The following is a 114,614-nucleotide window of genomic DNA, read 5'->3' on the forward strand; positions in this document are numbered from 1 at the left end:
CTGCCAGTCCGACAGTGGGGACGATCGTGCAGCTCACGGTATTACCCTGGATGTTGGTGGTCACGTTCCCGTAGATCGCCGAGATCACACGACCCTTACCGGTTTTCACGATCGTGGTGAAGGTGCCTGGTCCTTCTTTGGCGTTGATCAAGGGATTGCGACGCAGGTTCTGCTGGCCCGTGGCCCCGGTGTCGATGTTGATCCAGGCGACGATGAGCGGAGCGGCGTCGTTGTTCAGCGCCGGGCCGGTGCCCAGGCTGGTGTACACGTAGCCGGCCTCACCCGTCTTGGGGCCGGGCGCGGGTGCCTGCTGCGGTCCGGCGGTCACCAGTGCGGAACCGACGGAATTGCCGCCGGGGATGCAGCCCGGGCCGATGGTCGGGTAGAGGAACTGCTGGATGACCGGCGCGCCCGGGCCCGATGGAATGTCGGGTCCGCCGCCACCGGAGCCGTCGAGGAAGCTGACAACCTTGTCCCAGATCGCCTGGATTTCCGGCGGTAGAGCGGTATCTGCGGCGAGCACCTTGGCGTTGGAGAGCAGGCTGGCGTCGACCTTGCCCTCGGGGCCGGGGGTGGCTGCCGACCCGATGATCGCCGGCACGAACGCGCCGAATGACTTCAGGGTCGTCTCATCGATCTTGAGGTTCTTGGGTATGGGAGGAAAGGGGGCGGGGTCAGCGGACGAAACAGCCGGCACCGCCAGTGCCGCAGTGGCAGCGATCGCCACAGCCGTGACTGCTCGGCGGACGCCACGGCCGGTGGAGGCCTTGGTGAAGCGTCCGCGGTTGCGTCCTGCCTGCTGATTCAAAAGCACAGTTCCTGGTGTCCCATCTCGCGTTCGAGCCCGATTCGAGCACGGCTCAACATGTCTATCGCCGTGCTGACGGTAACCGTTTCATCACTTTGCCGCCAGTAGCGCTCGGTCAACTACAGAGTGGCTGACGTCGCCCTGGGACCATAACTGGCAACCAGAGTGATCAGTGTTACTGGTGATGCAATTGTGATGTCACATTGTGGGCACGGGATTCAGGTCGCACTGATCTGAAAGCGCTTCCGAGGTATCGGGAGGTGATCGTCACGGTCTATTTCTCGCCGACTTCCGTTGCCTGCTTAGATTCACGGTGGCGGAACAACCGCGACGATCTACGGATACCAACCCACCTGGAGGGTCGATGCTTCGACAATTACAGCTCGCCGCAGCACTCGTCGCACTCTCCGTCGGGGCCGGCCTCCTCAGTGCGTGTGGCGATTCCGACTCCACCGACGAGGTGGTACTGCTCACCCACGACTCCTTCGCCCTGCCTGACGACGTCCTGGCCTCGTTCGAAGCCGAGACCGGGCTGACACTCAAGGTCGTGCGGGAAGCCGACGCCGGGCAGCTGTCGTCGTCGATTGCGCTCACCGCCGGATCGCCACGCGGCGATGTCGTCTACGGCATCGACAACACCTTTGCCTCCCGGGTTCTCGACGCCGACGCCATCGAGCCCTACACGAGCCCGGACAACAACCTCGGTCCGCAGGAGTACTCGCTCGGAGAACCGAATCGGCTCACGGCGATCGATCGCGGCGACGTCTGCGTCAACGTCGACAGCGAATGGTTCACCGAGCGAAACGTCACACCGCCCGCCGACCTCGAAGACCTGACTGCCGCCGAGTACAAAGGGCTGACCGTGGTGATGGACCCGGCCACCTCGTCACCCGGAATGGCATTCCTGCTCTCGACGATCTCCGCATACCCGGACGAGGGTCAGTGGGAGGCGTATTGGGAGCGACTGAAGGCCAACGACGTGAGCGTGGTGCCGGGCTGGACCGAGGCGTACAACCAGGAGTTCACCGCGGGCGAGGGACAGGGCAGCAAGCCGATCGTGGTGTCGTACGCGTCGTCGCCGGCTTTCCTGCCGACCACCAAGGCTCTTCTGAACACCTGCTTCTCCCAGATCGAGTACGCGGGTGTGCTCCGCGGTGCCGAGAATGTCGAAGGCGCACAGAAGGTGGTCGACTTCCTGCTCGGCGAGCGGGCACAGGCGGCAATGCCCGAATCGATGTACGTGTATCCGGTGCGTACCGGAACTCCGCTACCGGCCGATTGGGCGCAATTCGCACCTCAGCCGCAGGCACCTGCCTCGATGCCACCGGAAGTGATCGCCAAAAACCGGGAGACCTGGCAGCAGGAGTGGCGCACCGTCATGGGTCGCTGACCGCCGTGCCGCTTCGCCCGGCCGCCTGGCGCGCAACCTCCACATGGGGGTCGAGAACAGCTGTCGTGGCGGCCGCGGGCATCCTTCCGCTGCTGTTCGTGGGAGTGATGTTCGGGTGGCCGCTGGTGGCCTTGGCGCGGCGAGCCTTCGGCGATGGTGCGAGCGTCGACTTCGTGTCGTTGCTCGACGATGCCAATGCCGTACACCTTCTCTGGTTCACCGTCGCCCAGGCTGCGGCGAGTACGGCCCTGACCCTCGTTGTCGGGCTGCCGGTGGCGTGGGTGCTGGCCAACTTCGAAATACGCGGCGCACTCGCGCTGCGGGTCATCGTCACGATTCCTTTTGTGCTGCCGACCGTCGTGGTGGGTGTCGCGTTCTCAGTCTTACTCGGTGAGCACGGACCACTGGGCCGATTCGACATCGGATCGTCGGTGTGGGCAATCCTGCTGGCGCACATGTTCTTCAACATCGCGGTGGTGGTGCGGACCGTCGGTTCGGTGTGGGGCCAGCTCGATCCGCGCGCCGAACAGGCCGCCCGGACCTTGGGCGCAGGGCGATGGCACGTGCTGCGGACCGTCACCCTGCCGGCCCTCGCACCGGCGATCGCGTCGGCCGCGTCGGTGGTATTCCTGTTCTGCGCCACCAGTTTTGGTATTGTGCTCATCCTCGGTGGTGGCCGGTACAACACACTCGAGACCGAGATCTACCGGCAGGCCATCGGGTTCTTCAAACTGCCTGCCGCCGTGGCGTTGTCGATGGTCCAGATCATCGTTGTCGCGGTGGTTGTCGCGGTCAGTGCGGTGCTGGGTCGTCGGGTGCGGGGTGTCGGTGCGCCCCGTCGGCGCCACCGTCCGCAAGGCGCCCAGCGGCTGGTGGTCGGGGGGATCATCGCCGCCATCCTGGTGGTGCTGCTGGCACCGCCCGCGGTCCTGGTCTGGCGCTCGGTGCGGCCCACCGTCGGTGGCAGCTGGAATGTCGACGGCTATCGGGCACTGGCGGAGCCCGTCAACGGCCAAACTCCTTGGGAGGCCATGCAGTACTCCCTCGTCAGTGCCCTCTGGGCGACGCTCATCGCGCTCGTCCTCGGATTACTGGGTGCGCTGGCGTTGTCGCGGGCGAGCGGGGTGTTCGCCGGAGTCGGTACCGGTGTGGCGATGCTCCCGCTGGGTGTCAGTGCGGTGACCGTCGGCTTGGGCTACCTCGTGATCCTGACCTCGATGCCGCGCGAGGTCGCCACCTCGCCGGCTGTGGTCCCCGCCGTGCAGGCGCTGATCGCCACCCCACTCGTGATCCGGATCCTGGTACCCGCGATGGCGCTGGTCGATCCGCGACTGCGGCAGGCGGTGGCGACACTGGGTGCCGGCCCGCTTCGGGTCTGGTGGACCGTCGATCTCCCGATCATCAAAAGGGCGCTGTGTGCGGCAGCGGGTTTCGCGTTTGTGATCGCGATCGGCGAGTTCGGGGCGACCAGTTTTGTGGCCCGGCCCGACACCACCACGGTGCCGGTTCTGATCGGCACGGCACTGTCGCGTCCGGGGTCGGGTAACTTCGGCACTGCGATGGCATGTTCAGTGATGATGCTGGTGGTGACCGCACTGGTGGTGGCCCTCATCGAGGTTGTCCGGCGGGATGAGGGAGGTGAGTTCTAGGTGCTCGAATTGTCTTCCGTGTCAGTCAATTACGGATCAGAGGTGGTCATCTCCGATCTGGATCTGGCGATCGGTACCCGCGGCGCGACGGTCACTGCGTTGCTGGGTCCGTCGGGGTGTGGCAAGTCAACACTCATCCGTGCCATCGCCGGTCTGGAGCCGTTGTCGTCCGGCACGATCACGTTCGACGGAGTTGATCTGTCCCGGACACCCACCCACCACCGTGACTTCGGTGTGGTGTTCCAAGACGGTCAGCTGTTGCCGGGGCGCAGCGTCGCCGACAACGTCGGATACGGCCTGCGGGTTAGGCGCTGGCGCAAACCGGACATCGCGGAGCGGGTGACCGACCTGCTCGATCTGGTCGATCTGCCCGGTCTCGGCGGCCGCAAGGTGGCCGAACTGTCCGGTGGTCAGCAGCAGCGGGTCGCTCTGGCCCGGGCTCTGGCCCCACGACCACGGCTGCTCCTGCTCGACGAACCCCTGTCTGCGCTCGACCGCCAATTGCGCGACCGGCTCGCGCTGCAGATCGCCGAGATCATCGGGGCCACCGGTACTCCGACGATCGTGGTGACCCACGACCACTCCGAGGCGGCGATGATGGCCGATCGCATCGCGGTGATGGACGGCGGCCGGATCGTCCAGGACGATAGCCCCGAAAAGCTTTGGCGCGCACCGAGGTCCGTGCGGATTGCGAAGTTCATCGGCTGCACAACCGTCGTCGGGGCGACCATCTCCGGCGGTGTCCTCGACAGCTCGCTCGGCCGGGTCCCGGTCGACCTGCCCGACGGTGGGGTCCGGATCGGGCTGCGGCCGGAGGCCGTCCTCGCGACGTCGGTCGTCAAGAAGTCGCTCGCCAAGGGGAACGGCGGTGTCATCGGCACGGTCCGGCATGTCGCATCGCTACCCGAAGGGACCAGGGTTCGGCTGTCGGTCGCGGCGGACCTGGTCATCGACGCGGTCGGCGATCCCTCGCTCCGGGTGGGCGACGAGGTCACGATCACGCTCGATCGCGGCCGAATGGCCATCATCTCCGAAGCTCCTGATGAGTCGTCGAGCGAAACGGCAACCTCCGACGACAAGGGAACAGTGGGCCGGAATGCGTGAGGTGGTGGCCGGCGCGGTGATCGCCGGCGGGCGGTTACTGCTCGCTCAGCGCACGTATCCGGCCGACGTGGCCGGCCTGTGGGAGCTGCCAGGTGGCAAAGTCGAGGAGGGGGAGACCCGGGCGCGAGCGCTCGAGCGTGAACTCGTCGAAGAACTGGGGATCACGGTGGCCGTCACCGATCAGATCGGACCGCCGGTACCGCTGCGCCCCGATCTGGCACTGGTCGCCATGGCCGCGACATTGATCGCCGGAGAACCGCATCCGCACGAACATTCCGCCGTCCGCTGGGTGGATGCCGACGACCTCCGGCGGATGACCGAAGCCGGCGAACTCGTGCCCGCCGACGCGATCTGGCTCGACGACCTCATCGCACTTCTCTGACCGATCCGCCGAGCGGGCCCTCGTGTCCGTCGAGCGTGCCCATGCGACCGCCGAGCGTGCCCTCGCGACCGTCGAGCGTGCCTTCGTGACCGTCGAGCGTGCTCTTATTACCGCCGAGCGGGCCCTTGTGCATTCCCCGCGTGCGGCTTCGGCACGGTCGAGGGACATTTGAGCACGCTCGGCGGTTCGTTCGGCACGCTCGACGGCGGTGGTGTGGTGGTGGTGAGGGGCGGGTCACGCGGCGCGGGCGCGCACCTTTTTGAGGGCTTTGGTGAGCTCTTTGTTCGACATCCCCTGCGCGGAGAATTTCTGCATCTTGTGGATGACGACGGGGCACCGGAGGCAACGGGTGGAACTGCGGCAGCACTTCTTCTTGGGCTTCATCTCGCAGATGTCCGCCACATTTTTCTTGCCCACGTACCCACCTTTCCAAGGACCGTCTTGATGAAAGTTAGGTTAGCAGCACCTTAATTGTGGGCTCGCGGGGCATTGTGATGCCGCTCTCATTGCGCAAGAGAGTACCCTTGACTGGTTTGAGCAACTAGCTCGACGGTATTGACATGCCCACTTCACGTCCGGAGAACTTCAGTGACTGCTGCCCCCAATTTCCGCAACGTTGCGATCGTTGCGCACGTCGACCACGGGAAAACAACCCTGGTTGATGCGATGCTGCGGCAATCGGGCGTCTTCGAGGAACGCGCCGAACTGGTCGACCGCGTCATGGACTCCGGCGATCTCGAGCGCGAGAAGGGCATCACCATTCTCGCGAAGAACACCGCGGTGCACCGTCGTCAGCCCGACGGCACCGAGGTCGTCATCAACGTGATCGACACCCCCGGCCACGCCGACTTCGGTGGTGAGGTCGAGCGCGGCCTGTCGATGGTCGACGGCGTTGTGCTGCTGGTCGACGCCTCGGAAGGTCCGCTGCCGCAGACGCGCTTCGTGCTGCGCAAGGCCCTGGCCGCCTCGCTGCCCGTGATCCTCGTGGTCAACAAGACCGACCGTCCCGACGCCCGCATCGCCGAGGTCGTCGAAGAGAGCCACGACCTGCTCCTCGACCTCGCCTCTGATGTCGACGACGAGGCCGCCGCCGCTGCCGAGCTCGCGCTCGATCTGCCGGTCCTCTATGCCTCGGGTCGCGCGGGTGTCGCCAGCACCGTCGCACCCGAAAACGGTCAGGTTCCCGATGCCGAGAACCTCGACGCCCTGTTCGACGTGCTGCTGTCGTACGTGCCCGCTCCCAAGGGTGATCTCGACGCGCCCCTGCAGGCGCACGTCACCAACCTCGACGCCTCGGCATTCCTCGGCCGCCTCGCGCTGGTCCGCCTGTACGCCGGCACCCTGAAGAAGGGTCAGACCGTGGCCTGGTTGCGGGAGGTCAACGGCGAGCCCGTCACCGAGCGCGCCAAGATCACCGAACTCCTGGTCACCGTCGGCGTTGCCCGGACCCCCGCCGAGGTCGCCGTCGCCGGCGACATCGTCGCCGTGGCCGGTATGCCGGACATCATGATCGGTGACACCCTCACCGACGTCGACCACCCTGTCGCACTGCCGCGGATCACCGTCGACGAGCCCGCCATCTCGGTGACGATCGGCACCAACACCTCGCCGCTGGTCGGTCGCGTGAAGGGCCACAAGCTCACCTCGCGCATGGTCAAGGACCGCCTTGACAGCGAACTGATCGGCAACGTCTCCCTGCGCGTCCTCGACATCGGTCGTCCGGACGCCTGGGAGGTCCAGGGTCGTGGCGAGCTGGCGCTGGCCATCCTCGTCGAGCAGATGCGTCGCGAAGGCTTCGAGCTGACCGTCGGCAAGCCGCAGGTTGTCACCAAGCAGGTCGACGGCAAGCTGCACGAGCCGTTCGAGCACCTCACCATCGACGTCCCCGAGGAGTACCTCGGTGCCGTCACGCAGCTGCTCGCTGCCCGCAAGGGCCGCATGGGCGACATGGCCAACCATGGCAGTGGCTGGGTCCGGATGGAGTTCATCGTTCCCTCGCGTGGCCTGATCGGTTTCCGCACCGACTTCCTCACCGAGACCCGCGGTACCGGTATCGCCAACGCCGTGTTCGACGGCTACGGCCCGTGGGCCGGCGAGATCCGTGCCCGCCACACCGGTTCGCTGGTCTCCGACCGCGCCGGATCGGTCACCCCGTTCGCGATGATCCAGCTCGCCGATCGCGGAACGTTCTTCGTCGAGCCGGGCGCCGACACCTACGAGGGCATGGTCGTGGGTATCAACCCGCGGATGGAAGACCTCGACATCAACGTCACCAAGGAGAAGAAGCTGACCAATATGCGTCAGTCCTCCGCCGACGTCATGGAGACCCTGGCCAAGCCCATCAAGCTCGAACTCGAAGCCGCGATGGAGTTCTGTACCGACGACGAGTGCGTCGAGGTCACCCCCGAGGTGGTCCGGGTGCGCAAGGTCAACCTCGACTCCAACACCCGTGCACGTGAGCGGTCTCGCACGAAGGCTCGTAACCAGAGCGTGAGCTGATTAGGTAGAAAGGACGCAATCGGCGGTCGAGTACCGACCGCCGATTGCTGATGTCGACCGGCGGACAGGGGAATCGGGTTTTGGGTAGACGACGGACCACCGCGACTGCGATGGCCGCGATCGCGCTGTCCTGCCTGCTGCTCTCGAGCGCATGCGTCGCCGATCCTCCGCCGCCGGTGCAGCAGACGAACTCGGTCCCGCCGGAGCCGACAGAACCGTCGGGCCGCGTGCTGTATGTCGCCACCGATTCGATCGGCAACGGGTTCAATCCGCACCTGGCCGCTGATCAGTCGGCGGTCACCACCGCGGTGGCGGCGATGACGTTGCCGAGTTCGTTTCGCCCGGTGAACGTCGACGGCCGGGTCGTGTGGCTGATGGACCAGGCGCTGCTGACCAGCGCCGAGGTCACCGGCACCGATCCATTCGCGGTCACCTACAAGATCCATGACGATGCGCAGTGGTCGGACGGATTGCCGATCACCGCCGAGGATTTCATCTACCTCTGGCAGCAGATGTCGCGGCAACCCAACGTGACCGCGCCCGCGGGCTATCGCATGATCACCGACGTACGCAGTTCCGCCGGCGGCAAGGAAGTGACGGCGACCTTCGCGGCGCCCTACCCGGCGTGGCGGGAACTGTTCGACGACCTGCTGCCCTCCCACGTCCTCAAAGGCGCCCCCGGCGGTTTCCAGTCCGGTATGGACAGCGGCTACCCGGCCTCCGGTGGCCCCTACACCATCAGCGGTATCGATCACAGCCGCGACGAGGTCCGGCTGATCCGCAATGACCGGTTCTGGCTCACGCCGGCCGGTGTCGACCGGATGACCCTGCGACGCGCAGGCACCACCAGCCAACTCGCGGATTCGATGCGCTCCGGTGACACGCGGGTCGTATCGGTCAGTGGCGGTGATGCACTCGGCGCGACGCTGGGCAGCATCGGTGGAGTCCTGACCGGCAAGGTCGCGCAGTCGCGGACCCTGGGTATCACGGTCAACACCCGTACGGAGTCGATGTCGAACATCGATCTGCGGCGTGCGGTGCTGGCAACCCTCGACACCAATCTCGTGACGTTCGCCGCTGCCGACGACACCGAGGTCCTCCCGGACAGCAACTCCGTCTACGCACCGTCCGATCCCGGCTATTACCCGGTGCTGCGGCCGGTCGTCACCCCCGAGCAGGTCGAAGGCTGGCTGGCGGCAGCGGGATATCAGCGTGGCCCGGTGACTCCGGCACTCGAACCGCCGACCGCGTCCGGGGAACCGAGCACCAGCGCCGCGCCGTCGACCCCGACGAGCACCACCGGTGAGACGTCAACGACCCCACCCAGCGACCTTCCGCCGCTTCCCGCCGGCACAGCGCCTGTCGAAAAAACGGATGGTGACGCCTTGGTTGTCCGGGTCGGATCGGTCAAGGGCGATCTTCGGACGGGCCCGGCGGCGGCCAACATCGTCGACCAGTTGAATCGTGCCGGGATCCGCGCCACGAATGTGGCCATGTCGACTGCCGAGTTGTACAGCTCGGCACTGACCGGACGACAGGTCGATCTGGTCGTCGGCTGGAGCCGGGCCGGGGAATCACCGGCCACAGTGCTCGCGTCGAACACCGAATGTCTGCGTACCGAAGAAGAGGCCGCCGCGTCGAGCTCTGTCCCGGACCCGTCTGCTTCAGCCACGGCGACCAGCGCAGCACCGGAACCGTCGGTCACCTCCTCGGAGGTTCCGTCGTCGGAGGCCGATTCGGCGGAGCGCAGCGAACCGCGGTACACCAGCAATGTCTCCGGCCTGTGCGACCCGGAACTACAGCAGATCGCGACCCGGGCCATCTCCGCGGAGGATCCGACCGAGGATCTGCGCACCGCGCAGCGCCTGCTCGATGATCGTTCGGTGTATCTGCCGGTGTATCAGGATGTCCTGACCACCGCCGTCTCTCCCTTGGTCACCGGCGTCCCGGTCACCGGGCCGGTGCAGACCGGCATCTACGGTGACTCCGCGGTCTGGCGCCAGCAGACCGGTAACTGAAAGCGAACCCGCAATCCCATGAATCGTCTGTTGCTCGTTCATGCCCATCCGGATGACGAGACCATCACCACCGGCGGCACCATCGCCAAGTACCTCGATGCCGGCGCCGAGGTCACCGTTGTCACCTGCACGCTGGGTGAGGAGGGCGAGGTGATCGGGGACCGGTGGAGTGGCCTGGTCGCTGACGGCGGCGGCGACCAATTGGGTGGCTACCGGATCATGGAATTGACCGACGCGCTGGCCGAGCTGAGTCCCGATCCATTTGCCCCCGTGGAACCAAGGTTCCTCGGTGGTGCCGGACGCTGGCGGGATTCGGGGATGTCGGGTGCGCCCTCGAACCATCACGAACGCGCATTCATCGCCGCCGGATCCGAGACCCCCGCCGCAGTCCTCGCGGATCTGATCCGCGAACTGCGACCGCAGGTCGTGGTCGGATACGACCCCGTGGGCAGCTATGGACATCCGGACCACATCCAGGTCCATGCCATCGCTCACGCGGCCATCGAACTCGCGGCCACCGGGGACGATGGATGGTCGGTGTCCAAGCTCTACTGGACCGTCACCGAAGAATCTGCGCTGGAGGCCGGTCTCGCCGAGGCGAGCGACCGGATCCCGAAGGGATGGCGGTTGCCGACGCCGGGCGAGCTGCCCAGCCATCCCGATGCCGAGATCACCACGGCGATCGACGTGCGTGAGGTCTACGATCGCAAGGTGCGGGCGCTGAGCGCACACGCAACGCAGGTGACCGTGTCCGCGTCGGGCACCGAATATGCGCTGTCCAACAACATCATCCAGCCGATATTTGCCGAGGAACACTTCATGCTGGTCGCCGGTGAGCAGGGACCGACCGACGGGTCCGGACGTGAAACCGACCTCTTCGGTGGCCTGTGATGATCGGATCTTGGATGCGCTGGGCGCTGCTGGGCCTGCTGTGGCTCGACGGCTTCCTGGTCGGCGTCATGGCCTTGGCATTTCTGCCGTTGCACATCGGGTCGGTGCCGTTCCCGATCAGCGCGGTGTTCGCGGCGATCGCCAACTACATCCTGCTGTGGTGCAGCGCCACCCTCACCGAAGGGTTCGCCCGCTTCGGTTCGTTGATCGCGTTCATGATCGCGTTCTTCGTTCTGGCCGTGGGTGGGCCCGGCGGCGACGTGGTGGTCCCGCAGGATCTGACCGTGTTCCTGCTCCTCGGCCTGGGACTCATATTGCCGGTGTTCGCGGCTTTTGCGGGCTGGCTGCCCGATGCGAAGGGTGACGCAAAGCCGGTGGTGGCGGGGTCGGGGGAATGATCTGCCACCCATGCAGCATTATCAGGGAGTGACCTCGCAGATCCCCGAAGCCCTCGGTACGTCATCGGATCCGACGCTGCTCCCTGATCCGGCGATGCCGCCGCGTTCCGGTGGTGTGGCGCAGATGCGCCCCACCAGCGATGCGATCAGGCAGGTACTGGCCCAGGTCGAGGAGGGCGCCGAACTCGATGTCGCCCGAGCCGCGACGCTGCTCGCCGCGCGCGGAGACGAACTCACCGAACTCTGCTCGATCGCGGCGGGGATTCGCGATGCCGGTTTGATCGCCGAAGGTCGCGAGCGGCAGATCAGCTACTCGCGCAAGGTGTTCATCCCCCTGACCCGGCTGTGCCGCGATCGGTGCCATTACTGCACGTTCGTGACCGTTCCGGGCAAGCTGGCCCGCGACGGCCACGGAATGTACCTGGAGATCGAGGAAGTCCTCGACATCGCTCGCAGCGGCGCCGAGATGGGATGCAAGGAGGCCTTGTTCACGCTCGGTGACCGTCCGGAGGAGCGGTGGCCCGAGGCGCGGCAATGGCTGACCGAGCGGGGATATTCCTCGACGCTGGACTACGTCCGGGCAGCCTCGATCCGGGTTCTCGAGGAGACGGGGTTGCTGCCTCACCTCAATCCAGGGGTGATGAGTGCCGACGAGATGGCCCGGCTCAAGCCGGTGGCGCCGTCGATGGGCATGATGCTCGAGACCACCGCGCGAAGGCTCTTCACCGACAAGGGCAGCGCCCACTACGGCAGCCCCGACAAGGACCCCGAGGTCCGCATGCAGGTCCTCATCGACGCGGGCCGGCTCTCGGTGCCGTTCACCACCGGAATCCTGGTGGGCATCGGTGAGGACCTCACCGAACGCGCCGACTCGCTGATCGAGCTGCACAAGGTGCAGAAGGCGTTCGGCAACATCCAGGAAGTGATCGTGCAGAACTTCCGGGCCAAACCCGATACCGCGATGCGCGGTGTCGCCGATGCCGAGTTCGACGAGTTCCTGGCAGCGGTGGCGGTGGCCAGGATCATCCTGGGTCCGCGGATGCGGATCCAGGCCCCTCCGAATCTGGTGTCGTCGGCCGAATGTGCCGCACTGGTCGGTGCCGGTGTGGACGACTGGGGTGGTGTGTCGCCGCTGACGCCCGACCATGTGAATCCCGAACGGCCTTGGCCGCATCTGGATTCGCTGGCCGCCATCACCGCCGAGACCGGGTACATCCTGACCGAACGTGTTGCGGCACAACCCCGATACGTTTTGGCCGGCTCCCCGTGGATCGACGAGCGGATCAGCGAACACGTGTGGGCGCTGGCCGATCCCGAGACCGGGCTGGCCGCGGACGTCATCCCCATCGGGCGTCCCTGGAGCGAAGCGGGCGAGGACTGGGAACCCGTCGACGCAGGTCTGCATACTGCATGAAGTTGCCTCTGCCGACCGCACAACCGCTCTCGGACACCGACGTTGCGCGTCTGCTCCACCGGTCGACCGGGGTGATCGGTTTGCTGCTCGCTGCGGCCGACAGTGACCTGTTCGGTGTAAAAAGCAGGACATTTCGGGGTGCGGATCAGCAGCCCGGCAGTGTTGACGATGCTGACAGGGCTGACGAGGCTCTCATCGCCAAGGTCATCGGCACCGTCGGCGATTCGTTCGTGTGGGCGGCCGACGCCGCCGGATTGCCCGGCACCGCGCGGTGGACCGGCTGGACGCCGGCACAGCGTCGTGACTGGTGGATCAATCGGGTCGGTGCCATCACGACCGTCGGCGTTGCGTACCCGGGTGTCTTCGGACCGCTGGTGAAGCGGCTGCCCGTCCAGACCGCGCTGGGATTCGGGAACCAGGCGATTCTGCTGTGTGCGGTCGCGCGCGCCTACGGCATCGACGACCGGTACCGGCAGACCGACCTGCTCGCCGAGGTCCTGTGCCGTCGGAAGATGAACTCGCGGGCGCTGCTCACGGGTGAGGCAGACGACCGCAGCGATAAGGAAAACGACGCCCGGGTGAAGGACCTGTGGTCCGGTATCGAGAAGTCGCGGGCGGCTCTCGGTGAGCTCGAGCGGCGGCCGTCATCGAAGCAGCCGTGGCGGCTGCTGACCGGGTTGCCGCTGGTCGGTGCGCTCGCCGGGTACATCGGCGAGAGCGACGCGCTGCGACGGGCATCGGATGCTGTTGTCCGCGAGATTGTTTGACGTCGTAGTCGGCAGCCGGATCAGCGTGAGGTGCCGCTGATGCCGGCGGCGATGAGTGCCTCGTAGCCGCCGATCACGTCGGTGGCGCGGTGCAGTCCGAGCAGTTGCAGCGACGCCGCCGCCAGGCTCGAGGTGTAGCCCTGCGAGCAGATCACCACCCACGGGACGTCGTGGTCGACAGCCTCGGGGATCCGTGCGTCGGAAGCCGGGTCGAGGCGCCATTCGAGGACGTTGCGTTCGATCACAAGTGCGCCGTCGAACTCGCCTTCCTGTGCGCGCTGCGCCGCCGGGCGGATGTCGACGACCAGTGCGCCGTCGGCGAGTGCGGTCGGGAGTTCCGGTGCGCTGATCCGATCGAGTCCGGCCCGGGCCTGCAGGAGAAGGTCGTCGATGGTGGTCACAGAACTCATGCTGCGCCACCGTCGGTGAGAACGGTCTTCGTCCGGCGAAGTGACTGTGTATCGGTCACCTCGTAGTACGACATCGCGCTCAGCGGCGGGGAGTAGGCGTGGACACTCAATGTGGGTTCGCTGGTGACCGGGGCGGCGGGGTTGCGGACCACGTCGTGCACCCAGCCGAGCGGGAACGAGGCCTGGTCGCCTTCGTCGAGGGTGCGGGCTCGCAGTTGGCTCCCGGTCCAGCGGTACTCGGTCAGGGCGCCGGAGAGGACGGTCAGCGCGCCCAGGGATCCGGCATGGTCGTGCAGGTCTGTCGACTCGTCCGGGGTCCAGCTGATCAGCCAGACATCGACGTCATCGTCGTAGTGCAGGCGGGTGGCCCACCGGTTCTCGCGGTCCCAGCGCTTCGGCAGCAGGTGGTCGTAGATGCCGTCGATCACGTCGGAGGCGCCCTGGTCTGTCAGCCGCAACAGGTCAGCGGGCCGCAGCCGGGTGGGAAGGTGGTGACTGTGCAATCCGGCCACAGACGGGCGGGACAAGGTAGAGGTCATGCGGGGAGGCTCCTAGGGAAGGTTCGAATGAGTTGAGGGTTGCGATCAGCAACAACACATTCGGTTCCACGGGAGATTTCGGCGCAAGGTCACGTCGACAACAGTGCCTTCCGGGCCGGTTCCGGTAAAGATTTACGCGCTCACTGATTTGAAACCCGCGTATGGCGGCGAAGTGTGCGCAATGCGCGGCCCGCCGCCTCGCGGACCACGGGTGGGGTCGGTTTTGACTTGACATCGGTGACCCGGATACTGGAAGGCGACAAGCGGGCAGCCGACGTCAACCTGATCGGATGGCATGCCCGCTTTTGAGCGCGTACAGCCCACGCGCTAGGAACTGAATTGATGAGGAGGGTTGTCGGTGACATACATCATCGCTGAGCCTTGCGTTGACCTCTTGGACAAGGCCTGCGTGGAGGAATGCCCGGTCGATTGCATCTACGAGGGTGAACGGATGCTCTACATCCAGCCCGACGAGTGCGTCGACTGTGGTGCCTGTGAACCGGTGTGCCCGGTCGAGGCGATCTTCTACGAAGACGATGTGCCCGACGAGTGGGAGCCGTACGTGAACGCCAACGTCGACTTCTTCGACGATCTGGGTTCGCCGGGTGGTGCCAGCAAACTGGGCAAGGTCGCGTACGACTCCCCGTTTGTGAAGGCTCTGCCTCCCATGAACACCGAGGAATGACGGTCGGATGACCTCGATGCGTCGTGGCCGGGCCCCTGTCTCGTCGCGGTTGCCGGAGTTTCCGTGGGACACGCTCGCCGATGCCAAAGAGCGTGCGGGTAAACATCCCGATGGCATCGTCGATCTCTCGGTGGGTACCCCGGTCGATCCGGTGGACCCGCTGATTCGCGATGCTCTCTACGCGGCCTCGGATTTCCCCGGATATCCGGTCACGATCGGCACCACCATGGTCCGGACCGCGGCCTGCGCGTCGCTGGAACGCCGACATGGGATCACCGGCCTCGACAACTCGATGATCTTGCCGGTGATCGGGACCAAAGAGGTCATCGCCGGTCTGCCCGCCACGCTCGGGATCGGTGCCGGCGATGACGTTGTCATTCCGGAGATCGCCTATCCGACCTACGAGGTCGGTGCGTTGCTGGCCGGGGCCCGGCCGGTTCGGGCCGATTCACTGACCCAGCTCGGGCCGACTTCACCCGCGCTCATCTACCTGAACTCGCCGTCCAACCCCACCGGCAAGGTGCTGCCCGTCGAGCATCTGCGCAAGGTGGTGCAGTGGGCGCGCGAGCGCGGCTCGATCGTCGTTTCCGACGAGTGCTACCTGGGTCTGGCCTGGGATGACGAGCCGGTGTCGATCCTCGATCCACGGGTCACAGACGGTGACTTCACCGGGTTGCTGGCCGTGCACTCGCTGTCGAAGACCTCGAACCTGGCGAGCTACCGGGCGGGATTCCTCGCCGGCGATCCGGCTCTGATCGGTGAACTGCTCGCGGTCCGCAAGCATGCGGGCCTGATCGTGCCGTTCCCGGTGCAGGGTGCGATGGCAGCGGCCCTGGACGACGACACCCACACCGCACAGCAGCGGGAGCGCTACCGGGCGAGGCGCGAGGTTCTCCGTGCGGGCCTACTCGGTGCCGGGTTGCGGATCGACGAATCGGCGGCCGGCCTGTACCTCTGGGCCACCCGCGACGAAGACAGTCGCGCCACCGTCGACTGGCTGGCCGATCGCGGCATCCTGGCGGCGCCGGGTGAGTTCTACGGTCCCCGCGGAAACCGCCATGTCCGGCTGGCCCTCACCGCCACCGACGAACGGATTGCCGCAGCAGCGCAGCGCCTTTCTGCCTGAATCCTGTTCAGCACCACCTGAATTTGCACCGCCCACCGGCAATTACCGGTGGGCGGTGCAAATTCGGATGGAGGACGAGGGACCCTCGCTCAGTTGGCGTGCAGGATGGCGTTGAGCTCGATGCCGTCGCCCTTCCACGGCACGACCTCGACCGCGCCGGTGGTGCTGTTGCGGCGGAACAGCAGGTTGCTCTGGCCGGACAGGTCGCGGGCCTTGATGACCGTTCCGTCCGGGCCGGTCACCTTGGTGCCCGCGGTGACGTAGAGGCCGGCCTCGATGACGCAGTCGTCGCCGAGGGCGATGCCCAGTCCGGAGTTGGCGCCGAGCAGGCAGCGCTTGCCCAGGGAGATGATTTCTTTGCCACCGCCGGACAGGGTGCCCATCGTGGAGGCGCCGCCGCCGACATCCGAGCCGTCGCCGACGATGACGCCGCCCGAGATGCGGCCTTCGATCATCGAGGCGCCGAGGGTACCGGCGTTGAAGTTCACAAATCCCTCGTGCATGACGGTGGTGCCTTCGGCGAGGTGGGCTCCGAGGCGGACGCGTCCGGCGTCGGCGATCCGAACCCCGCTCGGCACAACGTAATCGACCATGCGGGGGAACTTGTCGATGCCGTTGACGGTCACCTGACCGCGGGCCTTGAGCTTGGCACGGGTGAGCTCGAAACCTTCGACGGCGCACGGTCCGAAGTTGGTCCACACCACGTTCGACAGTTTGCCGAAGATGCCGTCCATGTTGAGGCCGCGCGGGATGACGAGCCGGTGGGAGAGAAGATGCAGACGCAGGTAGGCGTCGTGTGCGTCGGCGGGGGCGTCGGCCAGCACGATGGACGTGCGAACGGCGACGGTGCGAACACCGCGGTCGGCGTCGGTGCCGACCAGCGAGGTCAGTTCGGCCGGGGTCTCGTCGGCGGCGAGCTCGGTGGTCCCGGACGTGGCCGACTCACCCAGCTCGGGGGACGGGTACCAGGTGTCGAGCACAGCGCCCGAGTCGGTGATGGTGGCGATGCCGATTGCGGAGGCTCCAGATGCGTTGGTCACGCGGAGGAGTTTACGCGGGAGCGTTTCACCGGATCAGCCCAGCGCGGCGTAGAAGTCGACGCCATTGCCGTCCGGGTCCTTCACAGTTGCGTACCGCTGGCCCCAGAACGCGTCGAAGGGCTCGAGCTCTCCGACATGCCCGGCCGTGGTCAGCGCCGCATATCTGGCGTCGACCTCGGCTGTGGTCGCGCATTCGAAGGCCAGCGAAATGCGTTGGCTGCCGGACGGCGCCGACCAGGTCCGGCCGAACGAGGCGAGACTGTCGGCGGTATCGAAGAGGATCCGGAATCCGCCGGCAGCCGTGGTCTCGGCGTGCGGGGCGGTGTCGGCGTCGTCGGGGAAGTCCAGTCCGCAGGCGCGGTAGAACGCCAGCGATGCAGCCATGTCGTCGACGACGATGGAGATGGCGTTGAGTTTCGGTGTCGGGGAGTCGGAGGACGTCATGACCTCGACGCTATCGCTGCCGGGGCAGCCGGTCATCAACATTTCGGCCATCGGGGAGTCGTGCCCGCCATGGGTCGGCGACTACCGTGTTCACCGTGACCACCACCGCTTTGGACCTGCACGCCGACCCGATCGATCTGACGGCGGCGCTTGTCGACATCGCCAGCGAGAGCCACGACGAGGCGGTGATCGCCGATGCCGTGGAAGCGGCGCTGCGCGAGCAGACCACCGGCTTCGAGATCCTGCGCCACGGCAATTGCGTGCTGGCCCGCACCAGCCGCGGCCTGGGCCGCAGAGTGATCCTGGCCGGACATCTCGACACCGTCCCGATCGCCGACAACGTGCCGAGCCGGCGCGAGCGCGACAGCCCCGAAGGTGATGTGCTCCATGGCTGCGGCACCGTCGACATGAAGTCCGGTGACGCGGTCTTCCTGCATCTCGCGGCCACCCTCGACGAGCCGACCGCCGATCTCACCCTGATCTTCTACGACTGCGAGGAGATCGCGGCCCAGTACAACGGGCTGGGGTTCATCGAACGCGAACTACCCGACTGGCTGCAGGGCGACGTCGCGATTCTCGGTGAGCCGACCGCCGGCCAGATCGAGGCGGGCTGCCAGGGGACCCTGCGCGCGCGGCTGACGGCATCGGGCACGCGGTCGCATTCGGCGCGTTCGTGGCTGGGGGACAACGCAATCCACAAACTCGGTTCGGTGCTGCAGACGATGGCCGACTACAAACCGCGCTGGGTCGACATCGATGGCTGCGAATACCGCGAAGGCCTGTCCGCGGTCCGGATCGACGGCGGTGTGGCCGGGAACGTGGTGCCCGACGCGGCGAGCGTGGACGTCAACTTCCGCTTTGCCCCGGACCGTTCGGTGGAGCAGGCCACCGCGCATGTTCGGGAAGTGTTTTCTGCCGCAATCGATTCCGGATTGGTCACGTTCGAGATCACCGACGCGGCCGGCGGTGCATTGCCGGGATTGTCCAACCCGGCGGCGGCGCAACTGGTTGCCGCGGCCGGTGGCCGGTTTCGCGCCAAGTACGGGTGGACCGACGTCTCGCGATTCTCGTCGCTGGGTATCCCGGCGGTGAACCTCGGGCCCGGCGACCCGAACCTTGCCCACAAGCGCGACGAGCGGGTGCCCACCGCGCAGATCACCGAGGTGACGGACATCCTGCGGCGGTATCTGCTCGGCTGATGTGACAGTGACCTTGGCTGTCCGACGATTCGGATTGCACATTGCTAGCGTCTCCCTATGGCACAACCCGATCGCGATACCCGGCTCAACTACCGCGGCGCAGCTCGGATCCGCGAAGACCAGAGCGCACCCACCCAGACGACCGACCAGCGTTTGCTCAGGTCGGCGGATTCGGCCCGAGATCCGTGGCGAGTCCTTCGGATCCAGTCCGAGTTCGTCGAGGGGTTCGACAACATGTCGACGGTGCCGCCGGCCGTCACCGTGTTCGGGTCGGCCCGTATCGCGCGCGACACCCCGTACTACAACCTGGGCCGTGAACTCGGTGCCGCTCTGGCCGGGGCCGGGTATCCGGTGATCACCGGCGGCGGACCGGGTCTGATGGAGGCGGTGAACCGGGGGGCCTGCGAGAGCGGTGGACAGTCCATAGGTTTGGGCATCGAGCTCCCGTTCGAGCAGTCCCTGAACGAGTGGGTCGACCTCGGCATCAACTTCCGGTACTTCTTCGTCCGGAAGACGATGTTCGTGAAGTACGCGGAGGCCTTCATCTGCCTGCCGGGTGGGTTCGGCACCCTTGACGAGCTGTTCGAGGCACTCACGCTGGTGCAGACCCGCAAGGTGACCCAGTTCCCGATTGTGTTGCTGGGCACCGAGTTCTGGGGTCCGCTGCTCGACTGGATCAAGGGAACGCTGACCGAACAGGGCTTTGTGTCGCCGGCCGACGTCGACCTGCTCCAGGTGACCGACTCCGTCTCCGAAGCGGTCGAGATCGTCAAGGCGTCGCGGCAGCGGCAGTCAGAAGGGGAGGCCCGGGCATGAGCGCGATCTGTGTCTACTGCGCATCCGGACCAGTGGCCGACAACTACCTGGCGCTGGCCACCGAACTCGGGACCGCGCTCGGTGCCGGCGGGCACACGCTGGTCTCCGGCGGCGGCAACGTCTCGATGATGGGTGCGGTTGCCCACGCGACCCGTGCGGCCGGCGGCCATACCATCGGGATCATTCCAAAGGCGTTGGTGCAGAGGGAAGTAGCCGACCTCGATGCCGATGAGCTGGTGATCACCGACACGATGCGTCAGCGCAAGCAGCAGATGGAGGACAGGGCGGACGCCTTCATCACACTGCCCGGCGGTATCGGCACGCTGGAAGAGCTGTTCGAAACATGGACTGCCGGGTACTTGGGTATGCACCGCAAACCGGTGGTGCTCCTCGATCCCGACGGTCACTACACACCGCTGCTCGACTGGCTGCAGACGTTGACCGAATCAGGGTTTGTGTCGACGTCAGCGCTGGACCGGCTGGTGCGGACCACCACGGTCAGAGAGGCGCTCGCGCGTTGCGCGGTTTATCTGTGAATATCGGTAACCTTATTCGCCGGGGGGCCTTACCGTGATAGTCGAGTGAGCATCTCGACAGTCGGGCCCAGACACATCACGAGCATCGGAGCTTAAGTGGCCAGTGAAAACCGGACGAATGTTGGACTGATCGACGTCGCCAAGGGAGCTTTGGCGATGGTCCCCGATCTTCCGGGGGTCATCCGGCACGCACCAGGACTGGTACTGCGACGTCCTAAGGCGAAAGACACCATCGGCTCGGTCTTCAACGATCTGGTCGCCAAGCATCCGGAACGTCCCTTCATCCGGTTCGAGGGCAATTCGATCACCTACGGTGAGGCCAATCGGAAGATCAATCGCTATGCCGACCACTTCACCCGCAACGGTGTCGGTGTCGGTGACGTCGTCGGAGTCCTGGCCAAGAATCATCCGCAGACGCTGCTGGTGATGCTGGCGACGGTAAAACTCGGTGCGATCGCCGGGATGCTCAATTACAACCAGCGCGGACACGTGTTGTCCCACAGCCTCGGCATCCTGGATGCGAAGGTGCTGGTGGTCGACCCCGAGGTGAAAGACGCTCTGGATTCGATCGACAAGTCGCAACTGCCATCCCTGACAGTCGACTTCACCGAACTCGATGAGCAGGCGCAGGGATTGAGCGAGCGCAATCCCGAGGTCACCGCCGACCTTCCGTCGTCGACGAAGGCCTTCTACATCTTCACGTCCGGCACCACCGGGCTTCCGAAGGCCAGCATCATGTCGCACTACCGCTGGATGACGAGCATGGACGGTATCGGCGGCATGGGTGTGCGGCTCCGGCACACCGACACCATGTACTCGGTGCTACCGCTCTATCACAACAATGCGCTGACGGTCTCGCTGTCATCGGTGCTGGCGTCGGGTGCCTGCCTGGCCATCGGCAAGTCGTTTTCGGCCTCCCGGTTCTGGGACGATGTCGAACTCAACCGGGCCACCGCGTTCTGCTACATCGGCGAGTTGTGCCGGTACCTGTTGGCCCAGCCCGAAAAATCATCCGATGCCACCAACGGGATCAAGACCATTGTCGGCAACGGGATGCGCGCGGAGATCTGGGACGACTTCGCCGGCCGGTTCAAGATCGAGCGGGTGGTCGAGTTCTACGGTGCATCGGAACTGAACCTGGCCTTCATCAATGTTTTCAACATCGACCGCACGGCCGGCTTCTGCCCACTGCCGTTCAAGATTGTGCAGTACGACCAGGAATCCGGTGAACCCAAGCGTGATTCGCAGGGAAAGCTGACAAAGGTCTCCAAAGGTGAAGCAGGCCTTCTGATCTCCGAGATCTCCGCCAAGGTCCCCTTCGACGGCTATACCGATGACGACGCGTCGACCAAGAAGATCATCACCGACGCGTTCAAGTCCGGCGATCGCTGGTTCAATTCCGGCGACCTCGTCCGCAATCTCGGGATGGGTCACATCGCATTCGTCGATCGTCTCGGAGACACCTTCCGCTGGAAAGGCGAGAACGTGGCCACCACCGAGGTCGAGGGCGCGCTGGATGATGTCGAGGAGATCGACGGAGTCGTGGTCTACGGCGTCGAGGTCCGCGGCGCCGACGGCAAGGCGGGGATGGCCGCCATCACCCTCCGCGAAGGCGCGGAGTTCGACCCCAAGGCGTTGGCGGATCACCTGTACGGGGAACTGCCGGCCTATGCCATCCCGCTGTTCGTCCGGGTGGTGCCCGAGCTCGAACAGACCTCGACCTTCAAGAACCGGAAAGTTGAGCTCCGCGAGGAGGGGTTCTCCGACGTCGGCGACGACGATCTCTATGTTTTGACCGGTCGCGGCGACGGGTACGTCAAGTTCTACGATGACTACCCAGATGATGTCGCAGGAGCGAAAGTACCCAGAGGCTAGCGCGCGTCCCGATGGCACCGGGGCGGGTTCCGACGCGCCCGGGGTTGTCGGGACCGAGGTCTCCGACACGTTGTGCGGGCGTCCGGTTGCCACGGATCGGGCCTTGGTGATGGCCATCGTCAACCGCACGCCGGACTCGTTCTACGACCGCGGAGCGAGCTTCTCCGACGATGCGGCGAAGTCGCGGGTCGATCAGGTGGTCGCCGAAGGCGCCGACATCGTCGATGTCGGGGGCGTGAAGGCGGGCCCGGGTGACCTCGTCGACGCAGCCGAAGAGATTCGGCGGGTGTTGCCGATGATCGCCTGGATCCGCGATCGCCACCCCGGCCTGATCGTCAGCGTCGACACCTGGCGGGCCGACGTCGCGCGCGAGGCCGTTGCCGCGGGCGCAGACCTCATCAACGACACCTGGGCGGGTGCCGACCCGGACCTGGTGTCGGTGGCGGCGGAACTGTCGGTGGGCATCGTCTGCTCGCACACCGGTGGAGCCGTCCCGCGCACCCGGCCGCACCGTGTCCGGTACCCGGATGTGGTCGCCGATGTCCTCGCCGAGGTGACCGGTGCGGCAGATCGAGCCCTCGCGGCGGGGGTGCGACGCGATTCGATTGTCATCGATCCGACCCATGATTTCGGAAAAAATACCCATCACGGGCTCGCTTTGTTACGTCAGGTAAACGTTCTGGTTAATACCGGTTGGCCAGTGCTGATGGCGCTCAGTAACAAGGATTTTGTAGGGGAGACTCTGGGTGTAGGCCTGGAAGATCGGTTGGAGGGGACTCTGGCCGCGACGGCACTTGCCGCCTCCGCGGGGGCTCGGGTGTTTCGCGTACACGAGGTAGCCGCCACTCGAAGGGTGGTCGACATGGTGGCCGCGATAGTGGGCACCAGGCCACCTGCCCGAACAGTAAGGGGTTTGGCATGACCGCTGGGAAGCAAGTCACCGGAAAGACCGAACGTGTGTGGGCGCCGATCGCATCGGCACCGCAGGACTCACCTTCGGCCCGCTGGGCCGCCGACCACAGTTGGGACCGTCCTGACTGGACCGTCGAGGAACTTGTCGCGGCCAAGAACGGCCGGACCGTGTCGGTTGTCCTGCCGGCATTGAATGAAGAGGACACCGTCGCAGATGTGATCGCCTCGATCCGTCCGTTGCTCGGCACCCTCGTCGACGAGCTGATCGTCCTGGACTCGGGTTCGACCGATGCCACCGCCGAGCGGGCGACCGCGGCCGGCGCGCGGGTGGTCAGCCGGGAAGAGGCGGTCCCCGAGATCGAGCCGGTCCGTGGCAAAGGCGAAGTGCTCTGGCGCTCGCTGGCCGCGACCACGGGTGATCTGATCGCCTTCGTCGACTCCGATCTGATCGATCCCGATCCGATGTTCGTCCCCAAGCTTCTCGGGCCTCTCCTCATCAACACCGAGATCCAGCTCGTGAAGGGTTTCTACCGCCGTCCGCTGCGCACCGGACACGTCGAGGACGCCAACGGTGGCGGCCGGGTCACCGAGCTCGTCGCCCGTCCGCTCCTGGCCTCGTTCAAGCCGGAACTGACCGCAGTGCTGCAGCCGCTGGGCGGCGAGTACGCCGGTACCCGCGAGTTGCTGTGCGCGGTACCGTTCGCACCGGGTTACGGCGTGGAGATCGGCCTGCTGGTCGACACCTACGACCGGTACGGCATGGCGGGCATCGGCCAGGTGAACCTCGGCGTTCGTACACACCGCAACCGGCCGCTGGTCGAGCTCGGTGTGATGAGCCGCCAGATAGTCGGGACGCTGATGGGCCGCTGCGGGATCGTCGATTCCGGTGTCGGGCTCACCCAGTTCAAGATCCAGCCCGACGGCACATTCAGCCCGAAGACCACCGAGGTCTATCTGACCGACCGGCCGGCGATGAACACGCTGCGTCCGCAGGTGCCCGTACGCGGTCGCCGAGCCTCATAGCGCCGCCCTCCAAACGAGCCAGATATACGAAGACGAGCCACAAATACGCGGCTCGTCTTCGTGTATCTGGCTCATTTGCGGCTCGGGCCAGCTACCGTGGCTAGAACACGTTCTAGTTCTATGGGGAGAGTTGGTCGATGGCGGATTCGATGGCGGGTAAGTCAGTTCTGGTCACCGGTGGTGGCAGTGGGATCGGGGAGGGCATCGCCACACTGCTGTGTGAGCGGGGCGCGCAGGTCACGATCGTCGGCCGCGGCGCCGAGCGCCTGGAGGGGGTTGCCGCCAAGCTCAATGCCGGCACCGGACGCGGTGCCGTGTTCGCTCACGCCGCCGACATCACGGTCGAGGATCAGGTGGCCGCAGCGGTCGCCGCGGCCACCGCACACACCGGGCGACTCGACGGAATCGTCGCCTGCGCAGGCGGCAGTGAGACCATCGGACCGATCACCCAGATGGACACGGAAGCCTGGAAACGCACTGTCGATCTCAATCTCAACGGCACGATGTTCACGATCAAACACGGTGCGCGCGAACTGGTTCGGGGTGGCGGCGGTTCCATCGTCGCGATCTCGTCGATCGCCGCGAGCAACACGCACCGATGGTTCGGTGCCTATGGGGTCACGAAGTCCGGGGTCGATCACCTGGTGGCGCTGGCGGCAGACGAATTGGGCGCGAGCAATGTTCGCGTCAACGGCATCCGGCCGGGTTTGACGCGAACCGAACTCGTCGGGCTCGTCACCCAGGATCCGGCGCTCAGTGAGGACTACCGGATCAGCACGCCACTGCAGCGGGTCGGCGAGGTCGAGGACATCGCGGGGCTGGCCCTGTTTCTGCTCGGCGCGGAGTCGACGTGGATCACCGGACAGGTGATCAACGTCGACGGTGGCCAGATGCTGCGTCGTGGGCCCGATTTCAGCTCGATGCTCGAACCACTATTCGGCGCCGAGGGATTACGTGGTGTGGTCGCTGCCGACGGAGCAGCGTCATGACCGCGTACGAGGTTCTCGGCACCGAGGTGCAGATGCCGGTCCGGATCAGGCACGCGAGTTGCTTTGTGGCCGGGTACACCGCGTCTGCCCCTGCGGCACAGGCGATGATCGCCGACACCGGACTACGGGTGATGCAGGTCAGGCCGGGCCGCACCATGTGCATGCTGGTGTTCGTCGACTATGTCGATGGAGATCTCGGACCCTACAACGAGTTTGGGGTGTGCCTGCTGCTCGAAGATCCCGACACGCCCGGGAAGGCGACGATTTCGGGAAATCTCCGGACGCTCGCGACCGGTCAGGCCCGTGCCCTGGTGCATCGACTACCGGTCGATGGTGACTTCACGCTTGCTGCCGGACGCGGGATCTGGGGTTTTCCGAAAACGTTGGCGGACTTCGACGTCGACCATGCGTCCGCCACGAAGCGAGGTGTGGTCAGTGAAGCGGGCAAATTGATTGTCGCGCTCACGGTTCGGCCCGGGATCAAGGTTCCGGATTCCGATGCGACGGCGGTGCTTCGGGCGTATTCGTATCTGGACGGTGTGACGCGCGAGACCCCGTGGGTGCTCAACCGGACCGGCGATACCCGGACCCGATTGGGAGGGGCGAGCATGCAGCTCGGATCACATCCGATCGCCGACGAGCTGCGTCGGCTGCGGCTGAGTCGACATGCGCTGATGACATCGTCGGTGGGCCATATCGAAATGACCTTCGAGGAGGCCCAGGAGCGGAGCAGCCCGCAGACCATCGCTGATGACCTGGAATAGTGGATGAGGTGCTGACCCTTCTGCTGTACCTGCTGATCATGGTCGCGGTGATCGGTGTGGTGTTCGCCGTCGTCTGGCTGGTCTTCGGCCGGTCGGAGGATCTTCCCCCACTGGAACGCGGAACCACACTCACGCGCCTGCCGCGAGCCGGAATCACCGGCGAAGACGTGCGGTCGTTACGCTTTGTCCAGGTGACCCGCGGCTACAAAACCGGCGAGGTCGACTGGGCGCTGGAGAAACTCGCGCGCGAGATCGACGAACTCCGGATCGCACTGCACGATCTTCAAGCTCGTGAAGACGCCGAAAGCCCTGCGCAACGGGGAGAATAACCGCTCTGCGATCCGTAGTATGGATCGAGACCACGCAGCACCGAAACGTGCGGTGTCAGCATTTGTTGGCATCGACCTAATAAGATCAGACTTCGACGCCGACTGCGGCAGCGAATCTGAAGGGAGCAGAAATGGCGGCGATGAAGCCACGGACCGGGGACGGTCCCCTTGAAGCAACCAAGGAGGGGCGAGGAATCGTTGTTCGCATCCCCATCGAGGGCGGTGGCCGACTGGTTGTCGAGCTGACCTCGGACGAGGCGGCGGCTTTGGGTGAAGAATTGCGCGCGGTGGTCGCCTGACCAGCGCGCCGTAGGGCAACTGAGGGAGACGGTCGACTCGTGTTGTCCACAGTGGTCGATCTGTTGAGTTGCCCGGTGTGTCGAGCATCGCTCGAATTGGCCGACCGCACACTGTGGTGCCCGGCCGGTCACAGCTTCGACCTCGCTCGACAGGGTTACGTCACCCTGTTGGGTGGGGCCGGCAGCAACTTTCGTTCAGACACCGCCGACATGCTTGCCGCGCGAACCCGTTTCCTCGACAGCGGATTCTTCGATCCGATCCTGTCGGCCGTCTCGCGGCAATGTCCTCCGGCAGCAACGATTCTCGATGTCGGCGCCGGAACCGGGCACTACCTTGCCGCCGCAGTCGATGCCTGTGGCGGTCGCGGTGTGGGACTTGATCTTTCCAAGACGGCTGCCCGCCAGGTGAGCCGACTGTCTGATTCCATCGGTGCGGTCGTGGCCGATGGCTGGCAACCGTTCCCGATCGCCGATGAGGTGATCGATGTTGCTCTGTCGATCTTTTCGCCCCGGAACGTCTCCGAATTCGCGCGTGTTCTCCGCCCTGGCGGGACGCTGGTCGTGGTGTCTCCGACCCCTCGCCATCTGGGCGAACTGGTGGCACAGGTCGGAATGATCGGTGTCGACAAGGACAAAACCGAACGCATCGGCAACAGCATGACCGGCCATTTCGTCCGCACCGAACGCACACTGGTCGAGTACCAGATCGACCTCGGGCACAGCGACATCGCGGACGTGGTGCTGATGGGCCCGTCGGCCTTTCACCTCACCAAGGCGCAGGTGGATGCGAAGCTGGCCGCGTTGCCCGATCCGATGACGGTCACCGCGTCGGTGACCGTCGGGGCGTATCAGACCGGCTTGCAGACGGATTCGTAGATCCGCAGAGTCTGCTCCGCGATGGAATCCCAGGAGAAGTCGGCGATGGCCCGCGCGCGTCCCGCCTCACCCATCGACCCCGCCAGTTCGGGGTCGGCGACCACCCGGTTCACCGCATTCGCGAGATCGTGTTCGAAGTCGCGGCCCTTGTCCGCGTCGTAATGCACCAGGAGTCCGGTGATCTCGTCACGCACCACTTCGGGAATGCCGCCCACGTCGGACGCGACGACGGCTGTCCCGCAGGCCATTGCCTCGAGATTCACGATGCCGAGGGGCTCGTAGATTGACGGGCAAATGAAAACTGTTGCTGCGGAGAGTATTTCGCGAATCTTGTCGGTGGGAAGCATTTCGCGGACCCAGAACACACCAGACCTGGATTCGGAGAGTTGTTCCACGGCCGCGGCGATCTCGGCGCCGATCTCGGGGGTGTCGGGGGCGCCGGCGCACAGGACGAGCTGGAGATCGGGATCCATGTGGTGCGCCGCGTCGATCAGATGCCGGACGCCCTTCTGCCGGGTGATCCGGCCGACGAACGCGGCAACCGGCCGATTCGGGTCTACCCCGAGGGCAGTCAGGGCGGTGTCCGACTCTGCGCGATCCACCGGATGCCACGTCTGGGTGTCGATGCCGTTGCGGACCACGTGCACCTTTTCCGGATCAAGACGGGGATAGGCGTCGCAGACATCGATGCGCATGCCTGAACTCACCGCGATGACCGCGTCGGCGTACTCGATGGCGTTCTTCTCGGCCCAACTCGAGACCCGATAGCCGCCCCCGAGTTGTTCGGCTTTCCACGGCCGTCGCGGTTCCAGTGAATGTGCCGTCAGCACATGGGGTATGCCATGGAGCTGCGCGGCGAGATGCCCGGCCAGGCCGGTGTACCAGGTGTGGGAGTGCGCGACCTGGGCACCTTCGGCGGCAACTGCCATCCGCAGATCCGACGACAGCGTGGTGATCGCCGGATTGGCCCCGACCAGCGCCGGATCGATGCCGTGCACTTCGGCGCCGTCGCGTTCGGCGCCCATGCAATGAACATCGACGGTGGCCAATGAGCGCAGGTGCCGTACCAGTTCGGTGACGTGGACCCCGGCCCCGCCGTAGACCTCAGGCGGATATTCCCTGGTCATCATTGCCACGCGCATGACCTTGACGCTAGTCGGCTCAGTGGTCGCACGCCAACGCTGGGAGAAAAGTTCACAGGTCTGGGGCCGAGAGTTTATTCGGGCGGGGGCAAGCGATTTCGAAAGATGTCCGCCTGTCTCTGGCCGCGAACTCTGTCGGCGGGATAGGTTGGGGGGGTGATTTCACAGCGCCACGTCCTTGGGATCGTCCTTGCCGGCGGCGAGGGCAAACGACTCTTTCCCCTGACGATGGACCGCGCCAAACCGGCTGTCCCCTTCGGGGGCGGATACCGCCTCATCGATTTCGTTCTCAGCAACCTGGTCAATGCCGGGTATTCACGTCTATGTGTGCTCACCCAGTACAAGTCACATTCACTCGACCGCCACATCTCGCAGACGTGGCGGCCGTCCGGATTCAACGGTGAATACATCACGCCGGTGCCGGCGCAGCAGCGACTCGGACCGCGGTGGTACACCGGCAGCGCCGACGCGATCTTCCAGTCGCTGAACCTGGTCTACGACGAACAACCCGACTACATCGTGGTCTTCGGTGCCGATCACGTGTACCGGATGGATCCGGAGCAGATGGTGGAGGCGCACATCGCCTCCGGTGCCGAGTGCACGGTTGCCGGTATTCGCGTTCCGCGTGATGAGGCGACCGCGTTCGGTTGCATCGATTCCGACGACAGCGGCAAGATCACGCGGTTTCTCGAGAAGCCCGCGAATCCGCCCGGAACCCCTGACGATCCCGACGCCACCTTCGCGTCGATGGGCAACTACGTGTTCACGGCGGCCGCACTTGTCGAGGCCATCAAACTCGACGCCGACAACAGCGACTCCGACCACGACATGGGCGGCGACATCATCCCGGCGTTCGTCGAGCGGGGTGAGGCGTTCGTCTACGACTTCAAGGACAACCAGGTGCCCGGCGCCACCGACCGCGACCGCGGGTACTGGCGCGACGTCGGCACGCTCGACGCCTTCTACGACGCGCACATGGATCTGGTCTCGGTGCACCCGATCTTCAACCTGTACAACCGGCGCTGGGCGATCCACGGGTCCTCCGACTACCTGGTGGCACCGGCGAAGTTCGTCCAAGGCGGACTGGCACAGGAGTCGATGGTCGGGTCGGGCAGCATCATCTCCGCCGCCACAGTCCGCAACTCGGTGCTCAGTTCCAACGTCATCATCGAGGACGGTGCGACCGTCGAAGGCAGTGTCCTGATGCCGGGCGTCCGGATCGGTAAGGGTGCCGTGGTCCGAAAAGCCATCCTGGACAAGAACGTTGTGATCTCCGACGGCGAGATCGTCGGCGTCGACGAACAACGCGACCGCGAACGTTTTGCATTCAGCGCCGGTGGCGTGGTGGCGATCGGTAAGGGCATTCGGGTCTGACCGGTCAGAACCGGCCGAGGGCGGTGGTGATCAACTCGGGGATCGCCGGATGTTCGGTGTTCTCCGGTAGCGCATCGATCGGCCACCACCGCAGGTCCACCGACTCGTCGCTCTGCACGAACTCGGGCAGTGAGCCATCCGGACGGTCCGGCGCGAATGCGGCGAACCGCAGGTCGAGATGCCGGGTCGGGACGCCGAGCGAGCAGGTGATCGGATGGGTGTGGATCTGCACCAATTCGTCGATGACTCCGAGTCCGGCGATGCCGGATTCCTCCCGGGCCTCGCGGGTGGCCGCATCGGTGATCGTGGTGTCGTCCTCTTCGCAGTGGCCGCCGAGTTGGATCCACTTGCCGACCCGTGGATGCAGCGTCAGCAGCACGTGGGTGCGCGCGGCGTTGAACACGATCGTCGACGCGGTGATGTGGCCGGCGGCGGATTCACGCAGACACCCGTCGGGGGCGGCCGCGAGAAAAGCCAAGATCGTGTGGCGCAATGAATCCTGGTGCGGATCAGGGGTTTGCCACCGGGTCAGCAGATCGGTGGCCGATGCGTGCAGGGACTGCCGGCTCACAGTTCCACCACCAGCGAGTCGATGGCCGCGGCCGGGCGCGGCTTGTCGCTGGGTTCGGTGGGGAAACCGATGGCGACGGCGCCCAACGGTTCCCAATCACCCGGCAGGTCGAGCTCGTCACGCACCAGTTCGGGAGCGAATATCGTCGACCCCACCCAGCAGCTGCCCACCGACCGGGTCGCCAGGGCGACCAGCAGGCCACCGACCGCCGCGCCGCCGGCCACGGTGAACATGGTGTGCTCGGCAGCGCTGCGCTCGGCATCGGGATAGTCGTGGCGTCCATCGCCGGTCAGCACTGGGATGACGATTTCCGGTGCGGTGTACAGCAATTGGCCCCGGGCCACGCGCTTGGTGACGGACTCTGGGGCCTTGCCGTCGGCCCTCAGATGCGCCCGCCAGCGTTCCGCCATGGCATCGAGGAGTCTGAACCGCCGCGCATCGTCGCGTATCCAGATGAACCGCACCGGGTGACTGTGGTGCGGAGCCGGCGCGGTCAGGGCTTCGGCGAAGGACGCCCGCATGATCTGCTCGGGAACCCGCTCGTCGGTGAACTTGCGCACCGACCGCCGCATCAGCAACGCCTGCTGACGGCCGAGCTCCAGCGCCTCGGCGGTACCGAGCCAGAACAGGTCCTCCTCGCCCGGGCGCACGAGATCCCTTGCAGTGGTGCCGTTTTCGCGAGGTTGCAGACCTCGGACGACGGCCACCGGGATCTCGCCGATCTTGCCCTTGACCAGATCGGCGGCGGCGGCCAGTTCGTCGGCGATCGCGATCTCGGTGACGATGAGGGGGTTGCCGTATTCGTCCACCGAACCCTCGTACGGGTGCGTGACAGCGATTCCTGCGGCCCCGATCGCCGCGTCGGTCTGTCCGATGCGCCAGGCCCGTCCCATCGTGTCCGTGATCAGCACAGCGACGTTTACGCCGAGGCGCTCCTTCAGCGCCGATCGCAGGGCTGCCGCACTGGCATCGGGATCGACCGGGAGCAACGCCAATTCGTCGCTGCCGACGTTCGAACCGTCGACGCCGGACGCCGCCTGCACGATGCCGAGTTTGTTCTCGGTGATCAGCGTGCGGTTCTTGCGCGCCAGCACTCGGACGGCTTCGGCGTCGACCAGTGCCCGGCGGGCGGCGTCGCGCTCGTCGGGGTCCGACGGCGCCGGGACCATCCGGCCCTCGACCTTCGAGATGATCTTGCTCGTGACGACCAGGATGTCCCCGTCGCGGATCCATCCGGCAGTGTCGGCCAGCGCCGCGGCGAGGTCGTCGCCCGGGTTGAACCTGGGCAGGCCCGGGATCGGGATGATCTCGATGCTGCCCGCCGAAGCGTGATCAATGGGGGCGTGGTCGGCCGGGGTCTGCTCACTCATACGAGACACCCACCAGATCGCAGGCGTCACGGACCATCTGGGCGGTGGTGGCGGGATCGGTCATCAGCAGCGGTACCGAGGCGACCTTCACGCCGGGGATGTCGGCGGAGTCGCCGGGCGCGATGAGCCAGCCGTCGAGCACGCCATTGGCGCTGCGGGCGCCGTAGTGGCGGCCGACCGCTTCCGGGGTCGTCTCGACGTCCACCACCGACAGGCATTCGTCGGCCATGCCACGCAACGGGCTCGTCCCGATGATGGGGGAGACGCCGACCACGGGAGCTTTTGCGGTGCGCAGGGCACCGCGGATACCGGGCACGGACAGGATGGCGCCGACGCTGACCACCGGATTCGACGGGGCGAAGAGGATGATGTCGGCCTCGGCGATCGCTTCCAGCACACCGGGTGCCGCCTTGGCGTCATCGGAACCGACCTGCGCGAATCCATGCGTCTGGATCTGGGCGCGGTGCCGGACCCACCACTCCTGAAAGTGGATCGCCACTTTCTCTTCGGACGCCTCGGTCCCATCGGCGGCCTGCTTCGCTGCGTCGATGGGGCGAGTGACCACCACGTGGGTCTCGTGCCGATCGTCGGTGGCGGGCAGCAGGCGTACGCCCGGATCCCACCGCCGGCACAGAGCTGCGGTGATGTCGCTGAGCCGGTATCCGGCGTCGAGCATCTGGGTGCGGATCAAATGCGTGGCCAGGTCGCGGTCACCGAGTCCGAACCAGTCGGGGTCGGCGCCGTAGGCGGCCAGTTCCTCTTTGGCGTGCCAGGTTTCCCCGCGCCTGCCCCATCCGCGATCGGTGTCGATCCCATCGCCGAGGGTGTACATGCAGGTGTCGAGATCCGGGCAGATACGGACGCCGTGCATCCACGCGTCGTCGCCGACGTTGACCACCGCCGTCACCTCGTGCTCCGAGGGAGGCAGGCCCTCCGCCAGCACGTCGGGGAACGACGTGCGTCCAAGGAGTTCGCGAACACCCTGCAAAAATCGGGCGCCACCGACGCCACCAACAAGAACCGTCACCTTCACAAGCAACCACCCTAGGGCCCCGGGGCTTCGGCCTCGCACCGTGTCGGCGCCACGTAGCATTGACCGGGCCGGCAGACGGTGTCGCCGGGTGTTCGAAGTGTTCGAATCGCGTCGGTGTCTTTTTGGCTCTCAACCCCGTGTCGAGACCTGGGAATGACTCTTCGGGGTGGTAAAGCAATTTCGCCGCGCGGCTTGACCTGGACCCCTGAACCGATGTCTAATCACATCAGTGTCATTCCCAGTTTTAACAACGAGAATTGTTGCGGGGCATGGGAATCGATCACATGTTCGAATATTACTGACCACCTGCACAATTCGAAGTGAGATGAGGAGGCGGGGCGATGGCTCTGGAACACATGGCTACCAACAGCCTTGAACCGCAAGTCGATTCGCAATTGAACGCACCCGAAGACCGTCAGAACGAACGTCCCCGGCTCAGCCTGGTCACCACTGCATTCGACGAGATGTTCGACATCGTCGAAGATCAGTGGCAGGACCGGGCACTCTGTGCCCAAACCGATCCTGAAGCATTCTTCCCTGAAAAGGGTGGCTCGACCCGCGAGGCAAAGCGGATCTGCCAGGGGTGCGAGGTCCGTGCAGAATGCCTCGAGTATGCGCTGCACAAGGACGAGCGGTTCGGCATCTGGGGTGGCTTGTCGGAACGCGAACGCCGGCGCATCAAGCGCGGCATCGTCTAGTTCGGGGGATTTCGGTCACCGACCATCGGTGACGTTCACGGGGGTGACATCGGGGGATGGCCGCGCAGTGTGAGCTGTTGCGGCACTTTGTTTTTCGGCACATCGCGACCCGCAGGCCCTATTGGGGCGGCGGGTCGATTGTGTCTTCGTCGACGCCCAGATGGGCGGCAACCTGCTGGACGAGTACCTCGTGGAGGAGGTCGAGCAGGTCTGCGCCCTTCTTGGCGCGGCTTTCCAATGGTCGCCGGAACAACAGGATGCGAGCCTTGGTCGCCCGGCCGTCGCCGTCCATACCTGGCGGGATGAGCCGGGCCAGCGGGATCGGTCCATCAGCGGTGACCTCTGCGGGCCACTGCACGGTGTCGGGGTCCCGCGGCAACATCCGGGGTACCTCGTCGACCGCGATGTCGAGTCCGGTCAGCCGGTCGTGCCAGCGGGCGTCGATCTCGGCAAAGGCCTCCAGGACGACCGCATCAAACGATTGGGATCGGCTCGTCCAGGCCGGCACATGGGTGGGGAGCAACGATGATCGCAGGCCACGGCCACGACGATCCCGGACCCGGAGGACGCCTCGATCCGATCGTCGGCGCCGTGGTCGGGCCAGCGGAGGACGAATGGGTGCCATAAGTCGCAAGTCTAGGCAGGTATGTGCGGTGTGTCCTGCTTCGACCCGCCCGGAGAACGGGATAATCTTCCACCCGTGAGGCTTCCACGTCAGTGTTCTCGGCCCGGCTGCGCCAACCCGGCGGTCGCAACGCTGACTTTTGTGTATTCAGATTCGATCGCGGTGGTCGGGCCGTTGGCGACGACTCCCGAACCGCACTCGTGGGATCTGTGCGATACCCACGCGACCAGGATCACGGTTCCGCGTGGTTGGGAGATGCTGCGCAGTGAGGGTGGATTCGCCGCGCCGTCGCGTGATGAGGACGACCTGACCGCATTGGCCGAGGCCGTCCGCGAAGCCTCCGGTGGCTCGTTGGTGTCACGTGTCTCGTCGGTGCCCGACGCTGCGCCTCACCTCAGTCGGGCGCAGACGCAGGTCAGCGGTCCCGAGCCGCTTCCGCGCCCGCGACCGGGTCGACGTGGACACCTTCGAGTGCTGCCTGATCCCGTCGACTGAACGACACTGTGGCCGATTCCATCTCCGCGGCTTCGGCGACATCCGCCGGGCCGCGTCCTTTGCGCCTGTACCAGGCCTTTTCGCCGTAGTTGCAGATCACCATCACCAACGCGGCCAGACTCCACCCCAGGATCAGGTCGATGACGTAGTGCTCGGCCGAATACACCAGGGTGAACCCCATCACCAGGGCATAGCCGGTGAATATCGTGCGGCCCAGCGCCCGCGTCCGGCCCCACATGAACATGGCGAGCAGGGCGGTGACCCCGGCGTGCAGTGAGGGGATCGCGGCGACCTGGTTGGACTTGTCCTGTCCGACCTCGATCACATCCCGGACCGGACCGATGTGCAGTGCTTCCCAGCCGCGACTGGAGATCCGCTCGACGTACGGCGCCGCGCCGTCATGGACGGGCACCACCTGGCCGAGAAGGTTGTTGGGCACGACCTGCTCGGGCGTGGTGATACACGTGGGGAACGCGGGCCCGTCGACGACCTCGACGGAGGTGCACTTTGCCGCGGCCCACGGCGGAGCAGCGGGAACCATCACATAGCCGATCAGCCCCAGGAAGAAGATGGAGATGAGGCGGAGGGTGAACTTGCGCCACTGGTCCCGGTCGCGGAGCCACAGGAAACCGGCGACGGCGTAAGGGACGACGAAGTAGGACATGTAGACAAAGCTCGTGAACACCTCCCACCACTGGGCTTCTGCCAACTTCAGGTGCGCCTGCAACCAGACGGTGGGCACCACGCCGAACATCCACCGGTCGGCGTCGACGGCCAGATGCCACCGGGTGGGCATGCCGAGGAACGCGGCGATCCCGCGCGTGGAGTCGTACACCGTGAGCAACACACCGAACGGCAGCCAGTCGCGGATCACCGACAACAGGTTGCGGCGACCGATGGACGCCGCGGCGAGTCCGATGGCAACTGCGACAAGCACATACGAACGGCCGAATGACATGGTCCGGGTGGCGAGCAACACAACGATCGTCAGCGCCCAGATCGTCACGGTCAGGCGCCGGATGAGCACCAGGTTGAATCGCTCCGCCCCGAGGCGGGCAACTTTGAACTCGGCGAAACGCAGTCGCGAGTACCAAGATGATGGAGGGGCGTCGGTCTTCGGGGTCTGTGTCTCCGTCATGATTAGGCGGTGACCCCGCGCTCGACTGCCGGGACCACCGGCGAGAACTGACCGCAATGGACCGGCTGCGCCCGCGCGGGTGTGTATGCAAGATCGTAAATCTGTACTGACAGAGAAGGAGTCAACCCGTGGAACGTCCCGCGCAACTCTTCAGCCAGGAGCTGGTGAGTGCCGTCATCAAGGCCTACGACGTTCGAGGGCTTGTCGGAGAGCAGATCGATGCCGATTTCGTCCGTGCTGTGGGAGCTTCCTTTGCACGCCTGATGAAGGGCGAAGGCCAAACCGCGATGGTGGTCGGACACGACATGCGGGAGTCGTCCCCGGAACTCGCCGCGGCGTTTGCCGACGGTGCGCTGGATCAGGGGCTCGACGTCACCCTGATCGGGCTGGCCTCCACCGACCAGCTGTACTACGCCTCCGGAGATCTCGACCGGCCGGGCGCGATGTTCACCGCGAGCCACAACCCCGCGAGCTACAACGGGATCAAGATGTGCCGGGCCGGCGCAAAACCGGTGGGCCAGGACAGCGGTCTGGCGACCATCTCGCGTGAGCTGGTCGAGGGTCCGGGAGCCGAGACGGCGGGACCCGTCGCCCGGGGTTCGCTGGACGAACGCGACGTACTGAAGGACTATGCGGCGTTTCTGCACAAGCTCGTCGATCTTTCCGGTCTGCGGCACTTGACAGTCGCCGTCGATGCGGGCAATGGCATGGGAGGTCACACAGTTCCGGTGGTCCTGGGTGGTTCCGAGGGGTTCACCGTGCGTTCACTGTACTTCGAGCTCGATGGAACGTTTCCCAATCATGAGGCCAATCCGCTCGATCCGAAGAATTTGGTGGACCTGCAGGCCTATGTGAAGGACACCGGGGCCGACATCGGTCTGGCCTTCGACGGTGACGCCGACCGGTGCTTTGTGGTCGATGAACTGGGCGATCCCGTGTCTCCGTCCGCGGTCACCGCACTGGTTGCCGAGCGTGAGCTCGCCAAGAATCCCGGCGGTGTCGTCATTCACAACCTGATCACCTCGCGGGCGGTTCCGGAGCTGGTCCGGGAACTCGGCGGTGAGCCCCTGATGACCAGAGTTGGCCACTCGTTCATCAAGGCACAGATGGCCGAGACCGGTGCGGTATTCGGTGGCGAGCATTCGGCTCACTACTACTTCCGGGACTTCTGGGGCGCCGATTCGGGCCTGCTCGCCGCCATGCATGTCCTGGCCGCTCTCGGGGCCTCCGATCAGCCGCTGTCGAAGATGATGGCGCGTTATGAGCGCTATGCCGGTTCCGGTGAGATCAACTCGACGGTGGACGATCAGGCCGCACGCACCGCCGCGGTGCTGGCGGACTTCGCCGACGAGATCACCGACATCACTCGGATGGACGGGGTGACGGTCGATCTCGCCGACGGTTCGTGGTTCAACCTGCGGGCGTCGAACACCGAACCGCTGCTGCGACTCAATGTCGAGGCGGCGACGACCGAACGGGTGAATGTACTGACCGAACGAATCCTGGGGGTCGTTCGGGGCTGATTCACACTAGGCTGGACCCATGTTGACCGGAGCGCCCGAAATCGACGACGTCGCCGCGTTGCTCGACGCCGATGTCGAAGGTCTGCTGCCGGCTTCGGCGATGGCCGGTGCCCAGTGCCGCGCGATGGCCGCGGCCCGGGACGAAGGTGTGCTCGAACCACTCGAACAGCTCCGGCCCCGCGCGGTGGTGGTGGTCTGTGGTGACGGCACCTCCGGGCGGGCAGTGGATCTGGTGATCGCGCTCGCCGGTCCGCATATCGATGTCCCGCTGATCAAGTGCGCCGCGGTGCCGCCGTGGATCGGGCCGCTGGATGTGGTCGTGATCGCCGGTGACGATGCCGGTGATCCACGCCTGGCCGATGCGGCTGCGCGGGCCGGCCGGCGTCGCGCCGAAGTTGTTGTCGCGGGACCGGTCGAGGGACCGTTGCAGGAGGCCCTGGTCGGTCCGGTGGTGGATCTCTCACCACGCGTGCATGTCCCCGCCGCCTACCGCTTCTCGCACTATGTCGCGGCGCTGTTCGCGGTGCTCGACGCTTTGCGTGCGGTGCGGTTCGAGGGCCGGCACCCGGACCTGTCGGCGATGGCCGACGAGCTGGATACCGAAGCCGCCGGAAACCATCCCGGCCATGAGCTGTTCCACAACGCCGCAAAGGAACTCGCGGTCCGAGTTGCGGATCGCAGAACCGTGTGGACAGGGGATACCGCAGCCGGGATGGTCGTCGCGGTGCACGCGTCCCGCGCGATTTTTGCCGGTGCCGGAGTCGTCAGTACCGCAACGGATCTGGGCGAGGTGGTCGCGGCGGGGACGCTGTCGGCAGGGTACGGTGGCACCATGCCGTCCGACTACGATCCGATCTTTCATGACGTCGAGATCGACGGTCCGATACCGCGTGAACCGATTCGCGTGCAGGTCCTGACCACCCCGGATCGGGAGTGGCTGGTGCGCCGCCTGACCGCTTCGCTGACCGACGTCGACGTCCGCACCAGTGGGCCCGCCGAACAGTCCTCCGCCGAGCCCCAGCCCAGGGGTTCGGGGATGGAAGACCTTGTGCCTCTGATGATTCTCGCCTTACGCGCCGATATGGCCGCGGCCTACCTGCGGTTGGTCGGTAGCCGCTGATGCACTTGCTCGACGGTGTGATCAGGCCATACGCCTGGGGTTCCCGAACCGCGCTTGCGGAATTGCGTGGACTCCCGACGCCGAGCCCGCATCCGGAGGCCGAGCTCTGGTTCGGTGCACACCCGGCGGCTCCGGCACGGGTCGGCGGCGGGTCGGACGACCAAACCCTGCTCGATGTGGTCGACGCGGATCCGCGTGGTCAACTCGGTGGCGCGTGCGCAGACCGATATCGGGGCCGGCTGCCCTTCCTGGTGAAAGTCCTTGCGGCAGATGAACCCTTGTCGTTGCAGGCCCATCCGAGCCTGGAGCAGGCCAAAGACGGATTTGCCCGGGAGAATGCCCAGGGAGTCGAGGTGGGTGCGCCCAACCGCAACTACCGCGACGACAATCACAAACCCGAATTGGTCGTGGCCATCACAGAGTTCGAGCTGCTGGCCGGTTTCCGCAATGTCGCCGAGACCGTCGACCTGCTGCGGGCACTGCAAGTGCCCGAACTCGACGCCTACCTCGGAATGCTGGCGGGACAACCTGATTCGCAGGGCCTGCGGGCGTTGTTCACCACCTGGATCACCCTTCCGGAGTCGGCGCTGGCAACTCTGATCCCGGCGGTCATCGACGGGGCCATCGCATATCTGGCGTCGTCCGGGAACGGTCAGTTCGCGGCCGAGGTCCGGACATTTCTGGAGATCGGTGAGAACTATCCGGCCGACTCGGGCGTGCTGGCCGTACTGCTGCTCAACCGGATCTCGTTGCGTCCCGGCGAGGGTCTGTTCCTGCCCGCCGGCAACCTGCATTCCTACCTGGGCGGTACCGCTGTCGAGGTGATGGCCAGCTCCGACAACGTCTTGCGGGGTGGTCTGACACCGAAACACGTGGATGTGCCCGAACTGCTCCGGGTCCTCGATTTCACGCCCGTCTCGCGGTCCGAGGTCACCCCGACGATGCACACACTCAATGCCGAGTTGATCTACCAGACACCGATTTCGGAGTTCCGGTTGTCGATGGTCGAACTCGACGGCACCGGCATCCACAAGCCGTCATCGATTCTGTTCGATGTTCCCGGGCCACAGATCCTGCTGTGCACGTCCGGTGCGATCGAGTTGCGGGGTGCGGGCACCAGTCTGCTGGTCCCGCAGGGCCAGGCGGTGTGGCTGGCCGACTGCGATCCGGACGTCGTGGTGCACGCCGGCAGCGCACGAAGCATTTTCTTCCGGGCTCTGGTCCCCGGTCAGTAGACCGGTGCGGCCCCGACGGCAGCATCCCGCTCGGGCGCTGGGCCACCCGATGCCCGGGCGGCGTTGGTCGAGGGCAGGCTGCTTCCGATGAAACTGATCTCATCTCCGGTTGCCACCATGGTGACCATCGCCGAACCACCTGGTGTCGAGATCCAGATGTCCTGGGGGGCAGCATGATTCTGGACGAGCCGGATATCGGCCGGCTCGGTGTGGGTGCCGGGGGGTGCCAGGATGACGGTCGTCGGCGTATCCACCGTGGTCGGGGTGAGACCGTCGAACATCGCCACCGTGAAGTGCCCCGGAAAGACGCGCCCACCGGCCAGGGCCACGAGTCCGGGATCGCCCACCGCGGTCACGAATTGCTGCCAGTCGGCGGGCCGGTCGCTGTAGATCAGCACACGGGCACCGACTCCGATGGCCCGCAGGAGTACCTGCTGGGCGAGGTGCAGTCCGCCGGCGATCGAAATGCGATGCGGGCGCCCACCGAGTAGATCGACCGCCACCGCGCGTCCGTTGTGATCGGCGCCGATGAGCTGGCCACAACCCGCAGCGGCCAGGAAGACGCGGGCCAGATCGTCTGCGGCGACGGTGTGTTCGGAGATCGGCGGCAGTCGGTCGGCAGGCCCGACGGGCAGGCTCGCGGCCAGGGCGGCGCGCTGACGGCCATGGAGGGGGATGAGTCCCTCGATCGGCGGCCCGCTGATCGGTGTGTGTTCGGTAATGATCGTGTTGAACCTGACCAGGGTTCGCAGGGAGATTTCCCCTTCCGCGGTCGGCCGAAGTCGGGTGGTGACGGTCGTCGACACCGACGGCACCGCCCACACCTCGTCGAGATTGCGCGCGAGATGTTCGGGGGAGACCGCAAACGTGGACATCTGCAGTCGGCCGACCGACACCGACTCCCAGCGTTCGGAGACCTCGCCGCCGCCGGCTCCGTGAGCGAGTTGAGTTGTCGCTGCGGTGATCTCCGCCCCAGTCAATGCGGTTGTCGACAGCCCGCGGCCACCGATCCGGTTGGCGACCCGGCGGGTGGCGACGAGCGCGGTGCGCAGTGCGCCCTCGGACCCGCCGCCGCGGCGGGCCACCGCCTCCGGGCATCGGGAGGGATCGAGGCGAAGGACCACCAGCACCGACCGGTAGGCCGTGGCCGGGAGCGGGCCCAGCGTGCGCAGGTAGACCTGCGCCACACGGCCGGCGCCATGCGAACGGATGCCGTGGCTGATGACGTCGATCGATTCGAGTTCGATGTCGAATTGGCGAACACTCTCGGCGAGCGCCGTCAGCGGGATGCCCGCAATCCCGGTGGTCGGGACACCCGGGTTGAGCAACGCGATCGTCGGCGGCGGAGTGTCGATCCGCAGAACGGTGATCAGGGAGGTGCCGTCCCAGCGGGCTCCGATGGGTGTCTCGTCAGGGACCGGGATATCGAAGGGTGCCTGGTCCGGCCTGGATCCGTCCGGTTCGGATCCTCGCAGAAGGCGTCGACGCCATAGTCCGAACCGCAACATCGACAACCGCGCCACCGATGTCCGGCCAGGCGGTGCCACCAGCATCGCCGACAAGAGCACAGCGGCGATCAGCGCAGTCCACCACAGCGGGCCGTTGTCATACGCGAGCACCAGCGCGCCGGCGATCAACAGCTCGATCGCGACCACAACAGTCATGAATTCCCCCCACAGCCATCGGCCCCGATCCAATGGTCGAGCGCCGGACGTACCCCGGCGCTCAATGCTGCTATACGCTACACCGCGGGAGGACTGGGGGGATGTTTTGCCTGCTCAATTGACGACAAAGGCTCAGGTCAACGGCTACCGCTTTTTGCTGCGCCGACTCGAGCACGCGCTGATCCGGCGTGATGTACGGATGTTGCACGATCCGATGCGGTCACAGTTCCGTTCGCTGGTGGTCGGGCTCGTGCTGGCGTTGCTGGTACTCGCCGGATTCGGCGTGTACGGACTCATCAAACCGCAAGGCACCGTGGGGAACTCGAAGATAATCGTGAGCAAGACGGCCGGCGCGATGTATGTCGTGGTCGACGGCCGATTGCATCCGGTTCTCAATCTTGCGTCCGCCCGGTTGATCAGCGGCAGCGACGAGTCGCCGAAATCCATCGCCGAGAAGAAGCTCACGGGGTACCCGCGGGGACCGTTGCTCGGGATACCCGGTGCGCCACCGGCATTGCCGGGACCGCTGTCCGCCGACATCTCGCAGTGGACGGTCTGCGACATGGTGTCCGATGATGCCGCAGTCACCACGGTGGTCGCCGGAGAGCCCGAACTCGGCGACCGGGTGAGGGCGGCGACGACGGGCGATGCCTCCCTGGTCACCGCCGGTGACGACACCTATCTCATCTTCGACGGGAAGCGGGCACGGGTCGATACCGGCAGCGTTCCGGTGCGGCGTGCGCTGGGCATCGACGGGGCGCCGGTGCGAACGGTGAGCCCGGGCTTGCTCAATTCCCTGCCTGAGGTCGAACCCATTGTGGTTCCGGCGATCTCGGGTGCGGGAACGCCGTCGGCGCTGGGCGACGACATCTCCGTCGGAACGGTGATCAAGGTGACGGGCCTGTCGGGTGCGACGACCTACTACGTCGCACTGGGACGGGGTGTCCAGCAGGTCGGTGAGGTGGCTGCCGAGGTCATCAGGCAAGCCGACACGGCCGGTGGTGGCACTGTCCCGACGATGGGTCCGGGTGCGCTGACCGGTGTCGACACCATCGACGAATTGCCGGTATCGGACTTCCCTTCGGTGACGCCGGTCCTGACCGACGTCGATGCCGACCCGGTGTTGTGCAGCGCGTGGGTGCGGTCGAAGGACGATTACCAGGCGGTACAGAGCGTGCTCCTCGGATCGACGTTGCCGCTCGGTTCGAAAGAAGCGCCGGTGGTACTGGCCGGAGCCGATGGACCCGGTGCCGGACTCGACGCGGTGTTCGTCGAACCGGGCCGCGGGCATTACATCCGCGTCACCGGTTCGGAACCGGACAGCACACGCGCGGAATCGCTGTTCTACGTGAGTGATTCGGGTGTCAGATTCGGTGTCCCGGATCAGAACACGGGTATTGCCCTCGGGTTGGGGGACAGCCCGGTCCCGGCACCGTGGTCGATCGTCTCATTGCTGGCCACGGGGCCGACTCTGTCGCAGAGCAATGCGCTGGTGTCGCACGACGGGATGGCGCCCGACCTCGCCGGGACACAGATCGGCGCACCCGAGAACTGAACCGGCCGAACGTGGTTCAGCCCTTCATGGGCTGCAGTGACCGGACCAGGGATTCCCACTGATCGGCGATCTGGTCGAACGGCATGTGGTCGTGGTGATGCAGGTGATAGATGGCCGGTGGGTCCAGCGGAGCGAGCACCGCGATGCACATCAACTCGAGGTTGCCGTGAAAGCCCATGGCCTGGAGCAGTGTCCTTGTGTGGATGACCGACACGATGCGGGTGGGGTGCCGAAATCGTTGGGGGCCACCTTCTTCGGCTTCCAGGAGAATATCGAGGTGGGCGGCGGCGGTTGTCAGCCGTGCGCGTCCGTAGGCGATGAGCCGGTCGAGCGGGTCGACCTTTTCGCCGGGGGCGCCGGGGCCGAGCGGAGCGGGTCCGCTCAGGAAGGCCTGCTGCAACTGGGACTCGGAGTGATCGAGCAACGCGATCATGAGTCCGGATCGATTGCCGAAACGGCGGAAGACCGTGCCCTTGCCGACACCTGCCTCCTTCGCCACGGCGTCCATCGTGACGGCGGATGCACCATGGCGATCGATGAGCCGGGTGGCTGCTTCGAGCAGGAGTTGGCGATTGCGGGCGGCGTCCGCGCGCTCCGACTCGGCCGGCGCGACGAGCGATGGCCCAGTCGGGCGCCGCAGGGGAGTCGGTGGCGGCGTCGTCAGCAGAGGTAGTGCGCCGACAGGTGTGCCGGATTGCTGCTGGTCTGCACCCGGGGCCGGGTGCCGAGGGGGCGTGGACACAGCACTGACTGTAACGGTAGCCACACCGGGAATAGTTTCGGACTGCGGTCCGGTTAACCTGAGTAGGTTTGGCAATTAGCTGCAGAAACGAATAGGGAGTGACCTTGACCGACAACGCTACTGATACGAACAAGGCGTCTGGCGCCACCGCAAAGGTTCTGGTTCTGGTGGGAAGTCTGCGGCGCGATTCCGTCAACCGGGTGCTCGCCCAGGTTGCGGCGGACAATGCGCCCGCCGGTGTCGAGGTCGCGTTGTACAGCGGACTGGAGAAGCTGCCCTTCTACAACGAGGACCTCGACACCGATCAGGTCGACGAGACAGTGACCCGGCTGCGTGACGCCGTGGCCGGCGTCGATGCGCTCCTGATCGCCACCCCGGAATACAACGGCACCATCCCCGCCGTGCTCAAGAACGCGATCGACTGGCTCTCGCGTCCCTACGGTTCCGGTGCGATCAGCGGCAAGCCCGTGGGTGTGCTCGGTGCGGCACTCGCGCAGTACGGCGGCAAGTGGTCACACGCCGACACCGCCCGCTCGGTGGGCATCGCCGGCGGCAAGGTTGTCGAGGACGTCGACCTGCACCTGGCGATCGGAAGCCTGGAAGGCAGGGCCGTCGCCGACGTTCCCGAGGTCGTCGAGACCCTTCGTGCGGCAGTGGCGATCCTGGTCGACCATGCGGTGACCGTCGACGCCTGAGTTTTCGGGAACTCTGAGTTCTAACCGGCCGGGTGTCCTGGACATCCTCGAGCCGCTCCACGGAGCGGTTGGGGGGCGTCCCAGGGCACCCGGCCTTCGTCTGTGTGGAGGCCACTTGTCGGTGGTGAGGTGTTGGATGTGGGTGTGTGGTGGCAACGCGTGACGGTTGTGACCGGTGGGACACGCCCGACGCGCCGAGACACGCCGAAATTCATGTTGGTGTAGTTCCCGTGACCTGGGACTTTCATGAATGTGATTCGCAACGTGTTGTGTTGTTCCGAATGTCAGACACTAGGTGTAGTGTTTGGAACACCGAACGGCACCACGGGGTTGGAACTGAAGGACAACGAAGTTCTCCTCCCCGAAGCCGCCGGGATAACTATTTGAAAGTCAAATCTGGACCGCTATCTGGTGCTGTTGTGGGTAGCAATCACCGGTTCCGTCACAAAGGAGTTCTGGGAATATGACTACTGCGACAACCGCCACCATCACCGTCTACACCAAGCCTGCTTGCGTGCAGTGCAACGCCACCTACAAAGCCCTCGACAAGAACGGCCTCGACTACGAGATCGTCGACATCACCGAGGACTCCGAAGCCCGCGACTACGTCATGGCGCTCGGTTACCTGCAGGCTCCCGTTGTTGTCACCGGTGACAGCCACTGGTCGGGATTCCGTCCGGACCGCATCAAGGCGCTTGTCGCAGCAGCTGCCTGATCTTCGTCATTCGTCAAACGTTCTACCTGTCATCTATTTCGTGGAGGTCGGGACATGGGGAAGGTTCCCGTACACACCACAGATGCAGACACGAAGGCGACGCCGGAGCTCGACCAGTTCGCCGGAAATCTCTCCGAGGCGCCGCTGATCGTCTATTTCTCGAGCGTCTCGGAGAACACGCACCGATTCGTCGAGAAGCTCGGTCTGCGAGCCCGGCGGATACCGCTCATCGATCGAGACGGCAGTTTCACCGTCGACGAACCTTATGTCCTGGTCTGCCCCACATACGGGGGCGGCAAGGCGTCTGGTGAGGCCGGCGGATTCGTGCCCAAGCAAGTCATCAAGTTTCTCAACGACAAAGCCAACCGTTCCCTGATCCGTGCGGTCATCGCCGCCGGCAACACCAACTTCGGGGAAGAGTTCTGTTACGCCGGAGACGTCATCTCTCGCAAGTGTCGGGTGCCCTATCTCTATCGGTTTGAACTGATGGGCGACAGCGAGGACGTCGAACGTGTCAGAACCGGTCTCTACCATTTCGCGCAATCGTCAGATCTTTCTCACAAGGAGTCGCCACAGTGTCGCCAACCGCAGCCTCAGTAACTGATGTGAGAGCAGCAGAGCGCTCGGCCATCAAATCAGGCACGCATGCCGACCCATCGGGGCGTGAACCGGGGGAGATGGACTTCCACTCGCTCAACGCGATGCTGAACCTGTACGACGCCGACGGCAAGATCCAGTTCGAGAAGGATCGGGAAGCGGCCAACCAGTACTTCCTCCAGCACGTCAACCAGAACACGGTCTTCTTCCACAACCTGGATGAGAAGCTCGACTACCTGGTGGAGGAAAACTATTACGAGGCAGAGGTTCTCGACAAATACGACCGTGCGTTCGTGAAGGGTCTCTTCGACCACGCGTACAGCAAGAAGTTCCGGTTCCCGACCTTCCTGGGTGCGTTCAAGTACTACACCTCGTACACGCTCAAGACATTTGACGGCAAGCGCTACCTCGAGCGGTTCGAGGATCGCGTCTCCATGGTCGCTCTCACCCTGGCCGACGGCGACACTGTTCTCGCGCGGGCACTGGTCGACGAGATCATCGACGGACGGTTCCAGCCGGCCACCCCGACGTTCCTCAACTCGGGCAAGAAGCAGCGCGGCGAGCCCGTGTCGTGCTTCCTCCTGCGTATCGAAGACAACATGGAGTCGATCGGCCGCTCCATCAACTCCGCCCTGCAACTGTCCAAGCGTGGCGGCGGAGTCGCGTTGCTGCTGAGCAACATTCGTGAGCACGGCGCTCCGATCAAGAAGATCGAGAACCAGAGCTCGGGTGTCATCCCGATCATGAAGCTGCTGGAGGATTCGTTCAGCTACGCCAATCAGCTCGGTGCCCGTCAGGGTGCCGGCGCGGTGTACCTGCACGCGCATCACCCCGACATCTATCGCTTCCTCGACACCAAGCGTGAGAACGCGGACGAGAAGATCCGGATCAAGACCCTCTCGCTGGGTGTTGTGATCCCGGACATCACGTTCGAGCTCGCCAAGCGCAACGACGACATGTACCTGTTCAGCCCGTACGACGTCGAGCGCATCTACGGTGTGCCGTTCGCCGACATCAGTGTCAGCGAGAAGTACCACGAGATGGTCGAAGACCGTCGGATCCGCAAGACGAAGATCAAGGCGCGCGAGTTCTTCCAGACCCTCGCCGAGCTGCAGTTCGAATCGGGCTACCCGTACATCATGTTCGAGGACACGGTGAACAACGCCAACCCGATCGACGGCAAGATCACCCACTCCAACCTGTGCTCGGAGATCCTGCAGGTCTCGACGGCATCGACGTTCAACGACGATCTGTCGTATTCGACCATCGGCAAAGACATCTCGTGCAACCTCGGGTCGCTCAACATCGCCAAGACGATGGATTCGCCCGACATCGCACACACCATCGAGACCGCGATCCGCGGACTCACCGCGGTGTCGGATCAGACGGCCATCACCTCGGTGCCGTCGATTCAGAAGGGCAACGACGACTCCCACGCGATCGGTCTGGGGCAGATGAACCTGCACGGGTACCTGGCGCGTGAGCATGTCTACTACGGTTCCGAAGAGGGCATCGACTTCACGAACATCTACTTCTACACGGTCCTGTTCTACGCGCTGCGGGCATCGAACCGGATCGCCAAGGAGCGCGGCAAGGCGTTCGGTGGCTTCGAGCGATCGAAGTACGCCACCGGTGAGTTCTTCGACAAGTACACCGAGAAGACCTGGGCTCCGGAAACCGACAAGGTCCGAGAGTTGTTCGGGCAGGCGGGGATTGCGATCCCGACACAGGACGACTGGCGCGAGCTGAAGGCAAGCGTGCAGGAACACGGCATCTACAACCAGAACCTCCAGGCGGTTCCGCCGACCGGTTCGATCAGCTACATCAACCACTCGACGAGCTCGATCCACCCCGTCGCGGCGAAGGTCGAGATCCGCAAAGAGGGCAAGATCGGCCGCGTCTACTACCCGGCGCCGTACATGGACAACGACAACCTGGACTACTACCAGGACGCGTACGAGATCGGCTACGAGAAGATCATCGACACCTATGCCGCGGCGACGCAGCATGTCGATCAGGGTCTGAGCCTGACCTTGTTCTTCAAGGACACCGCCTCCACCCGCGACGTGAACAAGGCGCAGATCTACGCATGGCGCAAGGGCATCAAGACGCTCTACTACATCCGCTTGCGTCAGATGGCCCTCGAAGGCACCGAGGTGGAGAATTGCGTCTCATGCATGCTGTAAAGGTCCGCGCTGTGAACACCGCCGACACACCATCTTCGACCAGCACATTTTCGAACATCAGGGGAGCACGATGACGTCCACCCACAGCCCCGCAGACGGAGCACCCATCAAGTTGGTAAGCCGGGTGTCGGCGATCAACTGGAACCGGGTGCCCGATGAGAAAGACGCCGAGGTCTGGGATCGCCTGACCGGCAACTTCTGGCTGCCCGAAAAAGTGCCCGTGTCCAACGACATCCCGTCGTGGGGCACCCTCACCCCGCTCGAGCAGCAGCTCACGATGCGCGTCTTCACCGGACTGACCCTGCTCGACACCATTCAGGGCACCGTCGGCGCAGTCAGTCTGATTCCGGATGCGACCACACCGCACGAAGAGGCGGTGCTGACCAACATCGCGTTCATGGAGTCGGTGCACGCCAAGAGCTACAGCTCGATCTTCTCCACGTTGTGTTCCACCAAGGAGATCGACGAGGCGTTCCGCTGGTCCGAGGAGAACGAACAACTCCAGACCAAAGCCCGGATCGTCATGGACTACTACCGTGGCGACGACCCGCTCAAGCGCAAGGTCGCCTCGACCCTGCTCGAGTCGTTCCTCTTCTACAGCGGCTTCTACCTGCCGATGTACTGGTCTTCTCGTGCCAAGCTCACCAACACCGCCGACCTGATCCGGTTGATCATCCGTGACGAGGCCGTCCACGGGTACTACATCGGATACAAGTATCAGCGTGCTCTGGAGACCCAGACGCCCGAGCGCCGGCAGGAACTGAAGGACTACACCTTCGAGTTGCTGTTCGAGCTCTACGACAATGAAACCGATTACACGGAAGCGCTCTACGACGATGTCGGCCTGAGCGAAGACGTGAAGAAGTTCTTGCGGTACAACGCAAACAAGGCCCTGATGAACCTGGGCTACGAGGCGATGTTCCCGCGGGATGAGACCGACGTGAACCCGGCGATCCTGTCGGCACTCTCACCCAACGCCGACGAGAACCACGACTTCTTCTCGGGGTCGGGCAGCTCGTACGTCATCGGCAAGGCGGTCATCACCGAAGACGACGACTGGGACTTCTGACCTCAGACCTGCACGCCAAACAACATCCGCACCGATACTTCGGTGCGGATGTTGTTTTTTCTGCCCACTCGACGGTCGGATCGGCCCGCTCGACGGTCGGATCGGCCCGCTCGGCGGGGGTCCACCGTCGAGCGTGCCGAAATCACCGCCGAGCGTGCCCGCGTTTCCATCGAGTGGGCCGAAGATCAGTCGTATTGTGGTGTCCGGAGGTGGTCACGATGGCGACCATGTTGAACCAGTACCTGATGTCGGCGCTCGGGAGTCTGCGGTACGAACCCACGGTCAAAATGGTGACGGTGACGTCGGCGGAGCAGGTCCTCGCGCGCACCGATCATGCCTACCTGGTCTGGGAACCGCAACGCATCGTTCCGTCCTACGCCGTTCCGGTCATCGACCTGCAAGAGCCGTTGGAAGATGTCCGTCCATACACGGCCGACGCGATACCCACCGGGATGCTCGATCCGAGCAACGCCTTTGCCCAGCACACCTGCGCCGGTCGCACGGCAGTCGTGCATGGTGCCGGCGGTCCGGGTGAGGTGTTCCTGCCCGACGACCTCGACGGGTACGCCGTGCTCGACTTCAGTCCCTTCGATTGGTTCGAAGAGGACGAGCGGATATTCGGGCATCCGCGAGATCCCTTCTCACGCATAGACATCCGGCACAGCGCCCGCGTGGTACATATCGTTTCCGGTGGCGACATCCTCGCCGAATCCGGGCATCCACTGATGCTGTTCGAAACCCACCTGCCGCCGCGGTTCTATCTCTCGCCGGGGGACGTGCTGGCAGATCTGGTGCGCAGCGACACGTCGACAACATGTGCGTACAAGGGAGAAGCCACCCACTGGTCCGCGCCGCGGCTCGGCGACGCCGGCATCGACATCGCGTGGAGCTACGAAAATCCGCCGCCGGAGATGCATCAGATCACAGGGCGAATCTGCTTCTATCAGGAAAAGGTCGACTTCGTCATCGACGGAGTCCGGGGCGAACGGCCCGTCACGCCGTGGTCGCAGTGAGTTCACCTGAAACGATTCTGGATCACGCGGGACGAGTTCTCTGGCAGGGCGGTGGTGGCACCCTCATCGGACGTGCCCGGGCGCCGGAGCATCCGGGTCCGGGACGTGCCTCGCGCAAGATTGTGCCGCGGCGCTCGCTGGGGGTGTGGAACCCGGCGACCCGCGGCCACGACGCGCTAGAGACGATCCTGGCGCAGAACGCGATCCGCGCCGCCGACCTGCTACCGATCCGGCACGGACGGATGAGTCAATCGCCGTGGACGTACTACCGGGGCGCAGCGGCGGTGATGGCGGCCGACCTCGCCTCGACACCCGATACCGGTATCACCGTCCAACTGTGCGGTGATGCGCACGTTCTCAATTTCGGATTGTGGAACACCCCTGAGCGCACCCTCGCGTTCGATCTGCGTGATTTCGACGAGACCCTGCCGGGGCCGTTCGAGTGGGATGTGAAGAGGTTCGTGGCAAGCCTGGTGGTACTCGCCCGCAGCAACAACGTCTCGCCGTCGGACGCCAAAAGGGCTGTGTCGGAGGCATATCGCGGTTATCGCGAATGGATCGGGATCTACGCCCGGATGCCGGAGATCGACGTCTGGTACGACCAGGTCGACGTCGGTCAGCTCATCGGATACACAGCTGAGGACGACGAGGACCGCCTCGACGCGATGATCGAGAAACAGGCGCGCAAGCGGTCGAGTCGCGGTGCATCGAAGAAACTCACGAATGTGATTGACGGACAACGGAGGATCAGTGAAGATCCGCCGTTCCGAACCCATGCGCTGGCCGAGTACGCGGGGCTGCTCGATCAGATCATCGGGATGTACCAGAGTTCGGTACCCGATCACGTCTCGAGCCTGCTGTCGCGCTTTGACGTTGTTGATGCGGTCCGCCAGGTCGTCGGGGTCGGCAGCGTCGGAATGCGGGTGTTCCTCACCCTCATCGAGGAACGCCGCACCGCCGATCCGTTGTTCCTGCAGATCAAGCAGGCCGGCCCGTCGGTGTATGAACAGTTCCTCCCGGCCAGCCACTACGCCAACAACGGTGAACGGGTTGTCCACGGCCAGCGCATGATCCAGAGCGCAACCGACTCATTCGTCGGATGGACGACCATCGACGACATGGACTTCTACGTCCGGCAATTCCGCGACGGCAAGGTGATTCCCAAAGGTGAGGTCGTCGCCTACCGGCTGCCGCAGTTCGCCTCGGCCTGCGGGCACGTCCTGGCGAGGGCGCATGCCCGCAGCGGAGACGCCGCCGCGATCGCCGACTACCTCGGGACCTCTGACAAGCTCGAGGACGCATTCATGTCGTTCGGCTTTGCCTACGCCGATCAGAACGATCGTGATCACGCACAACTCGTCGAGGCGATCGACGACGGCACCATCGAGGCAGTCGACGGCTGGCCGGCGTAGCGCTGCAGCCGGGTGGTCACACCGCCGCGGCGCTGCCTTCGATGGCGGAGACAACCAGATTGCTCTTGGGTAGAACCGCGCCGGCCGCGGCGGCATCGGTCCATTCGGCGGTGGTCGCGACAGCCGCGAAGTTGGACTGCAGCAGCACCATGAGTGTGTTGTGCAGGTTCTCGGCCGAGACCTTTCCTGCCTCGTTGGCCAGGTGAATTGCGCCGCTGGCGTCGGAGAGGATCTCGGCGGCAAATCCCAGTCCCTCGGCCTCGACGGCGGAGGCCAGATCGCAGTTGTTGGTCATGAAGCCGGCCAGCGTGATGGTGTCGATGTTGTTGTCGCGTAACCATTGTGCGAGATCGGTGCCCGCGAAGACACTCCCGTACTGCTTGTGGATGCGCTTTCTGGACCCATCGGCGACCGACTCGACCTCGGGGTGAAGTTGCCATCCCGGCGTCCCCTCGACAAACACCGGAGCGCCGGCCGGCATGTGATGCTGCACGACGACCACCGGGATGCCGCGAGAGTCGGCGACTCCGATGGCGCTGACGATGTTGGCCAGCGATTTCTCTCGGGGAGGGTATTGGATCTGCAGCGGTCCGTCGAAGTACTCCTGCTGGACGTCGACAACAACGAGGGCGCGGCGCGGTGCGGTCATGTTCACTCCTGTGGACGGGATCTTGCGGTGAAGGTTCGTTCGATTCCCATTGTTTCCCCGGTTCGAGCGCGAGCGTGAGTGGCATAGATGCATAATTTCGATGAGATCAGGCCAACTTGGGAGGACGTATGCGGATCGGCATCTACGCATTCGACGGCATCACGATGTTCCATCTCGCGGCGCCGCTGATGGTGTTCGGCGAGCTCGGGCGCCTCGGTTTGGCAACAGATTGGGAGACCCGACTGTGGTCGGACCACAGTGGCTCGGTGCGGACGGCCGAAGGTTTTCCGGTGGGGGAGTTGGCGGATTCGAGCACGATCGAGTGGGCCGACATCGTGATCATTCCGTCCTGGCCGCTACCCCTCACGCCGCCCACGGACACATTCCGACGCGAGGTGGTGCGGGCGCACGAGCGAGGGGCGCTGATCGCCGGTCTGTGCCTCGGCGCTTTTGCGGTGGCGGATGCCGGTGTGCTCCAAGGGCGTTCGGCGGTGACGCACTGGGAGATGATGCCGATCCTGGCAGAGCGCAGTCCCGGCAGCCAGATCGATGCTTCGGTGCTCTACATCGATCACGGCGATGTGATGACGTCGGCCGGAACCGCATCATCGATCGATGCCTGCCTGCACCTGGTACGCAGGTACCTCGGATCGGCGGTCGCGACCCGCGTCGCACGCAGTCTTGTGGTCGCCCCGCACCGCGATGGTGGACAGGCGCAATACATCGAGCGTCCACTGTCGCGGCCCGCCGAGGCTACTGCGATATCGGTGGTGCAGGAATGGGCACTGGGCCGGCTCGGCGAGACATTGTCGGTCGACCGGCTCGCAGAGCAGGCCCGGATGAGCCGCCGGAGTTTCGTGCGGCAGTTCCATCGGGCGACCGGCACCACACCGGCGCGCTGGGTGCTCGAGCAGCGGCTCAATGAGGCACGCGTGCTGCTCGAGACAACCGACTGGGGTGTCGACGAGATCGCGACGGCGTGTGGATTCGGTAGTGGGGTCACCTTCCGGCAGAACTTCGTATCCGCTTACGCCACAACACCGACGACTTATCGTCGGCAGTTCGCGAACTCCGGCATGTGATCACCCGGGTCGGAGTCTGATTGGTCGGATTTACCGCGTCAAGTCTGGAGTCTTCCCGGCGTAGGCGGCGTTTGGCTGCCATACTTGGCATTTCGCCCATGTACAGCGAGGTGCAGAAATGACCGTCACACCGGTTCCCGAAACCCCGGTTCCCGAAACTCAGGCTCCCGAACACACAACAGCAGGCCGCGAGGCCAGGGAGCGCGTCCACCGGCGAGAGTTGGGTAAATGGAACCCGGCAACACGGGGACACGATGCGTTGGCAACGATCCTGGCGCAGAGTGACATTCGCGCCCCAGATCTGCTGCCTATCCGACACGGACGAATGAGCCATTCGCCATGGACGTACTACCGCGGCGCTGCTGCGGTGATGGCCGCAGATCTCGCCTCCGCACCGCACACCGGGATCATGGTCCAGATGTGCGGTGACGCCCACATCCTCAACTACGGGCTGTGGAACTCGCCCGAGCGGAAACTGCTCTTTGACCTCCGCGACTTCGACGAGACCCTGCCGGGACCGTTCGAGTGGGACCTGAAGCGCTATCTGGCCAGTGTGATCGTTTTGGCCCGGGACAACGGATTGACGGAATCCGTTGGGCAGGAGGCGGTTCGGAACGGCTACCGCAGCTATCGAAAGAACATCAGGCGCTACGCCCAGACACCGCAGATCAAAGTCTGGTACGACCAGATCGACGTCGAACGGCTCCTTCAATATGCCAAGAAGGAGAACGAGGAGGCGCTCGATCAGCTGATCGAGAAAAGCGCGGGAAAGCGCACCAGTCGTGGTGCGTCGAAGAAGCTCATCGCCACTGTCGAAGGTCGGCGACAGATCACTGAAGATCCGCCTTACCGGACCCATCGGCTCGGCGATGACGCCGAGGCCGTTCTTCAGAGTGTGTTGGACGAGTATCGCAAGTCGGTGCCCGATCAGCTCAAATATCTGCTGAGCCGATATGACGCAGTGGATGCGGTGCGTCAGGTGGTCGGCGTCGGCAGCGTCGGGATGCGGGTCTTTTTGACGCTGCTCGAGGAACAACGCTCCGGTGAGCCGCTGTTCTTTCAGGTGAAACAGGCCGGCCCTTCGGTGTACGAACAGTTCCTGGGCAAGAGCCAATACGAGAACCACGGCGAGCGAGTTGTCCAGGGGCAACGGCTGATTCAGAGCGCGACGGACATGTTCGTGGGCTGGACGACGTTCCAGTACCCCCCGATGGATCTGGACCTGGACTTCTACGTCCGGCAGTACCGGGACGGGAAGGTCATTCCGAAGGGGGAGGGCGTGGCCCTGGGGCTGCCGCGCTTCGCCGCCGCCTGCGGGCATGCACTGGCGCGCGCCCATGCGCGCAGCGGTGATGCTGCGGCGATCGCGGATTACCTCGGCAACAGCAACAAGGCCGAAGACGCGTTGGTCGAGTTCGCCAGCGCGTACGCCGACCAGAACACGGCCGACCATGCCCAGCTGGCCAGGGCCGTCGAGAATGGCGACATCCCGTCCGAGAAAGGCTGGCCGGACATCCCGTGAAATGTGCCGGCGGACGCTGAATCTGCCTGTGCGACAGCAAAAAAGCTCCACCAGCGCATTGCTGGTGGAGCTTTTTCGTGAGATCCGATCCGGTGGATGGAGTCAGACCTCGACCTCGTTGAGCTTGCCCGTGGCGACATCGAAGACGAACCCGCGCAGCGAGGTTGTCTTGGTGACAAACGGCGAGTTCTTGATCCGCGTGAGTGACTGCTTCACATCTTCGTCCACGTCAGGGAAAGATTCGGCAGACCACGGCGGCTTGACGCCGATCTCGTCCTGGATCCCGCGCTTGAAGTCGTCGTCGGTGAACGTCAGCATGCCGCAGTCGGTGTGGTGGATCAGGATGATCTCGGTGGTACCGAGCAGGCGCTGGCTGATGGCAAGGGACCGGATCTCGTCGTCGGTGACCACGCCGCCCGCGTTGCGGATGACGTGTGCCTCGCCGTCTTTGAGTCCGAGAATGCGGTAGACGTCGAGCCGGGCATCCATACACGCGACCACTGCGAGGTGCCGACTGGGTGGCAGCGGCAGCGGGCCAGAAAAGCTCTCCGCGAAGGTGCGGTTGTTTTCCAGGTATTCGTCGGTAACAGTCATGCATTCATGCTCGGCGCCGCATGAGCGGGGGACAAGATTTCGGTCACCACGATCGAAACCTCACAACAGTTCTGACCTGCGTGAACCGGTTCGTCAGAGGGTGTTGCGGAGGTTGAGGAGAACGATGGTGGCTGCCGACAGTCCGCCGCTGCCGAACCAGACCTCGTCCTCGACGATCCACGTGCGGCCCCAGCTCGGCGCGCCCATGTCGAGCCAGCGGTCGGTCTTCAGGATCGAGGTGCCGTAGTCCTGACCTTCTTCGCCGTCGAAGCCGGCGTAGATGACATCACCGTCGGCGATCTCGAAGTTCTTGTCATCGAGCACCGTCGGTTCGGGCTCACGCTGACCCGGGGGGCGCTGCGCGCCGACGTCGGTGAGTACCCGGGCGGCAAACGCGTCGGTACCCATCACAATCGTGGAATCTGCGGTGAATCGCACCAGCGATGCCTGTGTATATCGCGCGCCCACCCGGATACCGAGTGCCTTCGCCGCGTCGAGGTATCCCTGCAGGCGTTGGTCTCCGGCCCCGGTCCGGCCGACCGCGGCTGCGACGGCGACAAACCGCTGTTTCCAATCCGCAGCGGGATCGACGGTGGCGTCCGGAACATCGGCGAGGGCGTCGGTGACGGGGGAGTTCCCGACAGTCAGGACGAGATCGGGATCGGATGAGACTGCCTTGGCCGGATCCGGCGCCGCGACATCGCCGATGGTGGGCAGCGAGTGCACCGCATCACCCATATAGGTAGGAACTGTGCCGTCGATGGTGGTCGTGGCGACCACGCGGTCCTGCAGCCCGAGCGCACACAATGCGTCGAGCAGGCTCGGATCGGCGACCAGGATGCGCTGCGGATCCGGCGCGCCGGGATCGAGCGCTGCCGTCGGCTGACATGTCGTGTTGGCATCCCGATCAGGGTTGACCAGATCGACCGCGGCAATACGTGATGTCGTCCGGGCGACCGAACCCTCGCCACCGGGGACCGACGAATCGATACACGCTGTCGCACCGACGCTGACGAGCGCTGCCAATGCCAACACCGCCATGCCGCGCGGACGGCGGATCACATCGCTCACTGCCACTCTTTCGGTGATGTCTTCCAGATGGTCGAATTCCCGACCAAACTAGCACTGTGCGAAACGATCGAGGTTCCCCTCGGCGCGCCGGATCGGGCACACCGCATCGAAATACGACAGTTCGTAGGAGCCCGCGCGGTCCCGTCGCGGGGGAGGGTTTACGATTCTCCTCAGCGCACATTCATCGCCGTGCCCTCATGTCGTGAGCGGAAGCTTTTTCGCCGCGACGGACCGGAGTGGCCACGCAGGTAGGAGGATCAGTGACCGCGGTAGACCAGCCCACCACGCAGGTGGCTCCGGTTAGGCCTTACCCCGAGCGCACGGGGCCCAAGGGGTCGTTCATCTACAAGATGCTGACGACAACTGATCACAAGATGCTCGGCATCATGTACTTGGTTGTGTGTTTCGCGTTCTTCCTCATCGGTGGCCTGATGGCCCTGCTGATGCGAAGCGAGCTCGCCGCACCCGGCTTGCAGTTCTTGTCGACCGAGCAGTTCAACCAGTTGTTCACGATGCACGGCACCGTGATGCTCCTGATGTACGCGACCCCGATCGTGATCGGCTTTGCCAACGTCGTCCTGCCGCTGCAGATCGGTGCTCCCGACGTCGCGTTCCCGCGTCTGAACGCCTTCAGCTTCTGGCTGTTCCTCTTCGGCTCGAGCGTGGCGCTGCTCGGCTTCATCACCCCCGGTGGTGCTGCTGACTTCGGTTGGACGGCCTACACCCCACTGACCGACGCGGTGCATTCACCCGGCGCCGGTGCCGACCTCTGGATCCTGGGACTCGGCGTGTCCGGTCTGGGAACCATCCTCGGTGCGGTCAACATGATCACCACCGTCGTCTGCCTCCGGGCGCCCGGCATGACCATGTTCCGGATGCCGATCTTCACCTGGAACATCCTGGTCACCAGCGTCCTGATCCTGCTGGCCTTCCCGCTGCTGACCGCCGCACTGATGGGCCTCGAGGTCGATCGCCAGTTCGGTGCCAACCTCTACGACCCGGCCAACGGCGGTGTTCTGCTCTGGCAGCACCTGTTCTGGTTCTTCGGTCACCCCGAGGTGTACATCATCGCGCTGCCGTTCTTCGGCATCGTCTCGGAGGTCTTCCCGGTGTTCAGCCGCAAGCCGATCTTCGGTTACAGCGGCCTGATCTACGCCACGCTGTCGATCGCTGCACTGTCTGTCGCGGTGTGGGCGCACCACATGTACGCCACCGGCGCCGTGCTGTTGCCGTTCTTCTCCTTCATGACATTCCTCATCGCGGTGCCAACCGGTGTGAAGTTCTTCAACTGGATCGGCACGATGTGGAAGGGTCATATGACCTTTGAGACGCCGATGCTCTTCTCGGTCGGCTTCATCATCACGTTCTTGTTCGGTGGCCTGACCGGTGTGCTGCTCGCCAGCCCGCCCCTGGACTTCCATCTCTCGGACAGCTACTTCGTGGTTGCGCACTTCCACTACGTGCTCTTCGGCACCATCGTGTTCGCCACCTACGCCGGCATCTACTTCTGGTTCCCGAAGATGACCGGACGCATGCTCGATGAGCGTTTGGGCAAGATCCACTTCTGGCTGACCATGATCGGCTTCCACACGACCTTCCTCGTCCAGCACTGGCTGGGCAACGAGGGCATGCCGCGCCGCTACGCCGACTACCTCAGTACGGACGGGTTCACCACGCTCAACGTGGTCTCGACCGTGGGTGCGTTCATCCTCGGTGCCTCGACCCTGCCGTTCCTGTGGAACGTCTTCCGTAGCTACCGCTACGGTGAGGTCGTCACCGTCGACGACCCCTGGGGCTTCGGCAACTCGCTCGAATGGGCCACGAGCTGCCCGCCGCCGCGGCACAACTTCACCGAGCTTCCCCGGATCCGCTCGGAGCGGCCCGCGTTCGAGCTGCACTACCCGCACATGATCGATCGCATGCGCGACGAAGCACATGTCGGACCCGGACACGGGAGCAGCAGTGACCACGCCGAAAAGGCGCGACGCGATCCGCTGACGGTCGGCAGCCACGAGTCGTCCACCGACCCGGATCCGATCTGACCCGGGTTTCACACCACTGAAGCCGGTCATCTCCTACGACAGTTTGTAGGAGATGACCGGCTTCAGTGGTCTTTTGGGTTTACGATCAGATCCAAGAATCGTGCCGAGCTCTTACGCCGCGGTCACTGATCAAGATCTGTGTGACATCGCGGTCGACCTTTGCAGGTAGGAGGATCCGTGACCGCGATAGACCAGCCCAAATCTTCAGTGACGCCCGTGAGGCCCTACCCCGCTCGGACGGGCCCCAAGGGGTCGTTCATCTACAAGATGCTGACGACCACCGACCACAAGATGCTCGGCATCATGTACCTGTGCGCCTGCTTCGCGTTCTTCCTCATCGGTGGCCTGATGGCGTTGTTGATGCGCGCGGAGTTGGCCGCACCGGGCTTGCAGTTCTTGTCGACCGAGCAGTTCAACCAGTTGTTCACGATGCATGGCACCGTGATGCTGCTGATGTACGCGACTCCGATCGTGATCGGGTTTGCCAACGTCGTCCTGCCGCTGCAGATCGGTGCTCCCGACGTCGCCTTCCCGCGTCTGAATGCGTTCAGCTTCTGGCTGTTCCTCTTCGGCTCGACCGTCGCACTCCTCGGCTTCATCACCCCTGGTGGTGCCGCTGACTACGGCTGGACGGCCTACACACCGCTGACGGACGCGGTGCATTCACCCGGCGCCGGCGCCGACCTCTGGATCCTGGGACTCGGCGTGGGTGGTCTGGGCACCATCCTCGGTGCGGTCAACATGGTCACCACCGTGGTCTGTCTGCGGGCGCCCGGTATGACCATGTTCCGGATGCCGATCTTCACCTGGAACATCCTGGTCACCAGCGTGCTGATCCTGCTGGTCTTCCCGCTGCTGACGGCCGCGCTGATGGGTCTCGAGGTCGATCGCCAGTTCGGTGCGAACATCTACGACCCGGCCAACGGCGGCGTGATGCTGTGGCAGCACCTGTTCTGGTTCTTCGGGCATCCCGAGGTGTACATCATCGCGCTGCCGTTCTTCGGCATCGTCTCGGAGATCTTCCCGGTGTTCAGTCGCAAACCGCTCTTCGGTTATTCGACGCTGGTCTATGCGACGTTGGCCATCGCTGCGCTGTCGGTCGCGGTGTGGGCGCACCACATGTACGCCACCGGCGCGGTGTTGTTGCCGTTCTTCTCGTTCATGACGTTTGTCATCGCAGTCCCGACGGGTGTGAAGTTCTTCAACTGGATCGGCACCATGTGGAAAGGCCATCTGAGTTTTGAGGCGCCGATGCTGTTCTCGGTCGGCTTCATCATCACGTTTCTGTTCGGCGGCCTGACCGGCGTCATCTTGGCGAGCCCGCCCCTGGACTTCCACATCTCGGACAGCTACTTCGTGGTCGCCCATTTCCACTACGTGCTCTTCGGCACCATCGTGTTCGCCACCTACGCCGGCATCTACTTCTGGTTCCCGAAGATGACCGGGCGCATGCTCGACGAGGGTCTGGGCAAGTGGCACTTCTGGCTGACGTTCATCGGCTTCCACACGACGTTCCTGGTCCAGCATTACCTGGGCAACGAGGGTATGCCGCGTCGCTACGCCGACTACCTCCCCAGTGACGGCTTCACAGCCCTGAACGGGGTGTCGACGCTCGGTGCGTTCATCCTCGGTGTGTCGACGCTGCCGTTCCTGTGGAATGTCTTCAAGAGCTACCGGTACGGCGAGGTCGTCACCGTCGATGACCCGTGGGGCTTCGCCAACTCGCTCGAATGGGCAACCAGTTGCCCACCGCCCCGGCACAACTTCACCGAGCTCCCGCGCATCAGGTCGGAGCGGCCTGCATTCGAATTGCACTACCCGCATATGGTTGACCGCATGCGCGAAGAAGCACACGTGGGTCACCTCAGTGAGAAGGCCGAAAACAAGAAGCACCAGCCGCTAGAGGTCGGTGCCCACGAATCCTCTACAGAATCCGATCAGAACTGACGTGACGAGCAACATCAATCCCGCTGCCGTCGGTGCCGCGGGAGCAGGAACGACTGTCCTCATCACCGTCACCGGGCACGACAAGCCGGGCGTGACCTCGGTGCTGTTCGGGGCACTGTCGACTCGTCAGGTCAGCATTTTGGACGTCGAGCAGGTTGTCATCCGGGGGCGGTTGACCCTGGGCGTCCTGGTGCGGTGCTTCGGCGACAGTGAAGAACTCCAAGAGGTCATCGAGCAGGCGATGGATTCGCTGGGCATCGACGTCACCGTCGAGGTCGGCGCCGACAACGAGACCCGACGGCTGTCGACCCACGCCGTGGTTGTTCTCGGAAGCCCGGTCAGTGCAAAGGGATTCAGTGCACTTGCCGGAGAGCTGGCCCGCCAGGGTGGCAACATCGACTCGATTCGCGGCATCGCCGACTATCCGGTCACCGGCCTCGAGCTGCTGATCAGCGTCGACCGTGACAGCGTCGCCGCCGACGCCGCGCTCCGCAAAGGCCTTGCCGTGGTCGCGAGCAGCCACGGTATCGATGTGGCCGTCGAACGCGGTGGCCTGGCCCGGCGCGCCAAACGACTGATCGTCTTCGACGTCGACTCGACCCTCATCCAGGGCGAGGTCATCGAGATGCTGGCCGCCCGTGCCGGACGTGAGGCCGAGGTCGCTGCCGTGACCGAGGCCGCCATGCGCGGCGAACTGGACTTTGCCGAATCGCTGCACGAGCGGGTCAAGGCGCTCGAGGGCTTGGACGTGTCCGTTCTCGAGGAGGTCGCGAGCGAACTCGAGCTGACGCCCGGCGCCCGAACGACCATTCGCACACTGCACCGGATGGGCTACCACTGCGGCGTGGTGTCCGGTGGCTTCCGTCAGGTCATCGAGCCGCTCGCGCATGAACTCGAACTGGACTTCGTGAAGGCGAACACCCTGGAGATCGGTGCGGACAACAAGCTCACCGGCCGGGTGATCGGCGAGATCGTCGACCGGCCCGGAAAGGCCACCGCGCTGCGGGCGTTTGCCGACAGCGTGGGTGTCCCGATGGAGCAGACGATCGCCGTCGGTGATGGCGCAAACGACATCGACATGCTGACCGTTGCCGGATTGGGCATCGCGTTCAACGCCAAGCCGGCACTGCAGGAGGTTGCCGACGCCGCGCTGTCGCATCCCTTCCTCGATGCGGTGCTGTTCATCCTCGGTATCACTCGCGACGAGATCGAGGCGGCCGACGCGGTCGACGGTGTCTTGCGTCGCGTGCCACTCAACTGACGATGGAACCCGGGCAGGCGGGGAGTCCGGACGCTGCCGAGCGCCCCGCTGATTCCGAGAACACCGACACGTTCGGGCAACGCTACCGGCGACTGGTCGGATACGTTGGCGGACACAGTGATCCGGACGATCCCGGTCAGGTGCTGGCCATGCAGATGGTGTTGCACATCCCGAAATCGGAGCCGGTGAACCGGACCGAACTGCTCACCGCAGCCGCCTCGGCGGTGGCTCTGCTCTGTCTTGATGAGCGCAGTGGACCGGATGGGCCGTGGGCGACCGAGATGGACAACTGGTGTGACGCCAGGATCCGGAAGATCGCCCGACGAGCCCGCGGTGCGCATTGGGAAGCGGCCCAGGACGTTCCAGGGGTCACGGCCGTCCACGGGTCCGCGCAGGCCCGGGCGATCGTGCCGGGTCCGGTGGGGCAGACCGATCGCCGGATCGCTCGCCTGCAGATCGGTGGCACCGAGGTCGGCGACAGCGGTGCCGGCGACAGCGGTGCCGATGACACAGCCGTTGTCGATGGCACCGCGTCCGCGATCCGTCCGACGCTGTGGGTGAACCCGACCCTGGAGATGTCGGTCGGGAAGCTGGCGGCGCAGGTCGGCCATGCGTCGATGCTCGCGGTCAAACTCATGGACCAGGACCAGGCCGCACAATGGTTCGCTGACCGATGCCCGGTTCGCGTTCGGACATCGGCCGAATCCCGGTGGGAACAGCTGCTGTCCGCTGATGCGGCGGGTACGGCGGTCGCCGTGCGCGATGCCGGGTTCACCGAGATCGCACCGGGTTCGGTGACGGTGATCAGCACGTTCTGACGGGAATGTGCCCCGGTGATTAGTCTCGATCCATGACAGAGCTTCCGGATTGGGCCGTGAACCTGGAGTTGGAGCCTCACCCGGAGGGCGGGTTCTACCGTCAGACCTGGATCAGTGATCTGACGCTTCCGAAATCAGTGCTACCGCAGGGCTATCCCGCCGATCGGTCCGGTGGCACCGCGATCCTGTTCCTGCTCATGCCCGGACAACAATCGGCGTGGCATACCGTGCGCGGATCCGAGATCTGGCTGCATCACCGCGGCGCCCCGGTGGCGTTGGGACTCGGCGGTCAGGGCAGCGGGCCCATCGACGAGCGCACCGTGTACGTCGGCTCGGATGTGCTCGCCGGTCAGCAGCCCCAATATGTGGTGGCGCCGGGTGAATGGCAGCGTGCGTCCCCGCACGGGGATGAAGCCTCGCTGGTCAGCTGTATTGTTGTGCCCGGCTTCGATTTTGCCGATTTCGCGATGGTCGAACCCGGTTCCGGTACCAACTGATTTCGGGTTCGATTCCCGACACTCCACTGTGGGCGCCGTGTGAGCGGTCGGCGTGCGGCACGATAGGGGGGTGCGTGAAACGGATCCAGACCTGCTGATCGACTTCGAAGATGTGGCGCTGCGGCGTGAGGGCAACAACCTCGTCGGGCCCATCACCTGGAAGGTGGAACTCGACGAACGGTGGGTGATCCTCGGACCCAATGGTGCGGGCAAGACCTCGCTGCTGCGGATGGCCTCCGCCGAAACCCATCCGAGCAGCGGAAGCGCTTTTCTGCTGGGGGAGCCGGTGGGGCGGACCGAGGTGCGCGAGCTGACCGCACGGATCGGCGTGACGTCGGCCCTGCTGGCCGATCGCATTCCGGTCCACGAGGTGGTCAGTGATCTGGTGGTCTCCGCAGGTTATGCGGTCCTGGGTCGCTGGAAAGAGGTATACGACCAGGTAGACCGCGACCAGGCCCTGGAGATGCTCGAGTCGATGGGCGCCGAGCATCTGGCGGACCGGGCGTTCGGCACGCTGTCCGAGGGTGAGCGCAAGCGAGTGCTCGTGGCGCGGGCGCTGATGATCAATCCCGAACTGCTGCTGCTCGACGAACCGGCGGCCGGTCTGGACCTCGGTGCTCGTGAAGAACTGGTGGCGCGTCTGGAGGTGCTCGCCGCCGACCCCGACGCTCCCGCGACCGTTCTCGTGACACACCATGTGGAGGAGATCCCGAACGGGTTCACTCACGCGATGCTGTTGAAGGAGGGCGTGGTGGTCGCACAGGGACTATTGGAAGACGTCCTGACATCGGCGAACCTGTCGGAGGCGTTCAGCCAGTCGATCGTGCTGAGCAGGGCCGGTGGCCGGTACTTCGCCCGTCGATCGCGCCGTGCCGGTGGCCACCGGAGAAGGAGAGCCGAATGAGCTTCACACTTGCCGAGAATCCGGAATCGGTTCCGATCCGGGACGCCGCGACCGTGGTGCTGATCCGTGAGAGTTCGCAGTCGGAAACCCCGATCGACGTGTTCCTGATGCGCCGGGTGAAGGCCATGGACTTCGCCGGCGGAGTGACCGTCTTTCCGGGCGGCGGCGTCGACCCGCGTGATGCCGAGGCCGATCTCGCCTGGGAAGGGCCGGACGAGCACTGGTGGGCCGAGCAATTCCATACCGATGCCGCAACAGCCCAGGCGCTGGTGTGTGCGGTCGTCCGGGAGCTGTTCGAAGAATGTGGTGTGTTGCTGGCCGCCGATGCCGACGGGAAGTTTCCCGACACGTCGGTGTTGACCGCCGAGCGTGCGGCGCTGGTCGACAAGTCGCTGTCGTTTGCGCAGTTCCTCCGCGACCACACCCTGCGGTTGCGGGCCGACCTGCTGCGTCCGATGGCGCACTGGATCACCCCGCTGGGTGAGCGTCGCCGCTACGACACCCGGTTCTTCCTGGCGGTCCTCCCGGAAGGACAGGAAGCCGACGGCGAGACAACCGAGGCCTCTGAGAGCGGCTGGACCACACCGCAGGCCGTACTCGCGGACTGGGAAGCCGGAAACACCTTGCTCCTGCCCCCGACCTGGGCACAGCTACATGACCTGATCGAATCCGGCAGTGTCGACCACGCCCTCGCCCGCGAGCGCCACATCGAAGCCATCATGCCCAGCCTGGTATCGACCGGCGAACGCGTTCGGATCGTGTTCGACGAAGAAGACACCTACGGAATCGAACGCACATTCCTGAATTGACCTGACCGTCGAGCGTGCCTCCGTCGTATCACTGTGCCGAACAGGCCGTCGACCGTGCCGACATTGCCGTCGAGCGTGCCGACATCGCCGTTGAGCGTGCCGACATTGCCGTTGAGCGTGCCGACATCGCCGTCGAGTGTGCCCAAACTGCCGTCGAGTGTGCCCAAACCGTCGGTCAGTCGGGGTCGGGTGTGGGTTCGGCGCCTTCGCGTTCATCGCGGTCTGCCCACTCCAGGAGCGTGTCCAGACGGAATGCCTTGTCGTCTATCTCGCTGTGGAGATCGCCGAGTTCGGCGAACCGCGCCGGCACCGTGGCAATCGTGAACTCCCGGGGTTCGACGTCGTCGATCTCGTCCCACGTGATCGGTGTCGAGACTGTCGCCTCGGGATTACCCCGTACCGAGTAGGCACTGGCGATCGTGTGGTCGCGGGTGTTCTGGTTGTAGTCGACGAAAACGGTTGTCGGGTCGCGGTCTTTGCGCCACCACGTGGTGGTCACCTCGGACGGCGCGCGTCGCTCGACCTCGCGGGCAAAGGCGTGGGCGGCCCGTCGGACATCGGCGAAACCCCATTCGGGTTCGATCCGGACGTAGATGTGCAGCCCCGAACCGCCGGATGTCTTGGGATAGCCGCGGATACCGAGTTCGTCAAGCACCTCGTGCGCGACGTGGGCGCTCCGGCGGACCTGGTCGAACGGACAGTCGGGCATCGGATCGAGGTCGATCCGCCACTCGTCGGGTTTCTCGGTGTCGAAGCGGCGTGAGTTCCATGGGTGGAACTCGACGGTCGACATCTGCACCGCCCAGATAACACTGCCGAGTTCGGTGACGCAGACCTCGTCGGCGGTCCGGCCGAATCGAGGGAAGTAGATGTTGACGGTTTCGAGCCAGTCCGGAGCGCCCGCGGGGATGCGTTTCTGGTGGACCTTCTGACCGGTGACTCCCTTGGGAAATCGGTGCAGCATGGTCGGCCGGTCTCGCAGCGCCCGGACGATCCCGTCGCCCACCGAGAGGTAATAGTGGACAAGATCGAGCTTCGTTTCGCCGCGGGCCGGGAAGTACACACGCTGTGGACTCGAGACGCGGACGAGGCGCTGGCCGACCTGGACTTCGACCGGCTCGCCATGCGAGCTTGTTGCCATTACCCGACAGTAGGGTATCGGGGCTGGACCCGGTAGCCTGCTCGGCATGCCTGAGTTCGTATCGTTGCAGACCTCTGAGGACTTTCCCGGGGTCGGAACCATCCTTCTGAATCGCCCGCCGATGAACGCGCTGAGCCGCCAGGTCCAGACCGAATTGGCCGAGGCCGCCCGTGAGGCGACTCTCCGCGATGACATCAAATCCGTGGTTGTCTACGGCGGCCCGAAGGTCCTCGCGGCCGGCGCCGACATCAAAGAGATGAACGACATGGAATACGCCGAGATGCGCAAGGTGGCCGGCCGGCTGCAGCGCGACATCGGCTCGATCTCGACCATCCCGAAGCCCACGGTCGCGGCCATCACCGGCTACGCGCTCGGCGGGGGACTCGAAGTGGCGCTCGGCGCAGACCGCCGTATCGCCGGTGACAATGCCAAGCTCGGTGTGCCCGAGGTGTTGCTCGGCGTGATCCCCGGCGGCGGTGGCACACAACGCCTCGCACGTCTGATCGGTCCGGCCAAGGCCAAGGACCTGGTCTTCACCGGACGTTTTGTCGGTGCCGCGGAAGCCCTTCAGATCGGACTGGTCGACGAGGTCGTCGCACCGGACGAGGTGTACAACGCCGCGCTCAAGTGGGCCTCGCAGTTCAGTGGTGCCGCCGGTGTGGCGATCGCCGCCGCCAAGGCAGCCATCGACGAAGGCCTGGACGTCGACCTGGCGACTGGCCTGAAGATCGAAGAGCATGTCTTCGCCGCGCTGTTCGCCACCGAGGACCGCAAGATCGGAATGGCCTCGTTCATCGAGAACGGGCCAGGCAAAGCAAAGTTCGTCGGCAAGTAATCACCTCAATGCGAAAGTGGTTGTAGAACACATGACTTCGTCTCCCAACGATCCAGCGCCCAATCCGCACGCCACCGCGGACGAGGTACAGGCAGCACTGCAGGACAGCAAGCTCGCCCAGGTGCTCTACCACGACTGGGAAGCCGAGTCCTACGACGACAAATGGTCGATCAGCTATGACGAACGTTGCATCGACTACGCCCGAGGCCGATTCGACGCGGTCGCCGGTGGCCAGCCGCTGCCGTATGAGCGAGCGCTCGAATTGGGTTGCGGTACCGGATTCTTCCTGCTGAACCTGATGCAGGGCGGTATCGCGAAGAAGGGGTCGGTCACCGACCTCTCGCCGGGCATGGTCAAGGTCGCGCTGCGCAATGCCGAGCACCTCGGTCTGGACGTCGACGGCCGCGTCGCCGACGCGGAGACCATCCCGTACGACGACAACACGTTTGATCTTGTGGTCGGGCACGCTGTGCTGCACCACATCCCGGACGTCGAGAAGTCGCTGCGTGAGGTCATCCGGGTGCTCAAGCCGGGCGGCCGGTTCATCTTCGCCGGTGAACCGTCGACCATCGGTGACTTCTACGCGCGGTGGTTGTCCCGGGCGACCTGGGCCGCGACCACCACTGTCACCAGGTTCGGACCGCTGCAGAGTTGGCGTCGACCGCAGGCCGAGCTCGACGAGTCGTCGCGGGCCGCAGCACTCGAAGCGGTCGTCGACATCCACACCTTTGATCCGAGCGACCTCGAAGAGATGTCGAAGTCGGCCGGTGCGGTCAACGTGAAATCGGCAACCGAAGAGTTTGCCGCCGCGATGCTCGGATGGCCGGTGCGTACCTTCGAGGCGGCTGTTCCCCCGGGGAAGCTGGGCTGGAACTGGGCCCGTTTCGCGTTCGGTGGCTGGCGAAGTCTCACCTGGGTGGACGAGAACATCCTGCGGAAAGTGGTGCCGCCGAAGTACTTCTACAACGTGATCATCACCGGCACCAAGCCGCAGTAGCTGCCGAAATTGGTGGGTTCTGGCGAGTGAACGCGCAGGTCGCGGTCACCAAAACCCACCAATTTCGGGTTAGCAGGCGGCCAGGATCTGGGTCATCGCGTTCTTTTCGGCTGCGGTGACCCAGATTTCGTATCGGGCCTTCACGTCGATCTGGCGGGCGATGTACGTGCACCGGTAGGCCTTGTTCGGCGGTAGCCAGGTGGCGGCGTCGCCGTCGCTCTTCTGTTGATTTGTCGGCCCGTCCACGGCCTGCAAGTTGATCGGATCGTTGGCGAAATCGGTTCGCTTGAGCACATCCCATTGCGCGGCGCCCTTCTGCCAGGCATCCGACATCGCCACGACATGATCGATCTGCACTGCGGTAGAGGTCTTTTCGCCCCGGACGAAGTCAATCGTCTTGCCCGAGTACGGATCGGCGAGCACGCCGGTGACCACCACACAGTCGCGGGTGCCGGGTTTGTACGTGACGACGGTGAGGTCGCGGCGCAGGATGTCGTTGCGCGTATCGCACCCGTTGTGGCCGTATTCGACGTTCACGTCGTCGGTCCAGGACTGGCCGAACTCGTCGCGGGAGTAGCCGGTCTTCGGTGCCCGGCCCTTGACGGCGAGACCCTCCAATTGGGTACGAGCAGCGTCGAAATCATCCGAGGGGTGTGCAACGGCTTCCGGTGGGGTGGTGAGTTGCCCGGTGGCCGAGGGCGGGGTTGATACGGCGGTGTCGAGTGTTCCCGTACAGGCGACTCCTCCGACCACAGCCGCGATCACGACCGCCAGGATTCCCGTGCCCCGAGATGTGCTGGTCACGATCTCCTCGAATTCGACATCGTTACAGTTATACCCGTGGGCTACGACTTCTCGATCGACGACGTTGCGTATCTGCGGTCCGATGCCGGTCGCAGCGCCCTGGCGTTCGCTGATTCGCTTGCGCTGCAACCGGACACGATGCTCGGTGATATCGAGAAGCTGGCGAAGGGGTATTCGCCCCATCAGGCCGCGTTGGTCGAGACCGTGACCTGCCGGCGCAAAGCGGTGGGCAAACTTCGAGATCCCGAGCGCCTGCTGCTGACCGCGGATGCACTGCAGCAGGCCACCGCCTATCCGGTGGCCGATCATCGAGCGGCCGAACTCGCTGCCCGGTACCCGGGGGCCACCGTCCACGACGTCACCTGTTCCATCGGCGCGGACCTCGCCGCACTGGCGCGAACCCGCGGACTCGGTGATGTCATCGGCAGCGACCTCGACGAGGTACGACTGGCGATGGCGCAGCACAACGTCCCCGAAGCGGCGGTGAGCCGGGCCGATGCCCTGGTGCCCAGCAGCGATGCCGATGTGTTCATCGCCGACCCCGCCCGTCGCAGTGGGGGCCGCCGCACCTTTCGGATGGATGACACCGAGCCGCCGCTGCTCGACGTACTCGACGTCTATGCCGGCCGGCCCCTGGTGATGAAATCGGCACCCGGCCTCGACTACACACTTCTGCGTGAGCGCCACGGATTCACCGGCGAGGTGCAGGTGGTTTCGCTCGACGGGGGAGTCCGCGAAGTCTGTCTGTGGTCGGAGCCGACGCCCGGTGTGACGCGGCGGGCCACCGTGATCCGGACCGGAACCAACACGACCTACGAGATCACCGACGCGGCCGATGACAGTGCCGCTGTCGACGATGCCGGCACCTGGATCATGGACCCCGACGGCGCGGTGGTTCGCGCAGGTCTGGTGCGGCACTATGCCAAAGCCCACGGTCTGTGGCAGCTCGATCCCCAGATCGCTTACCTCAGCGGCGACGAACTACCGGTCGGGGAGCGGGGATGGCGAGTGCTGGAGCAGCTGGTGTACTCGGAGAAGCAACTCAAGCGCCGACTGGCCGAACTCGACTGCGGCGCAGTGGAGATTCTCGTCCGCGGTATCGACACCGACCCCGATGCGTTGCGTAAACGGCTGAAACTCAAGGGTTCCCGGTCGCTGGCGGTGGTGATCACCCGCATCGGCCGACGCGGCGTCATGTTCATCTGCGAGGCCGGAGCCCGCCGCACCTGAACCACCCACAAACGAGCCACTTATGCAAAGACGAGCCACATACTTCCGGCTCGTCTTCGTAAAAATGGCTCGTTTGCGGGGGTGGTGGGTCAGTTCTTGGGAGAGTCGAAAAAGTAGACCTCGCCGAGATGGGTGGCCACGGCGACCTGTCCCGACCCGGACACGGCAACGCCGGTGGTGAACCCGAGCGCGCCGGGCATCTCCAGGGTGCGTTTGGTGGTGCCGTCGCCGGAATCGAGTTCGGTCAGCGTGAGGTTGTCTTCGCCCGGTTCGCGGACCACGGTCCACGCGGTCCCGGAGTCGGTCAGCGTTGCGAGACTGACGGACCGCAGATCGGTGCGTTCCCACACCGGAACCGCCTTGTCGCCTTCGTCTCGGAAGGCGCGGACCGGTGAGCCCAGCAGACCGGTCGGGATGAACGTGCCGTCCGGCGCCACGGTCATCGTGGCGAAGCCGAAATTGCCGACCGAGTAGTCCCATTTGCGTTCACCGGTGTCGGCGTCCAGCGCATAGATGCTGCCGAGACGGTTGAACACATACAGCGTTTTGCGGTCGCTCGACAGCGTCGGCGGTCCGATGACACCGCCGGGGATCTCGGTGCTCCAGGCCTCCCGGATGGAGCGACTGTCACCTTGTCTGCCGTAGTCGAAAGCTCGTACACCGGAAGCGATCTCGCCCTGCGGCCAGTAGTTGAGGTAGAAACGCTCGCGGTTGTCGTCGACGGCGGGTGGGGCCTGCACCGGACATGCGGGCCCGCCTGTCACGCAGTCACCGAGACCTTCGAGTGGTTTGGTGGGGTCGGCACCCGGACGCAGAGCGATCCCGGGGGCCTGCAGTTTGCCGGACTGCGAGTCGAACAGCAGGATCTGCCCGAGGTGAGTGACCATCAGCACCGATCCGGGGCCGGCGAACTTGGCCGACACCGGGACACCGACCACGCCGAAGCGCCACCGGGTGTCGCCGCCGCCGTTGAGGCCGTAAAAGGTTCCGGCCTGGCCGATGTACGAGTTCTCGTATTGATCGACCAGCATCGAGTTCAGCGCGACACCGTCACCGAAGTACTTGCAGAAGTTCTTCCGGCCGGCGAGATCGTCGAACTGGAAGATGTTGCATCCCCCGCCGGTGGTAGCGGTGACATTGACATTGGAGCGCCCGGAGACCGTCAGGGGAGCGCTGATCTCACCACCCACCGGCCGCGACCACGACAACGTCAGGTCGCTTTTGACCGTGGCGTCGGTGAAGTTGGAGTTCTCCGCGTTACCGCCATAACTCGGCCAGCCTGCACTGGAGTCGGACCGCACATCGTCGACACCGTCCGAGCAGGAGCTCAACAGGACAGCGATAAGCGTCAACATCACCGCGGCAGCCCAACGCGCAGGCCCGCTCCTGGTCGAGCTCCGCTTCGCTGCGTCTCCCGTACAACTCATCTGACCCGTGTTTTCCCTTCGCCTTGATCGGGCCTGAGCCTATCGTGAGAGACCCGTGCCACCGGGTATCGGCGTCCGCACACCCCATTCTTTCGGGCGGGTGTCGCGCGTTCGGGCGCCGACGTTAGTCTTCGTAGCCATGACGAGCATGTGGAATGCGCCACTGCGTCGCCGCTGGCGGGCAGGCCTGCGCGGCGATCAGGGTCAGGCACGCTTCCTCACCCGGGATTCGCTGCGCTGGGTGATGCAGAACAGGGCGTATACCCCTTGGTACCTGGTCCGCTACTACCGGTTGGCCCGGTTCAAGCTGGCCAATCCGCACATCATCCTGCGGGGCATGGTGTTCCTCGGCAAGAACGTCGAGATCCATTCCACGCCCGAGCTCGCGCGGATGGAGATCGGTCGCTGGGTTCACATCGGCGACGGCAACTCGATCCGTTGCCACGAGGGTTCGCTGCGGATCGGGGACAAGGTCGTCTTCGGTCAGAACAATGTGGTGAACGCCTACCTCGACATCGAGATCGGCGCCTCCACGCTGATCGCCGACTGGTGCTATATCTGCGATTTCGACCACAAGATGGACGACATCACCGTGGCGATCAAAGACCAGGGCATCGTGAAGGGCCCGGTCCGGGTCGGCCCGGACACCTGGATCGCGACCAAGGTCTCGGTGCTGCGCAACACGATCGTCGGACGGGGCTGTGTCCTGGGGGCGCACGCCGTGGTGAAGGGCACCATCGGAGACTTCTCGATCGCGGTCGGATCACCGGCCCGCGTGGTGAAAAACCGCAAGGACGACTGGGCCTCCAATGCCGAGGAGCGCGCCGAACTCGAGCGCGCCCTGGCCGATATCGAACGCAAAAAGGCTGCCGCGCAGGCGAATAGGGACGCAGCGCGGAAGAGGTAGACCGCAGGCCTGCCGCAGAGAACCCGCCGGCCGGCCTATTCGGCAGGCAGCACGACGGCCACCGGTACCGCGGGGTCGCGGTCGGGCAGTGGGCGTTCGACGATGCCCGGACGTCCCATCGGGCGCCGGATGCGGCGTTTGGCAGCGATATACACCCCGGCGGTTCGTTCGGCGACCTGGTTCCAGGCAAAGCCGTCGGTCACCCGGTCCCGGGCGGCGACGGCACGTTGTTGTGCGGCAACCGGATCGCCGAGGACGCCGCGGATCGCCGCCGTCAGGCCGGTCACATCTGCGGGCGCAAAACTCAGGCCGGTCACACCGTCGGTGACGGCCTCGCCGAGACCGCCGGCGGTGGAGGTCACCAGTGGGATACCGGTGGCGGCGGCCTCGAGGGCGACCAGTCCGAACGGTTCGTACCGGCTCGGCAGCACGATCGCGTCACAGGCGTGCATCAGCGTTGTCAGGCCGACGCGGTCCACGCTGCCGACCCAACGGATCGCCCGTGACACACGGTGTTTCCGAGCAATCTCCTGTAGCCAGTCCAGCTGTGTGCCCTCGCCGGCGACGGTGAGTGTGGCGCCGGGGAAGGTCCGGCGGATGCGGGCCAGCGCGGCAATCGCGTCCTGCAGGCCTTTCTCGTATTCGAGGCGGCCGGCGTAGAGCAGATTCGGCGGCCCGGGGTGAGGGGTGCGCAGTGCGAACGGCCAGGTCTCGACGTCGATGCCGTTGTTGATGGTGTGGATCTCGGCGAGTTCCGGACCGAACAGCCGGTTCACCTCGTCGTGCATCGATTGGGAGCAGGCGATCAGCGCGTCGGATTCGGCGGCGAGCCACCATTCGACGGAATGCACCTGCCGATTCACGCGCCCGCTGACCCATCCGCTGTGGCGACCGGCCTCGGTGGCGTGGATGGTGCTGACCAGTGGCACGTCGAAGTGCTCGGCCAGTGCGATCGCCGGGTGGGCGACCAGCCAGTCGTGGGCATGGACGACGTCGGGAATCCACGGACCCTGCGCGCCAAGGTTTTTCGAGTCGCCGAGTTTGAGGCCGGCGCGGAGCATGGAATGTCCCATCGCGAGGGTCCAGGCCATCATGTCGTCGCCGAACACGAAGTGCGGTGGGTCCTCGGCCGCGGCGATCACGCGCACGCCCTCGTCCTGCGCGTCGGTGCCGGGATGGGTCAGGCCGTCAGTGCCCCCGGGTTGCCGCGACAGCACCACCACGTCGTGTCCGGCGCGCGAGAGTTCGACGGCGAGATGGTGGACATGCCGACCCAGTCCGCCGACGACCACCGGTGGGTATTCCCACGACACGATCAGAACCTTCATAGCGCCCCCACCATTCGAATCTCGGTCGAACTCATAGTGATTCCCGCCCCGTCACGGTCGATCGACTGCGTCGAGAAAAGTCAGCCGCCGTGCATCGAGCCCCGGGAACAGATTATCCGCCCGATTCCACTGCGCAGCCAGCTGTGCCGCGACGGATTCCCGCCCCCGGTCGGCGGCATCGCAGATTTCCCTCGTCGCATGGGCATGGGTGTAGAGGCGATTCCGCGCATAGTCTGCCGCGGTCTCCTTCGACACCATGAAGGGCCAGTCCGACGAGAGCGTCATCAGGGTTTCGCGCAGGATCTGATCGCTGACGTGGTCGCGCACGGGTTGCTGATCCCGTCGCTTCTGGACGGTGGCCAGCGCCGCCGACACCACCTCGGCGTTGATCTGGACCAGATCGTCGACGACGGGACCGTTCCAGACCCGCCAGTCCTTGCCCGAACCCCAGGACGATTCGCTCAACTCCACGGGGTTGCCCACGTAGCCCTCGTCGCGTGCGGTCTGCAGCGTTCCGACAGTGATGCCGGCTTCGGGCAGGGCGCGCAAGACTGCTTCGAGCCATTGCGGACCTTCGTGCCACCAATGCCCGAACAGTTCGGTGTCGAACGCGGCGACCACATGTGCCGGGCGCCCGATGCGTTCGCTCTCGCTGATCAGGCGGTCCCGGACGCTGGTGATGAAGTCGTCGACGTGGCCTTGCAGGGCGGCCTGCGCACGGGCCGGTTCGTACGGCTTCTTGTCCGCGCCGGAGACGGTGCGCCCGGTGACGCGAGCCGGCTTGAGCCCGAATTGATGGTCGTAGGTATGGAAGTCGCGGTAGGCGCTGTGACCGGGGTAGCCGGATTTGGGCGACCACACCCGGTAGGAGACCTGCAGGTCGCGGCCGAAGGCCACCACGTCGCTCGTTCCGACGGTGCGGCCGAGGCTGGTGTCGCCGTGCAGGGCGGGTCCGTCGACCATGAAGTGCCGGACCCCGGCGGCCTCGTAGTCCGACTCCATCCCCGGTGCATATGCGCATTCCGGCGCCCAGATCCCTTGTGGGCGGGTGCTGAACCGCGCCTCGGCGTCGTACAGGCCTTCGCGGAGCGAGAAGTCGCGCAGTCGGGGATCGAGGAGGGGCGCGAACGGATGGGCCAGCGGTCCGCCCAGCAATTCGATTGTGCCGGAATCGACCATGGACCGGATCAGTGCGGATCCGCCATGGCGCCAATGTTTTTCGAAGTCGCTCAATGCGGCCGCGGCAGCGCGGTATTCACGGGTTCCGAGCTCGTTGATCGACGACGTCGGACGCGCGGTGCTGCCGGTGTCTTCGCGGCTGATGGCGGCCTCGGCACCGCGGAGCTGCCAATCGGCGAGCCACTCGTACATCGACGTCAGGCAGTGGGGATCGTCGAGTTGTGCGGCCAGGACCGGTGTGATGCCCAGCGACAGCTGGTTGGTGAAGCCGTCGGCGGCCAGTCGGCGCAGCGCGGCGAATACCGGTTGGTAGGACGCGGCCCACGATTGATACAGCCATTCCTCGCCGACCGGCCAGCGACCGTGGTTGGCCAGCCAGGGCAGATGAGAATGCAGCACCAGGGTGAACATGCCCGGTACCGGGCTCGCCTTGTCGCTCAAGGCTTCACCGCGACGAACAGCAGGTCGAGGCTCGCGTCGAGATCGGTACCGGTGATGTCGAAGTCGGCCGTCGCGACACCCGCGACGTCGTCCGTCAGTTCCGCAGGCCAGGGTTCTTCGGAGAGGGCACGTTCGATTTGTGCGTCGATGAACGAACCGCCCCACTTGCTGTCGAGGGCCTGCATCCCGGCACCGTGGAAGACACCGAGCGCGTCCGTGACCGCGAAGCCGGCGTCCTCCAGCAACTCCCGCAGCTCGCCAGGATTGAGTTCCCGGGTGTGGAAGGGATTGAGCGGGGTGTCGCGGCCGGGGGAGAACGTGATCCGGTTGGGCGTCGAGATGAGCAGTTCGCCGCCGCTTCGCAGGACGCGCAGGCATTCGGCCACAAAGGCGGGCTGGTCCCAGAGATGTTCGATCACCTGGAAGTTCACGACCAGGTCGACGGATTCGTCCGCGAGCGGCAGGTCGATCAGGTTGGCCTGATGGATGGTCAGCCGGGGATAGCGGGCGCGGGTGTGTTCGACCGCAGAGAGGTCGTAGTCGACACAGGTGACCCCGGTGGCCACGGTCGAGATCAGATCGGCGCCGTAGCCCTCGCCCGACCCGGCTTCGAGCACGTCCTTGCCCCGGCAGCGCTCGAGGATGTACTCGTAGGCCACCTCGTGGCGGCGGAACCAGTAATTCTCCTCGGCGATCCCCGGGACCGTTCGTTCGCCGGTCAGGGCAAGCGTGGGCGGCACGGAATCACCCAGATCAGGTTGGCTGATGGTGTCGTGTGATCCACGCGTGCGGTTGGCCATTTAGGGGAGCCTAGTGGTCGCGGAGTCGGACCTGAAGGCCGACTTGGAACCGGAGTTCAGATTCTCGTCGGGGATCGTTCCTGGCGGCCGGAATGTGACGGAGGTCATTGTGACGAGAATCGGGTGCTAGACCTGCAGTTGGTGCGCGCTAAGGTGGTACAGAACCAGGAGTACTTACCGACGGGTAAGTTGTCCAGAACCCTACGCAGGAGGTCGACGTAGACCCATGACAAATATTGTCGTACTGATCAAGCAGGTCCCTGACACCTACTCCGAGCGCAAGCTCAGCGACGGTGATTACACCCTCGACCGTGAAGCAGCCGACGCCGTGCTCGACGAGATCAACGAGAAGGCTGTCGAAGAGGCTCTTCAGATCAAGGAAGCAAACGGCGGTGAAGTGACCGTGCTCGCCGTCGGCCCCGCCCGGACCACCGACGCGATCCGTAAGGCTCTGTCGATGGGTGCCGACAAGGCGATCCACGTCCTCGATGACGCGATGCACGGCAGCGATGCCATCCAGACCGCATGGGTTCTCGCCCGCGCACTGGGCACCGTCGAAGGCGTCGAGCTGGTCATCGCCGGTAACGAGGCCACCGACGGCCGCGTCGGCGCTGTGCCCGCGATCATCGCCGAGTACCTCGAACTGCCGCACCTGACCCACCTGCGCAAGCTGACCGTCGACGGCGAGAAGCTGATCGGTGAGCGCGAGACCGACGACGGCATCTTCCACCTGGAGTCGGCGCTTCCGGCGATCGTCAGCGTCGGCGAGAAGATCAACGAACCCCGCTTCCCGTCCTTCAAGGGCATCATGGCAGCGAAGAAGAAAGAGGTTCAGGTTCTCTCGCTTGCAGACATCGGCGTAGAACCCGAAGAAGTCGGTCTGGCCAACGCCGGTTCGACGGTCACCACCTCGACCCCGAAGCCTGCGAAGACCGCCGGCGAAAAGGTCGTCGATGAGGGTGACGGCGGCACGAAGGTCGCCGAGTACCTGGTCGGCCAGAAGATCATCTGATCTCGCCGCCCACCCCCACCACATCGACCACCATCCAAGGAGTAAAAAACCATGGCTGAAGTACTTGTCCTCGCTGAGCTGGACGCCGAAGGTGCCCTGAAGAAGGTCACCTCTGAGCTCATCACCGCTGCCCGTGCCCTGGGCAGCCCGTCGGTGGTTGTCGCCGGCAAGCCCGGAACCGCCGACGGCATCATCGACGGACTCAAAGAAGCCGGCGCAGAGAAGATCTACGTCGCAGAGTCCGACACGGTTGCCGGTTACCTGGTCACCCCCCAGGTCGACATCCTCGGCACCCTCGTCGAGCAGGCCTCCCCGGCCGGCGTCCTCGTGGCCGCCACGGTCGACGGCAAGGAGATCGCCGGACGCCTGGCCGCACGGCTCGGTTCGGGTGTGCTCGCCGACGTCATCGAGGTGAAAGAGGGCGGCATCGGCGTCCACTCGATCTTCGGTGGCGCGTTCACCGTCGAGGCTCAGGCCGGCGGCGACGTCCCCGTGTTCTCCGTCCGCCCCGGTGGCGTGGAGGCTGCCCCGGCAGCCGGCGCCGGTGAGCGTGTCGACATCGAGGTGCCCGAGGTACCCGAGAACGCCGTCAAGATCACCAAGGTCGAGCCCAACGTCGGTGGCGACCGCCCCGAGCTGACCGAGGCCGGCATCGTGGTCTCCGGTGGACGTGGCGTCGGCAGTGCCGAGAAGTTCTCCGTCGTCGAAGAACTCGCCGATTCGCTGGGTGCCGCCGTCGGCGCTTCGCGTGCGGCCGTCGACTCCGGTTACTACCCGGGACAGTTCCAGGTCGGTCAGACCGGCAAGACCGTCTCGCCCCAGCTCTACGTGGCACTCGGCATTTCCGGTGCGATCCAGCACCGGGCCGGCATGCAGACCTCGAAGACCATCGTCGCTGTCAACAAGGACGAAGAGGCACCCATCTTCGAGATCGCCGACTTCGGCATCGTCGGCGACCTGTTCAATGTCGCCCCGCAGCTGACCGACGCCATCAAGGCCCGCAAGTGAGCGCATAGCTCCACCGCTCCACAGCACATAAACGACCCTCTACCCGGTATACGGGTGGAGGGTCGTTTGCTGTTCACCCACTTTGCACCAACATCTAACGTGTTCGCTGCCGCCTGATAGGGCAGGGTCCGTACACCTAGGCGCATGAGGACATATGCCGCACCGCGCGACACCGCACTCGTATCCGGCCCCACCTACAGCCTGTATCTGAGCAACGACCTCACCGACATCGACACCATCGCCCGGCTGCGTTACCGGATCTTCGCCGCCGAACCCGGCTTCAGCGCGCCGGCATCGGCAGCTGCCGATCAACGCGACTCCGACCGCTTCGACGAATTCTGCGATCACCTGATGGTCCGGCACAATCACACCGGACAGGTGGTCGGCAGTTACCGGCTGCTGCCGCCACCGGGGGCGATCGCTGCCGGCGGACCTTATCTGACAACCGAATTCGACATCACCGAACTCGACCCGATCGCCGCCCAAACCGTCGAGATGGGACGGGCGTGCGTGGACGCAGAACACCGGTCCGGTGCGGTGCTGGCACTGATGTGGTCGGGAATCCTGGCCTATCTCGAACGCAGCGGATATTGCTACCTCATGGGTGCCACCTCGGTACCGATCTGCACCGACCCGACGCGGGACCGGCCCGGAGCCCAGGTCCGCAGGATCCGGGATTTCGTGAGGGACCGGCACGCCGGACCGTGGCAGGTCCGCCCTCATCGCCGGGTCGAACTCGACGGCAAGGGGCTCGATGACATCGATCCGGCGCCGCGCCTGCAGATGCCGCCGCTGCTCAGCGGGTACCTGCGGATGGGGGCGGTCATCTGTGGGGAGCCTGCCCACGATCCGGACTTCGGTGTCGCCGACTTCGTGACGGTCCTCGACGGTGAACTCGTCAACCGCAGATATCTGGATCGGCTACGACAGGCGACGTCCGGAGCCGGGCAATGACCACGGCCGCGACCACAGTGATGACCACGGCCGGCACCCCCGGCGCGGTGGCTGTGCCGGACCGGCACAGCTGGTTTCCGGTGAGTGGCTGCGACACCAGTTGCGTGCGCCCAGGTCAGCACCGGGCCGGACGGATCCGGCGGGGCCGGCGGATGGTGGCCTTGCCGCTGACCATCGGCTGGGTCCTGGCGATCGGTGTGATGGTGACAGCGGCACCCAGGCGCTTTCGGGCCGCCTATCTGCGGTTCGCCGCCCGGCGGCTCCTTGCCGCGCTCGGGCTGCGTCTGGACATCGACCGCGGGGTCGGCGGCAGCGGTGCGGTTGATGGCGGGGCGGCGGGTGGTCTGATCGTCGCCAACCACATCTCGTTTCTCGACATCCTCGCGGTGGCCGCGGTCAGCCCGGCGCACTTCGTCGCGAAGTCCGAGGTGATCGCGTGGCCGGTGATCGGGCTGGTGACCAGGAGTATCGGTGTCATCGGCCTGCGCCGCGAGTCGCTGCGGGAGTTGCCGGCCGCGGTCGACGCCGTCCGCGCCGATCTGGTCGCCGGTGACAGCGTGGGCGTGTTCCCCGAAGGAACCACCTGGTGTGGTCGCGGTGGTGGCCGGTTCCGGCCGGCGTTCTTCCAGGCGGCGATCGATGCGCAGGTCCCGGTGCGCCCGATGGTGGTGAGTTTCCACACATCAACGGGCGACATCAGCACTGAACCCTGCTTCATCGGCGCCGACAGCATCGGGGACACGCTGCGACGGGTGATGCTGGCCAAAGGACTGACCGTGCGGGTTCAGCTTCGTGAGCTGCAGTTTTCCGACGGAGATCGTCGAGAACTCGCGGCGCGGTGCGAGCGGATCGTGTTCGGGGTGCCGGATCTGATCGACCGGCGCGGCACCGCGGGTGTGGCGCTGGCCGCCTGAATTGCTGGTGCTGCGGTGGTGGAAATACCGAGGGCGGTGATGCGGTTATCCTTGGTTGGTTATGTTTTCCGCTGATCGCACGCCTATTTACCTCGACCACGCCGCGTCGACCACGATGGTCCCCGCCGCTGTCGTGGCGATGAATGAGCTCTTGGGCATCGCGGGCAACGCGGCGTCGCTGCACGGATCGGGTCGACGGGCCCGTCGCCGCCTCGAGGAATCGCGCGAATCGATCGCGGCCTCACTGGGCGCGCGGCCCTCTGAAGTGATCTTCACCGGCGGTGGCACCGAGAGTGACAACCTGGCCGTCAAGGGCATTTTCTGGGCGCGCAACAAAGATCCGGAAACCCCGCGCAAGCGGATCATCGCCTCATCCATCGAGCACCACGCGATCCTCGATCCCGTCCTCTGGCTCGCCGATTACGAGGGCGCCGAGGTGACCTGGCTGCCGGTCGACGCGCAAGGCCTCGTCGATCCCGCCGTCCTTCGCGCCGAGCTGTCGGCGCATGCCTCAGAGACTGCGCTGGTCAGCGTGATGTGGGCCAACAACGAGATCGGCGCGATCGAGCCCATCGCGGAGCTGGCCGCCATCTGCCGCGAGTTCGCCGTGCCGATGCATTCCGATGCGATCCAGGCCGCCGGGCATCTGCCGATCGACTTCGGGGCCAGTGGCCTGTCCGCGATGAGCATCACCGGACACAAGTTCGGTGGCCCGCACGGAATCGGTGCGCTGCTGCTCGGCCGCGATGTCGAATGTGTGCCGCTGCTGCACGGCGGCGGACACGAGCGCGACGTTCGTTCCGGCACCCCCGATGTACCTGCCACGGTGGGTATGGCTGTGGCACTGGATGTTTCGGTTCGCGAGCTCGACACCACGATGCCCGCTGTCGCGGCGCTGCGGGACCGCCTCTTCGAGGTGCTCAGCGAATCGAGCGCGGGATGTGTCGTCAACGGACCGATCGGGCCGCATCGACTTCCCGGAAATGCGCATGTTTCTTTCCCCGGCTGTGAAGGTGATTCGCTGTTGATGTTGCTCGACGCCAACGGTATTGAATGTTCCACCGGTTCGGCTTGCACCGCCGGAGTGGCGCGGGCGAGTCACGTTCTGACCGCGATGGGGGTGTCGACCGCCGATGCCCGTAGCTCCCTGCGCTTTTCGCTCGCGCCGACCACCACGGCCGAAGAGATCGAGGCGGTGGGTGCGGTGATCGGTGAGGTCGTCGCCCGGGCTCAGGCGGCCGGTATGGCCACCGCGATGGCGGGTGATCGCTGATGCGGGTACTTGCTGCCATGAGCGGTGGCGTCGACTCGGCCGTGGCCGCGGCCCGTGCCGTCGAGGCCGGGCACGAGGTTGTCGGTGTGCACCTGGCGCTGTCGACCGCCCCCGGTGCGCTGCGTACGGGTTCGCGTGGTTGCTGTTCACGGGAGGACGCCGCCGACGCGCGTCGTGCCGCGGACGTACTCGGGATCCCGTTCTACATCTGGGACTTCGCCGACCGGTTCAAGGACGACGTCATCGACGAGTTCGTGGCCGCCTACGCTGCGGGCCAGACGCCCAACCCCTGCTTGACCTGCAACGAGAAGATCAAGTTCTCCGCGCTCTCCGAGCGCGCGATCGCCCTGGGCTTCGATGCGGTGGCCACCGGTCACTACGCCCGGCTCGACAACGGTGAGCTGCGCCGGGCCGTCGACCACGACAAGGACCAGTCGTACGTGTTGGCCGTGCTGACCGCCGATCAGCTCTCGCGGGCGATGTTCCCGGTGGGGGACACCCCGAAGGATCAGATCCGCGCCGAGGCCGCTGCGAAAGAACTGTCCGTGGCCGACAAGCCGGACTCACACGACATCTGCTTCATCCCCACCGGTGATACGCGGGCCTTCCTCGGCGCCACCATCGGTGTGCGGCCCGGCAAGGTCGTCGACGCCGATTCCGGTGCCGAGCTCGCCGACCACGACGGTGTCCACGGATTCACCATCGGTCAGCGCAAGGGCCTCGGTATCGAGGCCCCGGCCACCGACGGCAAGCCGCGTTACGTCACCGAGATCGACCCGGATTCGGGCACGGTCACGGTCGGTTCCTCCGAGCATCTGCAGGTCTGGAGCATCACCGCCAACCGGGCGATCTGGACATCCGGGCAGACGCCGGCCGCGCCGTTCGAGGCGATGGTCCAGGTGCGGGCCCATGGTGGCCTGGCGCCGGCGACGGTCGAAGCGATCGACGACGGCACCGACGGCATTGAAGGTCCGGGTATCCGGATCCGACTGCAGGCCCCGCTGACCGGTGTGGCCCGTGGTCAGGCAGCGGTGGTGTATCTACCCGATGCGGTCAACGGCGATCTGGTGGTCGGCAGCGGACGCATCGTGGTGACCGGTTCGGTGCCAGGTGACCTGGTGAGCAGTACCGGCGCGTGAGCGTCCTGCCAGTCGGATCGGGCACCGGGGTCGGCTCCATGCCGGGCACCGACCCGCGCATTGCCGCCGAGATCAGCGTCGGTGAAACAGAATTCGCGTTTCTTCCGGAATTGCCTGCCCGTGGCCTGGGCGCCGACATGGTCGGCCGCGCCGCAGTGCTCCTGGTGGACATGCCGATGGACGTCGCGCCATCGGGTTACCGACTCTCGGGTCGACAGTCGGGTCTGAGCCGGCGGGCCAGGGACTTCCTCTCCGCCGATCTGGACGCCTTCGAAGAGGCCTGGGAGCGCGCCGGTCTGATCGGGACCGACCGCACCGTCAAAGTGCAGGCCTGCGGACCGTTCACGCTCGCGGCATCGGTCGAATTGGCCGGTGGCCACAAGATCCTCCACGACGAGGGCGCGTGGTCCGACCTGGTCGAATCGATGGCCGAAGGGCTACGGGTACATGCCGACGATGTTCAGAAACGGACCGGCGCAAAGGTTGTCGTCCAGGTGGACGAACCGCTCATCGGCCGGGTGATCGAAGGGTCGATCAAGCCGCTGACGCGGTTCAACATCATCAATCCGATCCCGGTGCAGGTGGTCGCCGAGCACTACGACAACTTCATCACCGTGGTCGACCGTCCGGTGATCCTGCACGACTGCTCATCGCAGGTGTCGTGGGACCTGCTGGCGCGGAGCCGATTTGCCGGCGTCAGTGTTGATCTCGCACAGATCCGGACGGGCGATCTCGACGGGATCGGGCAATTGCTCGACGAAGGTACGGAAGTGGTTCTGGGCGCCGTACCGGGCACCGCGCCCGACAAAGAACTCGCTCCCGAGCAGGTGGCCGCCAACTGTGCGGAGCTGACCGACCGAATCGGGTTGTCCCGCAAGGTGCTGGCGGAACAGATCGTCATCAGTCCGGCCTGCGGTCTGGCGGGCGCAGACGCGGACTGGGCAACAGCGGCACTGACGTTGTGTGGCAAGGCCGCTGGGGGCCTGCACGCCGACCCCACCTCGGTCTGAACAGCGGGTCTGAACCCGGTCCGGAAATCACACTCGGGAACATTCCGGGGTGCGCCGCGACTCTGACCACTATGAGCAACTACAACGTCAGGGTGTGTGAGCACCCGACGCGCAGAAGCCGAAGGCGTCCCCGATCAGGCAGCGCGCCTACCCACCCACCAATGCCAACCCGCCGTCACGATCAGGGCCCCGACGATCGAACCGATGATGCCGCTGATGTGGAAGCCGATCCCGTCGCCCGAGATCAGGCTGATCAGCAATCCGCCGATGAATGAGCCGACCAGGCCGGCGATGATCGCCAGCGTCCAGTCGATGCCACCCTTCGGCTTGCCGAGGATGAGCTGGGCTCCGGCACCGATGAGCATGCCGAACAGGATGATTCCGAGGATGAGCATGTGGGGAGTATATGCAGTGGAGTGACCGGGAACGGCGGTTGCACCCGGGTATTGGTTCGGCGGGTGCAGTCGGTCGGGGTTGCTCAGTCGAGTTCTGCCGGACGCTCACCGGCGTCGAGTCGGGCGATGAGTTTCTTGGGGGCGATCATGCGGTAACTCGTGTCGAGCAATTCCGCGACTTCGGTCCAGTCCGGTTTCCCGGAGAGGTCGAGGCCCAGCCACCCGTACGCGCCCACGTACGCCGGGAAGAAGAATCTCCGATCCTGTTCCAGCGCAGTTCGTTCGGACTGTTCGACCTTGAACAAGATCGAGGCGTCGTACCGCGGGCCACCCTTGACGCCACCGCCATACATCCCGAACATCTTTCCGCCCCGAAATGTGGGCCTGCCGTGGGCCACGACCTCGGTGGCGTCGGGAAATGCGAGAGCGATGCCGCGTAGCCGTTGCAGGACCGGGTCGTCGTCGGAGAACATGATCGGGTGCGGCATGGTCACAAGCGTAGAACGATGACATGGCCGGTTTCGACTGTTCGGCCGCGGCCGGAATGATCTGTCGGTCGCCTCGACTATCTTCATAGTGTGTCCGACAGTGCAGATATCGAGGAGCCGACGCCCGCGGAACCCACCCCGTCGGGTGTGCGTGAGCAGTGGTCGAAGCTGGCCGAAGAAGTGCGCGAGCACCAGTTCCGCTACTACGTCAAAGATGCCCCGATCATCACCGACGGTGATTTCGACAAACTCTTGCAACAGCTACAGGCACTAGAGGATGACTATCCCGAGCTGGCGGTGGCCGACTCACCGACCAAGCTCGTCGGTGGTGGTTTCGCGACGGAGTTCAAGGCTGTCGATCACCTCGACCGCATGATGTCGCTCGACAACGTCTTCGACGAGGACGAGATGCGCGCCTGGGTCGGTCGCGTCGAAGCCGACGCCGGGGTGGGTCTGGAATACCTGTGTGAGCTGAAGATCGACGGCGTTGCGCTGAGTCTGGTGTACGAGAAAGGTGTGCTGGTCCGCGGCACCACCCGCGGCGACGGACGCACCGGTGAAGACGTCACCCTCAACGCCAAGACGATCAACGATGTCCCACACCGGCTGACCGCATCGGAGAAGTACCCGATCCCGGATCTCCTGGAGGTCAGGGGAGAGGTCTTCTTCCGGGCCGAGGACTTCGAGGCGCTCAACGCGTCGCTGGTCGAGGCGGGCAAAGCGCCGTTCGCCAATCCGCGTAATTCCGCGGCCGGTTCACTGCGTCAGAAGAATCCCCAGATCACCGCACGTCGCCGATTGGGCATGATCTGCCACGGACTCGGCCGGGTCGAGGGCGCCGCACCCAAAACGCTGCATGACGCCTATCTCGCGTTGGGTGAATGGGGGCTGCCCGTGTCGACGCACACCACCAAACTTGTTGGTGCCCAGGCAATCCTGGACAAGATCGCGTACTGGGGTGAGCACCGCCACGACGTCGAACACGAGATCGACGGCATCGTGGTCAAAGTCGATGATTTCGGTTTGCAGCGCCGCCTCGGCTCCACGTCGCGGGCGCCGCGCTGGGCGATCGCCTACAAGTACCCGCCCGAAGAGGCCACCACGAAGCTGCTCGACATCCTCGTCAACGTCGGCCGGACCGGTCGGGTCACACCGTTCGCCTCGATGACACCGGTGCTGGTGGCCGGCTCGACCGTCGCGATGGCAACGCTGCACAACGGGTCGGAGGTCAAGCGCAAGGGCGTCCTGATCGGTGACACCGTCACGATCCGCAAGGCCGGCGACGTCATCCCCGAGGTCCTCGGGCCGGTGGTCGATCTGCGTGACGGCACCGAGCGTGAGTTCGTGATGCCCACGCACTGCCCTGAATGCGGCACCGAACTCGCGCCGCAAAAAGAGGGTGACGCCGACATCCGGTGTCCGAACAGCCGGTCGTGCCCGGCCCAACTGCGGGAGCGGCTCTTTCATCTCGCCGGTCGCGGAGCCTTCGACATCGAGGCACTCGGATACGAGTCCGCCGGGGCGCTCCTGAGTTCCGGGGTACTGGAGAACGAAGCCGATCTGTTCAGTCTGACGGCCGACGACCTGCTCGAGACGGATCTGTTCACCACCAAGGCCGGGGCGCTGTCGGCGAACGGCAAGCGGCTGCTGGCCAACCTCGACGCGGCCAAGAAGGTACCGCTGTGGCGGGTGCTGGTGGCGTTGTCGATCAGGCACGTCGGCCCCAGTGCGGCCCGTGCGCTGGCCACCGAATTCGGCACCCTGGAAGCCATAGAGTCGGCGACTGTCGAGCAGCTCGCTGACGTCGAAGGTATGGGAAACACGTTGGCGCAGAGCGTCGTCGACTGGTTTGCCGTCGATTGGCATCGCGAGATCGTCGACAAATGGCGAGCCGCCGGTGTCCAACTCGAAGACGAGCGCGACGAGTCGATCCCACGCAACCTCGAGGGGCTGAGCATCGTGGTCACCGGATCGTTGCAGGACTTCTCCCGCGACGGTGCCAAAGAGGCGATCCTGGTCCGCGGGGGCAAGGCATCGGGATCGGTGTCGAAGAAGACCGCATTTGTGGTCATCGGAGACGCACCCGGCACCAAAGCGGCGAAGGCCGAACAGTTGGGCGTCCCGATCCTCGATGAAGACGGCTTCAAAAAGCTGTTGGCCGAAGGTCCGCCTGCGACGGACGCCGCCGACGCCGCAACCGAGCTGGATGCGGCCGGCGAGACCGACGCCGACTAGCAATCCTGGTCAGACAGCTAGCTCTGGGAGAGCACCGTGGTGACGATTTTCGCCAGGTAGCCGATGCGGGCGATTTCGGATGGCCGGAAGTCGGGGCCGCCCGGGCGTCCGAGCAGCATCGCCTTGCCTGGTGTGCCGATGGGGGCAGCAGCCAGGCGAATGTCCATGTCGCGCCAGGACTTTGGGACCCATGGCGATTCGGGATTGAGTTCGGCGGCTGCGGCGATGGGCAACCAGCTGGCGTCGGTCAACTGGGTTTCGGGCGCACTGGAGCTGCCGAACAACTGGATTGCGCCGCCACCACTGCCGGCGGTGATGATGGTCGCCCAGTCGACGCGCAGCACGCGCGGCGCGGAATCGACCAGAACCTGCAGACGGTCGCGTCCGGCGCCGGCGATGTCGTTGACCAGTTCGAGTTCGCGATGGGTCTCGAGTATTCCGGTGTACGGCCGGATCGAGTCGACGCGGACGCCGTCCACTTTTTCCGCCGCGGTGATCAAGGTGTCGGGCAGCGCGCCGCGGGGGACCTCGACGACGATGTCGTCGACTGCGTAACCCTCACCGCGCTCGACAACGTCGAGCGAGAGGATGTCGGCGCCGACATTTCCGAGTGACACGGCCAGCAGACCGAGTGAGCCGGGGCGATCTTGCAGGTAGACGCGCAGCAGATAGGACACGCGGGTCATTGTCCCACCGCTGGTGCTCCTGCGCCGCTCAGGCGGGTGGCACCGGGACCGCGAGGTGCGTGGTATCGGGCGATCAGGCCTGGGGTGGGTTCCCGGCCAGGGGTTCGATGACGACCGCGGTGCCGTACGCACAGACCTCGATGCCGGTGCCGGAGTACTCGGTGGTCTCGAATCGGAATGCGACCACAGCATTGGCACCCCGCTGCCCCGCTTCGGTGGCCAGGCGTGACAGCGCTTCCTGGCGGCAGTCGTGCAGCAGGGTGGTGATGCCCTTGAGTTCACCACCCACCATCGACTTGAATCCGGCGCCGATGTTGGAGCCGAGGTGGCGTGAGCGAACGGTCAGCCCGAAGCACTCGCCGAAGGTATGGGCAATGCGGTACCCCGGAACGTCGTTCGATGTGACGATGATCATGCGCAAGGCTATCTGGATATCCGGGTGACGGAACGGACTCCGAGCGCATTCTTGGCCGTATCCGGGTCAGCGGACGGCCGTGCCCGCGGCCGGTTGCAGGCCGACTACTCTGGCTCAAGGGTTTGACCACATGTCGTGGCCACCCCTACCGACAAGAAAGGGTGCATCTGCGTGTCTGCCATCTCGCGTGATGAAGTAGCGCATCTGGCCCGGCTGTCCCGGCTGGCGCTGACCGACGACGAACTCGACCACTACGCTGGTCAGCTCGATTCGATCCTGTCGCACGTCGCGAACATCTCCGAGGTCGCTGCCGCCGACATCCCCGGCACCGCGCATCCCGCCGACCTCGCCAACGTGCTGCGTCCGGATGTTGTTGTGCCCGGGCTGACCCCCGATGAAGCCCTGTCCGGTGCGCCCGCCGTGGAGCAGCAGCGGTTTGCCGTCCCTCAGATCCTCGGAGAAGAAGAGTGAGCGCCCCCACCAGAGAGTCCGGTGTCATCACCGGACAGTCCGCCGCCGACCTCGCCGCGAAGATCCACGCCGGTGAGTTGTCCGCGGTGGAGGTCACCCAGGCCCACCTCGACCGGATCGAGGCGGTGGACGGTGAGCTGAACGCCTTCCTGCACGTGGGTGCCGAGCAGGCGCTCGCGACGGCAGCCGAGGTCGACAAGGCCGTCGCAGCGGGTCAGGCCCCGGCCTCACCGCTGGCCGGAGTTCCGCTGGCGCTCAAGGACGTGTTCACCACCACCGACGCGCCGACCACCTGTGGCTCGAAGATCCTCGAAGGCTGGGTTCCGCCGTACGACGCCACCGTCACCGCCAAGCTGCGCGCGGCCGGCATCCCCATCCTGGGCAAGACCAACATGGACGAGTTCGCGATGGGTTCGTCCACCGAGAACTCCGCCTACGGCGTGACCCGGAACCCGTGGGACACCACCAAGATTCCCGGCGGCTCGGGTGGCGGTAGTGCGGCTGCACTGGCGTCGTTCCAGGCGCCGCTGGCCATCGGTACCGACACCGGTGGTTCGGTGCGTCAGCCGGCATCGGTCACCGGCACCGTCGGCGTCAAGCCGACGTACGGCACGGTGTCGCGGTACGGGCTGGTCGCGTGTGCGTCCTCGCTGGATCAGGGTGGCCCTTGTGCCCGAACGGTTCTGGACACCGCGCTGCTGCATCAGGTGATCGCCGGCCATGATCCCCGCGACTCGACGTCGATCAACAAGCCCATCGCCGACATGGTTGCCGCTGCCAAAGCTGGTGCCGCCGAAGATCTTTCGGGTGTCCGGATCGGAATCGTCACCGAGCTCCAGGGTGATGGATACCAGGCCGGTGTATTGGATTCCTTCAATGCCGCCGTGACGACGCTGAAGGAGCGCGGCGCCGAGATCGTCGAGGTCTCCTGCCCGCACTTCACCTACGCGCTCGGTGCCTACTACCTGATCCTCCCGTCGGAGGTGTCGAGCAACCTCGCCCGCTTCGACGCGATGCGGTACGGCTTGCGCGTCGGCGACGATGGCACCAACAGCGCCGAGCAGGTCATGGCGATGACCCGTGACGCCGGATTCGGTGCAGAGGTCAAGCGCCGCATCATGATCGGTACATACGCACTGTCGTCGGGCTATTACGACGCGTACTACGGCCAGGCGCAGAAGGTGCGGACGCTGATCGCCCGTGACTTCGCCAAGGCCTACGAGTCGGTGGACGTCCTGATCTCGCCGACCACCCCGACAACCGCGTTTGCGATCGGCGAGAAGGTCGACGATCCGCTGGCGATGTACCTGTTCGACCTGTGCACGCTGCCGGTGAACCTCGCGGGCAACTGCGCGATGTCGGTGCCGTCGGGTCTGTCGGCGGACGACGGTTTGCCCGTCGGTCTGCAGATCATGGCGCCGTCGATGGCCGACGAACGTCTCTACCGTGTCGGTGCCGCCTACGAAGCCGCCCGAGGCCCCATCATCTGACCCGAAATTGGTGGGTTTTGGCGAGCAAAAGTCCAGGTGGCGCTCACCAGAACCCACCATTTTTGGATGTCGGTGAAAACCCGTAGCTCAGCCAGAGTCGAGGATCGGTTGCACAATTGACTTACGGCGGGAAAACGCCCGCCGTAGTGACGCCGGAAACTGATTGTCAGACGAGGAACGGGACACCTGATGCGCATTGGAGTGCTTACCGGTGGCGGCGACTGCCCAGGATTGAACGCGGTCATCCGTGCGGTGGTCCGGACCAGCGAGGTCCGCTACGGTTCGGCCGTCGTCGGGTTTCTCGACGGCTGGCGGGGGCTGTTGGAAGACCGGCGGATCCATTTGGCCGCCGATGATCGGAACGACCGGTTGCTGGCCAAGGGCGGCACGATGCTCGGGACCGCCCGGACCCACCCCGACAAGCTCCTTGCCGGGCTCGATCAGATCAAACAAACGTTGGATGACAACGGAATCGACGTCCTGATCCCGATCGGTGGCGAGGGCACACTCACGGCGGCGAGCTGGCTCGCCGATGAGGGCGTGCCCGTGGTCGGGGTGCCGAAAACCATCGACAACGACATCAATTGCACCGACGTCACTTTCGGTTTCGACACTGCCCTCAACGTTGCCACCGATGCCATCGACCGCCTGCACAGCACTGCCGAGTCGCATCAGCGCGTGATGCTCGTCGAGGTGATGGGCCGGCACGCCGGCTGGATCGCACTGCATTCGGGGATGGCGTCCGGAGCGCACATGATCCTCATCCCCGAGCAGCCCTTCGACGTCGAAGAGGTCTGCCGCCTCGTGAAGCGCCGGTTCCAGCGGGGTGATTCGCACTTCATCTGTGTGGTGGCCGAAGGTGCCAAGCCAAAGGAAGGCACCTTTGCCATGGCCCAGGGCGGCCTCGACGAGTTCGGGCATGAGCGCTTCACCGGTGTGGCGCATCAACTCGCCATCGAGATCGAACGGCGGATCAACAAAGAGGTCCGGACCACGGTGCTCGGGCATGTCCAGCGCGGTGGCAAACCGACCCCGTTCGACCGTGTGCTGGCAACGCGATTCGGCGTCAACGCGTCAGATGCCGCCCACAACGGCGACACCGGCATGATGGTCAGCCTGCAGGGTCCCAACATCGGTCTGGTGCCGATCGGTGAGGCCACGAAAGAGCTCAAACTCGTCCCACAGAACCGTTACGACGACGCCGCCGCCTTCTTCGGCTGACCTCCCGACCCCGATGATGTGCCCTTCTGGCGAACAAAACCCCAGGTGGGCGCCGCCAGAAGGGCACATCATCGGGGGTGGGGGAGCCAGTTAAACTCGTGTCATGACTGACTTGCTCGACTATGACGATGTGATCGCGGAATTCGACCCGGTGATGGGCATGGAAGTCCACGTCGAGCTCGGCACCAACACCAAGATGTTCTGTGGTTGCCCCACGACATTCGGCGCCGAGCCCAACACTCAGGTCTGCCCGGTGTGCATCGGACTGCCGGGCTCATTGCCCGTCGTCAACGAGACGGCCATCGAATCGGCAATCCGGATCGGGCTCTCACTGAACTGCTCCATCCGGCCGTCGAGCACCTTCGCCCGGAAGAACTACTTCTACCCGGATCAGCCGAAGAACTACCAGATCTCCCAGTACGACGACCCGATCGCGTACGAGGGCTACCTCGACGTGCTGCTCGACGACGGCACCACCTGGCGGGTCGAGATCGAGCGCGCCCACATGGAAGAGGACACCGGTAAGTCGTTGCACGTCGGCGGAACCGGACGGATCTCCGGTGCCAGCCACTCGCTGCTCGACTACAACCGTGCGGGTGTCCCGCTGATCGAGATCGTCTCCAAGCCCATCGAAGGTGCCGGCGCCCGCGCACCCGAGGTCGCCCGCGCGTATGTCACCGCGTTGCGCGATCTGCTCAAGGCGCTCAACGTCTCCGACGTCCGGATGGACCAGGGCTCGATGCGTTGCGACGCCAACCTGTCGCTGATGCCCAAGGGCGCCACCGAGTTCGGAACCCGCACCGAGACCAAGAACGTCAACTCGCTCAAGAGCGTCGAGGTGGCGGTGCGCTACGAGATGCGCCGTCAGGCCGCGCTGCTCAAGGCCGGTGTCGCGATCGTCCAGGAGACCCGGCACTTCCAGGAGACGGACGGTTCGACGTCGGCCGGCCGCCGCAAGGAGACCGCCGAGGACTACCGCTACTTCCCGGAGCCGGATCTGCCTCCGGTACAACCGGATTCAGCGTGGATCGAAGAGATCCGGGCAACCCTGCCGGAATTTCCGTGGCTGCGCCGGGCGCGGATCCAGGAAGAGTGGGGTGTCTCAGACGCGGTGATGCGTGACCTCGTCAACGTCGGTGCCGTCGACCTGATCATCGCGACGGTCGACGCCGGTGCGCCGGTCGAGGCCAGCCGCGGTTGGTGGGTGTCGTTCCTCGCCCAGCAGGCCAACTCCCGCAATACCGAACTGGCCGACCTGCCGATCACCCCGGCGCAGGTCGCGACCGTCATCAAGCTCGTCGAGGACGGCAAACTGACCAACAAACTCGCTCAGCAAGTGGTGACGGCAGTACTCGACGGCGAGGGCGAGCCCGAGCAGATCGTCGCCGATCGTGGCCTCGAGGTCGTCCGCGACGACTCCGCGCTGCAGAAGGCCGTCGACGAGGCACTGGCCAACAACCCCGACATCGCCGAGAAGATCCGCAGTGGCAAGGTCGCGGCGGCCGGCAAGATCGTCGGCGACGTCATGAAGGCCACTCGCGGCCAGGCCGATCCGGGCCGGGTCAAAGAACTGGTACTCGCTGCCTGCCAGTAGCCGCCCAGATGTAGACAATGCCTGGCCCCGGGTGACCGGGGCCGGGCATTGTCATATGTGTGCCGGCAGGCTCACATATTGGTGTCAGCGGCGCCCGCGGGCAGCGGAACGATGACCACGCGGTCGTCGGTCGGACCCGCCGTACCGGTCTGCTTGTTCACGGTTCCGACTTGAAGTAGTCCGGCCGGGACCGCGGTGAGGCGGCCGAGGGATCCGTATTTCTTCTCCAGGAACGTCGTCGGTGCGTCGATGCCGGGTTTCTCCTCGGTGGGCGCATTCAGGTACTGCAACGCCTGGGTCCGGGTCTGTGACACCACGATCATCCCGCCGACGGCCGCGCAGCCCGCGGTCTCGGGCTTGTCCGGCCAGGTCCAGAGCACGCGGCCGACGCCGGTGGGGCTGATGAGCTGCAGACGGTCCTCGGCCGGTGCGCGGTCGGTCAGATACAGCGCGCCGGTGGTGACATCGGGGCACAGTGCCGGGTTGGCGCCGAGGCCGGAGGTCAGAATCTGCGGTGGCGTGGTGCTGCCCGACGACAAGTCGGTGACCGAGAGCAGCTTCCCCGCAAGCGAATTGGGGTCGGCGGCGGCCTGTGGATCGCCGGCGTCACCGGTCGCGACCAGCAGTTCGGTGGGGCTCTTGAAGTAGATCGTGCCCATGTTGCCGGTGTCGCCCTTGGGGATCCCGACCAGAATCGGCTTCGGGACGTCACCCGCGGCGATCCGGACGACGCGGTTGTCGGTCGCGGTGGTGATGTAGGCGTAGAGCAACTGATCCTGCGTGTAGTCCGGGGACGGCGCGAAGTCGAGCAGGCCGCCGTCACCGGAGGCGTCGACGTCGAGCGATGCGACCTCCACCGTCGGGCCACCGCGTTTGGTCCGCACGATCTTGCCGGTGACACGTTGTGCGACCACGGTCGAGGTGGCGTCGGCGCTGGCCGCCAGGACTCCGCTGGTGGCGTCCAGGCAGGTTGCGATGACCGCCGGGTCAGGATCGGGACACGGACCGTTGTCGCTGCCGGGGTCGGTGGGCGGAACGCTGGGCTCGGTTTCCGTGGGTTGTTGCATCGGCGGGTTCTGATTCTCAGAGAAGTCCCCGGCCTCGAGGTTGCGGTCCTGCTCGGCAAAACCATCGCTGCAACCGGTCACCATCAGGGCTGCCGCCATCAGCGCGACCATGAGTCGGGCAAGCGCAGGCCGGTGGCGCAATGTCATGGCGTCCACCCTACTGATTGCCCCCGAAGCGGCTGACGCGGAACTGGCAGAGCCGAGGGGGCCCGGTGAACGCGACCCCGCGTGAGACAACCTCTATGGTCGCTTGTGTGACCAAACGAGATCCCGACGGCCAAGGGTCGAGCCCGTACGACGAACCCACCGAACAGATCGAGTTGCCTTTGACGCGCGCACATGACCCGCGTCGGGCACACGAGGAAGGGGACACCGGAGAGCACGGCTACGCGCCGTACCGAGCCCGCGGCTTCTCGGATGGAGGTGGTTTCTCAGACGCCGAGACCGAGCTCGAGGAAACAGAGCAGATACCGACCATGCGCAAGCGCCAGTCGAACGATCCGGTTCCGGCCGAGATCGCCGATCGGGACACCGACGTGGTCGCGACGACACGGGCCGCCGATGCACCGCCGTCGAACTCGACAACGCAGATCCCGGTCGGGACGGTCGACCGCGACGACTTCCACCGTGAGTTCGGCCCGCAACCGCGCTATGACGACGACGATGATTTTGCAGAGCGCGGTCCGGCCGAACCAGAACCGGTTGGTTCGGCCGTCACCGAGGTCCCGGCGCGTCGCGGCACGCTCGATCTCGGGCTGCTCCTGCTCCGGCTCGGCGTCGGTCTGATCGCGATGGCACATGGCAGCCAGAAGCTGTTCGGTTGGTGGAACGGGCCGCGCCTGTCCGGGTTCGAGGACTACCTGATCAATACGCCCAACACCGCGATCGGTTTCAACGCGGATGCCGCCAAACCTCTCGCAGTCCTCGGCGCGCTCTCGGAGACCATCGGTGGCCTGATGCTGGTGGTCGGTCTGCTGACACCGATCGCCGGCTCTGCCGTACTCGGTGTGATGCTGCTGGCAGCGGCCTACAAGGCAACTCTGGCCGGCGGTGTGTGGTTCTTCGCCGCCGACCCGGACAACACCGGAGGCGGCATCGAGTTCGAGTTGTTCGTGGCGCTCGCCGCCGCGGTGATCATCCTGACCGGACCGGGCCGCATCTCCCTCGACTTCGGTCGGGGCTGGGCGACCCGTCCATACATCGGTTCGGTGATCTGGCTGGTGATCGGCATCGCCGTCCCGATCACAATCTGGTTCGTGTTCAACGGAACTCATCCGTTCGAATCCCCGGGCAATCCCACACCCTGACCCAAACGCTCCAGAAATACGAGGACGCTCCACAAATATGTGGAGCGTCCTCGTATTTCCGGAGCGTTTGTAAGGGCCGGGGTCAGTCGACCTTGCGGACCGCGCCCTTGTCGGCCGATGTGGCGAGTTTGGCGTAGGCACGCAGCGCGGTGGTGACGCGGCGTTCACGGATCTCACGTGGCTGCCAGGGCCGCTCGGAGGCCTCGATCTTGGCGCGGCGCATCGCCAGGGTCTCGTCGTCGACGAGGACCTCGAGCTTGCGGGTCTTGACGTCGATGAGGATCTGATCACCGTCTTCGATGAGACCGATCACACCACCGGAGGCCGCCTCGGGTGAGATGTGCCCGATCGACAGACCCGACGAACCACCGGAGAACCGGCCGTCGGTGATCAGGGCGCATTTCTTGCCCATGCCGGTGCCCTTCATGAAGGCCGTCGGATGGAGCATTTCCTGCATTCCGGGTCCACCGGCGGGACCCTCGTAGCGGACCACCAGCACCTCTCCGGCCTGGATGGTCTTGCTCAGGATCACCTGCACCGCCGCTTCCTGTGACTCGACAACACGTGCCGGACCCTGGAAATGCCAGAGATCCTCGTCGATGCCGGCGGTCTTGAGGACGGCACCGTCCTCGGCGAGGTTGCCCTTGAGAACGCAGAGGCCACCCTCGACGGTGTAGGCGTGCTCGAGGTCGCGGATGCAGCCGCCGGCCGCATCGGTGTCGAGTGTGCTCCACCGGTTGGCCGTCGAGAAGGGCGTGGTGGTGCGGACGCCACCGGGGGCGGCGTGGAACAGCTCGAACGCTTCGTCGATGGCCTTGCCTCCGCGGATGTCCCAGTCGTCGAGGAAGGTGCCGATGGTGGGGGAGTGAACGGTGCTCGCGGTGTCGTCGATGAGTCCGGCGCGACGCAATTCGCCCAGGATCGCGGCGATTCCGCCGGCCCGGTGCACATCCTCCATGTGGTAATCGGAGTTGGGCGAGACCTTCGACAGGCAGGGAACCTTACGGCTGATCTCGTCGATGACATCGAGATCGAAGTCGTCGACCTCACCTTCCTGCGCGGCGGCCAGCACGTGCAGCACGGTGTTCGTGGAGCCGCCCATGGCGACGTCGAGGGCCATGGCATTGCGGAATGCGGTGGGGGTGGCCACATTTCGTGGCAACACCGACTCGTCTTCTTCGTGGTAGTACCGCATGGCGGCCTCGACGACGACGGTGCCGGCGCGGGTGAACAGGGCGTGCCGCGCCTCGTGGGTGGCCAGGGTCGAGCCGTTGCCGGGCAGTGCCAGACCCAGAGCTTCGGTGAGGCAGTTCATCGAGTTGGCGGTGAACATGCCCGAGCACGATCCGCACGTCGGGCAGGCCGCGAGTTCGACCTCACGCAGCGCATCTTCGTCGACGGCGTCGTTGGCGGAGGCGGAGATGGAGGTGATCAGATCCGACGACGGGTGAACGGTGTCGCCGACGACGACGGCCTTGCCGGCCTCCATCGGGCCACCGGAGACGAACACGGTCGGGATGTTCAGGCGCATCGCGGCGTTGAGCATTCCCGGAGTGATCTTGTCGCAGTTCGAGATACAGACCAGCGCGTCCGCGGTGTGGGCGTTGACCATGTATTCGACGGAGTCGGCGATGATCTCGCGGCTCGGCAGGGAGTACAGCATGCCGTCGTGACCCATGGCGATACCGTCGTCGACGGCGATGGTGTGGAACTCGCGAGGCACGCCGCCGGCAGCGCGGACCGCGGCGGCGACGATCTCGCCGACGTCCTTGAGGTGGACGTGGCCGGGGACGAACTGTGTGTACGAATTGGCAATGGCGACAATCGGTTTACCGAAGTCGTCATCGGTCATACCGGTGGCGCGCCAGAGTGAGCGTGCGCCCGAGGCGTTGCGTCCGATGGTGGTGGTTCGTGACCTCAACTGCGGCATGACTATTGGTTCCTCGACTGTCGACCAGTTCCGACCGGGGCTGCGGTGCGGAGAGTTGCGCGGCTCACGCTACTCCGCTACGCGGCGCTGTTTCAAAACGGTGATCAGGAGGTCTTCTCGTCGGAGCTGCTCCCGGCCGTCGCGTCCTGAGCTGCGTACGGGTCGGGGATTCGCCCCTTGCTGGCGGCAGACAGACGCGGGAGGTCCCGGAAGCTGATCGCGGGGAGCTTCAGCGTCGAATCGTCTCGGAGCACCGCCCGGACCGCGCCCCAGCGCGGAAACTGGATTCCGGAGATCTGGTCCCAGGTCGCGCTGCGCCGTCCGCGCAATGTCTGTGTGGTGAGCCCGTCCTCGGTGACGATGGTGCGCAGGCGATGGACCCACACTCCCGCGAGAACCGGTACGAAAAGCGTCCAGCCCAGGTAGGGCAGTGAAACCCCGGCAAGTACGAGTGCGGAAACCGCCATCATGAAGACGGCGAAATAAGAGATGGGATGGATGCGGAACACCGCGGGCAACTCGATTGCTTCTGGCTCAGACACGCCTATATTGTTCCATCCCGCAAGAGTGGCCTGTGACAGTCCGGTGCGCCAAGGCTTCGTGACCTGCGGATTGAGCCGACGATCCCATGATGTGGGATCGGTGGGGGACGAGTTTGACTCTGTGAACCCACAGTTCTAGCCTCGTTAATTGTGATGCAAAAACAGATTCTCGTACTCGGCCGGCGCGTCTTCGCCTGACCGGGTACTCGAAGTACTCACAAAGCATCGACGCGCCACCCTCGCACAGCACCGCTGTCGGGGGTTTTTTGTTGTCCACCGACGTTGCGCCCCTTCGGGTCGCACGTCTGAGTAGAGGGAAGGTGCAGTGAGCGCACCAACAGCACGCACCCAGCAGGGGCCAGGCCCCCGCGGAACGGGATCGCGCAACACGGGCAATGGCGCCCCGGCCGTACCGGCGCCGCAGCAGCGGCGCACGGTCGCGCCCGAGCGTGTCAGCGGGGCGCAGGCAGTAGTGCGCTCACTCGAAGAACTCGGCGTGACGTCGGTATTCGGTATTCCCGGCGGAGCCGTCCTCCCTGTCTATGACCCGCTCTTCGACTCCAAGCAGGTTCGCCACATCCTCGTTCGCCACGAGCAGGGTGCCGGTCACGCCGCCACCGGGTACGCACAGGCCACCGGCCGCGTGGGTGTCTGCATCGCGACCTCGGGTCCCGGCGCCACCAACCTGGTGACCCCGCTCGCCGACGCCCAGATGGATTCTGTTCCGGTGGTTGCGATCACCGGACAGGTCGGCCGGGCGCTGATCGGTACCGACGCGTTCCAGGAAGCCGACATCTCCGGCATCACCATGCCGATCACGAAGCACAACTTCCTGGTCAAAAATGGTGCGGAGATCGCCAAGGTGATGGCCGAGGCCTTCTACATCGCCGAAAGCGGTCGTCCGGGCGCCGTCCTGGTCGACATCCCCAAGGACATCCTGCAGGCGCAGACCACGTTCTCGTGGCCCCCGCAGATCGACCTGCCCGGCTACCGTCCGGTGACCAAGCCGCACGGCAAGCAGGTTCGGGAGGCCGCGCGGATGATCGCCGCGGCTACGTCGCCGGTTCTGTACGTCGGCGGCGGTGTCATCAAGGCCAACGCATCGGCCGAATTGCTCGAACTCGCAGAACTGACCGGCGTTCCAGTGGTCACCACCCTCATGGCCCGCGGCGCTTTCCCAGACAGCCACAAGCAGCACCTGGGAATGCCCGGAATGCACGGCACCGTCGCGGCGGTTGCCGGTTTGCAGCGAAGCGATCTGCTGATCACCCTCGGCGCTCGCTTCGATGACCGTGTCACCGGCATGCTCGATTCGTTCGCGCCGGACGCCAAGGTGATCCACGCCGACATCGACCCGGCTGAGATCGGCAAGAACCGTCACGCGGACGTTCCCATCGTGGGCGACTGCAAGGCGGTCATCACCGAACTGATCGAGGCGGTGCGCGACGAGCGTGCGACCACGGCCGATGCCCCGGATCTGAGCACCTGGTGGTCGTACCTCGACGGCATTCGCCGCACGTACCCACTGAGCTATGACCGCCCGTCGGATGGCGCCATGTCTCCCGAGTTCGTGATCTCGGCGATCGGCAAGACCGCCGGACCCGACGCGATCTACTGCGCCGGCGTCGGTCAGCACCAGATGTGGGCCGCACAGTTCATCTCGTACGAGAACCCGCGGACCTGGCTCAACTCCGGTGGTCTGGGCACGATGGGCTACGCAGTGCCCGCAGCCATGGGCGCCAAGCAGGGTATGCCCGACTCCGAGGTGTGGGCCATCGACGGCGACGGCTGTTTCCAGATGACCAATCAGGAACTCGCGACGTGTGCCATCGAAGGCATCCCCATCAAGGTGGCCGTGATCAACAACGGCAACCTGGGCATGGTCCGGCAGTGGCAGACACTGTTCTACGACGAGCGGTACTCCAACACCAATCTGTCGACGCACAATGCGGATCCGTCGCAGCGCATCCCGGACTTCGTCAAACTGGCGGATGCCCTCGGTTGTGTCGGACTCCGTTGTGAGCGTGAGGAAGACGTCGACGCCGTGCTGGCGGAGGCCCGCGCGATCAACGACCGGCCGGTCGTCATCGACTTCATCGTCGGTGCCGACGCGCAGGTGTGGCCGATGGTCGCTGCCGGTACCGGCAATGACCAGATCATGGCGGCCCGGGGCATTCGTCCGCTGTTCGACGACGACGAAGCCGCATCCACCCATCCCGATGAGATCCATCAGGCGATGACCCGCAGCGTCGAGAAGGGCGAGCAGAAGTGACCACCCACCACACGCTCAGCGTGCTTGTCGAAGACCGTCCCGGCGTTCTCGCCCGGGTGGCGTCACTGTTCTCCCGGCGGGGATTCAACATCGAGTCGCTGGCCGTCGGTGCCACCGAACTCAAGGGCATCTCGCGGATGACCATCATGGTCTCCGTCGAGGACTTCCCCCTCGAACAGGTGACGAAGCAGCTCAACAAGCTGATCAACGTCATCAAGATCGTCGAGCAGGACCCCGACACCTCGGTGGCCCGCGAGCTCCTGATGGTCAAGGTGCGCGCCGACGCATCCGCCCGCGGAGAGGTCATCGAAGTGGTGAACCTGTTCCGCGCCAAGGTTATCGACGTCTCACCCGACTCGATCACCGTCGAGGCGACGGGTACGCAAGACAAGCTCGACGCGCTGTTGAAGATGCTCGATCCGTACGGCATCAGGGAGATCGCCCAATCGGGCATCGTCGCCCTGGGCCGTGGCCCCAAGAGCATGTCCGCGGCTCGCTGACACAATCAAGGCAAAACAGAACTGATCCCTGGCCAATGAGGGCCGGGAGATTCACCAAAGAAGGGAAGTCAAGTGGCAGTCGAGATGTTCTACGACGACGATGCCGACCTGTCGATCATCCAGGGCCGCAAGGTTGCGGTCATCGGATACGGCAGCCAGGGTCACGCGCACTCACTGAGCCTGCGCGACTCGGGCGTCGAGGTCCGCATCGGCCTCAAAGAAGGCTCGAAGTCTCGCGCCAAGGCTGAGGAAGCCGGCCTGACCGTCGGTACGCCGGCCGAGGTTTCGGCATGGGCCGACGTGATCATGGTGCTCGCACCGGACACCGCTCAGGCAAGCATCTTCACCGATGACATCGAGCCCAACCTCAAGGATGGCGACGCGCTGTTCTTCGGTCACGGCCTGAACATCCACTTCGACCTGATCAAGGCCCCGGAGTTCGTCACCGTCGGCATGGTTGCACCGAAGGGCCCCGGTCACCTGGTGCGTCGTCAGTTCGTCGACGGCAAGGGTGTCCCCGCGCTCATCGCGATCGATCAGGATCCCAAGGGTGAGGGACAGGCTCTGGCGCTGTCCTACGCCAAGGGCATCGGTGGCACCCGCGCGGGCGTCATCAAGACCACCTTCAAGGAAGAGACCGAGACGGACCTCTTCGGCGAGCAGGCCGTGCTCTGCGGCGGCACCGAAGAACTCGTCAAGATCGGCTTCGAGGTCATGGTCGAGGCCGGCTATGCACCCGAGATGGCGTACTTCGAGGTTCTGCACGAGCTCAAGCTCATCGTCGACCTCATGTACGAGGGTGGCATCGCCCGCATGAACTACTCGGTGTCCGACACCGCTGAGTTCGGCGGTTACGTGTCGGGCCCGCGGGTCATCGACTCGGGTACCAAAGAGCGCATGCAGGGCATCCTCAAGGACATCCAGGACGGCACTTTCGTCAAGCGCCTGGTTGCCAACGTCGAGGGTGGCAACAAGGAGCTCGAAGGCCTGCGCAAGCAGAACGCCGAGCACCCGATCGAGGTCACCGGCCAGAAGCTGCGCGACCTGATGAGCTGGGTTGATCGCCCGATCACCGAAACCGCCTGATACTCAAGCGACTTCATAGAAAGGCCCCGGACCGTTGGTCCGGGGCCTTTTTGTCGCGTGGGGTCAGGCCAGGCGATAGCCGGTGACGCCCCGGCGCTGGAGATCCTGCATCACCGGGCCGATGTTGGTGCCCTTCTCCGGACCGAGGCACGCGATCTCGAAGTAGGCGTTGACCATGCCGATGAGGCGGTCGCCGACCACCACCGGGCTGCCGGAGTCACCTTCGATGACGCACATCTGGGTGATGTGCACCTCGTGGCCCGAGATCCAGACGATCCCGCAGGTGTGGCCGGAGGTCCGGCCGTCCTTGCACGCGATGTCGGGGAATTGCGGGGGAGTCACCTGGACCGACCGGATCGTGACTCCGCCAACCGTCCTCAGTGGTCGCACGGCGGAACGGTCGAACCGGATCAGCGCGTAGTCGAGGTCGCTGTTGACCTGATCGATGACGCCCACCGGTCCGCGTAGCGGCCACAACTCGGACAGGACCGTCGACCCGGCGTCACCGCAGTGCCCGGCGGTGAGGCCGATGAGTTCACCGCGCTGGTCGTAACCGATGGTGGTGAGGGTGCACAGTGCGGCCGAACCGTCGGTTTGCAGGATCGCGATGCCGGAACCGCCGCCGAGCGGGGCCATCCCGGTAGTCGCCGAAGCCGGAGATGTCACACCGGTCAGCGTCAAAATGGCGGCCGCAGCCATGATCAGCAGGCCTTTGCCGACGGTTGAATGGTGCAGGCGGATACGTGATCGGATCACTCATGACTCGTTTCTCGGCACCCCGACGGGCCGCAGGTGCCTCGACCGTAGCCGAGGTCAGCGCGGTGTGAGTGCGATACGAGCGGGTCAGGCCACCTTGAATCCGGCGACCCCGCGCAGAGGCAGGTCGTCGAGGATCGGCTTGATGTTGGTGCCCGTCTCGGGGCCGATACAGCCGACGTAGTAATAGGCGTTCACCATGCCGATGAGGCGATCACCGACGACCACGGGGCTGCCCGAATCGCCTTCCAGGACACAAATCTGGCTGATGTGCTCGACACCGTCCGCGAACCAGGTGACACCACAGGTGTTCCCGGTGGTGCGGCCCTCCTTGCACGCGATGTCGGGGAAGGCGGGGGGCGTGGTCTGTACGGTCCGGATGGTCACGTTGCCGACCGTGCGGGTGGCGGCGACCTTCGACGAATCGAACGCGATGATCGCGTAGTCGAGTTTGTGGTTGGAGAACGTGATCCGGCCCAGGACACCGCGATTCTGGAACTCCTCGGACGCGACCCGTTGTCCGCCTTCACCGCAGTGTCCCGCGGTCAAGCCGTAGAGGGTGCCGGTGTTGTCGGTGCCGATGGTGGTCAGCGTGCACGCCGACGCGCTGTTGCCGCCATTGAGGATCAGGATTCCCGAGCCGCCGCCCAAGGCCACTTTCGCCGGAGCCGCGACCGCCGTCCCGCCCCCTGTGACCAGCAGTGCAGCAGATGCCAGCGCCACGCAGGCGACAAGCAATTTCTTCAACATCTGATCCCCAATCATCGTTCATGGTGCAACCCGGTGAATCTCCCCCGACGCCGGAATGCCCTAAGTGGAAGATAGTCGTAATCGATCTCACAGGCGGCATTTCCCTGGTGACAGGACCGACGGATCCGATTCGTGCAGGTCCGCGCGGGTTCCTCGGATATACCCGGGAACAGTTCGCTGTGGGCGGCAACTAAGCTGATCGCTGGAGTTGCCACTTTCGCTGGCTCCCGGTAAGCGCCGGGCGCTACCCGACCCCAGGAGAATTCACTGTGAGCCCCACCGGCCGCCCAGTCGTCTTGATCGCCGACAAACTGGCACAGTCCACGGTTGCCGCCCTCGGCGAAGATGTCGAGGTGCGCTGGGTCGATGGCCCCGACCGCCCGAAGTTGCTCGAGGCAGTCAAGGATGCCGACGCCATTCTCGTGCGTTCGGCCACCCAGGTCGATGCCGAGGTCCTTGCCGCCGGCCCGAACCTGAAGATCATCGCCCGCGCCGGCGTCGGACTCGACAATGTCGATGTCCCGGCCGCCACCGGGCGGGGTGTGATGGTCGTCAACGCGCCCACCTCGAATATCCACACCGCCGCAGAGCATGCGGTCAGCCTGCTGCTGTCTGCCGCTCGTCAGATCCCGGCCGCCGACGCCACCCTGCGTGAGCACGAATGGAAGCGTTCGAAGTTCAACGGCGTCGAGATCTTCGGCAAGACCGTCGGTGTGGTCGGCCTCGGCCGGATCGGACAGCTGTTCGCGCAGCGTCTGGCCGCCTTCGAGACCCACATCATCGCGTACGACCCCTACGTCTCCCCGGCTCGCGCCGCACAGCTCGGTATCGAGCTGGTGACCCTCGACGAACTGCTCGAGCGCGCCGACATGTTCTCGGTGCACCTGCCCAAAACCCCGGAGACCCTCGGTCTCATCGGTGCCGAGCAGCTGGCCCGCACCAAGAAGGGCGTCATCGTCGTCAACGCCGCTCGCGGTGGACTGATCGATGAGCAGGCCCTGGCCGATGCCATCAAGTCCGGCCACGTCTTCGGCGCCGGCCTCGATGTCTACGCCACCGAGCCGTGCACCGACTCGCCGCTGTTCGACCTCCCGCAGGTTGTCGTGACCCCGCACCTGGGTGCCTCGACCTCGGAGGCCCAGGATCGCGCCGGTACCGACGTCGCGAAGAGCGTGCGACTGGCACTGGCCGGCCACTTCGTCCCCGATGCCGTGAACATCACCGGTGGCGCAGTCGACGACGAGGTCGCGCCGTGGCTCGAACTGACCCGCAAGCTCGGTGTCCTCGTGGGCGCCCTGTCGGGTCAGGTTCCGGCGAACCTCAGCGTCGACGTCCGCGGTGAGATCGCCGCCCGCACCGTCGACGTCCTCGGACTGTCCGCGTTGCGTGGTCTGTTCTCCGCGGTCATCGAGGATCCGGTCACCTTCGTGAACGCACCCGCGCTGGCCGCCGAGCGGGGTGTCACCTCCGAAGTGACCACCGCTCCGGAGAGCCCGAACCACCGCAACCTGGTGGACCTGCGTGCGGTATTCGGCGACGGCACAGTCCTCAACGTCGGCGGCACCCTGTCGGGTCCGGCCGAGGTCGAGAAGATCGTCAACATCAACGGCCGCAACTTCGACCTGCGTGCCGAGGGCCTGAATCTTGTTGTCTCCTATGGAGATCAGCCCGGGTCGCTGGGTAAGATCGGCACCCTGCTCGGCAACGCCAGCATCGACATCCAGGCCGCCGGACTGTCTCAGGACGCCGAGGGTAGCGGCGCGACGATCCTGCTGCGGGTGAGTCAGCAGATTCCCGAGGCCGTGCTCGCGGCCATCGGCGAGGCCGTCGACGCCACCCTGATCAAGCAGGTCGATCTGTCATGAAGCTCGCTGTAATCCCAGGCGACGGAATCGGTCCCGAGGTTGTCGGCGAAGCGCTGGCCGTCCTGGAACAGGTGCTGCCGGGTGTCGAGCCCACGCACTTCGATCTCGGTGCCCAGCGGTACCACCGCACCGGTGAACTGCTGACCGACGAGGATCTGACCGCCATTCGCGGCCACGACGCGATCCTGCTGGGTGCGATCGGCGATCCGTCGGTCACCCCGGGCATCCTCGAGCGCGGGTTGCTGCTGAAGATGCGCTTTGCACTCGATCACCACGTGAACCTGCGGCCGAGCAAGCTGTACCCGGGCGTCATCTCGCCGTTGGCCGGTAACCCGGACATCGACTTCGTGGTGGTCCGTGAAGGCACGGAAGGCCCGTACACCGGCAATGGCGGTGCCATCCGCGTCGGAACCCCCAACGAGGTCGCCACCGAGGTCAGCGTCAACACGCGCTTCGGTATCGAACGTGTTGTCCGCGATGCCTTCAAACGTGCGCAGGCTCGTCGGGGGCACTTGACGCTGATCCACAAGACGAACGTCCTGACGTTTGCCGGTTCGATGTGGAAGCGCACCGTCGATGAGGTCGCGGTCGAGTACCCCGAGATCACCGTCGATTACAACCACATCGATGCGGCGACCATCTATATGGTCACCGACCCGGGTCGATACGACGTCATCGTCACCGACAACCTGTTCGGCGACATCATCACCGACATCGCCGGCGCTGTCAGCGGTGGAATCGGCCTGGCGGCATCGGGCAACATCGATGCCACCGGTACCAATCCGTCGATGTTCGAGCCGGTCCACGGAAGTGCACCCGACATCGCCGGTCAGGGGATCGCCGATCCCACGGCCGCGATCCTGTCCGTGGAACTCCTGCTGCGTCATCTCGGCCACGAGACCGAGGCCGACCGGGTCTCGCAGGCCGTTGCCGCGGATCTGGTGAGTCGCGGAAAACTTCCGGTCAACACCAAAGAGATCGGAACCCGGATCCGGGCCGCCCTGGTCTGACGCCTACCCCAGAATTCGCTCCGCTTCCCCTGCGTCCGCTCCTGTTGCAACAGGAGCAGACGCCGGGAAGCGGAGCGAATTGCGTTGTGGGGTGACCGCCCGGGTCAGGGCGCCGGCGCCACGGCCAACGCCTTGCGTTCTTCGTCCGGAGGGACCAGGCCGATCGCCGCGGCCGGGGCAGCGGCGGCGATGAGGAAGGCGGCCGGATAGCCGAAGGCTCCGATCGCCATGCCGAACAACGGTGTGGACGTGGCCATCCAGAGGTACTGCCCGGTGTTCTGGACCGCCAGCGTGCGGCCGCTCCACCCCGGCCCGGAGAACTCGGCGATGGCGGTGAACGCCAATCCGTTGTCGGCCACCGTGATCACGCTCGCGGTCACCATGACCACCGCCGCGGTGGGGCTGTTGCACCAGTCGGTGAAGGCCAGCAGACCCACCGATGCGGTGGCACCGATCGCGATCAACCGGATCGGTTTGGTCCGTGAGCCCCAGACATCCGACCAACGGCCGGCGCCGATCCGGCCGGCGGCACCGAGGATCTGACTGACGGTCACCAGCACGCCTGCCGTCAGCGGAGACCAGTTGTGCTCCACGATCAGCCAGGCGGGCACGAAGGTCCAGAGCATGCTCTGCGGGACCGCGAGCAGAATGCTCACGCCGTGCACACGCGGCAGGAACTGGCTTCCGCGATAGGGATTCGACGCTGCGTGTGCCCCGGAAGCCGAGGACGACGGCCTCGGTGGGTCTGCCACGACAACCAGGACGACCACGGTGGCGATCACCGTCACGATCAGCGGTACCGCCAGACCGGCGCCGACGCCGAATTCGCGGGACAGGACCGGGATGGTCAGTGCGCTGACGCCGATGCCCAGTGGCTGGGCTGTCTGCCGGACACCCATTGCGGTGCCGCGTTTCTCAGGTGGGAACCATCCGACGACGATGCGGCCTCCGGCTCCGTTGGTGGCCGCCGAGGTCACGCCACCCACCAGCAACGCCAGGCCCAGAACGGACGTCGGTGCATCCCACATATTGGCCAGGCACGCCGTTGTCATCGCGGCGATGGTGAGGGTCAGCGACAGCAGCAGGATCCGGCGTTCGCCGAACCGGTCGAGCGCGATGCCCCAGACGTAGGTCGACAGCAGCAGGCCGAATATCGGTGCGGCGGCGAGAGTTGACGCCTCGGTCAGCGACATGCCTTCGGAGCGGTGCAGTTCGGGGATGAGGAAGGCGACTCCGCTGACAACGCAGGTGGTTGCCATGGCGGACAACAGGGAGGCCGCGAGCATCGCCCAGCGGCGGGCTTCGGTGGGCATTACTGAACCTCCTCGGTGGTTTCAACGGGTCCGGTGTCGTGATTCCATTCCGTGTCTCATTATGTGAAACGGAATGCCCATATACTAAAACAATGGTGGAGTCGGGCCAAGCCGACTCCCGGCTGTTGGGATATGCCGGGTGCGATAGTGTGGCGGCCATGCGACTAGGTCGAATTGCCAGCCCTGACGGGGTTGCTTTTGTCAGTATCGAGGGCGACGGCGACGCCGCCACGGCGCGAGAAATCGCCGAACATCCCTTTGGGACACCCACCTTCACCGGCCGTAGTTGGCCGCTGGCAGACACCAGATTGCTGGCGCCGATCCTGGCCAGCAAGGTCATCTGCATCGGCAAGAACTACGCCGCTCATGCGCAAGAGATGGGGTCTGAGGCGCCGGAGAATCCGGTGATCTTCATCAAGCCGAACACGTCGATCATCGGTCCCCAGGTGCCGATCCTGCGTCCGAAGTCGTCGGACCGCGTGGACTACGAGGGTGAACTCGCGGTCGTGATCGGACAACCCTGCCGCGACGTCAAGGCTGCTGCGGCGAAAGGCGTCATCCTCGGTTACACGATCGGCAACGACGTCACCGCCCGCGATCAGCAGGCGGCCGACGGACAGTGGACCCGTGGCAAGGGCCACGACACGTTCTGTCCGCTCGGGCCGTGGATCGAAACCGAACTCGACCCCGCTGATCTCGAGATCCGCACCGAACTCAACGGTGAGGTCAAGCAGCGCAGTCGCACGAGCCTGATGCTGCACGACATCGGCGAGATCGTGGAATGGATCAGCGCCGTGATGACGCTGCTGCCCGGCGACGTGATCCTCACCGGCACGCCCGAAGGCATCGGACCGATGGCCGCCGGCGACACCGTGAGCGTCACCATCGAAGGCCTTGGCACGTTGACCAATCCGGTCGCCGATAGGCGGTAGTGGTGCGTCCTTCGCCGAAAACAGCTCAGGTCAACGGGATTTCGCTCAGCTATGAAGATTCCGGATCTGGTCCACTGGTGGTGATGGTGATGGGCAGCGGCAGCCCGGGCCGGGTCTGGAAAGCCCATCAGCAACCCGCTCTGGTCAAGGCGGGCTATCGCGTCGTCACCTTCGACAATCGTGGAATCGCCCCGTCGAGTGAATGTCCCGAGGGGTTCACCATCGCCGACATGGTCGCCGACACCGCCGCGCTGATCGAGTTTCTCGGTGGTGAACCGGCAGCAGTGATCGGAACCTCGCTCGGTGCCAAGGTCACTCAGGAACTGGCGTTGGCCCGGCCCGATGTCGTCCGGTGTGCCGTCATGATCGCGACGTACGGACGTAGTGGGCCGCTGCAGAAGTGGATCTCCGAGGGAGAACGGCAGATCTACGACCAGAAGATCACGTTGCCGCCGCACTATCAGGCGGCAATCACCGCCCACCTCAATCTGTCTCGTCACACACTCGACAACGACACCTCGGTGCGCGATTGGCTCGATGTCATCGAGTTCTCCGGACAGACGATGACACCGGGTATGCGGGCGCAACTCGCTCTGCACGACGGTGAAGGTGATCGGCTGGCGGCATACGCCGGGATCACCCGGCCGTCTCTGGTGATCGGATTTGCCGACGATCGTTCGTTGCCACCACATCTGGCTCGTGAGGTCGCCGACGCGATACCCGGTGCGCGGTACGAAGAAGTCGCCAAGGCCGGCCATTACGGCTACCTGGAGCAGCCCGCTGAGGTCAATGCCCTCCTGGTCGAGTTCCTGGCGCAGCAGAGCGCCTGAAGGTGCGGGGGTGAGCGCGGCACTGTTACCCCCGCGTAATCTGGCCGCATGAGTGAATCGCAGGTCCGCGTCCGTTTTTGTCCATCTCCGACCGGCACGCCACATGTCGGGTTGGTGCGTACCGCGTTGTTCAACTACGCCTACGCCCGGCACCACGGTGGCGCGTTCGTGTTCCGGATCGAGGACACCGACGCCGCCCGTGACTCGGAGGAGTCGTACGCGGCGATTCTCGACGCGCTGCGCTGGCTCGGCCTGAACTGGGACGAGGGCCCGGAGGTAGGTGGCCCGCACGAGCCGTATCGCCAGTCGCAGCGCAAGCCGTTGCATCTCGATGCGGTCGCCAAGCTCCTCGACGCCGGCGAGGCGTACGAGGCGTTCTCGACCGCTGACGAGGTCGAGGCCCGGCACAAGGCGGCCGGCCGCGACCCCAAGCTCGGCTACGACAACTTCGACCGCAACCTGACCGAAGAGCAGAAGCAGGCTTTCCGTGACGAGGGTCGTCCGGCCGTCGTCCGGCTGAAGATGCCCGACCGCGACATCTCGTGGGACGACCTGGTTCGTGGCACCACCACCATCCCGGCCGGGACCACGCCCGACTTCGCACTCACGCGTGGCAACGGAGATCCGTTGTACACCTTGGTCAATCCGGTCGACGACGCGTTGATGGAGATCACCCACGTCCTGCGTGGTGAAGATCTGCTGTCGTCGACGCCGCGTCAGATCGCGCTCTACGAAGCGCTGGCCCGTGTCGGAATCGCCAAGGGGACACCGAAATTCGGCCATCTCCCGTTTGTGATGGGGGAGGGCAACAAGAAGCTGTCGAAGCGTGATCCGCAGTCGAGCCTGTTCCACCACCGCGACCGTGGGTTCATCCCCGAAGGTCTGCTGAACTACCTGGCGCTGCTGGGATGGGGCATCGCCGACGATCACGACATCTTCACGCTCGACGAGATGATCGCGGCTTTCGACATCTCAAAGGTGAACTCGAATCCCGCGCGGTTCGATCAGAAGAAAGCGGACTCGATCAACGCCGAGCACCTGCGCCGGCTCACCCCGGAAGACTTCGCCGGACGCCTGCGGGGGTACCTCGTCCACGGCGGCCTGCTGAGCGAACCGATTGACGATGCCCAGTGGGCGATTGTCGCCGATCTGGTTCAGACCCGCATCCAGGTTCTCGGGGACGCGTGGGGACTCATCGCATTCCTCTACGTGTCGGACGACGATTTCAGCATCGACGAGGCGGCCGCCCGTAAGAACCTCGGAGCCGATTCGGCGCCCGTTCTCGACGCGACCATCGAAGCGCTGTCGGCATTGCCTCAGTGGACGACTGAGGCCATTGAAAGCGCGCTCAAGGAAGCGTTGGTGGAGCGGCTCGAACTCAAACCGCGCAAGGCGTTCGGTCCGGTTCGGGTGGCGGTGACGGGGTCGCACATCAGCCCGCCGCTGTTCGAGTCGCTGGAGCTCCTCGGGGCCCAGCGGAGCCTGGACCGCCTGCGGGCCGCACGCGCGACAATCGCATAAAAAAGTCCCTCTGACCTGGCGATTACAGGTTCGGGCGCAGGGTTTGATAATCTCTTTCTCGGCGCTTTTCCAGCAGCCACAAGCCGCTGGAAGAGCACCGAATGGGGTATGGTGTAATTGGCAACACAGCGGTTTCTGGTACCGCCATTCTAGGTTCGAGTCCTGGTACCCCAGCGACAACAGAGTAATACTGTGTCAGTTCTGGCCCCGTCGTCTAGCGGCCTAGGACGCCGCCCTCTCAAGGCGGTAGCGCGGGTTCGAATCCCGTCGGGGCTACAACGAAAACCCTTCTCCTGCATCGCGGGAGGAGGGTTTTTTCTTGTCCGGGTGACCGCATTGCACATCACCTGTCGGCACGCATTCTTCAGCGAGATGCACAACCTGATCGGCGCCGGCCGCATGCTCGACGATGTGGCCCCGCGTGATGCCGAGGTGATGCGCGCGGGCGTCCGTCGTCGCCCCCTCTGGCCGGCTGGCTGACGCACCCCAGCGGTGACAACCTCAGGCCCCCGGCGGCGCTGGTGCGAACGCCGTCCGCGAGGCCACGTATCAATTCAGGGTTGAACCAACCGGCAGCGGAGGGGCAGCATTGTCCGATGACCAAAAAGACGACAAAGAACGAGTTGCTCGCCGAATTGGATCTCGAAATCGAATCGGCGTCGCCGGACCTGGCGTCGTCGGGGGAGACCGCGCCTGCGAGTGTGGCCGATGTCGAGGAGCGGCACCGCACGTTGACCGGGTGGCGCGAACAGATCGAGGCCGCCGACGACGATGATCCGATCATCGAGGAGATCGCGGCAAAGCTCGACTCCTGACCCGCCAAACATCAACGGCCCCCGCATCCGATGGATGTGAGGGCCGTTGGCGTAGGCGATTACTTCGCCAGGAACTCCGCCGTGGTTCCGGCGAGTGGTACTTCGGGGAGTCCGAGCTTGCGGTGGTCCCAGCTGCGGACGCGGTCGGCCTTGATGCGGACCGCAACCCGCTTGTTCATCATCTGATCGACGTATGGGCGCATCTCGTCGGTGTAGGGGCCGTTGTAGCGTTCCCACACACTGATGCCGCACTTCAGGATCGAGTCCGGATCGTCGAGGATCTCGCCGGTCCCTTCGATGGACACACCACGAAGCTGGTTGTAGGTGAGGCCGTCCTCGATCATCACCGTGCACGTCGGATTGCGGCGGATGTTCACGGCCTTCTGTGATTTCGCCTTCGTCTCGAACCAGATCTCGCCATCGATGACGCCGTACCACATGGCCACGAGGTGGGGACGGCCCTGCGCGGACACCGTTGCCATCGTTGCGGTGCGACTGCGGATGATGAAGTCGTCGATCTCTTCGTCGCTCATCACGATCTTGCCGCGCTCGTTGGTTCCCATCGGTGTCCTTTCGCAGTCCCTACCGGGCGACTCGGAGGCCATGGCAGGTCAATGTCTTTCGATGATGTGATTCTCGCTACTCACCTTAGAGCCGCGCAAGAAACTTCAGACTCGCGACTCTAGAGCCGCTTGTTGATCGCATCCGCTGCGGCCAGTAGGTCGGCGGCCCAGCGTGATCCCGGCCGCCGGCCCATGCGGTCGATCGGCCCGGAGACCGAGATCGCCGCAATCACTTCGCCGGCGTTGTCGCGTACCGGCGCCGAGATACTGGCGACACCCGGCTCGCGCTCGCCGATGCTCTGCGCCCAACCCCGGCGGCGGACCTCGAGCAGTGTCCGTTCGCTGAAGCCGTTCTCACCCAGGAGGAGCCGGGCCGTGGCCGGGTCGGCCCAGGCGAGGAGGACCTTCGCCCCGGAGCCGGCGTTCATCGGCAGCCGGGCTCCGACCGGGACGGTGTCCCGGAGCCCCGACGGCGGCTCGATGGCGGCGACACAGATCCGGTCCGCACCCTCTCGGCGGTAGAGCTGCACGCTTTCTCCGGTTATCTCCCGCAGTCTGGGCAGCACCAGCCCGGCGGCCTCGCGCACCGTGTCGGTGGCCCCTGCGGCGAGTTCGCCGAGCGCGGGGCCCGGGCACCACAGTCCGGATACATTGCGCGCCAACAAGCGGTGGGTTTCGAGCCCGACGGCGAGCCGGTGCGCGGTGGCCCGTGGCAATCCGGTCCGCGTGCACAGCTCATTCAGGTTGCACGGCCCCTCGGCGACGGCGTGCAGGACAGCGACGGATTTATCCAGAACACCTATCCCGCTGACTACTGCCGATGCGGTATCATTTCTCACAAGCCGATACTATGCTCTCGCATAGTGAGATGCCAGCCCATCTCGTAAGAAGAAGAAATTTGGTGATCATGATGACCGAACGTCCAATGACCTTGGCCGAAAAGGTGTGGGAAGAACATGTTGTGGTGCGTGGTGACGGTGAGGGTGCCGGACGCAAACCCGACCTGATCTACATCGACCTGCACCTCGTCCATGAGGTGACGAGCCCCCAGGCATTCGACGGTCTGCGTCTTGCGGATCGTCCGGTGCGACGCCCCGATCTGACGATCGCGACCGAAGACCACAACGTGCCCACGGTCGACATCGGCAAGGTCATCGCCGATCCCGTCTCGCGACTGCAGGTCGACACGCTTCGCAAGAACTGTGAAGAATTCGGAATCCGATTGCATTCCATGGGGGATGTCAATCAGGGCATCGTCCACATCATCGGACCGGAGCTCGGTCTGACGTTGCCGGGTATGACCGTCGTCTGCGGTGACAGCCACACGTCCACGCACGGTGCGTTCGGGGCGATCGCCATGGGTATCGGTACATCTGAGGTCGAGCACGTCCTGGCGACGCAGACGTTGTCGTTGCGCCCGTTCAAGACGATGGGGATCAATGTGGACGGCGAGCTGCCGCCCGGCGTTACCGCCAAAGATCTCATTTTGGCAGTCATTGCGCAGATCGGAACCGGCGGTGGCCAGGGATATGTCCTCGAGTACCGCGGCACGGCCATCGAGAAGCTCTCGATGGAGGCCCGAATGACCGTGTGCAACATGTCGATTGAGGCCGGAGCCCGGGCCGGGCTCATTGCACCCGATGACATCACGTTCGACTACGTCAAGGGGCGCCCGCATGCGCCCACCGGCGCCGACTGGGATGCCGCGGTGGAGAACTGGCGTCAATTGCGTACCGACGACGGTGCGGTCTTCGACGCCGAGGTCCATATCGACGCGACCACGCTGACGCCGTTTGTCACCTGGGGAACCAATCCGGGACAGGGTTTGCCGCTGGGTGCTTCGGTGCCCGACCCCGCCAAGATCGCCGATGCGGCGGAAGCCGAGGCGACCGAGAAGGCGCTGCGGTACATGGATTTGACCCCCGGTATGCCGCTGCGTGAGGTCGAGGTCGACACCGTTTTCGTCGGCTCCTGCACAAATGGTCGTATCGAGGATCTGCGCGCGGTGGCCGAGGTTCTCGAGGGCCGTCACGTTGCCGACGGCATTCGGATGCTGATCGTTCCCGGGTCGGCTCGCGTTCGACTGCAGGCCGAAGCCGAGGGTCTCGGCGACATCTTCGAGGAGGCCGGCGCCGAGTGGCGGCAGCCCGGATGCTCGATGTGCCTGGGAATGAACCCGGATCAGCTCTCACCCGGCGACCGGTCCGCATCGACCTCGAACCGCAATTTCGAAGGGCGGCAGGGCAAGGGAGGCCGAACCCACCTCGTGTCACCGGCGGTGGCCGCTGCCACGGCAATCCGGGGACGCCTCTCCGCCCCGACCGACCTGACCGATCCAGTTCCCGCGGTCTGAGCGCGGACGAGAAGGAGAATTGACGATGGAACCGATCAACATCCACACCGGAATCGGTGTGCCACTGCGCCGGGGCAATGTCGACACCGACCAGATCATCCCGGCGGTGTTCCTGAAGCGGGTGACTCGCACCGGCTTTGAGGACGGTCTCTTCAGCGCCTGGCGCAACGACCCGAACTTCATCCTGAATGTCGAGCCGTACAACCATGGCTCGGTCTTGGTGGCTGGTCCCGACTTCGGCACCGGATCGTCTCGCGAGCATGCGGTCTGGGCGTTATCGGACTTCGGATTTCGGGTCGTGATCTCGTCCCGCTTCGCCGACATCTTCCGCGGCAATGCCGGAAAAGCCGGTTTGGTGGCCGCTCAGGTGGACCAGGCTGACGTCGAACTGATCTGGAAACGGCTCGAGGAGCAGCCCGGACTGGAATTGACGGTGAGCCTTGAAGATCAGACGGTCACCGCAGCGGACCTAGTGGTGCCCTTCGCAATTGATGAGTACACGCGATGGCGTCTGATGGAGGGTCTGGACGACATCGGATTGACATTGCGGCAGGTCGAAGCCATTTCTGAGTATGAAAAGGCAAGGCCCGTATGGAAACCGAAGACCCTGCCGGAGCCCGCTTCGGGGAGCTGAACGGAGGCGCAGCCGTAACCTGTTAGACGGCATACCTTTCGCCACGCCGAGCGAGTTTGGCGCGTATCGTGGACGTTTTGCGATTTGACGTTTACCGTATTCATTTAGATGGCCCAAAGTGGGTCAACAGTTTGCGGAGGTTGAATCCATGAACAAGGCAGAGCTCATCGATGAACTAACAAAGAAGTTGGGGACCGATCGCCGTACGGCCACAGATGCCGTCGAGCACATCGTCGACACAATCGTGCGGGCGGTGAACAAGGGTGAGAGCGTGACGATCACCGGTTTCGGTGTCTTCGAGAAGCGTCGTCGCGCTGCTCGGGTTGCTCGCAACCCGCGCACCGGCGAAACCGTCAAGGTACGTCCGACGTGGGTACCGGCATTCCGTCCGGGCGCACAATTCAAGCTTGTCGTCGCCGGCAAACAGAAGCTGAGCGCTTCGGGCCCGGCCGTCAAGCGTGGCAGTGCAACTGCCACTGCCGCACCGGCCAAGAAGACCGCAGCCAAGAAGGCCGCACCGGCCAAGAAGGTTGCCGCCAAGAAGGTTGCACCGGCAAAGAAGGCCGCACCCGCCAAGAAGGCTCCCGCCAAGAAGGCTGCACCGGCGAAGAAGGCCGCACCCGCCAAGAAAGCTCCGGCGAAGAAGGCAGCTCCCGCCAAGAAGCGTTGACGTACACACGAAAAACCCCGGTGGACCTTCCCTCCACCGGGGTTTTTTGGCGCTGCAGGCATATCGGTTATCGGCAGCTAACCCATCGGGCTGTCGATATGGTTGGCGGCGACGAGCTTTCCGTCGTGCAGCGAGAGCACCCAGAAACTTGCTT

At 65.1% G+C, this 114,614-nt stretch carries 113 protein-coding genes, 2 tRNA genes and 1 pseudogene (2 of these 116 only partly in view); 78 read left to right on the plus strand and 38 right to left on the minus strand.

Annotated features, from left to right (window positions below; genetic code table 11):
• Positions 1-814: the 5' portion of a hypothetical protein gene (locus tag H290_RS0103785; RefSeq protein ID WP_020105435.1), read on the minus strand. 8 nt of this gene lie to the left of the window's left edge; the window shows 814 of its 822 coding nt (coding positions 1-814); it begins with the start codon at positions 812-814; its stop codon lies off the left edge, out of view.
• A 358-nt stretch (positions 815-1,172) separates the two neighbouring features.
• On the opposite strand from H290_RS0103785, the gene H290_RS0103790 reads away from it, so the two are divergent.
• The 4 genes from H290_RS0103790 (at position 1,173) to H290_RS0103805 (ending at position 5,333) form a co-directional block, all read left to right on the plus strand.
• Complete coding sequence (locus tag H290_RS0103790; RefSeq protein ID WP_020105436.1) at positions 1,173-2,198, plus strand: thiamine ABC transporter substrate binding subunit; 1,026 nt, start codon at positions 1,173-1,175, stop codon at positions 2,196-2,198.
• 65 nt (positions 2,199-2,263) lie between these two features.
• Entirely contained in the window at positions 2,264-3,847 is a 1,584-nt protein-coding gene (locus H290_RS0103795; RefSeq protein ID WP_020105437.1) for an iron ABC transporter permease, read from the plus strand.
• The gene (locus H290_RS0103800) at positions 3,848-4,951 is read left to right on the plus strand and encodes an ABC transporter ATP-binding protein (RefSeq protein ID WP_020105438.1); all 1,104 of its coding nucleotides are present in this window, start codon (positions 3,848-3,850) and stop codon (positions 4,949-4,951) included.
• Positions 4,944-5,333, plus strand: coding sequence for a (deoxy)nucleoside triphosphate pyrophosphohydrolase (locus H290_RS0103805; RefSeq protein ID WP_020105439.1), 390 nt, complete (start codon positions 4,944-4,946; stop codon positions 5,331-5,333). Before H290_RS0103800 ends, H290_RS0103805 begins: the two co-directional genes overlap by 8 nt.
• Here H290_RS0103805 and H290_RS31400 read toward each other — a convergent pair.
• Both H290_RS31400 and H290_RS0103815 read right to left on the minus strand, forming a co-directional pair.
• Positions 5,317-5,466, minus strand: a complete 150-nt coding sequence (locus tag H290_RS31400) for a hypothetical protein (RefSeq protein ID WP_020105440.1) — start codon at positions 5,464-5,466, stop codon at positions 5,317-5,319. The genes H290_RS0103805 and H290_RS31400 overlap by 17 nt on opposite strands.
• Before the next feature lie 101 nt (positions 5,467-5,567).
• Positions 5,568-5,750, minus strand: a complete 183-nt coding sequence (locus tag H290_RS0103815; protein ID WP_020105441.1) for a hypothetical protein — start codon at positions 5,748-5,750, stop codon at positions 5,568-5,570.
• Between the two features lie 171 nt (positions 5,751-5,921).
• Between H290_RS0103815 and typA the strand changes: the two genes are divergently transcribed.
• From typA to H290_RS27745, 6 genes and pseudogenes are all read left to right on the plus strand, one after another.
• Entirely contained in the window at positions 5,922-7,832 is a 1,911-nt protein-coding gene (gene typA, locus H290_RS0103820) for a translational GTPase TypA (RefSeq protein ID WP_020105442.1), read from the plus strand.
• Between the two features lie 110 nt (positions 7,833-7,942).
• A complete protein-coding gene (locus H290_RS0103825; RefSeq protein ID WP_020105443.1) occupies positions 7,943-9,850 on the plus strand; it encodes an ABC transporter family substrate-binding protein in 1,908 nt (635 codons plus the stop codon).
• Positions 9,851-9,868: 18 nt separating this feature from the next.
• Positions 9,869-10,741 carry an N-acetyl-1-D-myo-inositol-2-amino-2-deoxy-alpha-D-glucopyranoside deacetylase gene (mshB, locus tag H290_RS0103830; protein ID WP_020105444.1) on the plus strand — a complete coding sequence of 291 codons (873 nt, stop codon included), beginning with the start codon at positions 9,869-9,871 and terminating at the stop codon, positions 10,739-10,741.
• Positions 10,741-11,139 (plus strand): hypothetical protein, encoded by a 399-nt coding sequence (locus H290_RS27740; RefSeq protein ID WP_020105445.1) that lies wholly within the window; start codon positions 10,741-10,743, stop codon positions 11,137-11,139. The genes mshB and H290_RS27740 overlap by 1 nt, the downstream gene beginning before the upstream one ends.
• Positions 11,140-11,179: 40 nt before the next feature.
• Positions 11,180-12,520, plus strand: a pseudogene (gene cofG, locus H290_RS0103840) (7,8-didemethyl-8-hydroxy-5-deazariboflavin synthase CofG); the annotation flags it as partial.
• A 29-nt stretch (positions 12,521-12,549) separates the two neighbouring features.
• Positions 12,550-13,320, plus strand: coding sequence for a hypothetical protein (locus H290_RS27745; RefSeq protein ID WP_020105447.1), 771 nt, complete (start codon positions 12,550-12,552; stop codon positions 13,318-13,320).
• A gap of 20 nt (positions 13,321-13,340) precedes the next feature.
• Here H290_RS27745 and H290_RS0103850 read toward each other — a convergent pair whose 3' ends face one another.
• Both H290_RS0103850 and H290_RS0103855 read right to left on the minus strand, forming a co-directional pair.
• Positions 13,341-13,730, minus strand: coding sequence for a rhodanese-like domain-containing protein (locus H290_RS0103850; RefSeq protein ID WP_020105448.1), 390 nt, complete (start codon positions 13,728-13,730; stop codon positions 13,341-13,343).
• The gene (locus H290_RS0103855) at positions 13,727-14,269 is read right to left on the minus strand and encodes a cysteine dioxygenase family protein (protein WP_020105449.1); all 543 of its coding nucleotides are present in this window, start codon (positions 14,267-14,269) and stop codon (positions 13,727-13,729) included. Before H290_RS0103855 ends, H290_RS0103850 begins: the two co-directional genes overlap by 4 nt.
• 358 nt (positions 14,270-14,627) lie before the next feature.
• Here H290_RS0103855 and fdxA point away from each other — a divergent pair, with 358 nt between their 5' ends.
• On the plus strand, positions 14,628-14,954 hold the full coding sequence (fdxA, locus tag H290_RS0103865) for a ferredoxin (RefSeq protein WP_020105451.1): 327 nt from the start codon (positions 14,628-14,630) through the stop codon (positions 14,952-14,954).
• A 7-nt stretch (positions 14,955-14,961) separates the two neighbouring features.
• Positions 14,962-16,080: a succinyldiaminopimelate transaminase gene (gene dapC, locus H290_RS0103870; RefSeq protein WP_020105452.1), complete on the plus strand. Its 1,119-nt coding sequence runs from the start codon at positions 14,962-14,964 to the stop codon at positions 16,078-16,080.
• 89 nt (positions 16,081-16,169) lie between these two features.
• On the opposite strand, the gene dapD is transcribed toward dapC, so the two are convergent.
• Together dapD and H290_RS0103880 are read right to left on the minus strand one after the other, a co-directional pair.
• On the minus strand, positions 16,170-17,120 hold the full coding sequence (dapD, locus tag H290_RS0103875) for a 2,3,4,5-tetrahydropyridine-2,6-dicarboxylate N-succinyltransferase (RefSeq protein ID WP_020105453.1): 951 nt from the start codon (positions 17,118-17,120) through the stop codon (positions 16,170-16,172).
• Positions 17,121-17,153: 33 nt separating this feature from the next.
• Positions 17,154-17,564 carry a VOC family protein gene (locus H290_RS0103880; RefSeq protein ID WP_028462741.1) on the minus strand — a complete coding sequence of 137 codons (411 nt, stop codon included), beginning with the start codon at positions 17,562-17,564 and terminating at the stop codon, positions 17,154-17,156.
• Positions 17,565-17,659: 95 nt separating this feature from the next.
• Between H290_RS0103880 and dapE the strand changes: the two genes are divergently transcribed.
• The 11 genes from dapE to H290_RS0103935 all read left to right on the plus strand — a co-directional run bounded on the left by dapE (position 17,660) and on the right by H290_RS0103935 (position 27,182).
• Positions 17,660-18,763, plus strand: a complete 1,104-nt coding sequence (gene dapE / locus H290_RS0103885) for a succinyl-diaminopimelate desuccinylase (RefSeq protein WP_028462742.1) — start codon at positions 17,660-17,662, stop codon at positions 18,761-18,763.
• 57 nt (positions 18,764-18,820) lie between these two features.
• Positions 18,821-19,579 carry a TIGR00730 family Rossman fold protein gene (locus tag H290_RS0103890; protein WP_020105456.1) on the plus strand — a complete coding sequence of 253 codons (759 nt, stop codon included), beginning with the start codon at positions 18,821-18,823 and terminating at the stop codon, positions 19,577-19,579.
• Positions 19,576-20,115, plus strand: coding sequence for a TIGR00730 family Rossman fold protein (locus H290_RS0103895; RefSeq protein ID WP_028462743.1), 540 nt, complete (start codon positions 19,576-19,578; stop codon positions 20,113-20,115). The genes H290_RS0103890 and H290_RS0103895 overlap by 4 nt, the downstream gene beginning before the upstream one ends.
• Positions 20,116-20,271: 156 nt before the next feature.
• The gene (locus H290_RS0103900) at positions 20,272-21,990 is read left to right on the plus strand and encodes a long-chain-acyl-CoA synthetase (protein ID WP_231373510.1); all 1,719 of its coding nucleotides are present in this window, start codon (positions 20,272-20,274) and stop codon (positions 21,988-21,990) included.
• A gap of 109 nt (positions 21,991-22,099) precedes the next feature.
• Positions 22,100-22,912 carry a dihydropteroate synthase gene (gene folP, locus H290_RS0103905; RefSeq protein WP_231373511.1) on the plus strand — a complete coding sequence of 271 codons (813 nt, stop codon included), beginning with the start codon at positions 22,100-22,102 and terminating at the stop codon, positions 22,910-22,912.
• Entirely contained in the window at positions 22,909-23,925 is a 1,017-nt protein-coding gene (locus H290_RS0103910; protein ID WP_020105460.1) for a glucosyl-3-phosphoglycerate synthase, read from the plus strand. The genes folP and H290_RS0103910 overlap by 4 nt, the downstream gene beginning before the upstream one ends.
• A gap of 137 nt (positions 23,926-24,062) precedes the next feature.
• Positions 24,063-24,914 (plus strand): SDR family oxidoreductase, encoded by an 852-nt coding sequence (locus tag H290_RS0103915; RefSeq protein WP_020105461.1) that lies wholly within the window; start codon positions 24,063-24,065, stop codon positions 24,912-24,914.
• A complete protein-coding gene (locus H290_RS27750; protein WP_020105462.1) occupies positions 24,911-25,678 on the plus strand; it encodes an acetoacetate decarboxylase family protein in 768 nt (255 codons plus the stop codon). Before H290_RS0103915 ends, H290_RS27750 begins: the two co-directional genes overlap by 4 nt.
• 8 nt (positions 25,679-25,686) lie before the next feature.
• Entirely contained in the window at positions 25,687-26,007 is a 321-nt protein-coding gene (locus H290_RS0103925) for a DivIVA domain-containing protein (RefSeq protein WP_036518124.1), read from the plus strand.
• A gap of 131 nt (positions 26,008-26,138) precedes the next feature.
• Positions 26,139-26,306, plus strand: coding sequence for a DUF3117 domain-containing protein (locus tag H290_RS30535; RefSeq protein ID WP_020105464.1), 168 nt, complete (start codon positions 26,139-26,141; stop codon positions 26,304-26,306).
• Between the two features lie 39 nt (positions 26,307-26,345).
• Positions 26,346-27,182 carry a putative RNA methyltransferase gene (locus H290_RS0103935; RefSeq protein ID WP_020105465.1) on the plus strand — a complete coding sequence of 279 codons (837 nt, stop codon included), beginning with the start codon at positions 26,346-26,348 and terminating at the stop codon, positions 27,180-27,182.
• Here the strand turns inward: H290_RS0103935 and glgA are convergent.
• A complete protein-coding gene (gene glgA, locus H290_RS0103940; RefSeq protein ID WP_196809493.1) occupies positions 27,155-28,324 on the minus strand; it encodes a glycogen synthase in 1,170 nt (389 codons plus the stop codon). The two genes, H290_RS0103935 and glgA, sit on opposite strands and share 28 nt — an antisense overlap.
• Before the next feature lie 156 nt (positions 28,325-28,480).
• Here glgA and glgC point away from each other — a divergent pair, with 156 nt between their 5' ends.
• A complete protein-coding gene (gene glgC / locus H290_RS0103945) occupies positions 28,481-29,698 on the plus strand; it encodes a glucose-1-phosphate adenylyltransferase (protein WP_020105467.1) in 1,218 nt (405 codons plus the stop codon).
• Between the two features lie 4 nt (positions 29,699-29,702).
• On the opposite strand, the gene H290_RS0103950 is transcribed toward glgC, so the two are convergent.
• The 3 genes from H290_RS0103950 to cofD are packed head-to-tail and all read right to left on the minus strand — an operon-like array spanning position 29,703 to position 32,672.
• Complete coding sequence (locus tag H290_RS0103950; RefSeq protein WP_020105468.1) at positions 29,703-30,269, minus strand: NUDIX hydrolase; 567 nt, start codon at positions 30,267-30,269, stop codon at positions 29,703-29,705.
• Positions 30,266-31,639 (minus strand): coenzyme F420-0:L-glutamate ligase, encoded by a 1,374-nt coding sequence (locus H290_RS0103955; RefSeq protein WP_020105469.1) that lies wholly within the window; start codon positions 31,637-31,639, stop codon positions 30,266-30,268. The genes H290_RS0103950 and H290_RS0103955 overlap by 4 nt, the downstream gene beginning before the upstream one ends.
• On the minus strand, positions 31,632-32,672 hold the full coding sequence (gene cofD, locus H290_RS0103960) for a 2-phospho-L-lactate transferase (protein WP_020105470.1): 1,041 nt from the start codon (positions 32,670-32,672) through the stop codon (positions 31,632-31,634). The genes H290_RS0103955 and cofD overlap by 8 nt, the downstream gene beginning before the upstream one ends.
• A 464-nt stretch (positions 32,673-33,136) precedes the next feature.
• Here cofD and H290_RS0103965 point away from each other — a divergent pair, with 464 nt between their 5' ends.
• Positions 33,137-33,370 carry a WhiB family transcriptional regulator gene (locus H290_RS0103965; RefSeq protein ID WP_028462746.1) on the plus strand — a complete coding sequence of 78 codons (234 nt, stop codon included), beginning with the start codon at positions 33,137-33,139 and terminating at the stop codon, positions 33,368-33,370.
• Positions 33,371-33,488: 118 nt separating this feature from the next.
• On the opposite strand, the gene H290_RS0103970 is transcribed toward H290_RS0103965, so the two are convergent.
• The gene (locus tag H290_RS0103970) at positions 33,489-33,995 is read right to left on the minus strand and encodes a metallopeptidase family protein (protein ID WP_051121871.1); all 507 of its coding nucleotides are present in this window, start codon (positions 33,993-33,995) and stop codon (positions 33,489-33,491) included.
• A gap of 75 nt (positions 33,996-34,070) precedes the next feature.
• Here H290_RS0103970 and H290_RS0103975 point away from each other — a divergent pair, with 75 nt between their 5' ends.
• Positions 34,071-34,490, plus strand: a complete 420-nt coding sequence (locus H290_RS0103975; RefSeq protein ID WP_196809494.1) for a DUF3499 domain-containing protein — start codon at positions 34,071-34,073, stop codon at positions 34,488-34,490.
• Here H290_RS0103975 and H290_RS0103980 read toward each other — a convergent pair.
• Complete coding sequence (locus H290_RS0103980) at positions 34,411-35,628, minus strand: phosphatase PAP2 family protein (protein WP_020105474.1); 1,218 nt, start codon at positions 35,626-35,628, stop codon at positions 34,411-34,413. The two genes, H290_RS0103975 and H290_RS0103980, sit on opposite strands and share 80 nt — an antisense overlap.
• Positions 35,629-35,756: 128 nt before the next feature.
• Here H290_RS0103980 and H290_RS0103985 point away from each other — a divergent pair, with 128 nt between their 5' ends.
• Genes H290_RS0103985 through manA form a run of 3 tightly spaced genes read left to right on the plus strand, consistent with a single transcriptional unit; the run spans position 35,757 to position 39,506 of the window.
• Positions 35,757-37,151, plus strand: coding sequence for a phosphomannomutase/phosphoglucomutase (locus tag H290_RS0103985; protein ID WP_020105475.1), 1,395 nt, complete (start codon positions 35,757-35,759; stop codon positions 37,149-37,151).
• A 19-nt stretch (positions 37,152-37,170) separates the two neighbouring features.
• Positions 37,171-38,271, plus strand: a complete 1,101-nt coding sequence (locus H290_RS0103990) for a hypothetical protein (protein WP_020105476.1) — start codon at positions 37,171-37,173, stop codon at positions 38,269-38,271.
• On the plus strand, positions 38,271-39,506 hold the full coding sequence (gene manA / locus H290_RS0103995) for a mannose-6-phosphate isomerase, class I (protein WP_020105477.1): 1,236 nt from the start codon (positions 38,271-38,273) through the stop codon (positions 39,504-39,506). The genes H290_RS0103990 and manA overlap by 1 nt, the downstream gene beginning before the upstream one ends.
• Here manA and eccE read toward each other — a convergent pair.
• Positions 39,500-41,170: a type VII secretion protein EccE gene (gene eccE, locus H290_RS0104000; RefSeq protein ID WP_020105478.1), complete on the minus strand. Its 1,671-nt coding sequence runs from the start codon at positions 41,168-41,170 to the stop codon at positions 39,500-39,502. The two genes, manA and eccE, sit on opposite strands and share 7 nt — an antisense overlap.
• Positions 41,171-41,276: 106 nt before the next feature.
• Between eccE and eccB the strand changes: the two genes are divergently transcribed.
• Positions 41,277-42,725, plus strand: a complete 1,449-nt coding sequence (eccB, locus tag H290_RS0104005; RefSeq protein WP_028462750.1) for a type VII secretion protein EccB — start codon at positions 41,277-41,279, stop codon at positions 42,723-42,725.
• 16 nt (positions 42,726-42,741) lie between these two features.
• Here the strand turns inward: eccB and H290_RS27755 are convergent, their stop codons facing one another.
• The gene (locus H290_RS27755; RefSeq protein WP_036518129.1) at positions 42,742-43,365 is read right to left on the minus strand and encodes a TetR/AcrR family transcriptional regulator; all 624 of its coding nucleotides are present in this window, start codon (positions 43,363-43,365) and stop codon (positions 42,742-42,744) included.
• 200 nt (positions 43,366-43,565) lie between these two features.
• On the opposite strand from H290_RS27755, the gene H290_RS0104015 reads away from it, so the two are divergent.
• From H290_RS0104015 to H290_RS0104045, 7 genes are all read left to right on the plus strand, one after another.
• A complete protein-coding gene (locus H290_RS0104015) occupies positions 43,566-44,162 on the plus strand; it encodes an NADPH-dependent FMN reductase (protein WP_020105481.1) in 597 nt (198 codons plus the stop codon).
• A gap of 463 nt (positions 44,163-44,625) precedes the next feature.
• A complete protein-coding gene (gene nrdH / locus H290_RS0104020; protein ID WP_020105482.1) occupies positions 44,626-44,877 on the plus strand; it encodes a glutaredoxin-like protein NrdH in 252 nt (83 codons plus the stop codon).
• Between the two features lie 54 nt (positions 44,878-44,931).
• Positions 44,932-45,477 (plus strand): class Ib ribonucleoside-diphosphate reductase assembly flavoprotein NrdI, encoded by a 546-nt coding sequence (gene nrdI, locus H290_RS0104025; RefSeq protein ID WP_020105483.1) that lies wholly within the window; start codon positions 44,932-44,934, stop codon positions 45,475-45,477.
• Positions 45,453-47,660 (plus strand): class 1b ribonucleoside-diphosphate reductase subunit alpha, encoded by a 2,208-nt coding sequence (gene nrdE / locus H290_RS0104030; RefSeq protein ID WP_028462752.1) that lies wholly within the window; start codon positions 45,453-45,455, stop codon positions 47,658-47,660. Before nrdI ends, nrdE begins: the two co-directional genes overlap by 25 nt.
• Before the next feature lie 70 nt (positions 47,661-47,730).
• Positions 47,731-48,729 (plus strand): class 1b ribonucleoside-diphosphate reductase subunit beta, encoded by a 999-nt coding sequence (gene nrdF / locus H290_RS0104035; protein ID WP_020105485.1) that lies wholly within the window; start codon positions 47,731-47,733, stop codon positions 48,727-48,729.
• Positions 48,730-48,947: 218 nt separating this feature from the next.
• Positions 48,948-49,742, plus strand: a complete 795-nt coding sequence (locus H290_RS0104040; protein ID WP_028462753.1) for a DUF427 domain-containing protein — start codon at positions 48,948-48,950, stop codon at positions 49,740-49,742.
• Entirely contained in the window at positions 49,730-51,154 is a 1,425-nt protein-coding gene (locus tag H290_RS0104045; protein WP_020105487.1) for a DUF2252 domain-containing protein, read from the plus strand. Before H290_RS0104040 ends, H290_RS0104045 begins: the two co-directional genes overlap by 13 nt.
• Before the next feature lie 16 nt (positions 51,155-51,170).
• On the opposite strand, the gene H290_RS0104050 is transcribed toward H290_RS0104045, so the two are convergent.
• A complete protein-coding gene (locus H290_RS0104050) occupies positions 51,171-51,803 on the minus strand; it encodes an isochorismatase family protein (RefSeq protein ID WP_028462754.1) in 633 nt (210 codons plus the stop codon).
• 128 nt (positions 51,804-51,931) lie between these two features.
• Between H290_RS0104050 and H290_RS0104055 the strand changes: the two genes are divergently transcribed.
• The gene (locus H290_RS0104055; protein WP_020105489.1) at positions 51,932-52,885 is read left to right on the plus strand and encodes a GlxA family transcriptional regulator; all 954 of its coding nucleotides are present in this window, start codon (positions 51,932-51,934) and stop codon (positions 52,883-52,885) included.
• A 118-nt stretch (positions 52,886-53,003) separates the two neighbouring features.
• Positions 53,004-54,407, plus strand: a complete 1,404-nt coding sequence (locus tag H290_RS27760; RefSeq protein WP_051121873.1) for a DUF2252 domain-containing protein — start codon at positions 53,004-53,006, stop codon at positions 54,405-54,407.
• A 102-nt stretch (positions 54,408-54,509) separates the two neighbouring features.
• Here the strand turns inward: H290_RS27760 and H290_RS0104065 are convergent, their stop codons facing one another.
• Together H290_RS0104065 and H290_RS0104070 are read right to left on the minus strand one after the other, a co-directional pair.
• Entirely contained in the window at positions 54,510-55,001 is a 492-nt protein-coding gene (locus H290_RS0104065; RefSeq protein ID WP_028462755.1) for a carbonic anhydrase, read from the minus strand.
• Between the two features lie 93 nt (positions 55,002-55,094).
• A complete protein-coding gene (locus H290_RS0104070; protein WP_020105492.1) occupies positions 55,095-56,072 on the minus strand; it encodes a hypothetical protein in 978 nt (325 codons plus the stop codon).
• A 260-nt stretch (positions 56,073-56,332) separates the two neighbouring features.
• Between H290_RS0104070 and ctaD (H290_RS0104075) the strand changes: the two genes are divergently transcribed.
• From ctaD (H290_RS0104075) to H290_RS27765, 7 genes are all read left to right on the plus strand, one after another.
• On the plus strand, positions 56,333-58,114 hold the full coding sequence (ctaD, locus tag H290_RS0104075) for a cytochrome c oxidase subunit I (RefSeq protein WP_028462757.1): 1,782 nt from the start codon (positions 56,333-56,335) through the stop codon (positions 58,112-58,114).
• A 177-nt stretch (positions 58,115-58,291) separates the two neighbouring features.
• Entirely contained in the window at positions 58,292-60,061 is a 1,770-nt protein-coding gene (ctaD, locus tag H290_RS0104080; RefSeq protein WP_028462758.1) for a cytochrome c oxidase subunit I, read from the plus strand.
• 1 nt (position 60,062) lies between these two features.
• Positions 60,063-61,322, plus strand: coding sequence for a phosphoserine phosphatase SerB (serB, locus tag H290_RS0104085; protein WP_020105495.1), 1,260 nt, complete (start codon positions 60,063-60,065; stop codon positions 61,320-61,322).
• 2 nt (positions 61,323-61,324) lie between these two features.
• Positions 61,325-62,140 carry an aminoacyl-tRNA hydrolase gene (locus H290_RS0104090; RefSeq protein WP_020105496.1) on the plus strand — a complete coding sequence of 272 codons (816 nt, stop codon included), beginning with the start codon at positions 61,325-61,327 and terminating at the stop codon, positions 62,138-62,140.
• A 32-nt stretch (positions 62,141-62,172) separates the two neighbouring features.
• Positions 62,173-62,637, plus strand: coding sequence for a cupin domain-containing protein (locus H290_RS0104095; RefSeq protein WP_020105497.1), 465 nt, complete (start codon positions 62,173-62,175; stop codon positions 62,635-62,637).
• A gap of 70 nt (positions 62,638-62,707) precedes the next feature.
• Positions 62,708-63,541, plus strand: a complete 834-nt coding sequence (locus tag H290_RS0104100) for an ABC transporter ATP-binding protein (RefSeq protein WP_020105498.1) — start codon at positions 62,708-62,710, stop codon at positions 63,539-63,541.
• A complete protein-coding gene (locus H290_RS27765) occupies positions 63,538-64,350 on the plus strand; it encodes an NUDIX domain-containing protein (protein ID WP_020105499.1) in 813 nt (270 codons plus the stop codon). Before H290_RS0104100 ends, H290_RS27765 begins: the two co-directional genes overlap by 4 nt.
• Here H290_RS27765 and H290_RS27770 read toward each other — a convergent pair.
• Positions 64,320-64,517 carry a hypothetical protein gene (locus tag H290_RS27770; RefSeq protein ID WP_020105500.1) on the minus strand — a complete coding sequence of 66 codons (198 nt, stop codon included), beginning with the start codon at positions 64,515-64,517 and terminating at the stop codon, positions 64,320-64,322. The two genes, H290_RS27765 and H290_RS27770, sit on opposite strands and share 31 nt — an antisense overlap.
• 8 nt (positions 64,518-64,525) lie before the next feature.
• Complete coding sequence (gene ligD, locus H290_RS0104115; protein WP_020105501.1) at positions 64,526-65,491, minus strand: non-homologous end-joining DNA ligase; 966 nt, start codon at positions 65,489-65,491, stop codon at positions 64,526-64,528.
• A 46-nt stretch (positions 65,492-65,537) separates the two neighbouring features.
• Here ligD and H290_RS0104120 point away from each other — a divergent pair, with 46 nt between their 5' ends.
• Positions 65,538-66,326 (plus strand): enoyl-CoA hydratase/isomerase family protein, encoded by a 789-nt coding sequence (locus H290_RS0104120; protein WP_020105502.1) that lies wholly within the window; start codon positions 65,538-65,540, stop codon positions 66,324-66,326.
• Positions 66,327-66,357: 31 nt separating this feature from the next.
• Positions 66,358-67,323 (plus strand): class I SAM-dependent methyltransferase, encoded by a 966-nt coding sequence (locus H290_RS0104125; RefSeq protein WP_020105503.1) that lies wholly within the window; start codon positions 66,358-66,360, stop codon positions 67,321-67,323.
• 69 nt (positions 67,324-67,392) lie between these two features.
• Here H290_RS0104125 and H290_RS0104130 read toward each other — a convergent pair whose 3' ends face one another.
• Positions 67,393-68,127, minus strand: coding sequence for an HNH endonuclease family protein (locus tag H290_RS0104130; RefSeq protein WP_020105504.1), 735 nt, complete (start codon positions 68,125-68,127; stop codon positions 67,393-67,395).
• Positions 68,128-68,163: 36 nt separating this feature from the next.
• Here H290_RS0104130 and H290_RS0104135 point away from each other — a divergent pair, with 36 nt between their 5' ends.
• Positions 68,164-69,357, plus strand: coding sequence for a hypothetical protein (locus H290_RS0104135; protein WP_020105505.1), 1,194 nt, complete (start codon positions 68,164-68,166; stop codon positions 69,355-69,357).
• Between the two features lie 89 nt (positions 69,358-69,446).
• On the opposite strand, the gene H290_RS0104140 is transcribed toward H290_RS0104135, so the two are convergent.
• Positions 69,447-70,712, minus strand: a complete 1,266-nt coding sequence (locus tag H290_RS0104140) for a PQQ-binding-like beta-propeller repeat protein (protein WP_020105506.1) — start codon at positions 70,710-70,712, stop codon at positions 69,447-69,449.
• Between the two features lie 211 nt (positions 70,713-70,923).
• On the opposite strand from H290_RS0104140, the gene H290_RS0104145 reads away from it, so the two are divergent.
• Positions 70,924-71,691 (plus strand): acyltransferase, encoded by a 768-nt coding sequence (locus tag H290_RS0104145; RefSeq protein WP_020105507.1) that lies wholly within the window; start codon positions 70,924-70,926, stop codon positions 71,689-71,691.
• A gap of 35 nt (positions 71,692-71,726) precedes the next feature.
• Here the strand turns inward: H290_RS0104145 and H290_RS0104155 are convergent, their stop codons facing one another.
• From H290_RS0104155 to H290_RS0104165, 3 genes are read right to left on the minus strand one after another with little or no spacing between them, the layout of a single operon-like run.
• A complete protein-coding gene (locus tag H290_RS0104155) occupies positions 71,727-73,019 on the minus strand; it encodes a glycosyltransferase family 4 protein (protein ID WP_020105508.1) in 1,293 nt (430 codons plus the stop codon).
• Positions 73,020-73,070: 51 nt separating this feature from the next.
• Positions 73,071-74,609 carry a glycoside hydrolase family 57 protein gene (locus H290_RS0104160; RefSeq protein WP_051121875.1) on the minus strand — a complete coding sequence of 513 codons (1,539 nt, stop codon included), beginning with the start codon at positions 74,607-74,609 and terminating at the stop codon, positions 73,071-73,073.
• Between the two features lie 26 nt (positions 74,610-74,635).
• A complete protein-coding gene (locus tag H290_RS0104165; protein WP_020105510.1) occupies positions 74,636-75,439 on the minus strand; it encodes a bifunctional 2-polyprenyl-6-hydroxyphenol methylase/3-demethylubiquinol 3-O-methyltransferase UbiG in 804 nt (267 codons plus the stop codon).
• Between the two features lie 226 nt (positions 75,440-75,665).
• On the opposite strand from H290_RS0104165, the gene H290_RS0104175 reads away from it, so the two are divergent.
• The 7 genes from H290_RS0104175 to H290_RS0104205 all read left to right on the plus strand — a co-directional run bounded on the left by H290_RS0104175 (position 75,666) and on the right by H290_RS0104205 (position 82,749).
• Positions 75,666-76,451, plus strand: coding sequence for an electron transfer flavoprotein subunit beta/FixA family protein (locus H290_RS0104175; RefSeq protein WP_020105512.1), 786 nt, complete (start codon positions 75,666-75,668; stop codon positions 76,449-76,451).
• Between the two features lie 51 nt (positions 76,452-76,502).
• Complete coding sequence (locus H290_RS0104180) at positions 76,503-77,459, plus strand: electron transfer flavoprotein subunit alpha/FixB family protein (RefSeq protein WP_020105513.1); 957 nt, start codon at positions 76,503-76,505, stop codon at positions 77,457-77,459.
• A gap of 144 nt (positions 77,460-77,603) precedes the next feature.
• The gene (locus H290_RS0104185) at positions 77,604-78,413 is read left to right on the plus strand and encodes a GNAT family N-acetyltransferase (RefSeq protein ID WP_020105514.1); all 810 of its coding nucleotides are present in this window, start codon (positions 77,604-77,606) and stop codon (positions 78,411-78,413) included.
• On the plus strand, positions 78,410-79,327 hold the full coding sequence (locus H290_RS27775; RefSeq protein ID WP_020105515.1) for a 1-acyl-sn-glycerol-3-phosphate acyltransferase: 918 nt from the start codon (positions 78,410-78,412) through the stop codon (positions 79,325-79,327). Before H290_RS0104185 ends, H290_RS27775 begins: the two co-directional genes overlap by 4 nt.
• A 61-nt stretch (positions 79,328-79,388) precedes the next feature.
• Positions 79,389-80,600 carry a cysteine desulfurase family protein gene (locus tag H290_RS0104195; RefSeq protein WP_028462761.1) on the plus strand — a complete coding sequence of 404 codons (1,212 nt, stop codon included), beginning with the start codon at positions 79,389-79,391 and terminating at the stop codon, positions 80,598-80,600.
• A complete protein-coding gene (gene mnmA, locus H290_RS0104200) occupies positions 80,600-81,739 on the plus strand; it encodes a tRNA 2-thiouridine(34) synthase MnmA (RefSeq protein WP_020105517.1) in 1,140 nt (379 codons plus the stop codon). The genes H290_RS0104195 and mnmA overlap by 1 nt, the downstream gene beginning before the upstream one ends.
• Positions 81,736-82,749 carry a hypothetical protein gene (locus H290_RS0104205; RefSeq protein WP_020105518.1) on the plus strand — a complete coding sequence of 338 codons (1,014 nt, stop codon included), beginning with the start codon at positions 81,736-81,738 and terminating at the stop codon, positions 82,747-82,749. The genes mnmA and H290_RS0104205 overlap by 4 nt, the downstream gene beginning before the upstream one ends.
• A gap of 134 nt (positions 82,750-82,883) precedes the next feature.
• Here H290_RS0104205 and H290_RS0104210 read toward each other — a convergent pair whose 3' ends face one another.
• Both H290_RS0104210 and H290_RS0104215 read right to left on the minus strand, forming a co-directional pair.
• On the minus strand, positions 82,884-83,144 hold the full coding sequence (locus H290_RS0104210; RefSeq protein WP_020105519.1) for a GlsB/YeaQ/YmgE family stress response membrane protein: 261 nt from the start codon (positions 83,142-83,144) through the stop codon (positions 82,884-82,886).
• An 83-nt stretch (positions 83,145-83,227) separates the two neighbouring features.
• Complete coding sequence (locus H290_RS0104215; protein WP_020105520.1) at positions 83,228-83,632, minus strand: MmcQ/YjbR family DNA-binding protein; 405 nt, start codon at positions 83,630-83,632, stop codon at positions 83,228-83,230.
• Between the two features lie 90 nt (positions 83,633-83,722).
• Here H290_RS0104215 and ligA point away from each other — a divergent pair, with 90 nt between their 5' ends.
• Positions 83,723-85,867, plus strand: a complete 2,145-nt coding sequence (ligA, locus tag H290_RS0104220) for an NAD-dependent DNA ligase LigA (protein WP_020105521.1) — start codon at positions 83,723-83,725, stop codon at positions 85,865-85,867.
• Positions 85,868-85,884: 17 nt separating this feature from the next.
• On the opposite strand, the gene H290_RS0104225 is transcribed toward ligA, so the two are convergent.
• Together H290_RS0104225 and H290_RS0104230 are read right to left on the minus strand one after the other, a co-directional pair.
• Positions 85,885-86,553, minus strand: coding sequence for an amino acid-binding protein (locus tag H290_RS0104225; RefSeq protein ID WP_020105522.1), 669 nt, complete (start codon positions 86,551-86,553; stop codon positions 85,885-85,887).
• A gap of 73 nt (positions 86,554-86,626) precedes the next feature.
• On the minus strand, positions 86,627-86,968 hold the full coding sequence (locus H290_RS0104230; protein ID WP_020105523.1) for a YbjQ family protein: 342 nt from the start codon (positions 86,966-86,968) through the stop codon (positions 86,627-86,629).
• Positions 86,969-87,139: 171 nt separating this feature from the next.
• On the opposite strand from H290_RS0104230, the gene gatC reads away from it, so the two are divergent.
• The 4 genes from gatC (at position 87,140) to gatB (ending at position 91,744) form a co-directional block, all read left to right on the plus strand.
• Positions 87,140-87,439: an Asp-tRNA(Asn)/Glu-tRNA(Gln) amidotransferase subunit GatC gene (gene gatC, locus H290_RS0104235; protein ID WP_020105524.1), complete on the plus strand. Its 300-nt coding sequence runs from the start codon at positions 87,140-87,142 to the stop codon at positions 87,437-87,439.
• A complete protein-coding gene (gene gatA, locus H290_RS0104240; protein WP_020105525.1) occupies positions 87,436-88,929 on the plus strand; it encodes an Asp-tRNA(Asn)/Glu-tRNA(Gln) amidotransferase subunit GatA in 1,494 nt (497 codons plus the stop codon). The genes gatC and gatA overlap by 4 nt, the downstream gene beginning before the upstream one ends.
• 189 nt (positions 88,930-89,118) lie before the next feature.
• Entirely contained in the window at positions 89,119-90,150 is a 1,032-nt protein-coding gene (locus H290_RS0104245; protein ID WP_028462762.1) for an ATP-dependent 6-phosphofructokinase, read from the plus strand.
• Between the two features lie 103 nt (positions 90,151-90,253).
• Positions 90,254-91,744 carry an Asp-tRNA(Asn)/Glu-tRNA(Gln) amidotransferase subunit GatB gene (gene gatB, locus H290_RS0104250; protein ID WP_020105527.1) on the plus strand — a complete coding sequence of 497 codons (1,491 nt, stop codon included), beginning with the start codon at positions 90,254-90,256 and terminating at the stop codon, positions 91,742-91,744.
• 71 nt (positions 91,745-91,815) lie between these two features.
• Here the strand turns inward: gatB and H290_RS0104255 are convergent, their stop codons facing one another.
• The gene (locus H290_RS0104255; protein WP_051121891.1) at positions 91,816-92,958 is read right to left on the minus strand and encodes a PQQ-dependent sugar dehydrogenase; all 1,143 of its coding nucleotides are present in this window, start codon (positions 92,956-92,958) and stop codon (positions 91,816-91,818) included.
• Between the two features lie 107 nt (positions 92,959-93,065).
• Here H290_RS0104255 and H290_RS0104260 point away from each other — a divergent pair, with 107 nt between their 5' ends.
• Positions 93,066-94,118, plus strand: a complete 1,053-nt coding sequence (locus tag H290_RS0104260; protein ID WP_020105529.1) for a DoxX family protein — start codon at positions 93,066-93,068, stop codon at positions 94,116-94,118.
• 82 nt (positions 94,119-94,200) lie between these two features.
• On the opposite strand, the gene ilvD is transcribed toward H290_RS0104260, so the two are convergent.
• A complete protein-coding gene (gene ilvD / locus H290_RS0104265; RefSeq protein ID WP_020105530.1) occupies positions 94,201-96,048 on the minus strand; it encodes a dihydroxy-acid dehydratase in 1,848 nt (615 codons plus the stop codon).
• Between the two features lie 104 nt (positions 96,049-96,152).
• Complete coding sequence (locus H290_RS0104270; protein ID WP_231373500.1) at positions 96,153-96,590, minus strand: PH domain-containing protein; 438 nt, start codon at positions 96,588-96,590, stop codon at positions 96,153-96,155.
• A 325-nt stretch (positions 96,591-96,915) separates the two neighbouring features.
• On the opposite strand from H290_RS0104270, the gene H290_RS0104275 reads away from it, so the two are divergent.
• From H290_RS0104275 to ilvC, 3 genes are all read left to right on the plus strand, one after another.
• Entirely contained in the window at positions 96,916-98,862 is a 1,947-nt protein-coding gene (locus H290_RS0104275; protein ID WP_028462764.1) for an acetolactate synthase large subunit, read from the plus strand.
• Positions 98,859-99,362: an acetolactate synthase small subunit gene (ilvN, locus tag H290_RS0104280; protein WP_020105533.1), complete on the plus strand. Its 504-nt coding sequence runs from the start codon at positions 98,859-98,861 to the stop codon at positions 99,360-99,362. Before H290_RS0104275 ends, ilvN begins: the two co-directional genes overlap by 4 nt.
• Positions 99,363-99,446: 84 nt before the next feature.
• The gene (gene ilvC, locus H290_RS0104285; RefSeq protein ID WP_196809505.1) at positions 99,447-100,448 is read left to right on the plus strand and encodes a ketol-acid reductoisomerase; all 1,002 of its coding nucleotides are present in this window, start codon (positions 99,447-99,449) and stop codon (positions 100,446-100,448) included.
• 63 nt (positions 100,449-100,511) lie between these two features.
• On the opposite strand, the gene H290_RS0104290 is transcribed toward ilvC, so the two are convergent.
• A complete protein-coding gene (locus H290_RS0104290) occupies positions 100,512-101,204 on the minus strand; it encodes a hypothetical protein (RefSeq protein WP_020105535.1) in 693 nt (230 codons plus the stop codon).
• 87 nt (positions 101,205-101,291) lie between these two features.
• Entirely contained in the window at positions 101,292-101,954 is a 663-nt protein-coding gene (locus H290_RS0104295; protein ID WP_028462766.1) for a hypothetical protein, read from the minus strand.
• Positions 101,955-102,223: 269 nt separating this feature from the next.
• Here H290_RS0104295 and serA point away from each other — a divergent pair, with 269 nt between their 5' ends.
• Both serA and H290_RS0104305 read left to right on the plus strand, forming a co-directional pair.
• Positions 102,224-103,819, plus strand: a complete 1,596-nt coding sequence (gene serA / locus H290_RS0104300; protein ID WP_028462767.1) for a phosphoglycerate dehydrogenase — start codon at positions 102,224-102,226, stop codon at positions 103,817-103,819.
• Positions 103,816-104,829 (plus strand): 3-isopropylmalate dehydrogenase, encoded by a 1,014-nt coding sequence (locus tag H290_RS0104305; protein WP_020105538.1) that lies wholly within the window; start codon positions 103,816-103,818, stop codon positions 104,827-104,829. The genes serA and H290_RS0104305 overlap by 4 nt, the downstream gene beginning before the upstream one ends.
• 104 nt (positions 104,830-104,933) lie before the next feature.
• Here the strand turns inward: H290_RS0104305 and H290_RS0104310 are convergent, their stop codons facing one another.
• Positions 104,934-106,142 (minus strand): MFS transporter, encoded by a 1,209-nt coding sequence (locus H290_RS0104310; protein ID WP_020105539.1) that lies wholly within the window; start codon positions 106,140-106,142, stop codon positions 104,934-104,936.
• Positions 106,143-106,300: 158 nt separating this feature from the next.
• On the opposite strand from H290_RS0104310, the gene H290_RS0104315 reads away from it, so the two are divergent.
• From H290_RS0104315 to H290_RS0104345, 7 genes are all read left to right on the plus strand, one after another.
• Positions 106,301-107,074 carry a fumarylacetoacetate hydrolase family protein gene (locus H290_RS0104315; RefSeq protein WP_028462768.1) on the plus strand — a complete coding sequence of 258 codons (774 nt, stop codon included), beginning with the start codon at positions 106,301-106,303 and terminating at the stop codon, positions 107,072-107,074.
• The gene (locus H290_RS0104320) at positions 107,074-107,904 is read left to right on the plus strand and encodes an alpha/beta fold hydrolase (protein ID WP_020105541.1); all 831 of its coding nucleotides are present in this window, start codon (positions 107,074-107,076) and stop codon (positions 107,902-107,904) included. The genes H290_RS0104315 and H290_RS0104320 overlap by 1 nt, the downstream gene beginning before the upstream one ends.
• 48 nt (positions 107,905-107,952) lie before the next feature.
• A complete protein-coding gene (gene gltX, locus H290_RS0104325) occupies positions 107,953-109,425 on the plus strand; it encodes a glutamate--tRNA ligase (protein WP_028462769.1) in 1,473 nt (490 codons plus the stop codon).
• Positions 109,426-109,527: 102 nt separating this feature from the next.
• Positions 109,528-109,599 (plus strand) — tRNA-Gln (locus H290_RS0104330).
• 29 nt (positions 109,600-109,628) lie between these two features.
• A tRNA-Glu gene (locus H290_RS0104335) sits at positions 109,629-109,701 on the plus strand.
• 51 nt (positions 109,702-109,752) lie between these two features.
• The gene (locus H290_RS31035; RefSeq protein ID WP_020105543.1) at positions 109,753-109,905 is read left to right on the plus strand and encodes a hypothetical protein; all 153 of its coding nucleotides are present in this window, start codon (positions 109,753-109,755) and stop codon (positions 109,903-109,905) included.
• A gap of 116 nt (positions 109,906-110,021) precedes the next feature.
• A complete protein-coding gene (locus H290_RS0104345) occupies positions 110,022-110,240 on the plus strand; it encodes a hypothetical protein (RefSeq protein WP_020105544.1) in 219 nt (72 codons plus the stop codon).
• A gap of 59 nt (positions 110,241-110,299) precedes the next feature.
• On the opposite strand, the gene H290_RS0104350 is transcribed toward H290_RS0104345, so the two are convergent.
• Together H290_RS0104350 and H290_RS0104355 are read right to left on the minus strand one after the other, a co-directional pair.
• Positions 110,300-110,803 (minus strand): pyridoxamine 5'-phosphate oxidase family protein, encoded by a 504-nt coding sequence (locus H290_RS0104350; RefSeq protein ID WP_020105545.1) that lies wholly within the window; start codon positions 110,801-110,803, stop codon positions 110,300-110,302.
• A 119-nt stretch (positions 110,804-110,922) separates the two neighbouring features.
• A complete protein-coding gene (locus tag H290_RS0104355) occupies positions 110,923-111,642 on the minus strand; it encodes an IclR family transcriptional regulator (protein WP_020105546.1) in 720 nt (239 codons plus the stop codon).
• A 71-nt stretch (positions 111,643-111,713) separates the two neighbouring features.
• Here H290_RS0104355 and leuC point away from each other — a divergent pair, with 71 nt between their 5' ends.
• The 3 genes from leuC (at position 111,714) to H290_RS0104370 (ending at position 114,460) form a co-directional block, all read left to right on the plus strand.
• The gene (gene leuC, locus H290_RS0104360; RefSeq protein WP_028462770.1) at positions 111,714-113,156 is read left to right on the plus strand and encodes a 3-isopropylmalate dehydratase large subunit; all 1,443 of its coding nucleotides are present in this window, start codon (positions 111,714-111,716) and stop codon (positions 113,154-113,156) included.
• Between the two features lie 25 nt (positions 113,157-113,181).
• Positions 113,182-113,790 carry a 3-isopropylmalate dehydratase small subunit gene (leuD, locus tag H290_RS0104365; protein ID WP_020105548.1) on the plus strand — a complete coding sequence of 203 codons (609 nt, stop codon included), beginning with the start codon at positions 113,182-113,184 and terminating at the stop codon, positions 113,788-113,790.
• A 148-nt stretch (positions 113,791-113,938) separates the two neighbouring features.
• Positions 113,939-114,460, plus strand: a complete 522-nt coding sequence (locus H290_RS0104370) for an HU family DNA-binding protein (RefSeq protein WP_028462771.1) — start codon at positions 113,939-113,941, stop codon at positions 114,458-114,460.
• A 77-nt stretch (positions 114,461-114,537) separates the two neighbouring features.
• Here the strand turns inward: H290_RS0104370 and H290_RS0104375 are convergent, their stop codons facing one another.
• Positions 114,538-114,614: the 3' portion of an NUDIX hydrolase gene (locus tag H290_RS0104375; RefSeq protein ID WP_020105550.1), read on the minus strand. It continues 832 nt past the right edge of the window; only the last 77 of its 909 coding nucleotides appear in the window; its start codon lies beyond the right edge, outside the window; the stop codon is at positions 114,538-114,540.

Origin of the sequence: Nocardia sp. 348MFTsu5.1, from assembly GCF_000383535.1 — a bacterium.
Lineage (GTDB): Bacteria > Actinomycetota > Actinomycetes > Mycobacteriales > Mycobacteriaceae > Williamsia > Williamsia faeni.

Excerpts from the sequence above, each read along its gene's own strand:
- gltX (WP_028462769.1), top strand. The coding sequence starts at position 107,953 with ATGAGTGAATCGCAGGTCCGCGTCCGTTTTTGTCCATCTCCGACCGGC.
- H290_RS0104180 (WP_020105513.1), top strand. The coding sequence starts at position 76,503 with ATGGCTGAAGTACTTGTCCTCGCTGAGCTGGACGCCGAAGGTGCCCTG.
- H290_RS0104175 (WP_020105512.1), top strand. The coding sequence starts at position 75,666 with ATGACAAATATTGTCGTACTGATCAAGCAGGTCCCTGACACCTACTCC.
- ilvD (WP_020105530.1), bottom strand. The coding sequence starts at position 96,048 with ATGCCGCAGTTGAGGTCACGAACCACCACCATCGGACGCAACGCCTCG.
- gatB (WP_020105527.1), top strand. The coding sequence starts at position 90,254 with ATGACTGACTTGCTCGACTATGACGATGTGATCGCGGAATTCGACCCG.
- H290_RS0104155 (WP_020105508.1), bottom strand. The coding sequence starts at position 73,019 with ATGAAGGTTCTGATCGTGTCGTGGGAATACCCACCGGTGGTCGTCGGC.
- H290_RS0103990 (WP_020105476.1), top strand. The coding sequence starts at position 37,171 with ATGTTGACCGGAGCGCCCGAAATCGACGACGTCGCCGCGTTGCTCGAC.
- H290_RS0104295 (WP_028462766.1), bottom strand. The coding sequence starts at position 101,954 with ATGTTGAAGAAATTGCTTGTCGCCTGCGTGGCGCTGGCATCTGCTGCA.
- H290_RS0103855 (WP_020105449.1), bottom strand. The coding sequence starts at position 14,269 with ATGACCTCTACCTTGTCCCGCCCGTCTGTGGCCGGATTGCACAGTCAC.
- eccE (WP_020105478.1), bottom strand. The coding sequence starts at position 41,170 with ATGACTGTTGTGGTCGCGATCGAGCTGTTGATCGCCGGCGCGCTGGTG.
- H290_RS0103790 (WP_020105436.1), top strand. The coding sequence starts at position 1,173 with ATGCTTCGACAATTACAGCTCGCCGCAGCACTCGTCGCACTCTCCGTC.
- H290_RS0104225 (WP_020105522.1), bottom strand. The coding sequence starts at position 86,553 with ATGACCCGCGTGTCCTATCTGCTGCGCGTCTACCTGCAAGATCGCCCC.
- H290_RS0104160 (WP_051121875.1), bottom strand. The coding sequence starts at position 74,609 with ATGTTCACCCTGGTGCTGCATTCTCATCTGCCCTGGCTGGCCAACCAC.
- H290_RS30535 (WP_020105464.1), top strand. The coding sequence starts at position 26,139 with ATGGCGGCGATGAAGCCACGGACCGGGGACGGTCCCCTTGAAGCAACC.
- H290_RS0103965 (WP_028462746.1), top strand. The coding sequence starts at position 33,137 with ATGTTCGACATCGTCGAAGATCAGTGGCAGGACCGGGCACTCTGTGCC.
- H290_RS0104165 (WP_020105510.1), bottom strand. The coding sequence starts at position 75,439 with ATGGCCAACCGCACGCGTGGATCACACGACACCATCAGCCAACCTGAT.
- H290_RS0104140 (WP_020105506.1), bottom strand. The coding sequence starts at position 70,712 with ATGTTGACGCTTATCGCTGTCCTGTTGAGCTCCTGCTCGGACGGTGTC.
- H290_RS0104350 (WP_020105545.1), bottom strand. The coding sequence starts at position 110,803 with ATGGGAACCAACGAGCGCGGCAAGATCGTGATGAGCGACGAAGAGATC.
- H290_RS0104120 (WP_020105502.1), top strand. The coding sequence starts at position 65,538 with ATGCCTGAGTTCGTATCGTTGCAGACCTCTGAGGACTTTCCCGGGGTC.
- mshB (WP_020105444.1), top strand. The coding sequence starts at position 9,869 with ATGAATCGTCTGTTGCTCGTTCATGCCCATCCGGATGACGAGACCATC.
- H290_RS27750 (WP_020105462.1), top strand. The coding sequence starts at position 24,911 with ATGACCGCGTACGAGGTTCTCGGCACCGAGGTGCAGATGCCGGTCCGG.
- leuD (WP_020105548.1), top strand. The coding sequence starts at position 113,182 with ATGGAACCGATCAACATCCACACCGGAATCGGTGTGCCACTGCGCCGG.
- H290_RS0104310 (WP_020105539.1), bottom strand. The coding sequence starts at position 106,142 with ATGCCCACCGAAGCCCGCCGCTGGGCGATGCTCGCGGCCTCCCTGTTG.
- H290_RS0104040 (WP_028462753.1), top strand. The coding sequence starts at position 48,948 with ATGGCGACCATGTTGAACCAGTACCTGATGTCGGCGCTCGGGAGTCTG.
- leuC (WP_028462770.1), top strand. The coding sequence starts at position 111,714 with ATGACCGAACGTCCAATGACCTTGGCCGAAAAGGTGTGGGAAGAACAT.
- manA (WP_020105477.1), top strand. The coding sequence starts at position 38,271 with ATGCACTTGCTCGACGGTGTGATCAGGCCATACGCCTGGGGTTCCCGA.
- H290_RS27765 (WP_020105499.1), top strand. The coding sequence starts at position 63,538 with ATGAGCTTCACACTTGCCGAGAATCCGGAATCGGTTCCGATCCGGGAC.
- nrdH (WP_020105482.1), top strand. The coding sequence starts at position 44,626 with ATGACTACTGCGACAACCGCCACCATCACCGTCTACACCAAGCCTGCT.
- nrdI (WP_020105483.1), top strand. The coding sequence starts at position 44,932 with ATGGGGAAGGTTCCCGTACACACCACAGATGCAGACACGAAGGCGACG.
- H290_RS0104095 (WP_020105497.1), top strand. The coding sequence starts at position 62,173 with ATGACAGAGCTTCCGGATTGGGCCGTGAACCTGGAGTTGGAGCCTCAC.
- H290_RS27745 (WP_020105447.1), top strand. The coding sequence starts at position 12,550 with ATGAAGTTGCCTCTGCCGACCGCACAACCGCTCTCGGACACCGACGTT.
- H290_RS0104210 (WP_020105519.1), bottom strand. The coding sequence starts at position 83,144 with ATGCTCATCCTCGGAATCATCCTGTTCGGCATGCTCATCGGTGCCGGA.
- H290_RS0103890 (WP_020105456.1), top strand. The coding sequence starts at position 18,821 with ATGGCACAACCCGATCGCGATACCCGGCTCAACTACCGCGGCGCAGCT.
- H290_RS0103980 (WP_020105474.1), bottom strand. The coding sequence starts at position 35,628 with ATGACGGAGACACAGACCCCGAAGACCGACGCCCCTCCATCATCTTGG.
- H290_RS27760 (WP_051121873.1), top strand. The coding sequence starts at position 53,004 with ATGACCGTCACACCGGTTCCCGAAACCCCGGTTCCCGAAACTCAGGCT.
- H290_RS0103895 (WP_028462743.1), top strand. The coding sequence starts at position 19,576 with ATGAGCGCGATCTGTGTCTACTGCGCATCCGGACCAGTGGCCGACAAC.
- H290_RS27740 (WP_020105445.1), top strand. The coding sequence starts at position 10,741 with ATGATCGGATCTTGGATGCGCTGGGCGCTGCTGGGCCTGCTGTGGCTC.
- mnmA (WP_020105517.1), top strand. The coding sequence starts at position 80,600 with ATGCGGGTACTTGCTGCCATGAGCGGTGGCGTCGACTCGGCCGTGGCC.
- H290_RS0103900 (WP_231373510.1), top strand. The coding sequence starts at position 20,272 with ATGGTCCCCGATCTTCCGGGGGTCATCCGGCACGCACCAGGACTGGTA.
- H290_RS0104065 (WP_028462755.1), bottom strand. The coding sequence starts at position 55,001 with ATGACTGTTACCGACGAATACCTGGAAAACAACCGCACCTTCGCGGAG.
- H290_RS0104370 (WP_028462771.1), top strand. The coding sequence starts at position 113,939 with ATGAACAAGGCAGAGCTCATCGATGAACTAACAAAGAAGTTGGGGACC.
- H290_RS0104245 (WP_028462762.1), top strand. The coding sequence starts at position 89,119 with ATGCGCATTGGAGTGCTTACCGGTGGCGGCGACTGCCCAGGATTGAAC.
- ilvC (WP_196809505.1), top strand. The coding sequence starts at position 99,447 with ATGTTCTACGACGACGATGCCGACCTGTCGATCATCCAGGGCCGCAAG.
- H290_RS0104255 (WP_051121891.1), bottom strand. The coding sequence starts at position 92,958 with ATGACATTGCGCCACCGGCCTGCGCTTGCCCGACTCATGGTCGCGCTG.
- H290_RS0104090 (WP_020105496.1), top strand. The coding sequence starts at position 61,325 with ATGGAACCCGGGCAGGCGGGGAGTCCGGACGCTGCCGAGCGCCCCGCT.
- H290_RS0104125 (WP_020105503.1), top strand. The coding sequence starts at position 66,358 with ATGACTTCGTCTCCCAACGATCCAGCGCCCAATCCGCACGCCACCGCG.
- dapC (WP_020105452.1), top strand. The coding sequence starts at position 14,962 with ATGACCTCGATGCGTCGTGGCCGGGCCCCTGTCTCGTCGCGGTTGCCG.
- H290_RS0104145 (WP_020105507.1), top strand. The coding sequence starts at position 70,924 with ATGACGAGCATGTGGAATGCGCCACTGCGTCGCCGCTGGCGGGCAGGC.
- ligD (WP_020105501.1), bottom strand. The coding sequence starts at position 65,491 with ATGGCAACAAGCTCGCATGGCGAGCCGGTCGAAGTCCAGGTCGGCCAG.
- H290_RS31400 (WP_020105440.1), bottom strand. The coding sequence starts at position 5,466 with ATGCACAAGGGCCCGCTCGGCGGTAATAAGAGCACGCTCGACGGTCAC.
- H290_RS0103880 (WP_028462741.1), bottom strand. The coding sequence starts at position 17,564 with ATGACGTCCTCCGACTCCCCGACACCGAAACTCAACGCCATCTCCATC.
- H290_RS0104185 (WP_020105514.1), top strand. The coding sequence starts at position 77,604 with ATGAGGACATATGCCGCACCGCGCGACACCGCACTCGTATCCGGCCCC.
- H290_RS0103825 (WP_020105443.1), top strand. The coding sequence starts at position 7,943 with ATGGCCGCGATCGCGCTGTCCTGCCTGCTGCTCTCGAGCGCATGCGTC.
- H290_RS0103910 (WP_020105460.1), top strand. The coding sequence starts at position 22,909 with ATGACCGCTGGGAAGCAAGTCACCGGAAAGACCGAACGTGTGTGGGCG.
- glgA (WP_196809493.1), bottom strand. The coding sequence starts at position 28,324 with ATGCGCGTGGCAATGATGACCAGGGAATATCCGCCTGAGGTCTACGGC.
- H290_RS0103805 (WP_020105439.1), top strand. The coding sequence starts at position 4,944 with ATGCGTGAGGTGGTGGCCGGCGCGGTGATCGCCGGCGGGCGGTTACTG.
- H290_RS0104345 (WP_020105544.1), top strand. The coding sequence starts at position 110,022 with ATGACCAAAAAGACGACAAAGAACGAGTTGCTCGCCGAATTGGATCTC.
- nrdF (WP_020105485.1), top strand. The coding sequence starts at position 47,731 with ATGACGTCCACCCACAGCCCCGCAGACGGAGCACCCATCAAGTTGGTA.
- H290_RS0104215 (WP_020105520.1), bottom strand. The coding sequence starts at position 83,632 with ATGCCGCACCCGATCATGTTCTCCGACGACGACCCGGTCCTGCAACGG.
- H290_RS0104315 (WP_028462768.1), top strand. The coding sequence starts at position 106,301 with ATGCGACTAGGTCGAATTGCCAGCCCTGACGGGGTTGCTTTTGTCAGT.
- H290_RS0103915 (WP_020105461.1), top strand. The coding sequence starts at position 24,063 with ATGGCGGATTCGATGGCGGGTAAGTCAGTTCTGGTCACCGGTGGTGGC.
- H290_RS0104055 (WP_020105489.1), top strand. The coding sequence starts at position 51,932 with ATGCGGATCGGCATCTACGCATTCGACGGCATCACGATGTTCCATCTC.
- H290_RS0103955 (WP_020105469.1), bottom strand. The coding sequence starts at position 31,639 with ATGAGTGAGCAGACCCCGGCCGACCACGCCCCCATTGATCACGCTTCG.
- H290_RS0103970 (WP_051121871.1), bottom strand. The coding sequence starts at position 33,995 with ATGGCACCCATTCGTCCTCCGCTGGCCCGACCACGGCGCCGACGATCG.
- H290_RS0103850 (WP_020105448.1), bottom strand. The coding sequence starts at position 13,730 with ATGAGTTCTGTGACCACCATCGACGACCTTCTCCTGCAGGCCCGGGCC.
- H290_RS0104195 (WP_028462761.1), top strand. The coding sequence starts at position 79,389 with ATGTTTTCCGCTGATCGCACGCCTATTTACCTCGACCACGCCGCGTCG.
- folP (WP_231373511.1), top strand. The coding sequence starts at position 22,100 with ATGGCCATCGTCAACCGCACGCCGGACTCGTTCTACGACCGCGGAGCG.
- H290_RS0104050 (WP_028462754.1), bottom strand. The coding sequence starts at position 51,803 with ATGACCGCACCGCGCCGCGCCCTCGTTGTTGTCGACGTCCAGCAGGAG.
- H290_RS0104305 (WP_020105538.1), top strand. The coding sequence starts at position 103,816 with ATGAAGCTCGCTGTAATCCCAGGCGACGGAATCGGTCCCGAGGTTGTC.
- H290_RS27775 (WP_020105515.1), top strand. The coding sequence starts at position 78,410 with ATGACCACGGCCGCGACCACAGTGATGACCACGGCCGGCACCCCCGGC.
- H290_RS0104230 (WP_020105523.1), bottom strand. The coding sequence starts at position 86,968 with ATGATCATCGTCACATCGAACGACGTTCCGGGGTACCGCATTGCCCAT.